This is a genomic window from Pelomonas caseinilytica, from assembly GCF_021353235.1.
GTDB lineage: Bacteria > Pseudomonadota > Gammaproteobacteria > Burkholderiales > Burkholderiaceae_C > Pelomonas > Pelomonas caseinilytica.
This window is the reverse complement of the sequence record NZ_JAJTWT010000003.1, coordinates 54976-165112: the sequence shown is the minus strand read 5'-3', so window position 1 is coordinate 165112 and position 110137 is coordinate 54976. Positions and strand designations below refer to the sequence as shown.

The 110137-nt window shown below is 71.0% G+C and carries 108 protein-coding genes (2 of these 108 running past the window's edge); 28 read left to right on the top strand and 80 right to left on the bottom strand.

Going from position 1 to position 110137, the window contains the following annotated elements:
- Positions 1-131: the end of an ABC transporter substrate-binding protein gene (locus LXT12_RS08165; protein WP_233391024.1), read on the top strand. It extends 643 nt beyond the left edge of the window; 131 of the gene's 774 nt are visible here — the last part of the coding sequence; its start codon lies off the left edge, out of view; it ends in the stop codon at positions 129-131.
- Positions 131-2617, top strand: a complete 2487-nt coding sequence (locus LXT12_RS08160) for an ATP-binding protein (protein WP_233391023.1) — start codon at positions 131-133, stop codon at positions 2615-2617. The genes LXT12_RS08165 and LXT12_RS08160 overlap by 1 nt, the downstream gene beginning before the upstream one ends.
- A gap of 7 nt (positions 2618-2624) precedes the next feature.
- Here LXT12_RS08160 and LXT12_RS08155 read toward each other — a convergent pair whose 3' ends face one another.
- The 3 genes from LXT12_RS08155 to LXT12_RS08145 form a co-directional block, all read right to left on the bottom strand.
- Positions 2625-3008 (bottom strand): hypothetical protein, encoded by a 384-nt coding sequence (locus tag LXT12_RS08155; RefSeq protein WP_233391022.1) that lies wholly within the window; start codon positions 3006-3008, stop codon positions 2625-2627.
- Positions 3009-3126: 118 nt separating this feature from the next.
- Complete coding sequence (locus tag LXT12_RS08150; protein WP_233391021.1) at positions 3127-3459, bottom strand: hypothetical protein; 333 nt, start codon at positions 3457-3459, stop codon at positions 3127-3129.
- A 36-nt stretch (positions 3460-3495) separates the two neighbouring features.
- On the bottom strand, positions 3496-4161 hold the full coding sequence (locus tag LXT12_RS08145; RefSeq protein ID WP_255763523.1) for an ATP-binding cassette domain-containing protein: 666 nt from the start codon (positions 4159-4161) through the stop codon (positions 3496-3498).
- 98 nt (positions 4162-4259) lie between these two features.
- On the opposite strand from LXT12_RS08145, the gene LXT12_RS08140 reads away from it, so the two are divergent.
- Positions 4260-4841 carry an HD domain-containing protein gene (locus LXT12_RS08140; RefSeq protein WP_233391018.1) on the top strand — a complete coding sequence of 194 codons (582 nt, stop codon included), beginning with the start codon at positions 4260-4262 and terminating at the stop codon, positions 4839-4841.
- A 15-nt stretch (positions 4842-4856) separates the two neighbouring features.
- Here the strand turns inward: LXT12_RS08140 and LXT12_RS08135 are convergent, their stop codons facing one another.
- The 6 genes from LXT12_RS08135 to LXT12_RS08110 all read right to left on the bottom strand — a co-directional run bounded on the left by LXT12_RS08135 (position 4857) and on the right by LXT12_RS08110 (position 9063).
- Positions 4857-5240 carry a DUF427 domain-containing protein gene (locus LXT12_RS08135; protein WP_233391017.1) on the bottom strand — a complete coding sequence of 128 codons (384 nt, stop codon included), beginning with the start codon at positions 5238-5240 and terminating at the stop codon, positions 4857-4859.
- Positions 5241-5347: 107 nt separating this feature from the next.
- On the bottom strand, positions 5348-6112 hold the full coding sequence (locus LXT12_RS08130; RefSeq protein ID WP_233391015.1) for an amino acid ABC transporter ATP-binding protein: 765 nt from the start codon (positions 6110-6112) through the stop codon (positions 5348-5350).
- Positions 6096-6749 carry an amino acid ABC transporter permease gene (locus LXT12_RS08125; RefSeq protein WP_233391014.1) on the bottom strand — a complete coding sequence of 218 codons (654 nt, stop codon included), beginning with the start codon at positions 6747-6749 and terminating at the stop codon, positions 6096-6098. The genes LXT12_RS08130 and LXT12_RS08125 overlap by 17 nt, the downstream gene beginning before the upstream one ends.
- Positions 6742-7416, bottom strand: a complete 675-nt coding sequence (locus LXT12_RS08120) for an amino acid ABC transporter permease (protein WP_233391013.1) — start codon at positions 7414-7416, stop codon at positions 6742-6744. Before LXT12_RS08120 ends, LXT12_RS08125 begins: the two co-directional genes overlap by 8 nt.
- A gap of 142 nt (positions 7417-7558) precedes the next feature.
- Positions 7559-8347, bottom strand: a complete 789-nt coding sequence (locus LXT12_RS08115) for a transporter substrate-binding domain-containing protein (protein ID WP_233391010.1) — start codon at positions 8345-8347, stop codon at positions 7559-7561.
- Positions 8344-9063, bottom strand: coding sequence for a GntR family transcriptional regulator (locus tag LXT12_RS08110; RefSeq protein ID WP_233391008.1), 720 nt, complete (start codon positions 9061-9063; stop codon positions 8344-8346). The genes LXT12_RS08115 and LXT12_RS08110 overlap by 4 nt, the downstream gene beginning before the upstream one ends.
- 237 nt (positions 9064-9300) lie before the next feature.
- Between LXT12_RS08110 and LXT12_RS08105 the strand changes: the two genes are divergently transcribed.
- A complete protein-coding gene (locus tag LXT12_RS08105; protein WP_233391006.1) occupies positions 9301-9981 on the top strand; it encodes a response regulator transcription factor in 681 nt (226 codons plus the stop codon).
- Positions 9978-11312, top strand: a complete 1335-nt coding sequence (locus LXT12_RS08100; protein WP_233391005.1) for a sensor histidine kinase — start codon at positions 9978-9980, stop codon at positions 11310-11312. The genes LXT12_RS08105 and LXT12_RS08100 overlap by 4 nt, the downstream gene beginning before the upstream one ends.
- On the opposite strand, the gene LXT12_RS08095 is transcribed toward LXT12_RS08100, so the two are convergent.
- A complete protein-coding gene (locus LXT12_RS08095; RefSeq protein WP_233391004.1) occupies positions 11302-11934 on the bottom strand; it encodes a response regulator in 633 nt (210 codons plus the stop codon). The genes LXT12_RS08100 and LXT12_RS08095 overlap by 11 nt on opposite strands.
- A 197-nt stretch (positions 11935-12131) precedes the next feature.
- Between LXT12_RS08095 and LXT12_RS08090 the strand changes: the two genes are divergently transcribed.
- Both LXT12_RS08090 and LXT12_RS08085 read left to right on the top strand, forming a co-directional pair.
- Positions 12132-12362 carry a hypothetical protein gene (locus LXT12_RS08090; protein WP_233391003.1) on the top strand — a complete coding sequence of 77 codons (231 nt, stop codon included), beginning with the start codon at positions 12132-12134 and terminating at the stop codon, positions 12360-12362.
- A gap of 27 nt (positions 12363-12389) precedes the next feature.
- Entirely contained in the window at positions 12390-12926 is a 537-nt protein-coding gene (locus LXT12_RS08085; protein ID WP_233391002.1) for a ferritin-like domain-containing protein, read from the top strand.
- A 151-nt stretch (positions 12927-13077) separates the two neighbouring features.
- On the opposite strand, the gene LXT12_RS08080 is transcribed toward LXT12_RS08085, so the two are convergent.
- Together LXT12_RS08080 and LXT12_RS08075 are read right to left on the bottom strand one after the other, a co-directional pair.
- Positions 13078-13413 (bottom strand): YciI family protein, encoded by a 336-nt coding sequence (locus LXT12_RS08080; RefSeq protein ID WP_233391001.1) that lies wholly within the window; start codon positions 13411-13413, stop codon positions 13078-13080.
- A gap of 26 nt (positions 13414-13439) precedes the next feature.
- Positions 13440-13928 (bottom strand): hypothetical protein, encoded by a 489-nt coding sequence (locus LXT12_RS08075; protein ID WP_233391000.1) that lies wholly within the window; start codon positions 13926-13928, stop codon positions 13440-13442.
- A 293-nt stretch (positions 13929-14221) separates the two neighbouring features.
- Between LXT12_RS08075 and LXT12_RS08070 the strand changes: the two genes are divergently transcribed.
- The 3 genes from LXT12_RS08070 to LXT12_RS08060 all read left to right on the top strand — a co-directional run bounded on the left by LXT12_RS08070 (position 14222) and on the right by LXT12_RS08060 (position 16869).
- Positions 14222-15760 carry a Do family serine endopeptidase gene (locus LXT12_RS08070; protein WP_233390998.1) on the top strand — a complete coding sequence of 513 codons (1539 nt, stop codon included), beginning with the start codon at positions 14222-14224 and terminating at the stop codon, positions 15758-15760.
- Positions 15761-15956: 196 nt separating this feature from the next.
- The gene (locus LXT12_RS08065) at positions 15957-16211 is read left to right on the top strand and encodes a hypothetical protein (protein ID WP_233390996.1); all 255 of its coding nucleotides are present in this window, start codon (positions 15957-15959) and stop codon (positions 16209-16211) included.
- 19 nt (positions 16212-16230) lie between these two features.
- Positions 16231-16869 (top strand): hypothetical protein, encoded by a 639-nt coding sequence (locus LXT12_RS08060; protein WP_233390995.1) that lies wholly within the window; start codon positions 16231-16233, stop codon positions 16867-16869.
- A 3-nt stretch (positions 16870-16872) separates the two neighbouring features.
- Here LXT12_RS08060 and LXT12_RS08055 read toward each other — a convergent pair whose 3' ends face one another.
- The 5 genes from LXT12_RS08055 to LXT12_RS08035 all read right to left on the bottom strand — a co-directional run bounded on the left by LXT12_RS08055 (position 16873) and on the right by LXT12_RS08035 (position 22667).
- Positions 16873-17496, bottom strand: a complete 624-nt coding sequence (locus tag LXT12_RS08055; RefSeq protein ID WP_233390994.1) for a glutathione S-transferase family protein — start codon at positions 17494-17496, stop codon at positions 16873-16875.
- A 92-nt stretch (positions 17497-17588) separates the two neighbouring features.
- Positions 17589-18098 (bottom strand): chemotaxis protein CheW, encoded by a 510-nt coding sequence (locus tag LXT12_RS08050; protein WP_233390993.1) that lies wholly within the window; start codon positions 18096-18098, stop codon positions 17589-17591.
- A 120-nt stretch (positions 18099-18218) separates the two neighbouring features.
- Positions 18219-18473, bottom strand: coding sequence for a hypothetical protein (locus LXT12_RS08045; protein WP_233390991.1), 255 nt, complete (start codon positions 18471-18473; stop codon positions 18219-18221).
- Positions 18460-20775 (bottom strand): FdhF/YdeP family oxidoreductase, encoded by a 2316-nt coding sequence (locus tag LXT12_RS08040; RefSeq protein WP_233390989.1) that lies wholly within the window; start codon positions 20773-20775, stop codon positions 18460-18462. Before LXT12_RS08040 ends, LXT12_RS08045 begins: the two co-directional genes overlap by 14 nt.
- A gap of 212 nt (positions 20776-20987) precedes the next feature.
- Positions 20988-22667, bottom strand: coding sequence for an OFA family MFS transporter (locus tag LXT12_RS08035; protein WP_233390987.1), 1680 nt, complete (start codon positions 22665-22667; stop codon positions 20988-20990).
- A 198-nt stretch (positions 22668-22865) separates the two neighbouring features.
- Here LXT12_RS08035 and LXT12_RS08030 point away from each other — a divergent pair, with 198 nt between their 5' ends.
- The 6 genes from LXT12_RS08030 (at position 22866) to LXT12_RS08005 (ending at position 32635) form a co-directional block, all read left to right on the top strand.
- On the top strand, positions 22866-24212 hold the full coding sequence (locus tag LXT12_RS08030) for a sigma-54-dependent transcriptional regulator (RefSeq protein WP_233390986.1): 1347 nt from the start codon (positions 22866-22868) through the stop codon (positions 24210-24212).
- A complete protein-coding gene (locus LXT12_RS08025) occupies positions 24209-25540 on the top strand; it encodes a sensor histidine kinase (RefSeq protein WP_233390985.1) in 1332 nt (443 codons plus the stop codon). The genes LXT12_RS08030 and LXT12_RS08025 overlap by 4 nt, the downstream gene beginning before the upstream one ends.
- A 412-nt stretch (positions 25541-25952) precedes the next feature.
- Positions 25953-26990, top strand: coding sequence for a serine/threonine protein kinase (locus LXT12_RS08020; RefSeq protein ID WP_233390984.1), 1038 nt, complete (start codon positions 25953-25955; stop codon positions 26988-26990).
- Positions 26991-27144: 154 nt separating this feature from the next.
- Positions 27145-29748 (top strand): hypothetical protein, encoded by a 2604-nt coding sequence (locus LXT12_RS08015; protein WP_233390983.1) that lies wholly within the window; start codon positions 27145-27147, stop codon positions 29746-29748.
- 37 nt (positions 29749-29785) lie between these two features.
- Entirely contained in the window at positions 29786-31840 is a 2055-nt protein-coding gene (locus LXT12_RS08010; RefSeq protein ID WP_233390982.1) for an ATP-dependent helicase, read from the top strand.
- A gap of 417 nt (positions 31841-32257) precedes the next feature.
- A complete protein-coding gene (locus LXT12_RS08005) occupies positions 32258-32635 on the top strand; it encodes a hypothetical protein (protein ID WP_233390980.1) in 378 nt (125 codons plus the stop codon).
- A 6-nt stretch (positions 32636-32641) separates the two neighbouring features.
- On the opposite strand, the gene LXT12_RS08000 is transcribed toward LXT12_RS08005, so the two are convergent.
- From LXT12_RS08000 to LXT12_RS07865, 28 genes are all read right to left on the bottom strand, one after another.
- Positions 32642-34717, bottom strand: coding sequence for a primosomal protein N' (locus LXT12_RS08000; RefSeq protein WP_233390978.1), 2076 nt, complete (start codon positions 34715-34717; stop codon positions 32642-32644).
- 306 nt (positions 34718-35023) lie between these two features.
- Positions 35024-36103 (bottom strand): uroporphyrinogen decarboxylase, encoded by a 1080-nt coding sequence (gene hemE / locus LXT12_RS07995; RefSeq protein ID WP_233390977.1) that lies wholly within the window; start codon positions 36101-36103, stop codon positions 35024-35026.
- 40 nt (positions 36104-36143) lie between these two features.
- Complete coding sequence (locus tag LXT12_RS07990) at positions 36144-36965, bottom strand: D-hexose-6-phosphate mutarotase (RefSeq protein WP_233390976.1); 822 nt, start codon at positions 36963-36965, stop codon at positions 36144-36146.
- A 3-nt stretch (positions 36966-36968) separates the two neighbouring features.
- Positions 36969-37649 (bottom strand): DUF799 domain-containing protein, encoded by a 681-nt coding sequence (locus LXT12_RS07985; protein WP_233390975.1) that lies wholly within the window; start codon positions 37647-37649, stop codon positions 36969-36971.
- 15 nt (positions 37650-37664) lie between these two features.
- A complete protein-coding gene (locus tag LXT12_RS07980; RefSeq protein ID WP_233390974.1) occupies positions 37665-38066 on the bottom strand; it encodes a DUF4810 domain-containing protein in 402 nt (133 codons plus the stop codon).
- Positions 38067-38076: 10 nt separating this feature from the next.
- A complete protein-coding gene (locus tag LXT12_RS07975) occupies positions 38077-38763 on the bottom strand; it encodes a CsgG/HfaB family protein (protein ID WP_233390973.1) in 687 nt (228 codons plus the stop codon).
- A 164-nt stretch (positions 38764-38927) separates the two neighbouring features.
- A complete protein-coding gene (locus tag LXT12_RS07970) occupies positions 38928-39344 on the bottom strand; it encodes a F0F1 ATP synthase subunit epsilon (RefSeq protein ID WP_233390972.1) in 417 nt (138 codons plus the stop codon).
- Between the two features lie 132 nt (positions 39345-39476).
- Positions 39477-40889 (bottom strand): F0F1 ATP synthase subunit beta, encoded by a 1413-nt coding sequence (gene atpD / locus LXT12_RS07965; protein WP_233390971.1) that lies wholly within the window; start codon positions 40887-40889, stop codon positions 39477-39479.
- Positions 40890-40932: 43 nt separating this feature from the next.
- Positions 40933-41817: a F0F1 ATP synthase subunit gamma gene (atpG, locus tag LXT12_RS07960; protein ID WP_233390970.1), complete on the bottom strand. Its 885-nt coding sequence runs from the start codon at positions 41815-41817 to the stop codon at positions 40933-40935.
- 56 nt (positions 41818-41873) lie between these two features.
- Positions 41874-43427 carry a F0F1 ATP synthase subunit alpha gene (atpA, locus tag LXT12_RS07955; protein ID WP_233390969.1) on the bottom strand — a complete coding sequence of 518 codons (1554 nt, stop codon included), beginning with the start codon at positions 43425-43427 and terminating at the stop codon, positions 41874-41876.
- An 88-nt stretch (positions 43428-43515) separates the two neighbouring features.
- Complete coding sequence (locus LXT12_RS07950) at positions 43516-44049, bottom strand: F0F1 ATP synthase subunit delta (RefSeq protein WP_233390968.1); 534 nt, start codon at positions 44047-44049, stop codon at positions 43516-43518.
- Positions 44050-44520, bottom strand: a complete 471-nt coding sequence (locus LXT12_RS07945) for a F0F1 ATP synthase subunit B (protein WP_233390967.1) — start codon at positions 44518-44520, stop codon at positions 44050-44052.
- Positions 44521-44592: 72 nt separating this feature from the next.
- Entirely contained in the window at positions 44593-44859 is a 267-nt protein-coding gene (gene atpE, locus LXT12_RS07940; protein WP_056873235.1) for a F0F1 ATP synthase subunit C, read from the bottom strand.
- 70 nt (positions 44860-44929) lie between these two features.
- Positions 44930-45784 (bottom strand): F0F1 ATP synthase subunit A, encoded by an 855-nt coding sequence (gene atpB / locus LXT12_RS07935; protein ID WP_233390965.1) that lies wholly within the window; start codon positions 45782-45784, stop codon positions 44930-44932.
- A 16-nt stretch (positions 45785-45800) separates the two neighbouring features.
- Positions 45801-46292 carry an ATP synthase subunit I gene (locus LXT12_RS07930; RefSeq protein ID WP_233390964.1) on the bottom strand — a complete coding sequence of 164 codons (492 nt, stop codon included), beginning with the start codon at positions 46290-46292 and terminating at the stop codon, positions 45801-45803.
- Positions 46293-46441: 149 nt separating this feature from the next.
- Positions 46442-47332, bottom strand: coding sequence for an SMP-30/gluconolactonase/LRE family protein (locus LXT12_RS07925; RefSeq protein ID WP_233390963.1), 891 nt, complete (start codon positions 47330-47332; stop codon positions 46442-46444).
- Positions 47333-47349: 17 nt separating this feature from the next.
- The gene (locus tag LXT12_RS07920; RefSeq protein ID WP_233390962.1) at positions 47350-47865 is read right to left on the bottom strand and encodes a GNAT family N-acetyltransferase; all 516 of its coding nucleotides are present in this window, start codon (positions 47863-47865) and stop codon (positions 47350-47352) included.
- 123 nt (positions 47866-47988) lie between these two features.
- On the bottom strand, positions 47989-48708 hold the full coding sequence (locus tag LXT12_RS07915) for an alanyl-tRNA editing protein (RefSeq protein ID WP_233390960.1): 720 nt from the start codon (positions 48706-48708) through the stop codon (positions 47989-47991).
- Positions 48708-49547, bottom strand: a complete 840-nt coding sequence (locus LXT12_RS07910) for a PhzF family phenazine biosynthesis protein (RefSeq protein ID WP_233390959.1) — start codon at positions 49545-49547, stop codon at positions 48708-48710. The genes LXT12_RS07915 and LXT12_RS07910 overlap by 1 nt, the downstream gene beginning before the upstream one ends.
- Positions 49540-49986, bottom strand: a complete 447-nt coding sequence (locus tag LXT12_RS07905; RefSeq protein ID WP_233390958.1) for a GNAT family N-acetyltransferase — start codon at positions 49984-49986, stop codon at positions 49540-49542. Before LXT12_RS07905 ends, LXT12_RS07910 begins: the two co-directional genes overlap by 8 nt.
- Positions 49987-49988: 2 nt before the next feature.
- A complete protein-coding gene (locus tag LXT12_RS07900) occupies positions 49989-50711 on the bottom strand; it encodes an ABC transporter ATP-binding protein (RefSeq protein ID WP_233390957.1) in 723 nt (240 codons plus the stop codon).
- Between the two features lie 10 nt (positions 50712-50721).
- Entirely contained in the window at positions 50722-52635 is a 1914-nt protein-coding gene (locus LXT12_RS07895) for a branched-chain amino acid ABC transporter ATP-binding protein/permease (RefSeq protein WP_233390956.1), read from the bottom strand.
- Positions 52636-52648: 13 nt separating this feature from the next.
- Positions 52649-53524 carry a branched-chain amino acid ABC transporter permease gene (locus LXT12_RS07890; protein ID WP_233390955.1) on the bottom strand — a complete coding sequence of 292 codons (876 nt, stop codon included), beginning with the start codon at positions 53522-53524 and terminating at the stop codon, positions 52649-52651.
- Positions 53525-53669: 145 nt separating this feature from the next.
- Complete coding sequence (locus LXT12_RS07885; RefSeq protein WP_233390954.1) at positions 53670-54899, bottom strand: ABC transporter substrate-binding protein; 1230 nt, start codon at positions 54897-54899, stop codon at positions 53670-53672.
- Positions 54900-55043: 144 nt separating this feature from the next.
- The gene (locus LXT12_RS07880) at positions 55044-56252 is read right to left on the bottom strand and encodes an aminotransferase-like domain-containing protein (protein ID WP_233390953.1); all 1209 of its coding nucleotides are present in this window, start codon (positions 56250-56252) and stop codon (positions 55044-55046) included.
- A gap of 28 nt (positions 56253-56280) precedes the next feature.
- Positions 56281-56976, bottom strand: a complete 696-nt coding sequence (locus LXT12_RS07875; protein ID WP_233390952.1) for an aspartate/glutamate racemase family protein — start codon at positions 56974-56976, stop codon at positions 56281-56283.
- Positions 56973-57278, bottom strand: coding sequence for a DUF2917 domain-containing protein (locus tag LXT12_RS07870; RefSeq protein WP_233390951.1), 306 nt, complete (start codon positions 57276-57278; stop codon positions 56973-56975). Before LXT12_RS07870 ends, LXT12_RS07875 begins: the two co-directional genes overlap by 4 nt.
- A gap of 11 nt (positions 57279-57289) precedes the next feature.
- Positions 57290-58216, bottom strand: a complete 927-nt coding sequence (locus LXT12_RS07865) for a DMT family transporter (protein ID WP_233390950.1) — start codon at positions 58214-58216, stop codon at positions 57290-57292.
- Positions 58217-58289: 73 nt separating this feature from the next.
- Here LXT12_RS07865 and LXT12_RS07860 point away from each other — a divergent pair, with 73 nt between their 5' ends.
- The 9 genes from LXT12_RS07860 to LXT12_RS07820 all read left to right on the top strand — a co-directional run bounded on the left by LXT12_RS07860 (position 58290) and on the right by LXT12_RS07820 (position 63981).
- The gene (locus LXT12_RS07860) at positions 58290-59732 is read left to right on the top strand and encodes an aminotransferase-like domain-containing protein (protein WP_233390948.1); all 1443 of its coding nucleotides are present in this window, start codon (positions 58290-58292) and stop codon (positions 59730-59732) included.
- A gap of 89 nt (positions 59733-59821) precedes the next feature.
- Positions 59822-60520 carry a PEP-CTERM sorting domain-containing protein gene (locus LXT12_RS07855; protein ID WP_233390947.1) on the top strand — a complete coding sequence of 233 codons (699 nt, stop codon included), beginning with the start codon at positions 59822-59824 and terminating at the stop codon, positions 60518-60520.
- Complete coding sequence (locus LXT12_RS07850) at positions 60513-60806, top strand: DUF6916 family protein (RefSeq protein WP_233390946.1); 294 nt, start codon at positions 60513-60515, stop codon at positions 60804-60806. Before LXT12_RS07855 ends, LXT12_RS07850 begins: the two co-directional genes overlap by 8 nt.
- 9 nt (positions 60807-60815) lie before the next feature.
- Positions 60816-61325: a phage tail protein gene (locus tag LXT12_RS07845; RefSeq protein ID WP_233390945.1), complete on the top strand. Its 510-nt coding sequence runs from the start codon at positions 60816-60818 to the stop codon at positions 61323-61325.
- Between the two features lie 12 nt (positions 61326-61337).
- A complete protein-coding gene (locus LXT12_RS07840) occupies positions 61338-61853 on the top strand; it encodes a phage tail protein (protein ID WP_233390944.1) in 516 nt (171 codons plus the stop codon).
- Between the two features lie 10 nt (positions 61854-61863).
- Positions 61864-62379, top strand: a complete 516-nt coding sequence (locus LXT12_RS07835; RefSeq protein ID WP_233390943.1) for a phage tail protein — start codon at positions 61864-61866, stop codon at positions 62377-62379.
- 8 nt (positions 62380-62387) lie between these two features.
- Positions 62388-62903, top strand: coding sequence for a GNAT family N-acetyltransferase (locus LXT12_RS07830; protein ID WP_233390942.1), 516 nt, complete (start codon positions 62388-62390; stop codon positions 62901-62903).
- The gene (locus LXT12_RS07825; protein ID WP_233390941.1) at positions 62900-63259 is read left to right on the top strand and encodes a DUF6916 family protein; all 360 of its coding nucleotides are present in this window, start codon (positions 62900-62902) and stop codon (positions 63257-63259) included. Before LXT12_RS07830 ends, LXT12_RS07825 begins: the two co-directional genes overlap by 4 nt.
- Positions 63260-63372: 113 nt before the next feature.
- A complete protein-coding gene (locus LXT12_RS07820; protein ID WP_233390940.1) occupies positions 63373-63981 on the top strand; it encodes a response regulator in 609 nt (202 codons plus the stop codon).
- A 1-nt stretch (position 63982) separates the two neighbouring features.
- Here the strand turns inward: LXT12_RS07820 and LXT12_RS07815 are convergent, their stop codons facing one another.
- The 8 genes from LXT12_RS07815 to LXT12_RS07780 all read right to left on the bottom strand — a co-directional run bounded on the left by LXT12_RS07815 (position 63983) and on the right by LXT12_RS07780 (position 75025).
- Positions 63983-64369 (bottom strand): hypothetical protein, encoded by a 387-nt coding sequence (locus LXT12_RS07815; protein ID WP_233390939.1) that lies wholly within the window; start codon positions 64367-64369, stop codon positions 63983-63985.
- Positions 64366-66225: an ATP-binding cassette domain-containing protein gene (locus LXT12_RS07810; RefSeq protein ID WP_233390938.1), complete on the bottom strand. Its 1860-nt coding sequence runs from the start codon at positions 66223-66225 to the stop codon at positions 64366-64368. The genes LXT12_RS07815 and LXT12_RS07810 overlap by 4 nt, the downstream gene beginning before the upstream one ends.
- Positions 66226-66375: 150 nt before the next feature.
- Positions 66376-67206 (bottom strand): S-formylglutathione hydrolase, encoded by an 831-nt coding sequence (fghA, locus tag LXT12_RS07805; protein WP_233390937.1) that lies wholly within the window; start codon positions 67204-67206, stop codon positions 66376-66378.
- A 636-nt stretch (positions 67207-67842) separates the two neighbouring features.
- Positions 67843-68943 (bottom strand): S-(hydroxymethyl)glutathione dehydrogenase/class III alcohol dehydrogenase, encoded by a 1101-nt coding sequence (locus LXT12_RS07800; RefSeq protein ID WP_233391784.1) that lies wholly within the window; start codon positions 68941-68943, stop codon positions 67843-67845.
- Between the two features lie 2 nt (positions 68944-68945).
- Positions 68946-71078, bottom strand: a complete 2133-nt coding sequence (locus LXT12_RS07795; protein ID WP_233390936.1) for an FUSC family protein — start codon at positions 71076-71078, stop codon at positions 68946-68948.
- Complete coding sequence (locus LXT12_RS07790) at positions 71075-73495, bottom strand: tetratricopeptide repeat protein (protein ID WP_233390935.1); 2421 nt, start codon at positions 73493-73495, stop codon at positions 71075-71077. The genes LXT12_RS07795 and LXT12_RS07790 overlap by 4 nt, the downstream gene beginning before the upstream one ends.
- 28 nt (positions 73496-73523) lie before the next feature.
- Positions 73524-74495 (bottom strand): Bug family tripartite tricarboxylate transporter substrate binding protein, encoded by a 972-nt coding sequence (locus LXT12_RS07785; protein ID WP_233390934.1) that lies wholly within the window; start codon positions 74493-74495, stop codon positions 73524-73526.
- The gene (locus LXT12_RS07780) at positions 74492-75025 is read right to left on the bottom strand and encodes a MarR family winged helix-turn-helix transcriptional regulator (protein ID WP_233390933.1); all 534 of its coding nucleotides are present in this window, start codon (positions 75023-75025) and stop codon (positions 74492-74494) included. The genes LXT12_RS07785 and LXT12_RS07780 overlap by 4 nt, the downstream gene beginning before the upstream one ends.
- A gap of 55 nt (positions 75026-75080) precedes the next feature.
- On the opposite strand from LXT12_RS07780, the gene LXT12_RS07775 reads away from it, so the two are divergent.
- Complete coding sequence (locus LXT12_RS07775) at positions 75081-76301, top strand: flavin-dependent oxidoreductase (RefSeq protein ID WP_233390932.1); 1221 nt, start codon at positions 75081-75083, stop codon at positions 76299-76301.
- Here LXT12_RS07775 and LXT12_RS07770 read toward each other — a convergent pair whose 3' ends face one another.
- The 4 genes from LXT12_RS07770 to LXT12_RS07755 all read right to left on the bottom strand — a co-directional run bounded on the left by LXT12_RS07770 (position 76302) and on the right by LXT12_RS07755 (position 81542).
- Entirely contained in the window at positions 76302-78002 is a 1701-nt protein-coding gene (locus LXT12_RS07770; protein ID WP_233390931.1) for a DUF885 domain-containing protein, read from the bottom strand.
- Positions 77999-78958 carry a glutathione synthase gene (gene gshB, locus LXT12_RS07765; RefSeq protein ID WP_233390929.1) on the bottom strand — a complete coding sequence of 320 codons (960 nt, stop codon included), beginning with the start codon at positions 78956-78958 and terminating at the stop codon, positions 77999-78001. The genes LXT12_RS07770 and gshB overlap by 4 nt, the downstream gene beginning before the upstream one ends.
- A gap of 69 nt (positions 78959-79027) precedes the next feature.
- Positions 79028-80197 (bottom strand): benzoate/H(+) symporter BenE family transporter, encoded by a 1170-nt coding sequence (locus LXT12_RS07760; RefSeq protein ID WP_304622757.1) that lies wholly within the window; start codon positions 80195-80197, stop codon positions 79028-79030.
- Between the two features lie 4 nt (positions 80198-80201).
- The gene (locus LXT12_RS07755; protein WP_233390927.1) at positions 80202-81542 is read right to left on the bottom strand and encodes an APC family permease; all 1341 of its coding nucleotides are present in this window, start codon (positions 81540-81542) and stop codon (positions 80202-80204) included.
- Between the two features lie 141 nt (positions 81543-81683).
- Here LXT12_RS07755 and LXT12_RS07750 point away from each other — a divergent pair, with 141 nt between their 5' ends.
- The gene (locus LXT12_RS07750) at positions 81684-84065 is read left to right on the top strand and encodes a TonB-dependent receptor plug domain-containing protein (RefSeq protein WP_233390926.1); all 2382 of its coding nucleotides are present in this window, start codon (positions 81684-81686) and stop codon (positions 84063-84065) included.
- A gap of 7 nt (positions 84066-84072) precedes the next feature.
- On the opposite strand, the gene LXT12_RS07745 is transcribed toward LXT12_RS07750, so the two are convergent.
- The 23 genes from LXT12_RS07745 to LXT12_RS07635 form a co-directional block, all read right to left on the bottom strand.
- Positions 84073-85956 (bottom strand): potassium transporter Kup, encoded by a 1884-nt coding sequence (locus LXT12_RS07745; protein WP_233390924.1) that lies wholly within the window; start codon positions 85954-85956, stop codon positions 84073-84075.
- A gap of 164 nt (positions 85957-86120) precedes the next feature.
- Positions 86121-87386, bottom strand: coding sequence for a glutamate--cysteine ligase (gshA, locus tag LXT12_RS07740; protein WP_233390923.1), 1266 nt, complete (start codon positions 87384-87386; stop codon positions 86121-86123).
- 68 nt (positions 87387-87454) lie between these two features.
- A complete protein-coding gene (locus tag LXT12_RS07735; RefSeq protein WP_233390922.1) occupies positions 87455-88597 on the bottom strand; it encodes a GGDEF domain-containing protein in 1143 nt (380 codons plus the stop codon).
- A gap of 54 nt (positions 88598-88651) precedes the next feature.
- Positions 88652-92299: a hydantoinase B/oxoprolinase family protein gene (locus LXT12_RS07730; RefSeq protein WP_233390921.1), complete on the bottom strand. Its 3648-nt coding sequence runs from the start codon at positions 92297-92299 to the stop codon at positions 88652-88654.
- Positions 92300-92402: 103 nt separating this feature from the next.
- Positions 92403-93641 carry an MFS transporter gene (locus LXT12_RS07725; protein WP_233390920.1) on the bottom strand — a complete coding sequence of 413 codons (1239 nt, stop codon included), beginning with the start codon at positions 93639-93641 and terminating at the stop codon, positions 92403-92405.
- 29 nt (positions 93642-93670) lie between these two features.
- Positions 93671-94471, bottom strand: coding sequence for a putative hydro-lyase (locus LXT12_RS07720; RefSeq protein WP_233390919.1), 801 nt, complete (start codon positions 94469-94471; stop codon positions 93671-93673).
- Positions 94472-94631: 160 nt separating this feature from the next.
- Complete coding sequence (locus tag LXT12_RS07715; RefSeq protein ID WP_233390918.1) at positions 94632-95537, bottom strand: LysR family transcriptional regulator; 906 nt, start codon at positions 95535-95537, stop codon at positions 94632-94634.
- A gap of 85 nt (positions 95538-95622) precedes the next feature.
- Complete coding sequence (locus LXT12_RS07710; RefSeq protein WP_233390917.1) at positions 95623-97149, bottom strand: ammonium transporter; 1527 nt, start codon at positions 97147-97149, stop codon at positions 95623-95625.
- Between the two features lie 34 nt (positions 97150-97183).
- Positions 97184-97522, bottom strand: coding sequence for a P-II family nitrogen regulator (gene glnK / locus LXT12_RS07705; protein WP_233370978.1), 339 nt, complete (start codon positions 97520-97522; stop codon positions 97184-97186).
- Between the two features lie 17 nt (positions 97523-97539).
- Positions 97540-98295 carry a TorF family putative porin gene (locus LXT12_RS07700; protein ID WP_233390915.1) on the bottom strand — a complete coding sequence of 252 codons (756 nt, stop codon included), beginning with the start codon at positions 98293-98295 and terminating at the stop codon, positions 97540-97542.
- Positions 98296-98492: 197 nt separating this feature from the next.
- On the bottom strand, positions 98493-98831 hold the full coding sequence (locus LXT12_RS07695; protein ID WP_233390914.1) for a DUF192 domain-containing protein: 339 nt from the start codon (positions 98829-98831) through the stop codon (positions 98493-98495).
- On the bottom strand, positions 98828-99688 hold the full coding sequence (locus tag LXT12_RS07690; protein ID WP_233390913.1) for a type II secretion system F family protein: 861 nt from the start codon (positions 99686-99688) through the stop codon (positions 98828-98830). The genes LXT12_RS07695 and LXT12_RS07690 overlap by 4 nt, the downstream gene beginning before the upstream one ends.
- Positions 99689-99761: 73 nt before the next feature.
- Positions 99762-100607 (bottom strand): type II secretion system F family protein, encoded by an 846-nt coding sequence (locus LXT12_RS07685; RefSeq protein WP_233390912.1) that lies wholly within the window; start codon positions 100605-100607, stop codon positions 99762-99764.
- Complete coding sequence (locus LXT12_RS07680) at positions 100604-102358, bottom strand: TadA family conjugal transfer-associated ATPase (RefSeq protein ID WP_233390910.1); 1755 nt, start codon at positions 102356-102358, stop codon at positions 100604-100606. The genes LXT12_RS07685 and LXT12_RS07680 overlap by 4 nt, the downstream gene beginning before the upstream one ends.
- Positions 102358-103824: a type II and III secretion system protein family protein gene (locus LXT12_RS07675; protein ID WP_233390909.1), complete on the bottom strand. Its 1467-nt coding sequence runs from the start codon at positions 103822-103824 to the stop codon at positions 102358-102360. The genes LXT12_RS07680 and LXT12_RS07675 overlap by 1 nt, the downstream gene beginning before the upstream one ends.
- A 111-nt stretch (positions 103825-103935) precedes the next feature.
- Complete coding sequence (gene cpaB, locus LXT12_RS07670) at positions 103936-104925, bottom strand: Flp pilus assembly protein CpaB (protein ID WP_233390908.1); 990 nt, start codon at positions 104923-104925, stop codon at positions 103936-103938.
- Complete coding sequence (locus tag LXT12_RS07665) at positions 104922-105101, bottom strand: hypothetical protein (protein WP_233390907.1); 180 nt, start codon at positions 105099-105101, stop codon at positions 104922-104924. Before LXT12_RS07665 ends, cpaB begins: the two co-directional genes overlap by 4 nt.
- Positions 105098-105805, bottom strand: a complete 708-nt coding sequence (locus LXT12_RS07660; protein WP_233390905.1) for a hypothetical protein — start codon at positions 105803-105805, stop codon at positions 105098-105100. The genes LXT12_RS07665 and LXT12_RS07660 overlap by 4 nt, the downstream gene beginning before the upstream one ends.
- Positions 105806-105815: 10 nt before the next feature.
- A complete protein-coding gene (locus LXT12_RS07655) occupies positions 105816-106604 on the bottom strand; it encodes a TadE family protein (protein ID WP_233390904.1) in 789 nt (262 codons plus the stop codon).
- On the bottom strand, positions 106601-107473 hold the full coding sequence (locus LXT12_RS07650) for a hypothetical protein (RefSeq protein WP_233390902.1): 873 nt from the start codon (positions 107471-107473) through the stop codon (positions 106601-106603). The genes LXT12_RS07655 and LXT12_RS07650 overlap by 4 nt, the downstream gene beginning before the upstream one ends.
- Complete coding sequence (locus LXT12_RS07645) at positions 107470-108891, bottom strand: pilus assembly protein TadG-related protein (protein WP_233390901.1); 1422 nt, start codon at positions 108889-108891, stop codon at positions 107470-107472. Before LXT12_RS07645 ends, LXT12_RS07650 begins: the two co-directional genes overlap by 4 nt.
- A 285-nt stretch (positions 108892-109176) precedes the next feature.
- A complete protein-coding gene (locus LXT12_RS07640) occupies positions 109177-109458 on the bottom strand; it encodes a pilus assembly protein (protein WP_233390900.1) in 282 nt (93 codons plus the stop codon).
- 53 nt (positions 109459-109511) lie between these two features.
- Positions 109512-109808, bottom strand: a complete 297-nt coding sequence (locus LXT12_RS07635) for a Flp family type IVb pilin (protein ID WP_233390899.1) — start codon at positions 109806-109808, stop codon at positions 109512-109514.
- A 249-nt stretch (positions 109809-110057) separates the two neighbouring features.
- Here LXT12_RS07635 and LXT12_RS07630 point away from each other — a divergent pair, with 249 nt between their 5' ends.
- Positions 110058-110137, top strand: partial view of a nitrilase-related carbon-nitrogen hydrolase gene (locus LXT12_RS07630; RefSeq protein ID WP_233390897.1) — the 5' portion only. 1519 nt of this gene lie beyond the right edge of the window; only the first 80 of its 1599 coding nucleotides appear in the window; it begins with the start codon at positions 110058-110060; its stop codon lies off the right edge, out of view.

The following is a 110137-nucleotide window of genomic DNA, read 5'->3' as shown; positions in this document are numbered from 1 at the left end:
ACGCCGTCAAGCCGGGCGACCCGGCCTGGCTGGGCCTGGTCGACGACTTCGTCGCCCGCATCCAGCGCGACGGCCGCCTGCGCGCCGCGGCCGACCGCCACGGCCTGGGTGCCATCGTCCGCGTGCGCTGATGCCGCATCGCAGCCGCTGGCGCCCGAGCATCATCACGGCCGGCGCCGGCATGCTGCTGGCCGCCACGGTGCTGGCCGGCGCGACCTACGGGCTGTGGCGCGATCACCGCGAGCTGACCCTGGAGACCCGCGAGCGTCAGGCCCTGCTGGCCCGGGTGCTCGAAGACCACGCCAGCCGCAGCCTGGACGCCGCCCAGATCGCCCTGGCCGGGCTGGCCGACGTGGCCGCCCGCGGCGTGCCGCCCGAGGTGCTGCAAGCCCTGCTCGGCCAGACCCAGGCCAGCCTGGGCTTCCTGCGCGGCATCGCCCTCTTCGACGAGGGCGGTCACGTGCTCGCCGCTGCCGACCCGGCCGACCGCGGCGTGCAGCTCCCGCCCGGCTCGCTCGGGCCCCGGCCCGGGCCGGGGCAAGGCAGCATCGGCGGCTTCGTCGCGGCGCGCAGCTTCGCCGGGCTGGCCACCGGCGGCATCGTGCCGCCGGGCGTGGGCTTCATCCCGCTGCTGCGCGCCTTGCGCCTGCCCGACGGCCGCTTCGCCGTGCTGGCGGCCCTGCTCAACCCCGACGCGCTGGCCAATTTCCAGCAGCTCACCCTCAACGACCCGCAGGCCGCCGCCGCCCTCGCCGACCTCGACGGCCGGCTGCTGGCCGTCACCAGCGATGCCGAGCACTACGCCGGCGAGCAGCTGCCGCGCCTGCTCGCCGGCCAGGCGCCGCTGGCGCGCGTGCGGGCCGGCAGCGAGCATGGCGACTGGCAGGGCCCCGGCCTGCGCGAGGCGCCCCAGCTCGGCAGCTACCGCGCCCTGCGCGCCCGGCCCTATGCGGTGCTGGTGGAGCTGCCCGAGGCCGCGCTGCGCCAGCGCTCGCTGGGCACGCTGCTCGAACTCGGCCTGCCCGCCTTCGGCATCGCCGCGGCGCTGCTGACGCTGTCGGGCGTCGGCGCCGCGGCCCTGCGCGCCCGCGAACGCTCGGAGCTGGCCCTGGACGACGCCCAGCGCCTGGTCGCCGAACGCGAGCGCGAGCTCAGCGCCATCTTCGGCAGCGTGCACGACCTGCTCTTCCGCACCGACGGCGCCGGCCGCGTCACCTTCATCAACGAGGGCTATGCCCGCCTCAGCGGCCAGGCCGTGGGGCAGATGCTGGGCCGCCCCCTGCAGGAGCTGTTCGGCGGCTCGCCGCGCGTGGCGGCCCTCTTCGACGCCTGCGCCGCCGACGACGCCAAGCCCCACAAGGCGCGCGCCGACTGGACCGCCACGGACGGCCGGGCGCGCAGCTTCGAGATCCATCTCGTGCCGCTGCGCCGCGGGCCGGGTCAGCTCGAATGGGTGGGCAGCGCCGCCGACGTGAGCGGCCTGGTGCGCGCGCAGGCCGAGCTGCGTGCCCAGCTCGGCCTGGCCCGCTCGCTGCTGGCCAGCAGCCCGCTGCCGATGTCGGTCCTCGACCGCGACAACCGCTACCTCGACGTCAACCGCGCCTGGGAGCAGTTCACCGGGCGCAAGCGCGCCGACGTGCTCGGCACCCGCGCCGCCAGCTACCTGCGCCCCGAGGAAGCCGCCCTGCACGACGCCCGCGACGCCGAGCTGCTCGCACGCGGCGGCGAGATGAGCTACGAGGCCGTCTGGCATGGCAGCGACGGCCGGCGGCGCGACCTCTTCATCAGCAAGTCCACCTTCCCCGACGCCCAGGGCCGGCCCATGGGCATCGTCGTCTGCGTCATGGACATCAGCGAGTTCCGCGAAGCCGAGCGCGCCACCCGCGCCGCGCGCGACGCGGCGCTGGAGGCGTCGCGCGCCAAGTCCGACTTCATCGCCAACATCAGCCACGAGCTGCGCACGCCGCTGCAGTCCATCCTCGGCTTCTCCGAGATCGGCGTGCTGCGCGCGCGCGACCAGGCCCGTCTGGCCGAACTCTTCACCGACGTGCACCGCGCCGGCCAGCGCATGCTCAGCCTCGTCAACGACCTGCTCGACCTAAGCAAGATCGAGCGCGGCCAGGCCCCCATCCGGCCCGAGCACCTCGACCTGCGCCCGCTCGCCGCCGAGGTCGGCCGGGAGCTCGCGCCGCTGCTGGACGCCCGCGCCCTGACCCTGGACGCCGACCTGGGCGGCGAGGAGCTCGCCGTGCTGGCCGACCCGCTGCGGCTGCAGCAGCTGCTGCGCAACCTGCTGGCCAACGCCATCCGCTTTGCGCCCATGGGCAGCCGCATCGAGCTGCGGGCCGGGCGCGCGGAGGACGGCCAGGTCCGCGTGGACGTCGCCGACCGCGGCCCAGGCATCCCGCCCGACGAGCTGGAAAGCATCTTCGAGGCCTTCGTGCAGTCCAGCGCGACCCGCGACGCCGCCGGCGGCACGGGCCTGGGCCTGGCCATCTGCCGGCGCATCGCCGAGGCCCACGGGGGCCGAATCTGGGCCGCCAACCGCGACGGCGGCGGCGCCGTCATCTCGCTGCTGCTGCCCGCGGTGCGGCCTGCAGAGCCGGCCGCGAGCTGAGCCCGGATCAACGCCTGGAATTGGCCGGCGGCCGGCGCTGCCACTGCTCGACCGCCGTGACGACGGCGTCCCAGGCGATGCGGTCGTAGGTGACGGCGGCAAAGAGGTTGTCCTTGCTGGGCTGCTGCCTGACGGCCGTGCTGGCCAGGCGCTCCAGCGGTTCGCGCGCGGCAGCGGCGCAGCCCGCGAGGTCCGTGAAGCCGGAGTTCACCCGGTGGAAGAGCACGCCGCGCTGGAGCTCGGAGGCCTTGAGCGAGGCCGCCTCGAGGGCGCGGAGGAAGACTCGCGCCTGGCCTTCGCCGAGCAGCTCGACGCAGAACTCGCGCCGCCAGCCGGTCAGCGTCTGTTCGGAAGTCAGGGTTGCGGGGTTGTCATCGATGAGCAGGGTCATCGGGCCAGTCTGCACGACGCGGCGGCGCGCCTGGCGCAGGTTGTATCGCGATGCTTCCGCGCCGGCCCCGCGGCGGCCCGGCCGCTAACGACGGCTGCGACAAGTTGCGCCCTGTTTCCTAGGCCTGCCACACCGCATAGCCCGCCTCGCGCAGGCCGATGGCGAGCTCCACCTCCATGTCGCGCGCCGCCTCGTAGGGCATGGGGTTGTAGACCTCGTAGAGCTCGGGCACCAGTCGCTCGCCGTACTTCAGCACGAAGCGGTTGGCCTGCACGCCGGCCATGTGGCGGTCGAAGCGCAGGTCGGGGTCCAGGCCCGTCATGCCGACGTAGAGGCAGGGCTTGGCGATGTCGTGCCCGGGATTGGCCTTGCGGAAGGCCGGCTCGTTCCACACCCGGTCGGACAACAGCACGACGTAGACGTGATAGTGGTCGCGCGGGCGGCGGGGCATGGCGGGCGATTGTCACGCCCGCGCCGACGAGCGCCGCTATGCGGACCTCGCCCGCGAGGACATCGCCGCCCCTCGGCCCGGCCCGGCCTCATGGATGCGGCCGCGGCGCAGCCACAGGACGCGGTCCGCCGCGCCGCGCGCGAAGTCGCCGTCGGCGGTGGCCAGCAGCACGGCGAGGCCGTCCGCAGCCAGGGCGAGCGCCGCGGCCGCCACCTCGCCGGCCACTTCGGCATCGAAGGAAGGTGCCACCTCGTCGCAGAGCAGCAGCGCCGGCTCCGAGGCCAGCGCCCGCGCGATGCGCACGCGCTGGCGCTCGCCGGCGCCGAGCGCGGCGGGCAGGTCGTCGAAGCGCCGGGCCAGGCCCACGCGAGCCAGCAGGTCGCGAGCCTGGCCCGCGTCGCCGCCACAAGCCAGCGTCAGGTGGCGGCCGATGCCGAGCTGGGTCGGCAAGTCATCGGCCCCGTCGACGAGGCGGGCGCGCCCCTCCACGGCGACATGGCCGGCATCGACCGGCTCCCGCCCGGTGAGGCAGCGCAGCAGCGTGCTCTTGCCCGCGCCGGCCGCGCCGACCAGGGCGCCCACCTCGCCACGCGACATGGCCAGGTCCACCCCGCGCAACACGGCATCCCTGCCGTAACGTTTACACAGACCACCGGCCCGGAGCACTGCCGGACCGGCAGGAAAGTACGACGCTCGGGCCATGGCCGCACGCAGGGCATGCGGCGTGCCCGGCCGCGTACCGCAGGCGACACGCACGACGCGCCGGCCGGCCCAGAATCCGCCCACCCGAGGAGACCGACATGAGCCCACGCGCCACCTTCACCCGCATGGACCAGAGCAGCCGCGACGACTGGGCGCTGATCGTGCCCGAGGCCATGAAGATGGCGCGCACCCTGCCCGACCGCGTGCTGGCCCACCTGCGCCTGCTGGACGGCGACTTCGGCGGCTTCCCGGTCGACCGGCTGACCCACTGCCTGCAGACCGCCACCCTCGCCCACCGCGACGGACGCGACGAGGAGTACGTCTGCTGCGCGCTGCTGCACGACATCGGCGACACCCTGGGCTCGTTCAATCACCCGGACATCGCCGCAGCCATCCTCAAGCCCTTCGTCAGCGAGGAGAACCACTGGATGGTGCAGCAGCACGGCATCTTCCAGGGCCACAACTTCTTCCACCACATCGGCCTGGACCGCGACCTGCGCGAGCAGTTCCGCGGCCACCCGCACTTCGAGCGCACGGCCGAGTTCGTCGAACGCTACGACAACCCCGCCTTCGACCCGCGGGCCGAGACCCTGCCGCTGGAGACTTTCGAGCCCATGCTGAGACGGCTGATGGCCCGGCCACGGCAGTCGATCTACAAGGCGGCGATGGAGGCCGCCTGAGCCAGGCTCGGCAGTTCAAGCCGCCTCGCTGAAGGCGATGCCGGGGTGCTTCTCGTCGTAGAAGGCCATGCGGCCCGCGAGGGCGGCGTGCTCATCGTAGGGCGACTCGTAGGACCAGATCGCGTCCTTCAACCGTCGGCCGCCCTGGGTGATGCTGTAGTAGGTCGCGTCGCCCTTGAAGGGGCAGTGCGACGTGGTGTCGGAGCGTTCGAGCCGGTCGACCCTGACCGCCTCGCGCGGGAAGTAGAAGCGCGGCAGTGCGCCGTCTTCGTCGACGCGGATCACGTCGTCGGACTCGGCGACAACCTGGCCGTCGATGCAGGCGCTGACCGTGTGGCCGACATGGGTCTCGGCGACGGTGTGCTCGGGATGGTCCCGGTGACCAGGGGATTTGCTCATGGTGGTCCTCGGCTCGGATTGGACCCAGGTGGCTGCCATCGTGGCACACCTCAGGCACAGGAGGTGACGGGCGGCAAGCGGCGTTCCCGGGCCAGGCCCCGCCGCGGCTAGTCGTTCAGCGAGGACAGGAACTGCCGCAGCTCCGGCGTGCGCGGCGCGGCGAAGAGTTCGGCCGGCGGGCCGATCTCGTGCACCCGGCCCTCGTGCATGAAGATGACGCGGTCGGCCACCTTGCGGGCGAAGCCCATCTCGTGGGTGACCATCAGCAGGGTCATGCCCTCCTCGGCCAGGGCCTCGACGACGCGCAGCACCTCGCCCACCAGCTCGGGGTCCAGGGCCGAGGTGATCTCGTCGCACAGCAGCACCGCCGGCTCCATGGCCAGGGCGCGGGCGATGGCCACGCGCTGTTGCTGGCCGCCGGAGAGCTGTTCGGGCAGGGCGTCGAACTTCTCGGCCAGGCCGACGCGGGCCAGCAGCGCGCGCGCCTGCGTGGCGGCCTCGGCGGCGCCGCGCTTCTTCACGAGGGTGGGCGCCAGCATCACGTTGCGGCCCACGCTCAGGTGGGGAAAGAGATTGAAGCCCTGGAAGATCATGCCCACCTGCTGGCGCAGCTCGCGCATGGCCATGGCGCTCTCGTAAAGCAGCGGGCGGCCGTTGACCGTGAGCGAGCCGTCCTGGAACTGCTCCAGCCCGTTCACGCAGCGCAGCAGCGTGCTCTTGCCCGAGCCGCTCTTGCCGATGATGGCGATGACCTCGCCGCGCCGCACGTCGAGGTCGATGCCCTTGAGCACCTCGTGGCTGCCGTAGGACTTGCGCAGCGCGGTGATGCGCACGATGGGCGCGGCAGGGAGTTCGTCAGGACGGGCGTGCATGGAGCTTGGCTTCCAGGTGTTGGGCGAAGAGGCTGACGGGGAAGCACAGCGCGAAGTACAGCAGCGCCACGCAGCCGAAGACGAGGAAGGGCTTGAAGCTGGCGTTGGCGATCATGCTGCCGGCCTTGGTGAGCTCGACGAAGCCGATGACCGAGGCCAGCGCCGTGCCCTTGATGACCTGCACGAGCATGCCCACCGTGGGCGCGACGGCGAGCCTGAACGCCTGCGGCAGGATGACGTGGCGCAGCTGCTCGCCGAAGGACAGCGCCAGGCTGCGCGCCGCCTCCCACTGCCCGCGCGGCACGGCCTCCACGCAGCCGCGCCAGATCTCGACGAGGTAGGCGCTGGTGTAGAGCGTCAGCGCCAGGGCCGCGGCCGTCCAGGCCGACACCTCCCAGCCCAGCAGGGCCAGGCCGAAGTAGGCGAGGAAGAGCTGCATCAGCAGCGGCGTTCCCTGGAAGAGCTGCACGTACAGCGCGATGGCGCGGCGGGTGCGCGGGCCGAGGGCCAGGCGCAGGGTCAGCAGCAGGCCGCCGACGAGGCCGCCGCCGGCGAAGGCGATGAGCGACAGGGCCACGGTCCAGCGCAGGGCCAGCAGCAGGTTGCGCAGGATGTCCCAGAGGGTGAACTCAACCATGGCGCCCTCCCGGCCCGAAGAGCAGGCGCGGGCCCGCCCACGTCAGCAGCCGGCGCGTGGCGACGGCCAGCGCCAGGTAGGCCAGCGTGGCGACGATGAAGGCCTCGAAGGCGCGGAAGTTCCGGCTCTGGATGAGGTTGGCCGCATAACTCAGCTCCTCGGTGGAGATCTGGCCGCACACGGCCGAGCCCAGCATGACGATGATGATCTGGCTCGTCATGGCCGGCCAGACGCGCTGCAGGGCCGGGGGCAGCACGACCCGGGTGAAGGCCTGCAGCGGCGTCAGCGCCAGGCTTTGCGCGGCCTCCCACTGGCCGCGCGGTGTGGCCTGGATGCCGGCGCGCAGGATCTCGCAGCCATAGGCGCCAAGATTGAGCGTCATGGCGATCAGCGAGGCGGCCTCGGGCGAGAGCTTTACCCCGGCGGCCGGCAGGCCGAAGAAGATGAAGAAGAGCTGCACGATGAAGGGCGTGTTGCGCAGCAGCTCGACGTAGGCGCCGAGCGCGCGGCGCAGCCAGGCCGGCCCGCTGGCCCGCGACCAGGCCGCCAGCGTGGCGATGAGCAGGCCCAGCGGCGTGGCCACCGCCGTGAGCCCCACGGTCCATGCCAGGCCCTTGAGCAGCAGCGGCCATTCGGCCAGCACGGCGAGGAAGTCGAAGCTGATCATGGCGTGGTGCCTTGCGCGCCTGCGCCGGGCTGGCGCGATTCGTGGCGAAACACGGCCACAGAGCCACAGAGACACAGAGGGGCCTTCATCCTGCTGCCTCTGTGCCTCTGTGCCTCTGTGGCTTTGTTCGTCTTCATCCGGCTCACAGAGGCAGGTCGCCGGTGCCGCGGCCGAGCCACTTCTTCGAGAGCGCCTCCAGTTCGCCCGCCGACTTGGCCGCCGCGATGATGGCGTTGACCTTGGCCAGCAGCGCGTCCTCGCCCTTGGCCACGCCGACGAAGCAGGGGCTGTCCTTGAGCAGCAGCTTGTATTCGACGTTGAGGCCCGGGTTGCGCTGCATCAGGTTGCCGGCCACCGCGGCGCTGGTGGCCAGCAGCTGGGTCTGGCCGGCGGCGAAGGCGGCGATGGTGGCGTTGTTGTCCTCGAAGCGCTTGAACTCCAGCGTCGCCGGGGCCACCTTGGCCAGCTCCTGGTCTTCCATCGCGCCGCGGGTGACGGCCACGCTCTTGCCGGCCAGGTCGGCCCAGCTCTTGACCGAGAGGCTCTTGGCCGCGAACACCGCCTGGTAGAAGGGCGCGTAGGCGGCGCTGAAGTTGATGACCTTCTCGCGCTCCGGGTTCTTGCCCAGCGTGGAGATGACGAGGTCGGCCTTCTTCGTCTGCAGGTAGGGGATGCGGTTGGCGCTGGTCACCGGCACCAGCTCCACCTTGGCGCCCAGCTTGGCCGCGATCAGCTCGGCCATGGCCACGTCCAGGCCTTGCGGCTTCATGTCGGGGCCGACGAAGCCATAGGGCGGGTAGTCGGTGGGAATGGCGATCCTGACCGTCTTGGTCTTGACGATGGTGTCCAGCGCGTTCTGGGCCTGGGCACCCAGGGCCAGCAGGCTCAGGCCGGCGAGCAGGATCAGGCGGCGGGAAAGCGACGAGGTCATAGCAGGGCTCCTAGGTAGGCGGGGGCGGTGGATTCGGAGGTGGGTGCGGGCAGCGGCGCCAGGGCGTCGCGCAGCCGCTGCAGCGGGTCGTCGTCGGCCGGCAGGCGCAGGGCCGCCTGCACGCTGGCCAGGTGCGCGGCCATCAGCGCCTCGGCCCGGGCGCTGTCGCCCTCGGCCAGGGCGGCGACGACGGCGACGTGGTCCTGGCAGGACAGGGCCGCGTCGTGGCAGGACTGGTAGCGCATGGCGATCAGCGTGGTGCGCGCCGTGAAGTCGCGCAGCGTGTCGGCCAGCAGGCCGTTGCCCAGGCATTCGGCCAGGCAGACGTGGAAGTCGCCGAGCAGGAAGCTGCGCGTGCCGACGTCGTCGCCGCGCAGCGCCGCCTGCTCCTGCTCCAGGTGCTGGTTGAGCCGCACGATGGCGTCGTCAGGCAGTCGGCCCTGGCCGCGGATCAGCCCCAGTTCGATGACGCGACGGGCCTCGAAGGCCTCGCGCACTTCGTCCTGGCTGGGCGCGATCAGGTACCAGCCACGCCGCGCACTGACGGTGACGATGCCGCGCGCCGCCAGCCGCGTGAGGGCCTCGCGCACGATGGTGCGGCTGCAGTCGAAAAGCATCGCCAGCTGCTGCTCGCCCAGGCGCGCGCCGGGCGCGAGCTTCTGCGCGAGCACTGCTTCGACGATGCGCTGGCTGATGTCGGTGGCCGAGATGCCCATGGCGGGCACTTCGCAGCTTCCATGCCAGCGTTCATCTGTCTTGTATGCAAGCCATGCGCACAAAAGAGGTTCGCCCCGCCGGCCCGCGGCACCAGCGCGGTGCCGCGCGCCCCGAAACCTGCCTGAGCTTGGCGTTACGCTTGCGCGCATGCCCGTGCTCCTCATCATCGACATGCCGGTCGGCATGCCCTGCCCTCGCAAGGGCCGGCGCGCCGTGGCGCTGCCGGGTTAGCCGCGATGCGCCTGCTGCTGGTGGAAGACGACGCCATGATCGGCGACAGCCTGCGCGAGGCCCTGCGCCGCCAGGGCTTCGCGGCCGACTGGGTGCGCGACGGCCAGGCCGCCGACGCCGTGCTGTCCAGCGGCGAGCGCTTCGACGCCGTGCTGCTGGACCTGGGCCTGCCCCGCCTCGGCGGGGTCGAAGTGCTGCGCGCCCTGCGGGCCCGGGGCGACGCCACCCCGGTGATCGTGCTGACGGCGCGCGACGCCCTGGCCGACAAGGTCGCGGGCCTGGACGCCGGCGCCGACGACTACCTCGTCAAGCCCTTCGAGCTGGACGAGCTGCTGGCACGGCTGCGCGCCGTCACGCGCCGCCACCAGGGCGGGCGCGCCAGCCCGGTCCTGCAGGTGGCCGACCTGAAGCTGGACCCGGCCACCCGCGAGGTCACCCGCGCCGGCCGGCCAGTGCTGCTGTCGGCCCGCGAATTCGCGCTGCTGGAGGCCCTGCTCGAGCGGCCCGGCGCCATCGTCTCGCGCGCCCAGCTCGAAGACCGCCTCTACGGCTGGGGCGAGGAGCTGGAGAGCAACGCCATCAGCGTCTACATGCACCAGCTGCGCAAGAAGCTTGGCGCCGACCTGCTGCACACCGTGCGCGGCCTCGGGTACTACGCCGGCCCTGAAAAAGGCGGCATGGCGTGAAGGTGCCGGTCACGCTGCGCGGCCGGCTCTTCGCCTTGCTGGCCGGCCTGGGGGCCGTGACCGCCGTCGCGGTCGCGGGCGCCACCTACGTCAGCGTGCGCGCCGAGGCCGACGAGCTCTTCGACTACCAGCTGCGCCAGACGGCGCTGTCGCTGCGCGACCAGGGCCGCATCGCCGGCGACGAGGCCGCGGCCCTGGCCGACCCGAGCTTCGACTACGTGGTGCAGATCTGGTCGCTGCAGGGGCTGGAGCTCTATTCGAGCCGTCCCCAGGGCATGACTGAGCCGCTGCCGGCACGCGCGGTGCTGGGGTTCTCCAACCTGCATCTCGGCGGGCAGGACTGGCGCGTCTTCAGCGCGGCCACGCCGCTGCGCGTGGTGCAGGTGGCCCAGCCGCTGGCGGTGCGGCAGCGGCTGGCGGCCGTCGCCGCGCTGCGCAGCATCGTGCCGGTGGCCGTGGCCCTGCCGCTCGTGGCGGCGGCCATCTGGTGGCTCATCGGCGTGTCGATCGCGCCGCTGGCGCGCGTCGTGCGCGCGGCCCAGGCCGGCGATGCGAACGCCATGAATGCACTGCCTACCGAGGGCCTGCCCGGCGAAGTCGCCCCGCTGGTGGAGGCCTTCAACGGGCTGCTCGGCCGGCTGTCCACGGCCTTCGAGGCCCAGCGCAGCTTCGTCGCCGACGCCGCGCACGAACTGCGGACGCCGCTGACGGCGCTCAAGCTCCAGCTCGGCCTGCTGCGCGACGCGCCACCCGGCCCCGAGCAGGACGCCGCCATCGCCCGGCTGCGCGGGGGCATCGACCGCGCGGTGCACCTCGTCGAGCAGCTGCTCGCCCTGGCCCGTGCCGAGCCCGGCGCGGCGGCGGCCTCGCAGACGCTGGACCTGGCCGAGATCGCCCGGCAGGCGGTGGCCGACGTGCAACCGCTGGCCGACAAGGCCGGCGTGGCGCTGCAGCTGTCGGCGCCACGGCCGTTGCCGCTGGAGGGCGACCTGCAGGCCCTGCGCAGCGCCGTTCGCAACCTGGTGGACAACGCGGTGAAGTACGGCGCGCATGCCGTGCAGGTCGAAGTGCTGCGCGAGGCCTCCGGCGCGGCGGTGCTGCGCGTGGACGACGACGGCCCCGGCATCCCGCCGGCGCTGCGTGAGCGCGCCTTCGACCGCTTTCAGCGCGGCGACGGCCACGACGCGCCGGGCAGCGGCCTGGGCCTGGCCATCGTGCAGGCCGCCGCGCGCCAGCAAGGCGCTCGTGTCAGCCTGGACACGGCGCCAGCAGGCGGGCTGCGCGCCGAGATCCGCTGGCCGGCGCCAGGACGCGAAGCCGCTACTGGATGAGGCCGTTCTTCAACGCGTAGTAGGTCAGGTCGCTGTTGGTGGCGAGATTGATCTTCTCCAGCACACGGCTGCGGTAGGTGCTGACGGTCTTGACGCTGAGGAACATCGCCTTGGCCATGTCGCCCACCGTCTCGCCCTTGGCCAGGCGCAGGAAGACCTGCAACTCGCGCTCGGACAGCAACTCGTGCGGCGGGCGCTCGCCGCCGCCGCCCACGCCGTCGGCCAGCAGCTCGGCCACCGCCGGGCTGATGTAGCGCCGGCCCCGCGCCACGGTGCGGATGGCCGTGGCGATCTCCTCCGGATCGCACTCCTTGTTGAGGTAGCCGCTGGCACCCTGGCGCAGCAGGGTCGTCGCGTAATGCGCCTCCGGGAAACCGCTGAGGATGAGCACGGGCAGGTCGGAAAAGCGCGCCTTGATGGCCGCCAGCGCATCGACGCCGCTCTGGTCGGGCATGGAGATGTCCAGCAGCAGCACGTCGACCTCGCCGCCGCGCGCCAGCTCCAGGGCCTCGCGGCCGTTGCCGGCCTCGCCGGTGACGCGGAAGTCGACGTTGTCGGCAAGGAACTGGCGCAGGCCGGACCGAACGATGGCGTGGTCGTCAACGATGCCGATGCGAATCATGGTGTCCTCCGGTGTCAGTCGCAACGAAAGCCTAGCGGCGCCGGCGGCGCGGCGCGATCAGCCTTGTCCTACAAGGGGTGGGATCAAGGCCGCTTCCTCGTCCTACGGCGGGTCGAGCGCCCGGCCGTCATGGCGGCGGCCGGCGATGCCGGACAGTTCGTGCCACGCCGCCGGGACCGGGCGGCGCAGGAGCCGGCATGAAGAAAGTGCTTGACACCCTCGACCGCCTGGAGCCGCCGGCCTGGATGCTGGCCGCGGCGACCCTGCTGCTGGCCGCCGCGCTGCTGGCCGCCTTCGTCGACACGCTGCAGGAGAACCTCCGCCATGGCGAGGCGACGCGCCAGGCCCAGCGCGTCGGCAGTCTCCGACAGACGATCAGCTCGGCAGCCGATGCCCGGGCCGAGGACAAGCAACCAAAGTTGCGCTGACTCCCCAACCACTCCAAACCTGAAGCCATGGCCGACACCTACACGCCCCTGCAGCTCGACGAAGCGGCGCTCGACGCCGCGCGCCACCATCTCGACGACGGCGCCGTCACCCCGGCCTACGGGCCCTGGCGGGACGACATCGTCAGGCTGCTCAATGGCGCCCTGGCGACCGAGATCACCTGCGTGCTGCGCTACCGCCGCCATCACTTCATGGCCACGGGGCTGGAGTCGCCGGCCATCGCCGAGGAGTTTCTCGTTCATGCAACGGCGGAGTTGGGCCATGCCGACCGCATCGCGCGCCGCATCGTGCAGCTGGGCGGCGAGCCCGACTTCAACCCCGTGGGCCTGCTGGAGCGCAGCCATGCCGGCTACGACGAGATCAACGACCTCAAGGGCATGATCCGCTCCAATCTGCAGGCCGAGCGGGTCGCCATCGAGACCTACCGGCAGATGATCCGCCTCGTGGCCGACAAGGATTCGACGACGCGGCGCCTGCTGGAAGACATCCTCGCCGACGAGGAAGAGCACGCCGACGAGCTGAGCGACTGGATGTCGCGGGCGTGAACTGGCGCCCCCGGCCCAGTCCCGCGCGCTGAACGCGGCGCGGGGCTGGTCCGCCCCCCGAGGGGGCGGCCCAGCGCTCGGCCCGCAAATACCCCGTTTCCCAACCCCGCGCGCTGGACGCGGCGCGGGGCTGGTCCGGAACACGCGAGTTTCAGGTGTGGCTGATTTCGAGCGGCCAGACTTCGACGACGCCGTCGGCCACGGCGCAGGGCGTGCCGGCCACCATGCACACCGCTTCTTCCAGGTTGGCGGCCTCGATGAGGGCGAAGCCGGCCAGCGGAAGCGCGGACTGGAGGTAGGCCCCTTGCGTCACCTGCATGCCGCGGCCCTGCGGGTTGCGGACCTGCACGGCCTTGCCGGCCACGCCGATCACGGCGCCCGCGGCCTCGAGCCGGGCATCCTGGGCGTGCGCCGCCTCGCGCAGGGCGGGGTCGGTGCGTTCATAGCCGGCGGAATCGCCGTAGCCGATGGTGATGAACTTGGCCATGGTGGGCTCCGTGTTGAGTTGAGGGGTCACCAGTTGGCCGAATAGCTCAGCATGACGCGGTGCGCCTGCGGCTTGAGCATCAGCCGGCTGTGCGAGTCGATCTGGTAGGAGAAGGCGCCGCGCAGCCCGGCCAGCCCCTCGTTCCTGGGCCGCTCGAAGGACATGCGCGCCGCCCAGCCGGTGTCGCGCTGCCAGACGGGCGCTTCGACGCCACCGCTCAGCTTGCGCGTCAGGTCGTAGCTGACCCCCGCCCACACCGCCTCGCGCACGGCCGCCTGGGGCCCCAGCTGGACGGGCGAGCGCACCTGCTGCTCCAGGCCGAGCTGGTAGCGCCAGCGCGATCGCTCGCGCTGGCGGGACAGCCATTGCGGGTCGCGCCAGTTGAGCTCGGGGTCGGGCGCCGCGGCCCGCGTGAGGGCCCGGCCGGCCTGCGTGCCGGCGACGGGCTGGCTCTGGGCATGCGCCAGGCCTGCCATCGCCAGGCCGAGCAGCGGGAGGATCAGACGGGACTTCATGGCGAACTCCGACGCGGACTTGGACGGGGGATCGGCGCGGGATGGACCTCACGGTGGATGGGGCCATCTTGGGCCGCTGCCCTCCCCCGCGGTGTCGGCACGGTCCGCCGGCGCTTATCGGACAAGGCGAAGCCGGCTTGAAGGCCCTGCAGCCCGGCACCGCCGCGCCGGCCTCCTACAGCGGGTCCGAGCCCGTCTTAATCTTGGCCTCATCTCCGCCTCATCGAGCCCTCACCCTCGCTCCCTAGAGTTCCCTGGCATGGGCTGCGCCGCAGCCTCCCGAGGAGCTTTCGATGACCCAGACCGCCAAACTGACCCTGACCGCCACGGCCGCCGCCCTGCTGGCCGCGGGCGTGACGCTGACGACCACCGCCTCCGGCTGGACGGCCCCCGCATGGCTCAAGCCCAAGGCTCCTGTGACGGCACCGCTGGCAGGCGACGCCACGCCGGGCAGCGCCGTCACGCCGGTGGCCGCGGCCGCCGCCACCGTGGCTGCGGCGCCTGCCGTCGCGCTGCCGCCGGCCCAACTGCCCAATTACCGCGCCATCGTGCAGACCCAGGGGCCGGCCGTGGTCGGCATCACGGTGGCCGGCCTGCACAAGGTCGACGGCCCGGCCATGGCCGACGGCGGCATGGACAACGACCCCTTCTTCCGCTTTTTCCGCGGCATTCCGGGCCTGCGCATGCCGCAGCCCGGCAACCCCGGCGCCCAGCCCTTCCGCGGCCAGGGCTCGGGCTTCATCATCAGCACCGACGGCCTGATCCTGACCAATGCCCACGTCGTGCGCGACGCCAAGCAGGTGACCGTCAAGCTCAACGACCGGCGCGAGTTCTCGGCCCAGGTGCTGGGCAGCGACCCCGCCACCGACATCGCCGTGCTCAAGGTCGACGCCAAGGGCCTGCCGACCGTCCAGCTCGGCGACCCGCGCCAGGTGCAGGTGGGCGACTACGTGCTGGCCATCGGCGCGCCCTACGGCTTCGAGCAGTCGGCCACGCAGGGCATCGTCAGCGCCAAGGGCCGCTCGCTGCCCGGCGAGAGCGTGGTGCCCTTCATCCAGACGGACGCGGCGGTGAACCCCGGCAACTCCGGCGGCCCGCTGTTCGACGCCGCGGGCCGCGTGGTCGGTGTCAACGCACAGATCTATTCGCAAAGCGGCGGCTTCCAGGGCCTGGCCTTCTCCATCCCCGTGGACGTGGCCCTGCGCGTGAAGGACCAGATCGTCGCCCACGGCAAGGTCGAGCATGCGCGCCTGGGCGTGACGCTGCAGGACCTGTCCGCGCCGCTGGCCGCCTCCTTCGGCCTGGACACGCCGGACGGTGCCCTGGTGTCCAGCGTCGTGCCCGACAGCGCGGCGGCCAAGGCCGGGCTGAAGGCCGGCGACGTCATCACCGGCATCGACGGCGAGCCGGTGCACGTGGCGGGCGACATCTCCAGCCGCGTCGGCCTGGCCCGCCCGGGCGACAAGATCAAGCTCGAGCTGTGGCGCGACAAGAGCCGCCACACCGAAACCGTGAGCCTCGGTCGTGCCGACAAGGACGTGCAGGAGGCCAGCGCGGCACCCGAGGGCGGCTCCCTGGGCCTGGCCCTGCGCCCGCTGGAGCGCCAGGAGCTGCGCGGCTCGGGCCTGGACCATGGCCTGCTGATCGAGCGGGTCACCGGGCCGGCCCAGCTCGCCGGCGTGCAGCCGGGCGACGTGCTGCTGGCGCTCAACGGCAAGCCGGTCGACAGCGTCGAGCAGGTGCGCGCCGCGATGAAGGACAAGCCCCGCCAGGTGGCCTTGCTGGTGGCGCGCGACGGGCAGCAGATCTTCGTGCCGGTGCGCCTGGGCTGAAGCCCGCCCGCTGAGCTGGTAGCGCGCGGCGCTCTCCTAGACTGGGAGTCCGCCACGCCTGCCGGAGGATGCCCTGGAGATCCTGCTCGAACTGCTTGCCGAACTGGTCTTCCAGGTTTTCGGCGAGGTGCTCATCGAATGGGGGCTGCAGTCGCTCGCAGCCCCTTTTCGCCGTTCCTCGAATGTCTGGCTCGCTGTGGCGGGCTATCTCCTCCTCGGTGCCGGGGTGGGCGCCCTCAGCCTGTGGCTGCTGCCCCAGCACCTGACGCGCGACGGCTGGCCCCGGCTGCTCAACCTCGTGGTCACGCCGGTGCTCGCCGGCCTGGCCATGACCCTGATCGGCCACTGGCGTGCCCGCCGCGGCGACCCGGTGCTGCGCATCGATCGCTTCGCCTGCGGCTACCTCTTCGCCCTGGCGGTGGCCGTGGTGCGCTACAACTTCGCGGCATGAACGCCGCCGCGCCGCTGTCATGAAGCGCTGGCAACGCCGCCTCGCCATGGCGGCCGCCGCTGCCGCATTGGCGCTGCTCGCGGTCGGCGGGCTCGCCCGCTGGCCGGCCTCGCAGGAGCCTGCTCCGGCCGCGGTCCGGCCCGCGGGCGTGGCCGCCGTGCCGGCGGCTTCGACAACGCCCGCCGCCACGCCGGTGGCAGCCATCGTCGCCAGCGCACCGCCACGAGCGGTTGCCGCAAGCGCTGCGGCTGCAGCCGTCCAGACGGTGGGAATCGGCTCCGAGGGCTATGGTCCCCACATCGAGAGCGCCTTCGCGGGCCACGACGCGGCGGCGGCCTGGGAGGCGGTGGGCTGGCTGAGGGCCTGCGCCTCCAACGACGCACGCCGCGACAGCTTCGAGCGGGCCCGGGCGCTGGGCGTCGTGCCCGAGATGACGACCCAGTTGATGGTGGAGGCGGACGCCGAGGCGCGCCGCTGCCAGACCGTCACCGCCTGGCACCGCGCCCTGCTGCCGGCGCTGGCCGCGCGCGCCTTCCAGGCCGGCGTGCCCGAAGCCGCCGCGGCCCTGGCCGGGACGGCCTTCGCCGCCGAGCTGTCGACGGCCGAGCGCCAGCAGGTGGCCGAGGCGATGTCCCGGACGCCGGCACCCGACCGCTGAGGGTCAGGGCATGCCGTTGCCGACGTAGTCCGCGAAGCCGGGCCGTTGGCTCAGCCGCTGCATCCAGGCCTGCACCGCCGGCAGCTCGATGCGCTCGATGGGCGCGTTCAGCCAGCGCTGGGCCGACAGGCCGAGCACGACGTCGGCGAGGGTGAAGGCCTCGCCGCAGACATGGGCGCCGGTGCGGGCGAGCTGGCCGTCGAGCAGGGCCATGTGGCGGTTCCAGCCGGCCACGCCGGCCGCGATGGCCTCGGGCGCGGCCGGCTGGCCGCGCACCAGGGCCATGAAGGCCACGCGCCAGGAGTTGTTCAGTTCGCCGGCCTGCCAGTCCATCCACTGCTCCACCCGCGCCCGCGCCCGGAGCTCGGTGGGCAGCAGCGCCGTGTCGCCGCACCGGGCGGCCAGGTAGCGGCAGATGCTGTTGCTCTCCCACAGCGTGAAGTCGCCATCGACGAGCACGGGAATGAGGCCGTTGGGGTTCATCGCGAGGTAGCCCGGCTCCTGGGGCGAGCGAAAGCCCGCGCCCCAGTCCTCGCGTTCGATGTCGAGGCCGAGCAGCGCGGCCGTCCACATGGCCTTGCGGACGTTGATGGAGGTGAGGCGGCCGAGGAGACGCAGGGCGGGCATGGCGAGGCGGTGTGTGGATGGAGTGGGGAGTGTCCCCTCCCGCCGCCGGCCCCGCCGGCCTGGGGTCAAGCCCGGCCCGGCCGGGAGCCCGCTCAGGCCGCCGCGGCGAGGGCCAGGTCCGCCCCGCCGTCGGCGACGAGGCCGACGATGTCGGTCAGCACGATGGTGCGGCCCTCGAGGGCGGCGATGGCGATCAGGTGGCGCCGGCTCGGGACGCCGTTCATGTCCGGCATGGGGCGCACCTGCTGGGGCTGCAGCTGCACGACGTCGCTGACGCGGTCGGCCACGACGCCCACGCAGCGCTCGCCGAGGCTGACGACGATGACGATGGTGAAGGCGTCGAAGGGCACGCTGGGCAGGCCGAAGCGGCGGCGCAGGTCGATCAGCGGGATGACCTCGCCGCGCAGGTCCAGCACCCCCAGCACGTCGGCCGGTGCGCCGGCCAGCCGCGTCGGCGCCTCGAAGGAGCGGATCTCGCGGACGGCTTGCAGGGCCATGCCGTATTCCTGGCCGTCCAGCTGGAAGACCAGGGCTTCGTTGATGGCGGCCTGGGACGGGGCGGCGGAGTCGGCGCCGGCGTCGACGAGTTCAAGGCTGTTCATGGGAGATCCCTGTCAGTGGAGCTCCGATGTTATTTGATACATTTGATATTGACCCGCCAAAACGCGCATCGTTTTTCACGGATTTCGCGCTGGCAGCCGGTGCCGTTGGCGGCGCGCGGCTCAGGAGGGCTCGCCCAGCACCGCACGGCCCGCAGGCGTGGGCCAGGCGACCCAGCGCCCAGCGTCGTCGCATTGCAGCCGCAGCCAGCCCGGCCCCGCGACGCCACCGATGACGGCGTCGGACAGCGCGGTGCAGCGCCGCAACAGCACGCTGACCCGCTCGTCCAGGCGCTTGGCCAGGCGGGTGAGGGCGACGCCCTCGCCCTCGTCGAGTTCGAGCAGCAGGCGCAGCAGGGCCTCGTCAGGCGGCGCCATGCGGGCTCAGCACGACGGGGATGGCCTTGGAGGTCGGCGTGCGGGCGCCGAGGGCGAAGCTCTCCAGCGGCACCAGGGCGTTGGTCTCGGGGAAGTAGCTGGCCAGGCAGCCGCGGGGGATGTCGTACTCGACAAGCAGGAAGCGCTCGGCGCGGCGCTCCTGCAGTTCGCCGCCGTCCGTCCCGGCGTGGAGGCTGGTGACGTCGACCCAGTCGCCGGCCTTCATGCCGAGGTCGGCCAGGTCGGCGGCATGGATGAAGACGACCCGGCGGTGCCCGTAGACGCCGCGGTAGCGGTCGTCGAGGCCGTAGATGGTCGTGTTGTACTGGTCGTGGGAACGCAGCGTCGTCAGCGTGAAGACGCGCACGTCGCGCCGCCGTTCGGCAGCCCGCTCGGTGGCGCCATCGGTAGGCAGGGCGTGGGTGCTGAACTCGGCCTTGCCGCTGGGCGTGGCCCAGGCGCGCTCGCTGGCGGTGTTGCGCAGGCGGAAGCCGCCGGGCCGGCTGACCTTGTCGTTGAAGCCGGCGAAGTCGGGCAGCACGGCCTCGATGCGGTCGCGGATGGCGGCGTAGTCGCCGGCGAGCTGCAGCCAGGGCGTGCGGCCGTCGCCGAGCGTCGCCACGGCCATGCGTGCGACGACCATGGGCTCGGACAGCAGGTGCTCGCTGGCCGGTGCGTTCATGCCGGTGGACAGGTGGACCATGCTCATCGAGTCTTCCACCGTGACGCCCTGCGGAGCGCCGGCCTGCACGTCGATCTCGGTGCGGCCGAGCACCGGCAGCACCAGGGCCTGGCGGCCGTGGACGACGTGGCTGCGGTTGAACTTGGTGGTGATGTGCACCGTCAGCTCGCAGCGCCGCAGCGCCCGCCAGGTGGCGGCCGTGTCGGGCGTGGCCGCGGCGAAGTTGCCGCCCATGGCGATGAAGACCTTGGCGCGCCCGTCGAGCATGGCCTGGATGGCGCCGATGGTGTCCACGCCCGGCTCGCGCGGCGGCTCGAAGCCGAAGACCTCGCCCAGGCGATCGAGGAAGGCCGGCGCGGGCTTCTCGTAGATGCCCATGGTGCGGTCGCCCTGCACGTTGCTGTGGCCGCGCACCGGGCAGGCGCCCGCGCCGGGCCGGCCCAGGTTGCCGCGCAGCAGCAGCAGGTTGACGATCATCTGGATGGTCTTGACCGAATGGCGGTGCTGGGTGATGCCCATGCCCCAGCAGGCGATGACGCGCTCGCTGGCCACGTAGAGGTCGGCGGCCTGCTCGATCTGGGCGCGGCTCAGGCCGCTGGCTTCGGCCAGGGGCTCCCAGGCCTGCTCGCGCAGCTCGGCCGCGAAGGCGTCGAAGCCGCACGTGTGCTCGGCGATGAAGGCCGCGTCCAGCACCGGCGCACGGCCCTCGCGGCGGGCCTCGTCGTCCAGCTCGACGACGCGTTTGCACATGCCCTTGAGCAGCGCGAAATCGCCTCCGACCTTGACCTGGAAGTAGTGGCTGCTGATGGCTGCCGAGCCGAAGGTCAGCATCTCCAGCTTGTCCTGCGGGTCGGCGAAGCGCTCCAGGCCGCGCTCCCTCAGCGGGTTGAAGCTGACGATGCGCGCACCGCGCTTGCGTGCCGCCCTCAGCTCGCCCAGCATGCGCGGGTGGTTGGTGCCCGGGTTCTGGCCGAAGACGAGGACGCAGTCGGCCTGCTCGAAGTCCTGCAGCGTGACCGTGCCCTTGCCCACGCCGATGGTCGGCCGCAGGCCCGAGCCGCTGGGCTCGTGGCACATGTTGGAGCAGTCAGGGAAATTGTTGGTGCCGAACTGGCGAACGAAGAGCTGGTAGAGGAAGGCCGCCTCGTTGCTCGTGCGGCCCGAGGTGTAGAAGATGGCCTGGTTGGGGTCGGCCAGGGCCTGGAGTTCGCGGGCGATGAGCGCGAAGGCCTCGTCCCAGGTGGTGCGGCGGTAGCGGTCGGCCTCAGGGTCGTAGACCATGGGCTCGGTGAGCCGGCCGGTCGCTTCGAGTTCGTGGTCGGAGGCCTCGGCCCATTCGGCCAGGGTGCGGGCGCCGATGACCTCGGGCGTGGCGCGCCGCGCGGTCGCCTCGGCGGCGACGGCCTTGGCGCCGTTCTCGCAGAACTCGAAGGTCGAGCGGTGGTCGCGGTCCGGCCAGGCGCAGCCGGGGCAGTCGAAGCCGTCGGCCTGGTTGGCGTGCAGCAGCGTCTTGGCGCCCTTGACCGCCACCCCTTGCTCGTTGAGGTGCCGGGCCACGCTCTTCAGCGCCGCCCAGCCGCCGGCCGGGCCGTCGTAGAACTCGATCTTCTGTTCGCTCATCGCTCGCACATCAGTTGTCCATTCCGCATTCGCGGCACCCGCGACGCATGAAACGAATGCAGAAATGCAACCACAGAGGCACGGAGCCACAGAGATAAAAGCTCGGTGTTTCCTCTGTGCCTCCGTGCCTCTGTGGTTGCCTTTGAGATTTCACTTCGGGAAAAAGCCCCGCGCCCGGGGGCGGTGGGGCTCGTCAGCCTAGCAGGCCAGCCTCAGTGGAAGAACTTGCCGACGCTCAGCAGGGTCTTGTAGACGCCCCAGGCCAAGGGGATGCCGACGGCCGCCCAGGCCAGCACGACGGTGAGCGTCGAGCTCGCCGCCGCCTCGCCGCTGCCGCGTCCCACCTCGGTGGCGGCGGCGCGCTCGCGGGCCAGCTTCTGCTCGTGCGCCAGCTCGTCGTCGCTCATGAAATGACGCGCGTCCACGGGACGCACCAGCAGGTTGGCCACGAGGCCGACGACCAGCATGCCGACGAGGATGTACATGGTCTGGTTGTAGACCTGCTCGCGCGGCAGGCCCAGGCCCAGCTGGTAGTCGCGCATGTAGTTGACGACCACGGGGCCCAGGATGCCGGCCGTGGCCCAGGCGGTGAGCAGCCGGCCATGGATGGCCCCCACCATCTGCGTGCCGAAGAGGTCGGCGAGGTAGGCCGGCACCGTGGAGAAGCCGCCGCCGTACATGCTCAGGATGATGCAGACCGCGCCGACGAAGAGCAGCTTGGAGCCGGCCGCCGCGCTGCTCGGGATGCTGGCGTAGAGCACGCCGCCGAGCACAAAGAAGACGACATAGGTCATCTTGCGGCCCAGCTTGTCGGACAGGCTGGCCCAGAAGAAGCGCCCGCCGATGTTGAAGAGGCTGAGCAGGGCCGCGAAGCCGGCGGCGACGCCGGCGATGGCGCCGAGCTGGGCCTTGTCCAGCGCGGCGAACTTGGCGCCGTCACCGCTCAGGCCGATCAGCGAGCCGCCGAAGATCTCCTGCAGCATCGGGCTGGCCATGCCAATGACGCCGATGCCCGCCGACACGTTCATGCACAGCGCCACCCACACCAGCCAGAACTGCGGGATGCCCCAGACCTTGCTCACGTGGACGTGGCGCTGGGTGATCATGGCGTTGCCGGCCTTGGCCGCCGGCGCCGTCCAGCCGGCGGGCTTCCAGCCCGTCGGCGGCACGCGGTAGCCGAGGGCGCCGCCCATCATGAAGACGAAGTAGACGAGGGCCATGACGACGAAGGTCTGCGTGACGCCGACGTCGGTGGACGTGGCGAAGAGCTTCATCAGCTCGGCCGCCAGCGGCGAGCCGATCATCGCGCCGCCGCCGAAGCCCATGATGGCCATGCCGGTGGCCATGCCGCGCTTGTCGGGGAACCACTTGATCAGCGTCGACACCGGGCTGATGTAGCCCAGGCCCAGGCCGATGCCGCCGATGACGCCGCTGCCCAGGATCATCAGCCAGAACTGATGGGTGTGGATGCCCAGCGCCGAGATGAGCATGCCGCCGCACCAGCACAGCGCCGACACGACGCCGGCCTTGCGCGGACCGGCGCGCTCCAGCCACCCGCCCCAGATGGCCGCCGCGCAGCCGAGGAAGACGAAGAAGAGGGTGTACATCCAGCCGAGGGTGGAGACCTTCCAGTCACAGCTGGTGACGAAGAGCTCCTGGAAGAAGCCCACGTCGGGGCCGCACTTGATGGCCTCCTTGATGCCCAGCGCCTTTGACAGCGGCAGCCAGAACACGGAGAAGCCATAGGCCATGCCGATGCATAGATGGATGGCGAGGGCCGCCGGCGGCACCAGCCAGCGGTTGAAACCCACGCCGGCGACGGTGCGCTCCTTGTCGAGCCACCCGCTGCTGCGGCCCGGACCGGGCACGGCATCTATTCCCACAGAGGACATCGCTTGAATCCCTTCGACTGGTTGAATGCCGCCAAGCTTGCGCGTTAGGCAGCGGTGCGGCGCAGGATACGAGGGCAAGCGTTGCACTGCCATGTAATGCCGCTCAGATAAACACCTAGGGCAGACGGGTCAGTGGTAACTGGACGTTAAATCGCTTACAGGCGGGCCGGGCGGGAATTCGACCTATCCTTCCCCGCCATGCGACGCGTTCTGATCATTGACGACCACCCCGGCGTGGGCCAGGCGCTGGAGCTGCTGCTGTCCCTGCACGACATCGAGGCCAGCGTCGCCACCAGCCCCGAGGCGGGCCTCGCCCTGCTCGACGCCCGCCCGTTCGGCCTGGTCATCCAGGACATGAACTTCACCGCCGACACCACCTCCGGCGAGGAGGGCGAGGCGCTGTTCCGCGCCATCCGCGCGCGTCGGCCGGACCTGCCCATCATCCTGCTGACGGCCTGGACGCGCCTGGACGCGGCCGTCGCCCTCGTGAAAGCCGGGGCGGCCGACTACCTCGCCAAGCCCTGGGACGACGCCAAGCTGCTGGCCAGCGTGGAGAACCTGCTGGAGCTGGGCGAGGCCAATCGCGAGATCGCGCGCATGCGCGAGCTGGGCCGCGAACGGCGAGCCGCCCTGGCGCGGCGCTACGACCTCGCCGGCCTGGTATTCGCCTCGGACGCCATGCTCGGCCTGCTGGAACTCGCCGGCCAGGTGGCGGCAGCCCCGGTGCCGGTGCTGATCACCGGGCCCAACGGCGCCGGCAAGGAGCGCATCGCCGCCTTCGTGCATGCCAACTCGGCGGCCCGGGCCGGCCCCTTCGTGGCGCTGAACTGCGGCGCCCTGCCGGCCGACCTCATCGAGGCCGAACTCTTCGGCAGCGACAGCGGCGCCTACACGGGCGCGGCCAAGGCGCGCGTCGGCCGCTTCGAGGCGGCCGACGGCGGCACCCTCTTCCTCGACGAGATCGGCAACCTGCCGCTGGCGGGCCAGGTCAAGCTGCTGCGGGTGCTGGAGACCGGCCAGTTCGAGCGCCTGGGTTCCAGCAAGACACGCCAGACTCGCGTGCGCGTGCTCAGTGCGACGAATGCCGACCTGCGCGCGATGGTCAGGTCAGGCTCCTTCCGCGAGGACCTGTTCTACCGCCTCAACCTCATCGAGCTCAGGCTGCCTCCGCTGGCCGAACGGCGCGAGGACGTGCTGCCGCTGGCCGAGCATTTCCTCTGCGGCCGGGCGCGCCTGGGCGAGGCCGCGCGCGAGGCCCTGCTGGCCCATCGCTGGCCGGGCAATGTGCGCGAGCTCAAGAACGCCGTCGAGCGGGCGGCCCTGCTCTGCCAGGGCGGCGAGATCACGCCCGCCCTGCTCGGCCTGGAGGACGCCGGCGCGGGCGCCTCGGGCGGCGCCTGGCGCAACCTCGACGAGCCCAGCCGCGAGGCCGTCGTCGCGGCGCTGGCCGCGGCGGGCGGCGTCGTCAGCCGGGCGGCGACGCAGCTCGGCCTGTCGCGCCAGGCGCTGTACCGGCGGCTGGAGCGTTACGGGATCGCGCCTTGAACGCGCTGCTGTCGCTGCGCACGCGGGCGATGCTGGCGCTGGCGACGGCGGCGGTGGTGCCGCCTCTGGTCATCCTCGGCGTGCGGCGCGCGGGCCTGTCGGAGGGGCCGGCCCTGCTGGCCGCCATCGCCGTCATGCTGCCGCTGCTGGCCTGGCTGTCGGCACGCTGGCTGGCGCCGCTGCTGCGCCTGACACGGGCGCTGGAGGGGACCGTGCTCAGCTACCGCGACAGCGACTTCAGCCTCAACCTGACGCCCGACGGCCCGCGCGAGCTGGCGGCGCTGACACGGCTGCATGCCGAACTGGGCCTGGCCCTGCGCGAACAGCGCCAGCACCTGGCCCAGCGCGAGCTGCTGCTCGACACGGTCGTGCAGAACACGCCGGTGGCGTTGGTGCTGACGGGACCTGGCGGGCGCATCGCCATCGCCAACCTCGCCGCCCGCCAGTTGCTTGGCGATGGGCGCAGCCTCGTCGGTCTGGACTTCGGCGCCGTCATCGCGCCGCTGCCCGAGGCCTTGCGCGAGGCTCTGGCGGGCGACGCGGACCGGCTCTTCGCCGTCACCCTGGCCGACGGCAGCGAGGAAACCTTCCACCACAGCACGCGCGCCTTCCGGCTGCAGGGCCAGCCGCACCGGCTGCGGCTGCTGCGGCGCATGACCCGCGAGCTGTCGCGCGCCGAGGTGGCGACGTGGAAGCGCGTCATCCGCGTGCTCAGCCACGAACTGAACAACTCGCTGGCGCCGATCTCGTCGCTGGCCCACAGCGGGGCCGAGCTGGCCCGCCGCGGCCACACCGAGCGCCTGCCCGAGGTGCTGGGGAGCATCGGCGAGCGCGCCGCCCACCTGCACGCCTTCCTGAGCGGTTATGCCCGCTTCGCCAAGCTGCCGGCGCCGCGCCGCGAGGCGGTGGACTGGCCGGGCTTCCTGGCGCGGCTGGCGACACTGGGCGAGTTCCGTGTCGACGGCAGCCCGCCGCAGGCGCCGGGGTGGTTCGACCCGGCGCAGATCGAGCAGGCCCTGCTCAACCTGATCAAGAACGCCCACGAGTCGGGCAGCGACCCCGACGAGGTGGTGCTGCGCCTGGCCAGCCAGGGCGCCGAGCTGAGGCTGGAAGTGCTCGACCGCGGCCCGGGCATGAGTGAGGCGGTGCTGGCCCAGGCCCTCCTGCCCTTTTACTCGACCAAGCGCTCGGAGCCGGGCTCGCAGGGCGGCACCGGCCTGGGCCTGGCCCTGGCGCGCGAGATCGCCGAGGCGCACGACGGCCGCATCGCCCTGGCCAACCGCGACGGTGGCGGCCTGCGCGTGGCCATCAGCCTCCCCCAGAAGTGAAGGAGCCCCCGGCTCAGCCCGCGCGCTGAACGCGGCGCGGTCTGATCGTCTTGCAGACCGCGCAGCCGGCAGTGCGGCTGCTCTTCGGCAGGCACGACAAGTCCACTGGACTTGTCGTGTCCGGCCTCAGCCCCCCGAGGGGGCGGCGATGCTTGCGGCATTGAGCCGCAAGCACATCGCCTGCGCGGGCCGGCTCGGGAACTGGAGTCGGACACAAGCAGTCCCTGCGGACTGCTTGTGCCTACGACAGGCCAAGGGCCTCTGGCCCTTGGCAGCCCAGCGCTCGGCCCGCAAATACGCCGTTTCATCGGCTTTGGCCGACGGGCGTGAGCGAATGCGCGGGGGCGGCGGCTTTGTAACCGCGGGGGATGGCGACACCCTGGGGTCACCCCTAATATGCCGCGCCATGCGCATGCCCAACCTCTCACTGCCGCCACCGGCCGCTGCCGCGCCCCTGGACGAAGGCCAGGTGCTGGGCGTGTGGCGGCTGCAGAAGCCGCTGCCGGACGGCGAGCAGGCCCATGCCGGCCAGTGGTACAGCGCCCACCACGCCCTGGCCACCGAACAAAAGGCCGCCGTGCTGGTGCTCGACCGCAGCGACCACGGTGCCGGCGTGATGCTGCGTTATGCCGACCAGGCCGGCGACCTCGCCCGGCTTCAGCACCCCCAGATCGCCGTGCCGAGCGACAGCGGCGTCACGCCCGATGCCCATCCCTACCTCATCGTCGAGGGCGAGCACGGCGAGCCCTTGCTGCCCCGGCTGGACGAACTCGGTCTGCGGGAGCGCGTCGAGCTGCTGGTGCAGCTGTGCGAGGCCCTGCGCTCGGCCCACCAGCAGGGCTGGCTGCTGGCCGAGCTGGACCCGGCCATGATCTGGCTCGACCGCGAGGGCGGCGTGCGCCTGATGGGCCTGGGCCTGACCCGCATCCCCGACCCCACCGACCCCTTCGACCGCGGCCTGAGCCTCGGCGCCTCGCCGGCCTTCGTCGCGCCGGAGCGGCGCCATGGCGAGCCGCCCAGCCTGGCCAGCGAGGTCTACGGCCTGGGCGCCTTCGCGCGCGGGCTGGTCTGCGGCTGGGAAAACACGCCCCGTGGCCTGGCGCCGCTGCGCGGCAGCGCCGGCGACGCCTGGCCCACCCTGCGCGAGGACCGGCAGATGAAGCTGGACAACCTGCTGCGCCGCGCCATGGCCGAATCGCCCGAACTGCGCACCCGCGGCGCCGAGGGCCTGGCCGACGAACTGCGCGAATGGCTGGGCCTGAGCCCGCAGCGCAACGCCCTGCCCGGCGCCGAGGCCCATGCGCCGGCCAAGCCGGTCGCCTGGTGGAAGCGCTGGCTGTGGCTGGGTGCCGCGGCCGGCGTGGCGCTCGCGGCCATGGCCGCGCGATTGAGCGGCGATTCGCCCGCGACGGCGGCCACGACCTCGCTCGCCCGGCAAGCCCGCAGCTGAGGGCCCCCGGAGGGATTTTTCGGGATGCGCCACCCCGGGCGCTGGGCAACAATGCGCGCTTGCCCGGAGGATCCATGGCCCGCCCGCTGCCTGCGCCCCTGCCCCATCCCTGCCCCGCCTCGACTGCGCCCGGCCTGAGCCGGTCGCTGCGCTGATGTCCGCCGTCGGCGCCGCGCCCGCGATGGGCGGCCTGCTCGGCTTCGGGCCCCTGAAGCTGCATCTGCCGGCCACGCGGCTGCAATGGCTGGCCCTGGCGGCCGGCCTGGGCCTGGGCGCCCTGGGTGCCGAGCTGGCCTGGCACCATCCCCTGTCGGGGCCGCTGGCCCTGGCGGCCTGGGGCGTCGCCGTGCTGCTGGCGGCGCTGTTCTGGGTCAAGACGCCCGTGCTGCTGCTGGCGCCGCTGCCGCTCATCGGCCTGGCGCCGTGGACGGGCTGGATCACCTTCGAAGAGATGGACCTGCTCGTCACGGCCTGCGGCTGCGGCGGCTACCTGGCCTATGCCCTGCAGCTGAATGCGCGTGACCGCGCCCCCGCCTGGCGCCACGCCCTCGTCTATTCGCCGGCGGTGCGGGTGCTGATCGTGGCCCTGGCGCTGTCGGCGGCCTGGAGCATGAAGCGGGGCTTTTCCGACGCCGGCGCCTTCACCTTCGGCTGGTTCCAGGGTTATCACGAGCCGATGAACTCGGTGCGCAATGCCAAGGCCATCTTCCTGGTGCTGGCACTGCTGCCGCTGTGGACGGCCGCCGCCGCGGCGCGGCCTCGCGGCTTCTCGCGCGGCCTGCTGCTCGGCCTCGTGCTCGCCCTGGCCGGCGCCAGCGTAGCGGCGCTGTGGGAGCGCCTGGCCTATACCGGCCTGCTCGACTTCTCCACCGACTACCGCACGACCGCGCTGTTCTGGGAAATGCACGTCGGCGGCGCGGCGCTGGACGGCTTCCTGGTGCTGACCCTGCCCTTCGCGCTGCTGGCCCTGCTGCGCACGCGCTCGCCCTGGCGCTTCGCCGCGGGGCTGGCCATCGTGCTGCTGGCCGCCTATGCCTGCCTGACGACGTTCTCGCGCGGCGTCTACCTGGCCCTGCCGCTGGCCCTGGTGCCCATGGTGCTGCTGGCCGATGCGCAGCGGCGCCGTGCCGCCGCAGGACCGGACAGCAGCCACGTCGACAGCAGCCTCGGCGCGGTGGACCAGCCGCTGCCGCGCCTGGCCAAGGTGGGCGCGCTGGCGATGGCCGCCGCCTTCGCGCTGGCGGCGGCCCTGGTCTTCGGCGGCGGCGGCTACCGCGGCCTGCTGGCGCTGTTCTTCGTGATGGTGGTGCTGCTGACCCTGCCGGCCAGCCTGTGGCGGCCGACCCTGGGCCAGCGGCTGACGGCCCTCGTCATGGGCGGCGTGCTGGCCCTGCTGCTGGGCGGCGCGAGCTGGGCCCTGTCGATGGCCGTGCCCAAGGCGGCCTATGCCCTGCATGCCGTGGCGCTGGCCTGCTGCGCCGTGCTGCGCTGGCGCGACGAACCCGGGCAGACGCGCCCCGTCTACCTGCTGCTGGTGACGACGGCCTGGTTCTGGCTGCTGGCCACCATGGTCATCGTGGCCGACTACTGGGGTGGTACCGCCGGCCGCTGGACGGGCATGGCCGCCGGCCTCGCCCTCGCGGGGCTGTGGGCCCTGATGCTGCTGGAGCCGCGCCTGTGGCCCCTGCAGGGCGCGGGCAGCGTGGGCAAGGCCGGCTGGCGCAAGCGCGCCCTGCTCACCGCGGGCCTGCTGCTGGTGATGGCCGTGGTGGCGGCCCTGGGCGGCGGCGGCTACCTGCGCGACCGCGTGGCCACCTGGAAGGAGGACGGCCAGACCCGCCTGACCCATTGGCGCGAAGGCCTGCATCTGCTGCACGGCGGCCGGCAATGGCTGCTCGGCAAGGGCGCCGGACGCTTCGTGGCCACCAACTTCTACGACGGCCCGGTGGACGCGATGGTCGGCGACTACCGGCTGCGCCACGACGAGCACGAGTCCTACCTCGCGCTGGCGGCGGGCAAGCACCAGCTCGGCCGGGGCGAGCAGTTCCGCGTCAGCCAGCGCATCGCGGCGCCGGCGCCGGGGCTGGTGACGGTGCACCTGGTCAGCCGCACGGCGGCCGACGCCTACCTGGTGCTGCAGATCTGCGAGAAGAACCTCATCTACCCCGACAACTGCTCCAGCGTCGAACCCCAGCTCAAGCCGCACCCGGCGGCCGAGGGCGAGGCGACGGACCGGCAGCCGGAGTGGCAGACGAGCGACTTCCAGCTCGGCCCGGTGCCCGCCCTCGGCGGCTCGTGGTGGGCGCCCCGCTTCGTGACCTTCTCGATGGCGCTGGACACGCGCGGCGCGCGCGTCGACATCGCCCGCATCTCCATGCAGGACAGCCAGGGCCGGCAGTTGCTGGTCAATGGCGACTTCAACCGCGAGATGGCGCGCTGGTTCTTCTCCAGCGACCGCCACCACCTGCCCTGGCACATCAAGAACGCGGCGCTGCACGTGCTCTTCGAGCAGGGCCTCGTGGGCCTGGCGCTGCTGACCGCGGCATGGCTGCTGGCGGTGCTGCGCCTGGCCTTCGGCCGCGGGCGCGACCACCCGCTGGCCCCGGCCATCGTCGCCGCGCTGATCGGCTTCGCCACCGTCGGCGCCTTCGACAGCCTGCTGGACGCGCCGCGCGTGGGCCTGGTGTTCTTCACGCTGCTGCTGCTGGGGCTGGGTCTGCGCGCCCTGCCGGGCGAAGGGGTCGCGCGGCTGGCCTGAGCCCGGGCCGTCGGCCTCCTGGCATGATGCGCGGCCCATGTCCGCCGTACCTCCCGCCGCCGGCCTCAACCCGGCCCAGCTCGAAGCCGTCCACCACCTGAGCGGCCCCTGCCTCGTCATCGCCGGGGCCGGCTCGGGCAAGACGCGCGTCATCACGACCAAGATCGCCCGGCTGCTGGAGGCCGGCTACCGGCCGGGGCAGATCGCCGCCATCACCTTCACCAACAAGGCCGCGCAGGAGATGCGCGAGCGGGCCAAGGCCCTCGTCGGCAACAAGGCGGCCCGCGACCTGGCCATCTCGACCTTCCATTCCCTGGGCGTGCGCCTGCTGCGCGAGGAGGGTACTCGCCTGGGCCTGAAGGAGCAGTTCTCCATTCTCGACAGCGACGACGTGCTCAACGTGCTCAAGGACGCCGGCGGCACCACCGACGTGAACCAGGCGCGGCGCTGGCAGTGGACCATCTCGCTGTGGAAGAACCAGGGCCTGTCGCCGGCCCAGGCCGCACTGGCCGCCCAGGACGAGGACGAGCGCGCCGCTGCCGCCGTGATGGTGCGTTACCAGGAGCGCCTGGCCGCCTACCAGGCGGTGGACTTCGACGACCTCATCACCCTGCCGCTCAAGCTGCTGACCACGGATGCCGAGGCGCGCGAGAAGTGGCAGGCCAAGCTGCGCTACGTGCTGGTGGACGAATACCAGGACACCAACGCCGTGCAGTACGAACTGCTCAAGGCCCTGGTGGGCGAGCGCGGCATGTTCACCGCCGTGGGCGACGACGACCAGTCCATCTACGGTTGGCGCGGCGCCACCATCGAGAACCTCAAGCGCCTGCCGCAGGACTACCCGGCGCTCAAGGTCATCCCGCTGGAGCAGAACTACCGCTCCACCGGTGCCATCCTGCGGGCGGCCAACAACGTCATCGCCGGCAACCCCAAGCTCTTCGAGAAGAAGCTCTGGAGCGAGTACGGCGACGGCGAGCCCGTCGTCCTGCTGGAGGCCGATGGCGAGGAGCACGAGGCGGAGCGGGCGGTGGCTCGCATCCAGGCCCTGCGCGCCGAGGGCAAGGGGCCCAACTTCAAGGATTTCGCCATCCTCTACCGCGCCAACCACCAGGCGCGTGTCTTCGAGCAGGCGCTGCGCCGGGCGCAGATCCCTTACAAGGTCTCAGGCGGCCAGAGCTTCTTCGACAAGGCCGAGATCAAGGACCTGTGCGCCTGGCTGCGCCTGCTCGTCAACCCCGACGACGACCCCGCCTTCCTGCGCGCCGTGACCACGCCCAAGCGCGGCATCGGCCACCAGACGCTGGGCGCGCTGGGCAAGTTCTCGGCGCAATGGAAGTGCAGCATGTTCGAGGCCCTCTTCTCCGAGAGCCTGTCCACCGCCGTGAGCGCCCGGGCCATCGCCGGCCTGCACGAGTTCGGCCGTTATGTGAACGAGCTGCAGTACCGCGCCCGCCACACCGAGGGCCACACGGCCGCGCACGCGCTGCTGATGGAGTGGCTCAAGGACATCGCCTACGAGACCCACCTGCTGGAGACCGAGGAGAACGAGAAGGTCGCCCAGGCGCGCTGGGGCAATGTGCTGGATTTCGTCGACTGGATCGCCAAGCGCTGCGGCGGCCAGCACAGCGAGGAGGGCGGCGTCAGCTTCACCGAGCCCAAGCAGAGCGTGCTGGACGTGGCCCAGACCATCTCGGTCATCCTGTCCCTGGCCGAGCGCGGCGAGGACCAGGACCAGGTCACCCTCACCACCCTGCACGCCTCCAAGGGCCTGGAATGGCCGCACGTGGTGCTGGCCGGCGTCAACGAGGGCCTGCTGCCCTTCAAGCGCGACGAACAGGAGATGACCGCGCAGGCCCTGGAGGAGGAACGGCGGCTGATGTACGTGGGCATCACCCGGGCGCGGCAGACGCTGGCGGTCTCGACCCTGCGCCGGCGCAAGAAAGGCCGGGACACCGTCGTGGGCATTCCGAGCCGCTTCCTGGCCGAGATGAAGCTGCACGAGGGCGGCACCCGGGAAGATCCCAGGGAGAAGCTCAAGCGCATGCGGGCCGAACTGGCTGCCAAGGCGGCCGCCCGCGATTTGCCTCAGTAGCCCGTCGTAGTGCCTGTTGGCGGGCCGAGCGCTGGGCTGCCAAGGGCCAGAGGCCCTTGGCCTGTCGTAGGCACAAGCAGTCCGCAGGGACTGCTTGTGTCCGACTCCAGTTCCCGAGCCGGCCCGCGATGGCGATGTGCTCGCGGCTCGATGCCGCGAGCATCAGCGTCCCCCAGGGGGCTGAGGCCGGACACATGGCGCCCGGTGGGCGGCATGTGCCTGCCGAAGGGCTGCGGCTCAAGCCGCGGCGCGGCCTGCAAGGCCGGCCAAGGTACCCCTTGGACGAGGGGCTCACAGTTTTCAAGGATGAATCGCTCATTCGCGGGGGTCCCCCCGAAGCGCGTGAAGTCTTCACAACCCAGCCACGGTAGGCTGCGAACAATGCGATCCAGCCCTTCCTCACGGTGAGCCTGCATCATGAAAGCCCTGGTCCTTGCTGCCGCCCTCGCTGCCCTCAGTTCCGCCGCTCCGGCCGGCGCCGTGCGTGACGCCCGGCCCCAGGCCGTGACGGACACGGCGACGGCGGCGGTGATCGCGGATGCCGGCCGCCTCGGCTCGGCCAGCCTGACGGCGCTCAACGGCGGCAGCCACTGGACGCCGCCCCAGCGCGCCGGCCACGCGGAAAGCCCCTTCGAGCTGCCCCTGCCTGACGTCGACGCCGGCAGCCTGCTGCTGGGCATCACGGTGCTGGTCATGGCCCTGTCGCGCCCCGTCAGCCGCCTGCTGCGCCGCCAGGAGCAGCAGCGCCGCGCCACCGCGCTGGCCAGCACCCTGGGGCAGGCTCCGCGCCACTGAGCGCGGTCAGATCGCCAGCGGGTCGACGTCCACGGCCCAGCGCAGCACGGCCTTGTGCTGGCGCTTGAGCGCCAGCAGCGCCGGCACCCATTCGCGCAGGAAGGCCTGCAGCCGAGAGCGCTGCCCCGCCTCCACCAGCATCTGCATGCGCTCGACATCCGCCACCCGGGCCACGGCATGGGGCACCGGCGGATAGACGAAGACCTGCTCGTCCTGCAACAGCCCCGCCGCCTCGTCGAGGAAGGCCTTGGCCGCCTCGGCCGTGCGCGCCTCGGCGCGCAGCAGGGCGAGATGCGAAAACGGCGGCAGGCTGGCGGAGCGGCGCTCGGCGAGCTGGTCTCGGGCGAAACGCTCGTAGTCGTGCCGCGCCAGGGCCTGGTAGAGGGCATGGTCGCGATGCCAGGTCTGCACCCACATCTCGCTGACGCCATCGCCCGAGGCGTCGCGCCCGGCCCGGCCGGCGGCCTGCATCAGCAGGGCGAAGAGGCGCTCGGGCGCGCGGAAGTCGCTGCTGAACAACGCTCCATCAGGGTTGACGGCGGCGACAAAGCGGATGCGCCGGAAATCGTGCCCCTTGGTGACCATCTGCGTGCCGACGAGGATGTCGACCTCGCCGTCGTGCACGGCCTGCAATTGCGCCTCCAGCTCGCCCTTGCGGCGCGTGGAGTCGGCGTCGATGCGCAGCACCCGGGCGCCCGGCAGCGCCTCGGCCAGCTGCTCCTCCAGCCGCTCGGTGCCGCGGCCGATGGGCGCGATGTCGTGGTTGCCGCAGTTGGGGCAGGCCCGCGGCACGCGTTCGGTGAAGCCGCAGTGGTGGCAGCGCAGCGTCCGGTCGCGCTTGTGGAAGACGCGCCAGGCGCTGCAGTGCGGGCAGTCGCTCTTCCACTGGCATTCGCCGCAGTGCAGGACGGGCGCATAGCCGCGCCGGTTCAGGAAGACGAGGCTCTGCTCGCCGCGGTCCAGCCTCTCCTTCAGCGCGGCCAGCAGGGGCGCGGTCAGGGCCGTGGTGACGCCGGGCGAGGGCGGCAGGGACTTCATGTCGAAGAGCCGCACCCGGGGCAGCGCCCCGCCGCCGATGCGCGTGGCCAGGGTCAGGCGCTCATAACGGCCAGACTCGGCGTGCTGCCAGCTTTCGAGCGAAGGCGTCGCAGAACCGAGCACCACCGGCACCTTGAGGTCGTGCGCCCGCCAGACGGCGAGGTCGCGCGCCGAGTAGCGGGCGCCGTCCTGTTGCTTGTAGGAGGGGTCGTGCTCCTCGTCCACGACGATGAGGCCGAGGTCGGGCAGCGAGGCGAACACCGCCAGCCGCGTGCCGAGCACCAGCCGGGCGCGGCCGAGGTGGGCCGCCAGCCAGTTCTGCAGGCGCTGGGCCGGCGTCAGCGCGCTGTGCAGGGAGACGATGGCCAGGGGCTCGGGCAGCAGCGCCGCGAAGCGCTCCGTGAAGCGGGCCTCCAGTTGAGGCGTCAGGTTGATCTCGGGCACCAGCACCAGCACCTGCCGGCCCGCCGCCAGCGCGGCCTCGGCGGCGCGCAGGTAGACCTCGGTCTTGCCGCTGCCCGTCACGCCGAAGAGCAGCAGCGGCTTCGCCGCGCCGGCCTCGAGCTGGGCGGTGATGCGGGCGACGGCCCCGGCCTGCTCGGGCGCCAGCTCGGGGCGGACCGGCTCGGCTGCGGCCGGGCCCTTGGCGACCTTGCGCTCGAGCTTGCGCAGCCGGGCGGCGAGCTGCTCGGGCGAGAGCTCACGCAGTTGCGGCGGCAGCACGGCGCTGGCCAGCTCGCCGACGCTGCGCTGGTAGTAGCCGGCCGCGAAATCCAGCATCCGGCACCAGGCCGCGCCCAGCGGCGGCAAGGCGTCGAACACCGCGGCGACCGCCCGCAGCTCGACCTCGGGCGGCGCGGACTCGCCCGGCCAGACGATGCCCAGAAGTTCCCGCTTGCCCAACGGCGCGCGCACCAGCGAGCCGGGTGCGAGCACCTGCTCACTCGCATAGTCAAGCGGCCCCGTCAGGCCGCTGTGCTGGGGCGCGTCGACGGCGACCCGAACGACAACGCCTGGCCCTGGATCAACCACAAGCCGTTCCATGGGTTTCATGAAGCGGCAGCTCAAGATGCAAGGCCAAGTTCATGATTTCAAACGCTTCTTGGGTTGCCCACAATTTCTGTGGATAAGTTTGTGGGCAAATCCCATTCTGGGGCGGGCCCGGGTTGGGGCACCGTGCGGAGCGCCCTGAAACGGTTCCCGCGGCGGCTGAGCGGCTACCGTTGCAAATCAAGCACTTAGCAAGGGAGCGGGAAAACTCTAGGGGGCATTGCACCAAACTTCGCCTAAACGCCCCGCTCCCTGGATTTTGGGGATAAGTGGCCGCGCAAGTGCAGATTTGGCAGCCGCTCAGCGCCCCCCGCGCAGCCGGCGGGAATGGCTGTGCACTTCATCCACCAGCGCCGCGACGCTCTCCGGCGGCGTGAACTGGCTGATGCCGTGGCCGAGGTTGAAGACATGGCCATGGCCGGCCGCCGGCACGCCGAAACTGTCGAGCACGGCGCGCGCCTCGGCTCGCACGACCTCGGGCGGAGCGAACAGCACATTGGGGTCGAGATTGCCCTGCAGGGCGACGCGGTCGCCCACGCGTGCGCGGGCCTGGCCGAGGTTCATCGTCCAGTCCAGGCCAACGACGTCGGCACCCGAGCCGGCGATCTCGTCCAGCCAAAGGCCTCCGCCCTTGGTGAAGAGGATGCGCGGGATGCGTGCGCCCTCGTGTTCGGTCTTGACCTCCGCCAGCACCTGGCGCGAGTAGGCAAGGCTGAACTTCTGGAAGGCGCCGTCGGCCAGCACGCCTCCCCAGGAGTCGAAGACCATGACGGCCTGCGCGCCGGCCTCGATCTGCGCGTTCAGGTAGGCCGCCACGGCGCGGGCATTCACGTCGAGGATGCGGTGCATCAGGTCGGGCCGCGAATACATCAGGCTCTTGACGAGGCGATAGTCGTCGGAGCCGCCGCCCTCGACCATGTAGCAGGCCAGCGTCCAGGGGCTGCCCGAGAAGCCGATCAGCGGCACGCGGCCGTTCAGCGCGCGGCGGATGGAGGTGACGGCGTCGAAGACATAGCGCAGTTTGTCCATGTCCGGCACCGCAAGCGCCGCGACGGCGACCTCGTCGCGCACGGCCCGGGCGAACTTCGGGCCTTCGCCCTGCTGGAAGCTCAGCCCCAGGCCCATGGCGTCGGGCACGGTGAGGATGTCGCTGAACAGGATGGCCGCATCCAGCGGGAAACGCTCCAGCGGCTGCAGCGTGACCTCGGTCGCGTAGTCGGTGTTCGTCGCCAGGCCCATGAAGCTGCCGGCCTTCTCGCGCGTGGCGCGGTACTCGGGCAGGTAGCGGCCAGCCTGGCGCATCAGCCAGACGGGCGTGTGGTCGGTGGGCTGGCGCAGGCAGGCGCGCAGGAAGGTGTCGTTATGCAGGGGCGCGAACATCCGCGGATTATCGGCCGGGCCCTGGCCGCGGCGGTCTGACTCAGAGCAAGGCGAGGCTTTGCCGGCCGACCCAGGTCTCGCCTGCCGGCAACTCCACCGGATGGCCGACGACGGCGGCCTCGACGCACAGCATCCGGCGCCAGCCGTCCGGCGGCATGTCGGCCAGCTTGGCGCAGCGCTCGGGACCGGGGTTCCACACGACAGCGTCCTCGAAGCCCTGCTGAGTGATGGCCAGGCGGCGGCCCTCCTCGGCCAGCACCAGCTCGCGGTCGACACCGAAGTAGATGCGGTCCAGGTCCAGCACGCCCTTCTCGCCCGGCAGCAGCAGGCTAATCCGCTCGGTGGCCTCGCGCTGCAGGATGGAGTCGAAGTAGCGCAGGCCGTTCAGGCCCTCGAGGCTGGTGGCGTCGAGGTCGGCAACGCGCAGATAGGTGTGCAGGGCGGCGGTGAAGCTGAAGGCCTCGCCGCCGCGGTTCTCGCAGGCCAGCTCGACGTCGAGGCTGCGGCCCGAGACGCGCACGCTGAGTTCCAGCTCGAAGCCGTGCGGCCAAAGGCGACGCGTCTGCTCGCCGTCCCGCAGGCGCAGCACGGCCAGGGCGTCGTCGGCGCCCTGCTCCTGGCTCACCAGCTCCCAGGCCAGCGTCCGCGCGAACCCGTGCTTGGGCAAGGGGCCGCGCTCGGCGAACTGCGGGAAGCACACCGGCACACCGCCCCGGATGGCCTTGCCGGGCGTGAACTCGCTGCGGGGGGAGAGGTAGAGCTGCTCCTCGGCGCCGGCGGGGCGCCAGGAGAGGATGTGGCCGCCGTGCAAGCTCACGGACGCGCAGGCGCCGTCGGGCGACGTGAGCTCAAGGCGGCTCATGGTTCAAGGCTTGCCGTAGTTCGGGGAACGCGGACCATACAACAACCCGTTAGGCCGACCCGCTGCGAGAAGGCGTTGGCTCGCAAGGCCGGCCATCGGGTGGCTTCGATCGGTGGACGCCGAGATGATCTGATCGACGACAGCCTTGACCAGCAGTCCGATCAGGCCACCCTGGCTGTTGTTGCTTTGCTCCGCGCTCGACGCGCTGGCCGTGCCCTCCCAAAGCAGCCGCCCATTGCGCAGGTCGACGAGTTTGGCTTCCAGGGTCACCGCGGTTTCGCTGTTGACCACCTTGTAGACCGAGCCGTAACGCGTGACCTTGACGTACAGGCCGGCGTCGGCGCCGAAGATCTCCCGCAGCTTCGCCGGTGCAATCTGCTGGGCTTCATCCGGCGTGTGCATGCCGTTGCTCTTGAGCGTTTCATCGACCAGCGAAACGGGCAGCACGTAATAACCTGACTCGGCCAGCGGCTGCGTCATCTGGGCCATGACACTCGGCGTCGCCTGTACTTCCGGCGTGGCATTGAGAGGAGGCAGCACCAGGATGGAAGCTGGTTTGGCTTCCTTGTAGGCCGTGTAGTCATAGGGCTTGGGCGGCGTGGCACAACCCTGCAGCACCAGCAGGGAGGTAGCAACCGCCACGGTCAAGATGCAGCGCCAAGCGCGCTGGAACCGAATGTCCATATTTCTTTCTCTCCCTCAAATCTTGGCCTGGCTGGCCGCAGCGGCAGGCGCGCTGATGGCACTCTTGGAGCCATCCTTCTTGACGTTCTTGAGCAGGAAGTCGATGTAGGCAGCCGACTCCGGAAACTGAGCCCGTTCTGCTTCGAGATGGCGCTGTGCCGCCACGTCATCGCCCACCTTGGAATAGAGCAGAGCCAGGTGCGCGCGCATGCCTGGCGGGGTGGCCTCGCCGGCAGCCTTGTTCTTTTCGATCTGGGCCTCAAGCGCCGCGATCTGGGCGCCGGGCTCACTGCCGTCGGACTTGAGGTATTGGTAGACGGAGTTCTGGTAGCCCGCCCATTGGTACAGGGGCTTGGGTCCCGGCTGCGCACATCCAGCCAGTGCGAGCGCTGCGAGAAGCGTGAGCGTTGTCTTCATGCGGCCCTCCTCAGCGCACAGGCTTCCAGGCGCCGCTGTCGATTCCCGCGGTCAGCGCATTGACGGCTTCGCGGATGGCCAGGTCGAGCACCTTGCCATTGAGCGTGGCGTCGTAGCTGGCGGTGCTGCCAAAACCCAGCACCTCGCGCTCGGACAGGCTGTATTCACCCGCGCCTTGCACCGAATAGACAACTTCGGAGGTCGCCGCGTTGACGATATTCAAGGTCACCTTGGCATAGGCCACCTGCGACTTCCCGCGCCCCAGCAACCCGAACAGCTGCTTGTCGCCGACGTCCTTGCGGCCGAATTCGCTGACCGCACCCGTCACAAGGTAGTCGGCCCCTTTGATCGCCTGAGCACCGCCCTTGAACTGGGCCTCCTGTTTGGACTCCTCGAGATTGTCGCGGTCCAGAACGCTGAAGCGATTCGTCTGCTGGAGGTGGGAGACGAGGATGGTTTTGCTTTGCGCGCCCAGGCGGTCAACACCGTCGGAGAAGATGCCTCGCTGGTAATTGCTTCGGTTGTCGAACTTGCCGACGGCAATGGGCGCCTTGGCGCCCTGGTACGCCGGAGCCGAGGCCGCTGCGACTTTCGGCACTTCCAACGAGCGCGACTGTTCGGTCGTTGCACAACCAGCAAGCGCCGCCGCAACCGCCACGACGACCAGGCTGCTAACGAAAATCTTCAATCGGTTCATGGTTTCCTCCCTAGGTTGAAGTTGTAAAACGCCAGTGTAGCGATGCCAGCGATGCTCACGCCGCTGAACACACGCCCGATGGCGGGCACATCGAAGACAGATCCAAAAAAAACGACGGGACAAAGCCCGTCGTCTTATTGGAAGGCGCCCACTGGCGCGTCCGATCACTTCCTGCGGAACTTGCGCAACGCCGCGATCTGTGCCGCCATGGCGGCGAACTCGCTCTGCGCCTTGGCGAAGTCGATGTCGCTCTTGGCGTTCTTCATGGCCTCTTCGGCCAGCTTCTTGGCCTCGGCGGCCTTGGCCTCGTCGAGGTCCTTGCCGCGGATGGCGGTGTCGGCCAGCACGGTGACGCGGTGCGGTTGCACCTCGAGGATGCCGCCGGCGACGAAGACGAATTCTTCCTCGCCGCTGTCGGCGCGCTGGATGCGCACCGCGCCGGGCTTGATGCGCGTAATCAGCGGCGTGTGCTGCGGCAGGATGCCGAGTTCGCCGCCCTCGCCCGGCAGGGCGACGAACTTGGCCTCGCCGGAGAAGATCTGCTCTTCGGCGGAGACCACGTCGACGTGGAGGGTTGCCATGTTCAATCTTCCTTAGCGAATGTTGAAGAAGGTTCAGTAAGCGAGCAGTCGGGCGTCAGGCAAGGCGCCGCGCGGAGCTGGACTCGCGTCCAGCGAGCACGGCAACGCCGCATGGCGCCCGAATGCGAAGTCTTACTGGATCTTCTTCGCTTTCTCGAAGGCTTCGTCGATGGTGCCAACCATGTAGAAGGCCTGCTCCGGCAGGTGGTCGCACTCGCCGTTGACGATCATCTTGAAGCCGCGGATGGTTTCCTTCAGCGGCACGTATTTGCCCGGGGTGCCCGTGAACACCTCGGCGACGTGGAAGGGCTGCGACAGGAAGCGCTGGATCTTGCGGGCGCGTGCCACGGCCAGCTTGTCTTCCGGCGACAGTTCGTCCATGCCCAGGATGGCGATGATGTCGCGCAGTTCCTTGTAGCGCTGCAGCACGGCCTGCACCGAGCGGGTCGTCGTGTAGTGCTCTTCGCCGACGACGTTGGGGTCGATCTGGCGGCTGGTCGAGTCCAGCGGGTCCACGGCAGGGTAGATGCCCAGCGCGGCGATGTCACGCGACAGCACGACGGTGGCGTCCAGGTGGGCGAAGGTCGTGGCAGGCGACGGGTCGGTCAGGTCGTCCGCCGGCACGTACACGGCCTGGATGGACGTGATCGAGCCGACCTTGGTCGACGTGATGCGCTCCTGCAGGCGACCCATTTCCTCGGCCAGCGTCGGCTGGTAGCCCACGGCGGAAGGCATGCGGCCCAGCAGTGCGGACACTTCGGTACCGGCCAGGGTGTAGCGGTAGATGTTGTCCACGAAGAACAGCACGTCACGGCCTTCGTCGCGGAAGGACTCGGCGATGGTCAGGCCGGTCAGGGCCACGCGCAGACGGTTGCCCGGGGGCTCGTTCATCTGGCCGTAGACCATGGCGACCTTGGACTCGGCCAGGTTCTCCTGCACGACGACGCCGGAGTCGGACATCTCGTGATAGAAGTCGTTGCCCTCACGGGTGCGCTCACCCACGCCGGCGAACACGGACAGACCGCTGTGCGCCTTGGCGATGTTGTTGATGAGCTCCATCATGTTCACGGTCTTGCCGACGCCGGCGCCACCGAACAGGCCCACCTTGCCGCCCTTGGCGAACGGGCAGATCAGGTCGATCACCTTGATGCCGGTTTCCAGCAGGTCCTGCGACGGGCTCAGCTCGTCGTAGGCCGGAGCCGTGCGGTGGATGGAGGCGGTCAGCTCGGAAGAGACCGGGCCGCGCTCGTCGATGGGGTTGCCCAGCACGTCCATGATGCGGCCGAGGGTGGCCTTGCCGACCGGCACCTTGATGGTGTCGCCGGTGTTGTAGACCTGGGTGCCGCGGCGCAGGCCGTCGGACGAACCCAGAGCAATGGTGCGGACCACGCCGTCGCCCAGCTGCTGCTGGACTTCCAGCGTCAGGGCCGAGCCTTCCATCTTCAGGGCGTCATAGACCTTGGGCATCTGGTCGCGGGGGAACTCCACGTCCACGACGGCGCCGATGCACTGAACGATCTTGCCTTGGGCTTGAGTGTTAGCCATTTGTGCGTTCCTTCAATTCAATTCTTTGCGTGCTGAAACCTGATCAACCCACAGCGGCGGCGCCGCCGACGATCTCGGAGAGTTCCTTCGTGATCGCGGCCTGGCGGGTCTTGTTGTAGACCAGCTTGAGTTCGTTGATGAGGTTGCCGGCGTTGTCGGTCGCGGCCTTCATGGCCACCATGCGGGCGGACTGCTCGCTGGCCATGTTCTCGGCGACGGCCTGGTAGACCAGCGCTTCCGAGTAGCGCACCAGCAGCTCGTCGATGACGGTGGCAGCGTCGGGCTCGTAGATGTAGTCCCACGAGTGGGCCGGCTTGGCCTCGGCCGTGGCGGTCGCCAGCTCGCTGGCCTTCAGCGGCAGCAGCTGGTGCACCTTGACCTCCTGCTTCATCGTGTTGATGAACTGCGTGTAGCAGAGGTACACGGCGGAGAGCTTGCCCTCGGCGTAGGCGTCGAGCAGCACCTTGACGGGACCGATCAGCGTCTCGATGTGGGGCTGGTCGCCCAACTGCGTGGCGTGAGCGACGACCTTGGCGCCGATGCGGTTCATGAAGCCGAAGCCCTTGCCGCCGATGGCGACGACCTCGGCCGTCTGGCCGGCGGCGTCCACTTCCTTCAGCTTGGCCGTGGCCGCGCGCAGCAGGTTGGTGTTGAGGCCACCGCACAGGCCCTTGTCCGTCGTGACGACGACCATGCCGACCGCCTTCGCGCCCTCGTTCTTCACGAGGAAGGGATGGCGGTACTCCGGGTTGGCCTTGGCCAGCTCGGCGGCGATGTTGCCGATCTTCTCGGCGTAGGGGCGGGCCGCCCGCATCCGCTCCTGCGCCTTGCGCATCTTGGACGCGGCGACCATCTCCATCGCCTTGGTGATCTTCTTGGTGTTCTCGACCGACTTGATCTTGCCGCGGATTTCTTTGCTTGAAGCCATTCGAACTCCTGGTCAGTGCGGGGCTGGTGGTGAGACGAGCCCCGCGGTCCTTGGCTTTAGGCGAACGACTTCTTGAAGGAAGTGATCGCGGCGTTGAGTTCGGCCTCGGCGTCCTTGTCCATCGCCTTGTCGTTCTCGAGCTTGGCGAGCAGCGCAGCGTGGCTGGTCTTCAGGTACTGGTGCAGACCGTGTTCGAAGGCCAGGACCTTCTTCACCTCGATGCTGTCCATGAAGCCCTTGTTGGCGGCATACAGCGAAGCGGCCATCAGCGAGATGGGCAGCGGCGAGTACTGGGCCTGCTTGAGCAGTTCGGTCACGCGGGCACCGCGGTCGAGCTGCTTGCGGGTGGCTTCGTCCAGGTCGGAGGCGAACTGCGCGAACGCGGCCAGCTCACGGTACTGGGCCAGGTCGGTACGGATACCGCCGGACAGCGACTTGATCAGCTTGGTCTGGGCGGCACCACCGACGCGCGACACCGAGATACCGGCGTTGATGGCGGGGCGGATGCCGGCGTTGAACAGGTTGGTTTCCAGGAAGATCTGGCCGTCGGTGATCGAGATCACGTTGGTCGGCACGAAGGCGGACACGTCACCGGCTTGCGTTTCGATGATCGGCAGAGCCGTCAGCGAACCGGTCTTGCCCTTGACCTCGCCCTTGGTGAAGGCTTCGACGTAGTCGGCGTTCACGCGGGCGGCACGCTCGAGCAGGCGGCTGTGGAGATAGAACACGTCGCCGGGGAAGGCTTCGCGGCCCGGCGGGCGGCGCAGCAGCAGCGAGACCTGGCGGTAGGCGACGGCCTGCTTGGACAGGTCGTCGTAGACGATCAGGGCGTCCTGGCCGCGGTCGCGGAAGTACTCGCCCATCGTGCAGCCGGAGTAGGCCGACACGTACTGCATGGCGGCGGATTCCGAAGCGGAAGCCGCGACGACGATCGTGTACTCCATCGCGCCGGCTTGCTCGAGAGCGCGCACGACGTTCTTGATGGACGACGCCTTCTGGCCGATGGCGACGTACACGCAGGTCATGTTCTGACCCTTCTGGTTGATGATCGCGTCGATGGCCACGGCGGTCTTGCCGGTCTGACGGTCACCGATGATCAGCTCGCGCTGGCCGCGGCCGACGGGCACCATGGAGTCGATGGACTTCAGGCCGGTCTGCACAGGCTGGTCGACCGACTTGCGGGCGATCACGCCCGGGGCGACCTTCTCGATGACGTCGGTCATCTTGGCGTTGATCGGGCCCTTGCCGTCAATCGGCTCGCCCAACGCGTTCACGACGCGGCCGATCAGTTCGGGGCCGACTGGCACTTCCAGGATGCGGCCCGTGCACTTGACGGTGTCGCCTTCGGAGATGTGCTCGTAGGCACCCAGAATCACGGCGCCGACGGAGTCGCGCTCGAGGTTCAGGGCCAGGCCGAAAGTCTGGCTGCCATCGGCAGCGACAGGGAATTCGAGCATTTCGCCCTGCATCACGTCGGACAGGCCGTGGACGCGGACGATGCCGTCGGAAACGGACACGACGGTGCCCTGGTTGCGGATGTCCGTGCTGGCACCAAGGCCCTCGATGCGGCTCTTGATCAGTTCGGAAATTTCAGCGGGATTCAGTTGCATGCTGGGTCTCCAGTCCCTTGCTGGCCGAACGTCGCCTCTGGGAGGACGAGGGCGGGGGCAGACACGGGGGATGAATCGATAAGGTGTGTCAGGCAGTCAGTGCGACTTTCATGCGCTCCAGGCGGGCCTTGACGGAGGTGTCGAGCACCTCGTCGCCGACGACGACGCGCACGCCGCCGATCAGGCCAGGCTCGAGGTGCACACGGGCATCGAGCTTGCGGCCGAAGCGCTTCTCCAGCGAGGCCTTGAGGTCGGCGAGCTGGGCGTCGCTGATCTCGAAGGCGCTGTAGATCTGCGCATCGGACACGCCGGAGGCCGCATTGGCCAGCGCGTGGTACTGGGCGACGATCTCGGGCAGGGCGGCCAGGCGGCCGTTCTCGACGACGGTGCGCAGGAAGTTCTGCACGCCGGCGGCGAGGTCCTGCCGGGCAGCTGCGGTCATGACCGCGACGACCTGCTGAGGATCAGCCTTGGGATGATCGGCGAACTGGCGCAGATCGGCGTCCTGCGCCACCTGGGCCAGCGCGTCGAGCTGACGGCCCCAGGCAGCGGCGTCTTGCGACCGGGCGACCTGGAACAGGGCTTCCGCATAGGGGCGGGCGATGGTGGCGATCTCGGCCATTTACAGCTCCGTCTTCAGGCGGGCCAGCAGCTCGGCGTGGACGCCGGCGTTGACTTCCTTGTGCAGGATCTGCTCGGCGCCCTTGACGGCCAGCGCGGCGACCTGCTCGCGCAGGACTTCACGGGCGCGGGAGACCTGCTGCTCGGCATCGGCCTTGGCGGCGGCCAGGATCTTGGCGCCTTCGTCTTCGGCGCGCTTCTTGGCTTCCTCGACGATGGCGGCGGCGCGCTTCTCGGCGTCCGAGATCAGCTTGCCGGATTCGGCCTTGGTCGCGGCCAGTTCCTTGGCGATCTGGGCCTCGGCGCCGGCCAGCTCGGCCTTGGCCTTGTCGGCGGCGGACAGGCCGGCGGCAATCTTCGCGGCGCGCTCGTCAAGCGCCTTGACGATCGGCGGCCACACATACTTCATCGTGAACCCGACCAGGATCAGGAACACGATCATCTGAACGATGAGCGACGCGTTAATAAACACCTTGGTGCCTCACAAAGTTTCGAGTGCTTGAAGCCGCCCCCAGGAGTCCGAGGGCGGGGCGGCAACGTCGAATTACTTGGCGGCGATTTGCGCCAGCTGGCCCAGGAAGGGGTTGGCGGTGGCGAACCACAGGGCGATACCGGTGCCGATGATGAAGGCCGCGTCGATCAGGCCGGCCAGCAGGAACATCTTGGTCTGCAGTTCGTTCATCAGCTCGGGCTGACGAGCGGCGGACTCAAGGTACTTGCTGCCCATGATGCCGATACCGATACAGGCGCCGAAAGCACCCAGACCAATGATCAGACCAGCGGCGAGAGCAACAAAGCTAATGACTTCCACGATGACTCCTTAGAGGGATTTAGAGAGGGAAAGGGTTGGAAAAGGAACTGCTGGGGTGGGTGCGCCGCTTTTAGTGCGCGTCGTGGGCCTGACCGATGTAGACCAGCGTCAACATCATGAAGACGAAGGCCTGCAGCGTGATGATCAGGATGTGGAAGATGGCCCACACCGAACCCGCGATGATGTGGCCGATCGCCAGGCCGATGCCGGTCGCCGAGAGGCTCCAGGCACCGCCCATCAGGGCGATCAGCATGAAGATCAGTTCGCCGGCATACATGTTGCCGAACAGCCGCATGCCGTGCGAGACGGTCTTGGCGACGAACTCGATGAGCTGCATGGCCAGATTGACCGGATACAGGTAGACCTTGTCGCCGAAGGGCGCGGCCACCAGCTCATGGGCCCAGCCGCCGGCGCCCTTCATCTTGACGTTGTAGATCAGGCAGGTGATCAGCACGCCGATCGACAGGCCCATGGTCATGGACAGGTCGGCGGTCGGCACGACGCGCAGCTTGGCGTGGTGGTCGCCCGTGATGTTCTGCCAGATCCAGGGCAGCAGGTCCACGGGCAGCAGGTCCATCGCGTTCATCAGGAAGATCCAGGTGAACACGGTCAGGGCCAGCGGGGCGACGAGCTTGCGGCTCTCGGCGTTGTGCACGATGCCCTTGGCCTGGTCGGCGACGACCTCGACGAGGATCTCGACGGCGGCCTGGAAGCGGCCCGGCACGCCGGACGTGGCCGCCTTGGCGGCGCGCCACAGGAAGAAGCAGCCGAGCACGCCCAGCAGGATGCTGAAAAACAGCGAGTCCATGTTGACGACGGAGAAATCGGCGATGCCCTTCTGCGTGCCGTTCTGCAGGTGCTGCAGGTGGTGAATGATGTATTCACCGGCGCTCGGGGCGGCTGTTTCGTGGCCTTCTGCTGCCATGTTTCGTTCTGCCTCGTCAGTACTGTTTGCGGCCGCGCCACGCGAGCGCCAGCCAGTTCACCTTGATGCACACCGCGAGGGTGACCAGCAGGGCTGGCCAGCTCAGGCCCGGCACCACTTTGGGGGCCAGCACCAGCATCGCGACGGACGCACCGATTTTCAAAAATTCCCAACCCATGAACCCAGCAGCCGCGCCGACTGCAGAATTCACGCGCTTCGTCATGCCTCGCGCCAGCAGCATGTTGGGCAGCACCACCGCCGCGACGCCGTACAACGCCGAAGCCATGGCCACGCCGGATGCCGTCCACAGCCGGATCACGGCCGCGCACAACAGCCCTGCCACCAGCTGCATCCCCAGCACACGCCAGGGCGACAGCATCGGCAACGCGGACTTCAGTGCCGCCGCCTCTTCCGGGCTCAGGGCCTTGACGGGCGGCTCCTCGTTGTCGTCGTCCCAGCCCCCTGCCGAGGCGGGAGGCCAGGTCTTGCGGGGGCCGGTTTCGGTCATGGCGCCAGATCCTGGGGTGGGCGGCTCGACCCCTTCAAACTACCCGGGGCCGGTTGCACCAGGATGACGCACGGGCGCCATCCACAAAGCCCCTCATTATATGTGACGAGTTACACCGGGGTAAATGCGCGACCCGGATCGGTCGGGATTCAGGCCTGTGTCAGCGTGGTCGGGACGCCAGGGACATCGACCCGCAGCTGCAGCACTGCGCCGGCCAGCGGCTGGCGCGCGAGTTCCTCGGCCGGACGCTTGTCGCGCGCCGTCGTGACGAACAGGGTGCGCAGGTCGGCACCGCCGAAAGCCGGCATGGTCGGGCAGGCCGCCGGCAGCTCGACGCGCCGCAGCACCTCGCCCGACGGCGACAGCCGCAGCAGGCAACCGCCCTCGAACATCGCCACCCAGTAGCAGCCCTCGGCGTCCATGGCGGCCCCGTCAGGGCGCCCGCCGTAGGCCTGGCCGGCCGTGCGCGGCGCGAACTCGGCGAAGACGCGCGGCGAGGCCAGTTGCCCGGTCGCGGCGTCGAAGTCGGCCACGTAGATGCGGTGGGCCTTGGTGTCGGACCAGTGCATGCGCCGCCCGTCGGGGCTCCAGGCCAGGCCGTTGGCCGTGGTCAGCCCCGGTACCTCGGCGGTGAAGCCGCCGTCGCCGAAGCGGTAGAGGGCCGCCTCCGGCTCGCGCGCGTCGGAGATGCCGCCGACCCAGAAGCGGCCGGCGGGGTCGACCTTGCCGTCGTTGAATCGCAGGCGGGCCGGGTCGTAGGGCGGCGGGCTGACGAGGCGCTGGGCGCCGCTGGAGGTGTCCAGCGCCCACAGGCCGTCGCGGCGCGCGACGAGCAGGCCGCCCGCCTCCCGCGCGGCGATGCAGCCGGGCTCGGCGTCCTGCGGCCAGGCCTCGGGCGTGTCGGCACCGGCCCGCCAGCGCAACACCTGGCGCCCGGGAATGTCGACCGCGTACAGGGCCTGTTCGATGGGATGCCAGAGCGGCGACTCGCCGAGCAGGCAGCGATGGGAACCGAGGGGCTGGAGGTCGTCTTGGGCCATCCCGCCACTCTAGGCCGTTATCCGAAGTAACTGGGCCGGAAGGCCCCCAGCTCGGCCTTCAAGTAGTGCGCGCCCGGGATGGGATTGAAGTAGAACGGCGGCACCTCGACGAAGCCCAGGCTCTCGTAGAGCCCGCGCGCCGCCTCCATGTCGTCCAGCGTGTCGAGCAGCATGGACGAATAGCCGGCCTCCGTCGCGCGGTCCATCAGCGCCTGCGCCAGCACGCGGCCCAGGCCGAAGCGTCGGAAGGCCGGGCGCACGAACAGGCGCTTCATCTCGCAGGCGTTGGGGTAGTCGGCATCGGGCAGGGGCCGGAAGGCGCCGCTGCCGGCGATGGCGCCGTCCACGGTGGCCAGCAGCATGAGGCCGCCGGGAGGCGCATAGGCGCCGGGCAGGCAGGCCAGTTCGTCCTCGAACCCCTGGAAGTCGAGGTCCACGTCGAGGCTGCTGGCGTACTCGCGCAGGATGAGCCGGGTTTCCTGCCAGTCCTCGGCGGACTCGGGCGTGATGAGCTGGATGTCGGGACCGACCATAGGCGCCGCAGTGTAGCCAGCGGCGTCAGCCGGCAAATCCCAAGACCACGCGGCGCGTCTTGGCGGACTTCTTTTGGTGATCACTCACGTGCGCACAGCGCACATGAGTGCCCCCCAAAGAACTCAGCTCCGGCCTGCGGCCGACTCGGCAAAGCCGAGCACGACCCTGCGGGTCTTGGCTGACTTCTTTTCGATCTTCGTGACCACGATGAGCCCGATCTCCGCCGTGTTCGACACATGCGTGCCGCCGCAGGGCTGCAGGTCCACGCCTTCGATCTCCAGCACCCGCACCCGCCCCAGGCCGCGCGGCGGCTGCACGCTCATGGAGCGAACCAGGCCGGGGTTGGCGTCGAGTTCTTCCTCGCTGATCCAGCGGTGGCCCACCGGGTGCGCCTCGGCGACGAGGCGGGTGAGGCCGGCCTGGATGGCGTCCTTGTCGAAGGGTTGGTCGGTGTGGAAGTCCAGCCGCGCATAGGTCTCGGTGATGGAGCAGCCATCCACCGGATAGGGCAGCAAGGCGCACAGCAGGTGGGTGGCCGTGTGGAAGCGCCGGTGGGCCTGGCGGCGCGTGGCATCCACCTCCACGCGCACCGGCGTGCCGACGGCCGGAAGCTCGCCTTCGACGAGATGCACGATGCCGCCGGGCCTCTCCTTGCTCTTGCGCGTGTCGGTGATGCGCCAGCGCCGCTCGCCGGCCACCAGCCAGCCGGTGTCGCCTGCCTGGCCGCCGCCCAGCGGATAGCAGACGGTGCGGTCGAGCAGCACGCCGCCCTCCCCTTGACCGGTGACGCTGGCATCGCAGTGCAGCAGCGTCGCGTCCTCGCGGAACAGTTCCTCGGTCATCACAGCCTCACCTGCCCGTGGATCAGGGGCGTCACGTCGCCGCCGATCCAGGTGCCCTCGGCGTCGCGCACGACGTGCACGCGGCCGGCTCGGCCCAGCGCCGCGCCCTGGGCGGCGACGTAGCGGTCGCCGGCCAGCCCCTTCTCCTGCAGCCACAGCGCCAGGCCGGCATTCAGGCTGCCGGTGACGGGATCTTCCGGGATGCCCAGGTCGGGCACGAAGGCGCGCACCTCGAACTGGCACTCCGCGCCGGCCGGGTGCGGGCCGACCACGCCGAGCTTGAGGCCCTTCATCGCGATGAAGTCGGGCTGCAGGGCCAACACGCTGGCGGCGTCGGCCAGGCGCGCCACCATCCAGCCGGGGCCGTTGTCCACCCAGGCGAGGTCGAGCAGGGCCTCGGGCGCGATGCGCAGCGAGGCCACCGCCTGGGCCCGCAGCGCCGGCTCGACCGGCCCGCTGCGCTGCAGCGGCGGCGCAGCGAAGGCCAGGCGCGTGCCCTCGCGCTTGACGCGCACCAGGCCGATGGCGCATTGCTGCACCACCTCGCCCGGCTTCTTCGCGTCGCCACCGCTGGCCAGGAAGGCGTGGGCGCTGCCCAGCGTCGGGTGGCCCGCGAAGGGCAGCTCGCCGCCGGGCGTGAAGATGCGCACGCGGTAGTCGGCCGCCGGGTCGGTGGGCGGCAGCAGGAAGGTGGTCTCGGAGAGATTGGTCCAGCGGGCGAACTCGGCCATCTGCTCGTCGGCGAGGCCGGCGCCGTCGACGACGACGGCCAGGGCATTGCCCTTGAGCGGTGTGGCGGTGAAGACGTCGAGCTGGAGGAAGCGGCGAAGTTCAGGCATCTGGAGGTGGCGCGGGCTGGAGATAGATCCCCGGCCGCACGACCTCCATGCCGCGCTCGGGCGTCGCCAGCGGCTTGAAGCCGTGGCGGGCATAAAGCGGGTAGGCGTCTCGCGTGAACAGCATGAAGCGGCGCAGGCCTTGCAGGTCCGGGTGGGCGAGCAGGGATTGAACCATCCAATCGGCCAGGCCTCTTCGCCTGTGGTCTTCCAGCACGTAGACGTCGCAGAGGTAGGCGAAGGTCGTGCGGTCGGTCACCACGCGGGCGAAGCCCACCTGGCCGGCGCCCTGGGCATGCAGCGCGATGCACAGCGAGTGGGCGATGGCCCGCTCCACCATCGCCAGCGGAATGCCCTCGCACCAGTAGGCGCGGGTCAGGAAGGCATGCGCCGCGACGGCGTCGATGTCCTCGAAGCTGAGGCTGTAGGGCGGCCTTTCCACCGTCAGTGGCCGCCGCCCAGATAGGCCGCCTGCACCGCCGGGTCGTCGCGCAGCTTGTCGGCCGGGCCGTGGACGGCGATGCGGCCGTTCTCCAGCACGTAGCCGTAGTCGGCCACCTTGAGGGCCGCCGCCGCAAACTGCTCGACCAGCAGCATCGTCACGCCGCGCGCCTTCAGGCTTTCGATGATGCGGAACACCTCGTCCACGAGGATGGGCGCCAGGCCCATGGACGGCTCGTCGAGCAGCACGACCTCGGGGTTGAGCATGACGGCGCGCGCCATGGCCAGCATCTGCTGCTCGCCGCCGGACAGCGTGCCGGCCAGCTGCAGGCGGCGCTCCTTCAGGCGCGGAAAGAGTTCGAGCGCCCGCTCCAGGTCGCCGGCGATGTCGCCCTTGGGCCGCTCGCCGGTGTAGCGCGGGAAGGCGCCCAGGCGCAGGTTGTCGGTGACCGTCATGGTCGCGAAGACGCGCCGCCCTTCGGGCGAGTGCGCCAGGCCCCGCCGGGCGATGTGGTAGCTCTCCAGGCCGTCGATGCGGTGGCCGTTGAGCGCGATCTCGCCACCCGTCGGCTTGATCATGCCGCTGACGGCGCGCATGGTGGTCGTCTTGCCGGCGCCGTTGGAGCCGATGAGGGTCACGACCTGGCCCTTGGGCACTTCCAGCGAAATGCCGTGCAGGACCTGGACCTTGCCGTAGCCGGCGCTGAGGTTGTTGATGGTCAGCATCTTGTGGTCCTCAGCTCGCCTGGCCGCCCAGGTAGGCCTCGATGACCTTCTCGTTGGCCTGCACTTCGCCCGGCAGGCCCTCGGCGATCTTCTGGCCGAAGTCCAGCACCGAGACGCGGTCGCACAGGCTCATGACGACGTCCATGTGGTGTTCGATCAGGATGACGGTGACGCCGGCATCGCGGATCTTGCGGATGATCTCCAGCAGCTCCTTGATGTCCGGTGCGGTGAGGCCGGCGGCGGGCTCGTCCAGCAGCAGCAGCTGCGGGTCCAGGGCCAGCGCGCGGGCGATCTCCAGCAGGCGCTGCTTGCCGTAGGGCAGGTTGCGCGCCTCCTCGCTGGCCAGCTCGCCCAGGCCGACGAAGTCCAGCAGCGCATGGGCCCGTGCGCGCTGCTCGCGGTCCTCGCGCAGGTAGCGCGGCAAGTGCAGGGCCACGTCGACGAGGTTGCTCCTGAAGCTGTGGTGCAGGCCGACGAGGACGTTCTGCAGCGCCGTCATCTCGCCGAAGAGCTGCACGTTCTGGAAGGTGCGCGCGATGCCCGACAGCGCGATGTCGGAGGAAGTGCGGCCATTGACCGTGCGGCCGGCGAAGACCACCGTGCCCGCGGTCGGCTGGTAGATGCCGGTGAGCACGTTCATCATCGTGCTCTTGCCCGAGCCGTTGGGGCCGATCAGGCCGTGGATGGTGCCGCGCCTGACGACGAGGTCGACGTCGTTGAGCGCCTTCAGGCCGCCGAACTGCATCAGCACGTGGCTGGCCTTGAGCAGCTCGGGCTCGCCCTGGGCGCTGGCCCGGGTCAGCGCGGCGGCGGCGGCGGCCGTGGTGTCGCGCTCGGTCCTGACCTTGAGGTTGAGCGCATTGCGGACGAAGCCCACGATGCCGTCCTGCAGGTAGTAGACGACGAAGAGGGTGATGAGGCCGAAGATGGACAGCCGCCAGTCGGTCATCGTCTCCAGCTTGAAGGACAGCAGCGCCAGGCCGACGGTGCCCACCACGGGGATGGCCGCCAGCTGCCCGGTCATCTTGCCGCGCTTGAGGGCCACCGCCACCGAGATGGCCACGATGACGGCCAGCACCGCGGCGCCGATGCGGAAGACCTCCAGGTCGTCCAGCAGCTTGGGCAGCATGACGATGATGGCCGCGCCCAGCAGCGCGCCGGTGCGCGTCTTGCGCCCGCCCATGATGATGGCCAGCAGGAACATCACCGTCAGCTCGAAGTTGTAGGTGTTGGGGCTGATGTACTGCTCGGAATAGGCGTAGAGCGAGCCCGCCAGGCCGGCCAGCGCGGCCGAGATGACGAAGGCATAGACCTTGTATCGGTAGACCGACACGCCCATGCAGTCCGACGCCACCGGGCTGCCGCGCAGGGCCTCGAAGGCGCGGCCGAGCTGGCTGTGCAGCACGCGGTGCACGAAGATGAGCGACGCGACCAGGCAGGCCATGACGAGCCAGTAGTACTGCGTCTCGTCGAGCTGGTGGCCGAAGAGCGTGGGCTTGGTCAGCGTGATGCCCATGGGGCCTTCCGTCAGGAAGGTCATCTCGTTGATCAGGATCTGGATGATGGTGCCGAAGGCCAGTGTCACCATGGCGAGGTAGGGCCCCGTCACGCGCAGGGCCGGCAGGGCCAGCATCGCGCCGAAGACCGCCGTCACGGCGATGGCGGCCGGCAGCGTGAGGTAGACCGGCGCATCCAGCTTGAGGATGAGCACGCCGGCCGTGTAGGCCCCGATGCCGAAAAGACCCGCGTGGCCGAGCGACACCTGGCCGGTGTAGCCCACGACGATGTCCAGGCCGAACAGCACGATCGCGTAGATCATGATGGTCTCGACCAGGTGGATGTAGTACGGGTTGCCGGAGGCCAGCGGGAAGACGGCGACGGCCGCGATGGCCAGGATGCCGAGTGCAGTTTTCTTCAGGTTCACGTGTGGCCTTCCCTCAGACCTTCTTGATGGCGGTCTTGCCGAACAGGCCGGCCGGCTTCACGGCGAGCACGATGAGCAGCAGCACGAGGCCCGGCACGTCCTTGTAGCCGGTGGAGATGTAGAAACCCGTCGTCGTCTCGGCCACGCCGAGGATGATGCCGCCCACGATGATGCCCATGCCGCTGGTCAGGCCGCCGATGATGGCGACGGCGAAGGCCTTGAGGCCGAGCACCGCGCCCATGGTGGCGCCGGTCAGCGTCAGCGGCGCGATGAGCACGCCGGCGAACGAAGCCGTCAGCGACGACAGCGCATAGGAGAAGGTGATGACCAGGCCGGTGTTGATGCCCATCAGCTTGGCCGCGTCGCGGTCGTTGAAGGTGGCCACCACCGCCTTGCCATAGATGCTCTTGCGGTTGAAGAGCTCGACCGCCAGCATCATGCCGACGGCACCGACGATGACCAGGAGCTCCATCGGCAGCACGTTGGCGCCGAGGAACTTCATCGGCGCCTCGGGCAGGGGCGAGGGGAACCTCAGGTCGTCGCGGCCCCAGACGTTCTCGGCCACGTTCTTGAAGATGATGCCCAGCGCGATGGTGGACATGATCCAGCCGAACTCGCTCTTCATCTTGATGGCCGGCCGCACGCCAATGCGCTCGACGACGGCGCCCTGGAAGGCCCCGAAGAGGCAGACCAGCGGGATCATCAACCAGTAGTTGACGCCCCAGCCGACGAGGCTCAGCCCCACCAGCGCGCCGAGCATCAGCGCCTCGCCCTGGCCGAAGTTGAGGGTGTCGCTGGTCGCGAAGGTCAGCTGGTAGCCGAAGGCGATGACGGCGTAGATCATGCCCAGCGCGATGCCGCTGAACACGAGCTGGGTCAGGATTTGCATCTGGATTTCGTGTTGGATGAAAGAGGGCGAGGCCGCATCGCGGCCCGCCCGACCCCTCCAGCGGCCGCCGCGGATCCGGCTCTGCCGGTCCGCCAGCGGCGCCCCCTTGAGGGGGCCGGCGCAGCCGGTAGGGGGTGGGCCCTTTTTATTGCCGCTTTTTCTGCTCGATCGCGCCCTTGGCGTTGACGTCCTTGACGCGCACTTCGGAGGCCTTCTTGAAGTCCTCGGGGTAGGCGTAGACGACGCGCTGGCCCTTGACCTCGCCCATCACCGGGATGTTGGCCGTGATGGCTTCGTGGTCGGTCTTGGAGAAGGGCTTGTTGTAGGTCGTGACGACGCCTTCCACCGGCGTCTTGAGGTCTTCGAGCGCGGCCTTGACCTTGGGGCCTTCCGTCGTGCCGGCCTGCTTGATGGCGGCGGCCAGCAGGTAGACCGAGTCGTAGCCCTGCGCGGCCGATACCGGCGAGTCGATGCGCGAGTTCTTCGGGTTGAAGGTCTTGAGGTAGTTGATGATGAAGGCCTGGCGCTTGGGCGTCGTCGGCTCCTGGATGAAGGTCTGGGGCATGCGCGCGCCCTCGCCGCCCGGGCCGGCGTTGTCGATGTAGTTGGCCATGGACAGGGTCCAGGAGCCGATCATCGGCACCTTCCAGCCCAGCTTGGTCATGCCGTTGGCGATCTGGGCCAGCTCCGGGCCGATGCCGTAGGTCAGCACGGCCTCGGCGCCGGCCTCCTTGGCCTTGAGCAGCTGGGCCGTCATGTCGACGTCCTTGATGTTGAACTTCTCGACGGCGACCGGGGTGATGCCCTTGAGCTTGAGGGCCGCCTCCAGGTCGGCGCGGCCGAGCTGGCCGTAGTTGGTGCTGTCGGCCAGGATGGCGACCTTCTTGAAGCCGCGCTTGGTGATGGCCTCCTCGACGATCATCGGCGCCTGGATGGAATCGTGGGCGGCGTTGCGGAAGATGTAGTTCTCCGGCGCGTCCTTGAACTGCAGCGTCACGGCCGAGCCCGTCGCCACGTTGTTCATGACCGGGATCTTGGCCTCCTGGTAGAAGCGCTGGGAGGCCAGGGCCACGCCGGTGTTGATGTAGCCGACGGTGGCGGCCACCTTCTCCTTGTTGATCAGCTCCTGGGCGATCTGCACGCCGCGTTCGTTCTTGGCCTCGTCGTCGCGCTCGACCAGCTGGATCTGCCGGCCCAGCACGCCGCCGGCCTTGTTGATCTCGTCGGCCGCCAGCCTGACGCCGTCGCGCATGCTCACGCCCATGGACGAAGAGCCGCCGGTGAACGGCCCGGATACGCCGATCTTGATCGGCTCTGCTGCCTGTGCACCCCATGCCATCGCCGCCAGTGCCACGGCCGTCCAGATTTGCTTCATCGTTGCCTCGTCTCCGTTATGCGTCCACCCCGGCGGCTTTGCCGGGGGCCGGCGCATACGATGCCAGAGCAGCGACGAATTGGGGATGTGGAAACCCGGGGCCCCGCAGGCTCCCGGGCTTCAGCTAACTGTCAGGCTTTGCGATTAGGGCGCCGGCTCGGCCGCCGCCTCCAGCGCCTCGTGCAGCAGCCGGCCGAGCTTCTCCACCCCCTCGCCGATCAGTTCGGGCGTCAGGGTGACGAAGGACAGGCGCAGGGTGCGTGCATCGGCCTGGTGCGCGTAGAAGGCCGCGCCGGGCACGTAGGCGATGCCGGCTTCCACCGCCTGGGGCAGCAGGGCCATGGCGTCCAGCCCCTCGGGCAGGCGCACCCAGAAGAACATGCCGCCCTCGGGCGACTGCCATTCGCAGCCCGGCGGCAGGAAGTCGCGCAGCCCCGCCGCCATGGCGTCGCGGTTGGCCTTGTAGCGCTGGCGGATGGTGGGGATGTGGCCGTCCAGGAAGCCGTCGCGGATGACCTCGTGGACGACGCGCTGGTTGAAGCCCGGCGTGTGCAGGTCCGCCGCCTGCTTGGCCTGCAGCAGCTTGGGGAAGAGCTCGGGCGGCGCGATGAGGTAGCCCAGGCGAAAGCCCGGCGTCAGCACCTTGGAGAAGGAGCCGAGGTAGAGCGAGCCCTCGGGCCAGAGGCTGGACAGGGCGGCCGGCGGCGGCGCGTCGAACCAGAGGTCGCCGTAGGGGTTGTCCTCGACGATGGGCACGCCCGCACGGCGCGAGGCCTCCACCACTTCGGCGCGGCGGGCCGCGCCCATGACCCGGCCGGTGGGGTTCTGGTAGTTGGGCAGCAGGTAGCTGAAGCGCGTGCCGGGCGCATCGTGCGGCAGGGCTGCGATGGCCTCGGGCAGCGGCCCTTCGGCGTCGCTGGCCAGGCTGGCGAAGATGGGCTCGTAGGGTGTGAAGGCCTGCAGGGCGCCGAGGTAGGTCGGCGTCTCGACGGCCACCGGCGCGCCGGCATCGCACAGCACCTTGCCGACGAGATCCAGCCCCTGCTGGGAGCCGCTGGTGATCAGCACCTGATCGGGCCTGACCGCCATGCCCAGCGTCGCCACCCGCGCCGCCACCCACTCGCGCAGCGGGCCGAAGCCCTCGCTGGCGGCGTACTGCAGGGCCTCGCGCGGCGCTTGGGTCAGCACGCGGTCGCAGGCCGCCTTCAGCGCCTCCACGGGGAAGGTGTCGGCGCTCGGCAGGCCACCGGCCATGGACAGGATGCCTGGCTTCTCGGTGACCTTGAGGATCTCGCGAATGATGGAAGGATTCATCCGCGCGGCGCGGCGGGCCTGGGTCCAGACAGTGGTCATGATGGAGTTACGTGCGATTTCAAAGGGGTCAGCCTAGCATCCAGTCGACCGCGGCGCGGGCGTGGATTTCCGTGGAATCGAAAAGCGGCAGCGCCGCGGGGGAATCGGCCGGCAGCAGCAGCCCGAGCTCTGTGCAGCCGAGCACGACGGCCTGGGCGCCCCGGTCGGCCAGCGCCGCCACCTGGCCGCGCAGCCGTTCGCGCGACGCCGGCTCGAAGCGCCCGCGGCACAGCTCCTCGTAGATCAGCCGGTGCACCTCGGCCCGGCCGGCCTCGTCTGGCACGATGAGCTCGATGCCGAAGCGCTCGCGCATCCGTTCCCGGTAGAAGCCGGGCTCCATCGTGAAGCGTGTGGCCAGCAGGCCGGCCCGCCTCACCCCCGCAGCGCGCAGGGCCTCGGCGGTGGCGTCGACGATGTGCAGCACCGGCAGCCCGGCGGCGCGCTCGACCTCCGCGGCGACGCGGTGCATGGTGTTGGTCGCGATCAGCAGCGCCTCGGCGCCGGCCCGGCGCAGCCCCGCGGCGGCTTCGCCCAGCAGGCGCGCCGCCTCGACCCAGTCGCCCGCGGCCTGCAGCGCCGCGACGGGCGCGAAGTCGACGCTGTGCAGCACCAGCCGGGCGCTGTGCAGGCCGCCCAGCCGGGCCGCGACGCCGCGGTTGAGCAGGGCGTAGAGATGCTGGGTGGACTCCCAGCTCATGCCGCCGAGGACGCCCAGCGTCTTCATGCCTGGGCCACCGGCGCCCAGGTCGCCGCCAGCCGCCAGCCGCGCGCCGGCCGCGGCTCCACGCGCCGCGCAGGCAGGGGCTGCAGCAGCTGGAACTCGGCCCACGGCCAGGCCTCGACGACGGCCTCCTGCCCGGCGGCGAGGGTCAGGCCCTGGCCGGCGAGCAGCCAATGGTCGTCGACCTGGCCCGACACCGTCAGCCACAGCCGGCCACGGGTCACCACGAGGCGGCGCGGGCCGCGGCCGGCGGCCAGCGTCAGCACCTGCCCCGGCGCCAGCCGGGTCGTGAAATGGTCGTTCATGGCGTCTCCTTTCAATTCACCGGTTGCCGCTTGCCCAGCCACACCACCGCGATGACGGCGGCCGCGAAGGCGACGGTGGTCAGGTCCAGCCGCTCACCCAGCAGCGGCACGGCGGCCAGCATGGACAGGAAGGGCTGCAGCACCTGCACCTGGCTCACCCGCAGCGTGCCGCCCAGGGCCAGGCCGCGATACCAGGCGAAGAAGCCGATCCACATCGAGAACAGCGAGACGTAGGCGAAGCCCGCCCAGGCCGACGCCGCCACCGGCGCGGGCGGGCGCGTCCACAGCGCCAGCGGCAGCGTCGCCGGCAGGCTCAGCACCAGCACCCAGCAGATCACCTGCTCCGCCGTCAGCGCCCGGGACAGCCGGGCCCCGCTCACATAACCGGCCGAAGCGCAGACCACGGCGCCCAGCAGCAGGCCGTCCGCCAGCTCCAGGCCCCCGGCCCCGCGCCAGGCCGCAAAGCCCACCACCAGGCCCAGGCCGGCCAGCGCACAGGCCCAGAAGCCCAGGCTGGGCCTCTGGCGCAGGGCCAGCGCGCCGATGACGGCCGTGGCCAGCGGCAGCACGCCCGAGACGACGGCGGCATGCACGGCGTCCACGCGCCGCACCGCCAGCCCCGACAGCAGCGGCCAGCCGAAGACGACGCCGCCGGCCGTCAGTGCCAGCAGCCCCCACTCGTGGCCGCGCGGGCGGCGCGCTCCGGTCGCCCAGAGGTAGGCCATCGACAGCAGCCCCGCCACGGCGGCGCGCCCGAAGGCGACGAAGGCGGGCGGCAGCTGTGGCGCCTCCACGCTGCCGCCGGCCAGCCGCGTCATCGGCAGGCTGAGGGCGAACATCGCCACGCCGGCCACGCCCAGCAGCAGGCCGCGCGTCGCGTCGGAGGCCGAGGTCGTCGACAGCGCGACGGTGGAGGAGCGAGAGGAAGTCCCTGACATGGGATCAGTCTAGGCACAGTGACCGATACAGAACCAGTACAGTTCGCAGACCACGCCACGAATCTGTATTGCCATGCCCACCGGTACACACCCGCCGCTGCTGCGCGGCGCCAGCCAGCCGCTGGCCGGCCAGTTGGCCGAGCGCTACGCCCACCGCATCCGCGAGCGGCTGCTGCTGCCGGGCACGCGGCTGCCCTCGGTGCGCGACTGCGCCCGCCAGCATGGCGTCAGTCCCCACACCGTCGTCGCCGCCTACGACCAGTTGCAGGCGGCCGGCCTGCTGGAGGCGCGCCGCCAGCGGGGCTTCTTCGTGCGCGATACCGGCCCGGCCAGCGCGGCCCGGGCCGCCCGCGCACCGGCCGCGGCGGCCCCGCGCCAGGCGCCGATGGACGCGACCGCCCTCATCCGCGGCATGTTCGAGGCCGACGCCGCCCGCTCGCCCGGCCTGGGCACCCTGCCGGCCGACTGGCTGGACCCGACGTTGCTGCAGTCCGCCCTGCGCCGCCTGCACCACTCCGACGCGGCCGGCGTGCAGGTCAGCTACGGCGACCCGAGCGGCGACACCCGCCTGCGAGCCGCCCTGTCGCAGCGCCTGGCCGACCTGGGCATCCACGCCGGCCCGGCGCAGATCCTCACCACCAACGGCGCCACGCATGCGCTCGACCTCATCATCCGCACCCAACTGCAGGCCGGCGACGCCGTTCTCGTGGACGACCCGGGCTGGGCCATCATGTTCGCGCGCCTGACCCAGGCCGGCATCCGGCTGCTGCCGGTGCCGCGCGGCGCCCAGGGGCCGGACCTGGACGTGCTCGCCGCCCTGGCCGCCCAGCATGCGCCGCGGGCCTATCTCACCGTCTCCGTGCTGCACAACCCGACGGGCCACAGCCTCAACCTTGCCGGCGCCCACCGCCTGTTGCGCCTGGCGGACGAGCACGACTTCTTCATCGTCGAGGACGACAGCTACGGCTTCCTCGCCCCCGAGCACCTGCCGCGCCTGGCGGCCCTGGACGGGCTGCGCCGGGTCACCTACGTCTCGGGCTTTTCCAAGGTGCTGACGCCGGCCTGGCGGGTGGGCTATCTCGCCGCCGCGCCCGAGCGCCTTCGTGCGTTGACCGACACCAAGCTGCTCGACGGCCTGACCAGCTCGCCCGTGCTGGAGCGCGCCGTGGCCCTGTGCCTGGAGCAGGGCCGGCTGCGTCGCCATGCCCAGCGCCTGCGCGAGCGGCTGGCCACGGCCCGCCAGCGCATCTCGGCCCTCGCGGCCCGGCAGGGCTTTGCCTGGGCCTCGCCGCCGGACGGCCTGTTCGGCTGGCTCGACGTCGGCGTGGACACCGAACGCCTGGCCCAGCCCCTGCTCGATGCCGGCTGGCTGATCGCGCCCGGCGCCCTTTTCAGCGCCACGCGCCGGCCCGGTTCCTTGATGCGCATCAACATGGCGACCTCGCTGGACCCGGCCTTCTGGCGCGCCTTGCGCGCAGGCGTGGACGACATCCGCAGTCCGATGACGACTCCCTAGCTTTTCCCCCCTCATTCGCGGGGCGCGGCACTGGCGCTGGCCGATGGCGGCGAGTCAACTCGGGGCAGCTTCACGCCAGGGAGGGTCTCATGCGACTCGCTGCTTCCCCCGTCCGCCGCCTGCTCGCCGCCATGGCGGGCACGCTGCTCCTGCTGTCCGCGCCATCGGCCCGGGCCGGCTTCCAGAGCGACGTCACCGTGCGATTGATCGCGCCGGGCGGCATCCAGGGCAATTCCACGCCCGTCAACGAGCAGCAGGTGGTCGCCGTCGCCGACCTGGCCACCGGCCTGCAGGCTGGCGCCAGCGGCGGCGCCATCACCAACACCTGGATGCTGGCCAACGAGGAAGTCACCTTCGTCGGCAACGCCATCCACGTGCGCAGCTATGCCGGCTACGACGACGCCACCGGCATCTACACCGGCTACCTCGGCAGCGGCGGCGCCCACGCCCGCTACGAGTTCGACGGCCTGAGCATCGCCGGCCAGACCATCGTCGGCTTCAGCGTCTACGCCTTCGACGGCTACCTCACCAGCGGCATCAGCGGCCTGGCGAGCCCGGCTGCGGCCAGCCTCGTGCACCTCATCGATGCCGACACGGTCAGCCTGGACCTGGACAGCATCCTCTTCGCCGACCGCGGCACGGGCACGAGCAATGCGCATGCGGACTTCCGCATCGACCTCATCACCCGCGACAACGGCAACAACGGCGGCACCCTGCCCGAGCCGGCCACGCTGGCCCTGCTCGCCATCGCAGCCCTGGGCGCCGGCGCGGCGCGGCGCCGTGGCTGACGCCGCCTTCACGCTGGCGCGCTTCGAGCCGCTGGTGGGCAGCCGCTTCCTGCTTCGCCTGGACGACGCCGGCGGACTGCCTGCGCGGCTGGTGCAGGCGCGTGCCGGGCACGGCGGCGCCGCGGACCGGCCGCCCTTCAGCCTGACCTTCGAGGCCCCGGCCGAGCCGGCGCTGCCCCAGCGCATCTACCGGCTCGAGCACCCGCAGCTCGATGCGGTGGATCTCTTCCTCGTGCCCGTGGCGCGCACCGCCACCGGCCTGCACTACGAAGCCGTGTTCGGCTAGGAGACGCCCATGTCTGAGCCCTTCCTCGGTGAACTCAAGCTGGCCGCCTTCGGCTTCGCCCCGCGGGGCTGGGCCTTCTGCAACGGCCAGCTGCTGCCCATCGCCCAGAACCAGGCCCTGTTCTCGCTGCTGGGCACCAACTACGGCGGCGACGGCCGGTTGACCTTCGGCCTGCCCGACCTGCGCGGGCGAACGCCCATGCACGCCGACAGCGCCATCAGCCTCGGCGAGAGGGCCGGCCATGAAACCGTGACCCTCGGCGTGGCGGAATTGCCGCCGCACACCCACACGCTCAACGGCACCAGCGACCTTGCCAACGCCGCCCCACCGGGCGGCGCCCTGCCCGCGGCCAAGCCGCGCGGCGGCCTCACCCGCTATGCGCCGCCAGGCAGCAACACCGTCATGTTCCCGGGCTCGGTGGCCATGGCCGGTGGCAGCCAGTCGCACGACAACATGCAGCCCTTCCTGGTGATGACCTGGCTGATCGCGCTGCAGGGCATCTTCCCGAGCCGCAACTGAGAGGAGCGTGCGATGTCCAATCCCTTCGTTGGCGAGGTCCGTCTCTTCGGCGGCAATTTCGCCCCCAACGGCTGGGCCTTCTGCCAGGGCCAGCTGATGGCCATTGCCGAGAACGAGGTGCTGTTCCAGCTGATCGGCACCATCTACGGCGGCGACGGCCAGCAGACCTTCGCCCTGCCCGACCTGCGCGGCCGCGTGCCAGTACACCAGGGCCAGGGCCCGGGCCTGAGCATGCGCCCCATCGGCCAGACGGGCGGCAGCGAGACCGTCACCCTCACCCACGGCCAGATGCCGGCCCACAGCCACGCGCTGCGCGCCAGCACGGCCGCGGCCAGCGCCTCGGGCCCGGCCGGCGCCCTGCTGGCGGCCACCAGCGTGAACAGCTACGACAACAGCGCGGCGGGCATAGGGATGGCCGCAGGCGGCATCTCCGCCGCCGGTGCCTCGCAGCCGCACGACAACATGGCCCCCACGCTGGCGCTGAACTACATCATTTCCCTGTACGGCATCTTCCCGTCGCCATCCTGAGGAGCACGCCATGGACCCCTTCATCGCCGAGATCCGCGTCCTGCCCTTCAACTTCGCGCCCACCGGCTGGGCCACCTGCGATGGCCAGCTGATCCCCATCAGCCAGAACACCGCCCTGTTCTCGCTGCTGGGCACCACCTACGGCGGGGATGGCCGCGCCACCTTCGCCCTGCCCAACCTCGGCGGTCGCATGGCCATGGGCTTCGGCCAGGGCCCCGGGCTGAGCCCGCGGGTGCTGGGCGAGTCCGCCGGCCAGGCTTGGGTGGCCTTGACCGCCAACCAGATGCCGGTCCATGTCCACGGCCTGACGGGCGGCAGTGCCGGCCTGACCGCCAGCCCCGCCAACGCCGCGATGGCACCGCCCGCTAACGGTGCCGCCGCCTACCGCATGCCCGGCCCCCTCGCGCCCATGGCGGCCGAAAGCCTTGGCCAGACCGGCGGCGGCACGCCGCACGAGAACCGCCAGCCCGTCCAGGGCCTGAACTTCTGCATCGCGCTGCAGGGCATCTTCCCGGCGCGCGGCTGAGGGTGCCGATGGACTACCGCCTGCGCCAGGCCCTGCCCGAGGACGAGGCCTGGCAGTTCGCCATCTACGCCAGCACGCGCGCCGCCGAGCTGGCCCGCACCGGCTGGCCGCCCGCGCAATGCGAGGCCTTCGCCCGGCAGCAGCACCACGCGCAACAGCAGCATTACGCCCGGCATTTCCCCGGCTCGGCCTGCCATCTCATCCTCGTCGACGCCGACGCGGGCGAGACCGTCGCCGGCCGGCTCTGGCTGGACGAGCGCGACGACCGGCTGCACATCCTCGACATCGCCCTGCTGCCCGCCTGGCGTGGCCGCGGCCTGGGCACGCGCTGCCTGCTGGACCTGGCCGAACGCGCCGAGGCCAGCCAGCGCGCCCTGGGCATCCAGGTCGAGATCCACAACCCGGCCCGGCGGCTCTACGAGCGGCTGGGCTTCATCGCCGACGGACAGTCCCAGGGCCTGTACCAGGCCATGCTGCGGCCGGCCGGCGCCTGCCCAGCGCATACCGAGGAGTGCCTGCCATGATGAACAAGCGCGATTTCCTGAAGAGCGGCGCCACCGCCATGGCCGCCGGGGCGGGCACGACCGCCACGCTGGCCGCCGTGCGCCCCAGCCTCGGCGACGCCACCGGACTGGCGAGTTGGCGCGCCCACGTCGGCCAGCGCTTCGAGGTCGACGGCCATGCCGTCACGCTGGCCTCGGCCGAGGCGGCCGGCCGGCCCGGCGCCGAGCAGTTCAGCCTGCGGTTCGAGGGGCCGCTGCCGGCCGGCATCGGCGATGGCCTGCACCGGCTCAGCGCCGCCACCGGCGCCGCCATGACCCTTTACCTCGCGCGCACGCCCCAAGGCCTGCGGGCCGATTTCTGCCGGCTCCAAGCCTGACAAATTTCTCATGCCATCGGCGGGCCGCCACCCGGCCCGCGCACGGCTGCCTGCAAAATCCGCTCGCCCGGCGCCGCCGCCGCCGCGGCACCGTTGTGGACATGAGCGACCCCTTGAGATTCCTCGTCGTAGACGCCCTGGCCGGGGTGCAGGCCTTCGCGCGCCAGCTGCTGCAGACCCACGGCTTCGCGGCCGACGACATCCTGTGCTGCGCCGACCCCGAGGCGGCCCTCGCCCGAGGCCTGGCCTTCAAGCCGCATTTCCTCGTCACCGACTGGTTCGCCAAGGCGCCGCTGACCGGCCCCCAGCTCTTCCAGCGCCTGCGCCAGGCGCAGCCGGCCCTGCAGCTGTCGCTGCTCAGTTTCGACGTGACGCCCGAGCACCAGGCCGAGGCCCGGGCGCTGGGCGCGCACTTCCTGCTGAAGAAACCCTTCACCGCCGACCAGCTCAAGGCCGAGATGACCCGCTCGCTCGAGGCCCTGGCCAGGCAGTCGCCCGGCCTGCACGGCCAGGTGCGCGACACGATGCGCACGAGCCGGCCCACGCCGCGGCCGGTGCTGCCCCTCATCCCGCCCCAGCCCGTCGTCAAGCCCGGCGACCGGGTGCGCTACCAGGGCGCCGTGCACGTGGCCCAGCACGTGGTGCACCGCCAGGGCGAGACCGTGGTGCAGCTCAAGGGCATGACCGGCTTCGTGCCGGTCGAGAAGGTCCAGCCGGCCTGAGTCAGCCCCAGAGGGCCAGGGCCATCAGCAGCGGGTAGGGCAAGGCCACGGTCGGGCGCAGCGCGCTCTTCAGGTATTGCAGCATCAGTGCGGCGCCGCCGGGCCGCGTCGCCCGCCAGGCGGCGTGCAACTGCATCGCCGGCGCCTCGGCCCCGGCGGCGATGGCCGGCTCGATGGCCAGCAGCCGCTCGCCGAGCCGCCCCTGGAAGGTCTTGAGCACGGCCTCCTGCAGCCACAGCAGCGCCAGCAGGGCCAGGGCCAGCCCGTTGTCCGAGACGACCACCACGGCGGCGAAGGCCGCCAGCTTGACGGCCAGGGCCAGGCCCTCGTAGCGCTCGTGCTGGGCCTGCAGGGCCAGCCATTCGTGGTGCAGCGCATTCATCGTCATTTGGCCTCCAGCGCCTCCCAGCGCTCCAGCAGGGCCAGCAGCTCCTCGTCCACCTCGGCCGCCCGCTCCGTGACGGCCTGGATGCGTGCCGCGCCCTGGGTGTAGAGCTCGCTGCCCGCCAGCAGGGCGTTGAGCTGGGTCTGCTCGGCCTCCAGCGCTGCGATGCGGCCGGGGATCTCCTCCAGCTCGCGCTGCTCCTTGTAGCTGAGCTTGCGCTTGGTGGCGACGACAGGCGCCGGCGCGGGAGCGGGCGCCTTGGCCGGCGTGGGTGCCGCCGCCAGCTGGGCCGCGCGCCGCGACTGCGCCAGCCAGTCCTGCACGCCGCCCTCGTACTCGCGCCAGCGGCCGTCGCCTTCGCTGACGATGGTGGACGTGACGACGTTGTCGAGGAAGCGCCGGTCGTGGCTGACGAGGAAGACCGTGCCGTCGTAGTCGGCCAGCAGCTCCTCCAGCAGCTCCAGCGTCTCGATGTCGAGGTCGTTGGTGGGCTCGTCCAGCACCAGCACGTTGGCCGGCCGCGCGAACAGGCGGGCCAGCAGCAGGCGGTTGCGCTCACCGCCCGAGAGGGTGCGCACCGGCGAATTGGCGCGTTGGGGCGAGAACAGGAAGTCGCCGAGGTAGCTCTTCACGTGCTTCTTCTGCGAGCCGATCTCGATCCATTCGCTGCCCGGGCTGATGGTGTCGGCCAGGGTGGCGTCCAGGTCCAGGGCGTCGCGCATCTGGTCGAAGTAGGCCACGCTGAGCTTGGTGCCGGTGCGCACCGTGCCGCTGTCCGGCGCCAGCTCGCCGAGGATGAGCTTGAGCAGCGTCGTCTTGCCCGCGCCGTTGGGGCCGATGAGGCCGATCTTGTCGCCGCGCAGGATGGTGGCCGAGAAGTCGCGCACGACGACGCGCTCGCCGAAGGCCTTGGACACGTTCTCCAGCTCCGCGACGATCTTGCCGCTGGAAGCGCCGGTGTCGACGTCCAGGCGCACCTTGCCCTGCACGTCCCGTCGAGCGGCATGCTGCTCGCGCATTTCCATGAGGCGAGCCACGCGGGCCACCGAGCGAGTGCGCCGCGCCTCGACGCCCTTGCGTATCCACACCTCCTCCTGGGCCAGCAGCTTGTCGAAGCGGGCGTTGGCCAGGGCCTCGTTCTCCAGCTCGTAGGCCTTGGCCGCCTGGAAGGCCGCGAAGTTGCCCGGGTAGCCGCGCAGCTGGCCGCGGTCGAGCTCGACGATGCGGTTGCAGACGTTGTCCAGGAACTGCCGGTCGTGGGTGATGAGCAGCAAGCTGCCTGGGAAGGCGTTGAGCAGGCCCTCGAGCCAGGCGATGGCGGCCAGGTCGAGGTGGTTGGTGGGCTCGTCCAGCAGCAGCACGTCGGGCTGGGCCACGAGGGCGCGGGCCAGGGCGACGCGCTTTTTCAGCCCTCCGGACAACGCGCCCACGCAGCGGCTGCCGTCGAGGTCGAGCCGGTGCAGGGTCTCGTCCACGCGCTGCTCCCAGGTCCAGCCGCCGAGGTGCTCGAGCTGGGTCTGGATGGCGTCGAGGTCGTCGGCCGGGTCGTGGCGCTCGAAGCGCTCGCGCAGGGCCTTGGCCTCGGCCACGCCTTCGGCGACGACGTCGAAGATGGTCGCGTCGGCGCGCAGGGCGGGTTCCTGAGGCACGTAGACCAGGCGCAGGCCCAGCTGCTGCTGGAGCAGGCCGTCGTCGAGCTTCTCGAGGCCGGCGAGGATCTTGAGCAGCGAGGACTTGCCCGTGCCGTTGCGGCCGATGAGGCCGACGCGTTCGCCGGCCTCCAGCGAGAAGTTGGCGCCATCCAGCAGCGGCACGTGGCCGAAGGCGAGATGGGCATTGGTGAGGGAGAGGACTGCCATGTCGATATTGTCGACCCCTCGCCCAGGCGCGCCCCGCTGAACGCGGGCTCGTCTGATCGGCCCCCGGGGGGACGGCGATGCTCGCGGCATCCGGCCGCGAGCACATCGCCCGCAGGCCGGCTTGGGGCGGCCCGGCGCCGGCCCGCGGCTTCAAGTCGTCAGCAGGGCCGCAGCGTGGTGGCGCAGATGATCGTCGACGAAGCTGGCGATGAAGTAGTAGCCGTGGTCGTAGCCCTCGTGCCGCCGCAGGGTGAGCGGCTGGCTGGCGGCGGCGCAGGCGGCCTCGAAGGCTTCGGGGTGGAGCTGCTCGGCCAGGAACTTGTCGGCCAGGCCCTGGTCGATGAGCAGGCCATGCGGGAAGGGCGCGGTGGATTGCTGGCGCATCAGTTCGGTGGCGTCGTGCGCGGCCCAGGCCGTTCTGTCCTCGCCGAGGTAGCCGGCGAAGGCCTTCTGGCCCCAGGGGCAGCGTGTGGGCGCAGCGATGGGTGCGAACGCCGAGACCGACTGGAAGCGACCCGGGTGGCGCAGCGCCAGCGTCAGCGCGCCGTGGCCGCCCATGGAGTGGCCGAAGAGGCCGGTCGCCGCGAGGCCGGTGTCCTGCTGGACGAGGGGGATGAGCTCGTCGAGCAGGTAGCTCTCCATGCGCCAGTGCGCGGACCACGGCGGCTGCGTGGCGTCGAGGTAGAAGCCAGCGCCGACGCCGAAGTCCCAGGCATCCGCCTCGCCGGGGACATTGGCGCCGCGGGGGCTGGTGTCGGGGGTCAGCAGAGCCAGGCCCAGTTCGGCGGCCAGGCGCTGGGCGCCGGCCTTGATGGCGAAGGTCTCTTCGGTGCAGGTGAGGCCGGCGAGATAGACGAGCAGGGCCTTGGGCTCGGGCGGCAGGTAGAGCCCGAAGCGCATCGGCAGGCCGATGACCGTGGAGTCGTGCTGGAGGAAGCGCTGGGTGCCGCCGAAGGCGCGGTGGGTGGAGAGGGTTTGCATGGCGTTGGTCTGTGTTGGTTTGGCTGAGCGTGTGTTTCGAGTCGGATGCTTTTGCGTCGAGCCTTTCGACTCGGTGCACCGCCGCGGGAATCCGCCCCGCGAGGGCGGGTAACTTTCTTCTGTCGGCGCCAGAAGAAAGTCACCAAAGAAGAGGCGCCTTAAAGCGAGCACCCCAGCGCGCTTGAGGCTCGGAACGGGCTACAGGCGAACCGCTTCGCTCTCGCCGCTGTCCTTGTGACGAGCCCGATGCCTCCACCGTCCGTGCGCCTAACGTCGGCTGCACGCCGAACTCACGAGTTGAACGCAAGCGCCGCTCGGGCGGCGCGTCGGCGCATGTGGTGCCTTCATTGGTGAGCCCGGCGTGCAGCCGGCGTTAAGCGGCGTGAAGGTCCGATGCTTGGTGGCCCGGACAGGGACAGCGGCGAGAGCGAAGCGGGTCGCCTCGGGGCGCTTCTTGGCGTTCAACGCATCAGGGCGCTGGGTTTAGAGCGCCTCTTCTTTGGTGACTTTCTTCTGGCGCGACAGAAGAAAGTTACCCGCCCGCCGGGGCGGACTCACGGCTCGGTGCACCGAGTTGAAAGGCTCTCGGCAAAAGCTACCGAGCCCCGAGCCCCAAAACGCGCAAGCCTCAAGAAATCAGAACTCCACCACCGAGCGAATGCTCTCCCCCCGCCTCATCAACTCGAACCCCTCGTTGATCTGCTCCAGCTTCAGCTTGTGCGTGATCAGCTCGTCGATGTGCAGCTTGCCATCCATGTACCAGTCGACGATCTTGGGCACGTCCGTGCGCCCGCGCGCGCCACCGAAGGCCGACCCTTCCCACTTGCGGCCGGTCACCAGCTGGAAGGGCCGCGTCGAGATCTCGGCGCCGGCCGGGGCCACGCCGATGATGATGCTGCGGCCCCAGCCCTTGTGCGTGCACTCCAGCGCCTGGCGCATCAGCTGCACATTGCCCACGCATTCGAAGGAATAGTCCGCCCCGCCATCGGTCATCTGCACGAGATGGTCGACCACGTTGCCCACCTCCTTCGGGTTGACGAAGTCCGTCATGCCGAAGCGCCGCGCCATCGCCTCGCGCGCCGGGTTGATGTCCACCCCGATGATCCGGTTGGCGCCCACCATCTTCGCGCCCTGGATCACGTTCAGGCCGATGCCGCCCAGGCCGAAGACCACCACGTTGGCGCCCGCCTCCACCTTGGCCGTGAACAGCACCGCGCCCACGCCCGTGGTCACGCCGCAGCCGATGTAGCAGACCTTGTCGAACGGCGCGTCCGGGCGGATCTTGGCCAGCGCGATGCCGGGCACGACGATGTGGTTGGAGAAGGTGCTCGTGCCCATGTAGTGGAAGATGGGCTCGCCGTTGAGCGAGAAGCGCGAGGTGCCGTTGGGCATCAGGCCCTTGCCCTGCGTGGCGCGGATGGCCTGGCAGAGGTTGGTCTTGCGGCTCAGGCAGAACTTGCACTCGCGGCACTCCGGCGTGTAGAGCGGGATGACGTGGTCGCCCGGCTTGAGCCAGGGCACCTTGCTCTCCAGCACCACGCCCGCGCCTTCATGGCCCAGCACGGCGGGGAAGAGGCCTTCGGGGTCGGCGCCCGAGAGCGTGTATTCGTCGGTGTGGCAGATGCCCGTGGCCTTGACCTCGACGAGGACCTCGCCGTCGCGCGGCCCCTCCAGGTCCAGGGTCTCGATGGTCAGCGGGGCGCCGGCCTTCCAGGCGACGGCGGCTCGGGTCTGGATGCTCATTTCTGTTCTCCTGCAGGTTGGGGTTGAAGTTGGTCCAGCGCGGCGACGAGTTCGCGCGCTTCGATGCGGCACAGGCGCAGCCGCCGCAGCAGCCAGGGCGTCAGGTCGTCCTGGCCGAGGTGCTGCGGCCAGGCGCCGGCATCGGCATCGGGGATCTCGGCCGGGTCGGTCCCGGTGGCCGGCTCGCCCTTGAGGATGTCCACGCAGGCCTTGCGGGCCAGCGGCAGTGCCGTCTCGGCGCGCGCGGCATCCAGCCGGGTCGTGCGGCGCTGCACCTGGTGCTGCACGGCGCCCAGCAGGGCCATCAGCCGGTAGCCGTGGCTGAGCGCCGATTCGATCTCGGCCTCGGGCAGGCGCACGCGCTCCGGCTCCACGCGGGTGCGCTGCGCCGCCGCGGCCAGGGCGGCGAGGGCCGCATAGGCCTGCTGTCGGGACAGCCGCTGGGCGATCTGCTCCTCGGCGTCGGGCAGCCAACGCAGCATGTTGGCGGCATGCCGGGCCAGGGCGCCGCGCAGTTGCCGCGCCAGGCGCGGCACGGCGGCGCGCTCCCAGGACGGCAGCACGAAGCTGAACAGCCAGGCCAGGCCGGCCCCGATGACGGTGTCGGCCAGGCGCTCGGCGATGGCGGGGTCGCTGCCCGGCGCCAGCATCAGCGGCTGCAGCAGGGCCATCAGCGTCGCGGCCGTGGCGGCGACGCGATAGCGCCGGTTCACGTAGGCATGGGCTGTGCCGACGGCGGCGATGAAGCACAGGCTCAGCACAGGCACCGAATGCACGTGGGCCAGCAGCAGCACGAGCAGGCAGCCCTGCACCGTGCCGATGATGCGTTCGTTGCGGCGGGCCAGCGTCTGCTCCAGGTTGCCGCGCAGCACCACGGCCACGCTCAGCATCAGCCAGAAAGGATGGGCCGCCCACGGCAGGGCCGCGCCCAGGGCATAGGCCAGGGACAGCGCCAGTGCCGAGCGCAGCGCGTGCCGCATGACGCCGGACTGCAGCGTCAGGTGGGGCTTGAGGGCCGCCAGCGGCCACCCCTCCGGCGAGACGAAGGGCGCCAGCCGCTCGGGCGTCCAGGGGGTGTCGGGGTCGTCGGGGCTGGCCTGGCGGGCGACCATGGCCGCCACGTCGTCCATCATGTGGCCCAGGCGCGATTGCAGGGCCGACACGAGGTGGGCGCGCGAATCGCCCGGCGGCGCCTCGACCTCGGCCAGGCGCGCGGCGAGCTGGGCCCGCCAGCCGTCCACCGACACCTCGGGCAGGGGCGCGCCGAACTCCACCGAATCGGCCAGCGCCCGCAGCGCGCCGGCCAGCTGGCGCAGCATGTCGGCCAGCGCCGAACGCCACTGCCGGCCGGGGAAGTCCTGGCCCAGCAGCTCGGTGTCGAGCCGGCTGGCCAGCAGCAGGTCGCGCAACTCGACGAGGCCGAGCACGAGATCGGTCTGCCTGCGGCTGCGGGGCGAGCGGCGGGCGGCGAAGACCTGGTCGCGGGCGGCCTGCAAGGCGTCGGCGAGCACGACATCGTCGGCGATGGACGCCCGGATGCGGGCCTCCTCCGGGCCCACGGCGCCGGCAATGCGCTGGGCGCGCGAACGCACCTGTCGCTCGGCGGCGCGCAGGGCATTGGCGAGGGCGAGCTCGCGCAGCCGGTGGCGCAGCACGACGGCGCTCGCCCGCGCCCAGCCGGCGTAGACGCAGCCACCCGCCGTCACCCACAGCGCATGCTCGAGCGGCGAGGCGCTGCCGGCCGTGCGATCCCAGGCCATGGCGAAGACCATGGCCAGCACCGGCGCAAAGGACAGGGGCCCGGCCCGCAGGCCCCAGGCCAGCGTCATCAGCGACAGGAAGGCCACGAGCGCGACCAGGGCCACGGTCAGCGGCAGCGAGGGGTCGGCCAGGCCCACGAGCAGGGTCACGAGGCCGGCTGCCGCCGCCGCCGGCAGCACCCGCGGCAGCACGCGCTGGGGCGGGTTGGGTACGTCGGGCAGGCTGGCGCAGACGGCGCCGCCCACGGCCGCGAGGCCGGCCGTCTCGCCGAACAGCGCCCCGACGAGGGCGTGCGTGACCGACACGCCCAGGGCCACGCTCAGGCCGTTGAGATGGGCGGCTTCGAGGCGCTTGAAGAAGGACTTCACTTGACGAGCAGCTCCATCACGCGGCGCTCGCCGGCCGGCAGCTCGTGCACCGAGAACCAGGCGGACTTCTCGGGCCGGTAGACGTACTGCGGCGGCGTGGCGGCGGCCAGGCGCTGGCGCAGCGGCGCGAGGGCAGCCTGCGCCGCCTCGCCCTGCCCTTGCCGTTGCAGTGACGCGGCCCGCAGGATGAGGGCCAGGTCGCTCCAGGGCCCCAGGGCCAGGGCCTCGTCGGCCAGGCGCTGAGCCGCGGGGGCGTCGCCGTCGGCCAGGGCCAGCCAGGCCTGGAGCGCCAGGGTGTCGGGGTCGCGCGGGTCGAGGATCAGGGCCTCCTTGACCTGGGCCCGCGCGGCCTCGGTGCGGCCGGCGCGCAGCAGGTCGAGGGCGTAGTCGCGCCTCAAGGGCACGAGGCCGGTGCGCAGGCGCAGCACGGCGTCGTACTGGGCGAAGGCCTCGTCCCAGCGGCCGGCCAGCGCGAGCGCCGCGGCGCGGCCCCACAGCGCCTCCGGCTGGTCGGACTGGTAGGCCAAGGCCGCGTCGTAGGCCGCCAGGGCCTGCGCGGCGTCGCCGAGGCGGCGGTGGTGGTCGGCCAGGGCCAGCTCCACGCGAAAGCGGTCCTCGCCCTTGAGCCCCCTCTCGTGCACCTCGATGCCGTGCAACAGCATCGGCACGACCTCGCCGGCCAGCGGCGCGCCGCCGTGCCAGAGGGCATCGGCCGCCGCCACCCGCAGCGCGCCGCTGTCGGGATGGCGTTCGAGGGCGCGGGCCGCCAGCGCGCGGGCCGCGGCGCCGTCGGCCTGCAGGGCGAAGGCATACAGCCGTGCGCCCAGGGCGCTCTCGTCGTCGGGGGCCAGGGCCAGGGCGCGCTCGAACAGCGGCACCGCCTCGGCGAGCTTGCCATCCTCCAGCCGCTGGTTGCCGGCGCTGACGAGGGCGACCGGCCGGCTGGCGCTGGTGTCGCGCTGGGCGAAGAACTGCCTCACGAGGGCACGCAGCGCGGGGTCGAGGGCGACGAGGCGCTCGCGCACGATCTCGCGGCCGTCGTAGGCGTCGCGCCGCGGCGAGGCCTCGGCATTGGCGCCCTCGGCGAAGTACTCCCACACCGAGCCGCCCGCGTAGCGCGACAGGAAGCCGTCGCGGGTGGCCGCATCGCGGGCCTTGGCCTGTTGGTAGAGGGCCTCGATGCGGCGCGCCTGGGCGGTGGTCAGCACACCGTGGACCTGGTGCGTCAGTTCGTGCAGCACCGTGTTGTAGCGGTCGAAGATGCTGCGCTCGACGTCCTCGATGCCGGTGACGGTGAAATAGCCGCCCATGCCGCGCACGTCGTCCCAGAGCCGCGAGTCGTAGTCGATGCGGGCGTCCTTGAGGGCATGGGCCTGGGGCGTCTCCGACAGGCGCATCCACATCGGCTTGATGAAGTGGGTGGCGCCACCTTCCACCAGCACGGGGATGAAGGCCTTCCAGGGCGCGACGGACAGGGCCACGCGCTTGCGGTGGCGGGGCGAGAGGTCGCGCCAGTTCAGCACGTAGCGCTCGATGCCGGGCACGACCGGCATGGGGGTGGCCGCGAAGCGCCGCTCGTAGGCCGCTCGGTGCACGTCGACGCGGAAGCGCTGCGACTCCAGCGCCTTGGCCGCGATGGCATGGGCCCGGCCGAGCTCGGGGCAGCGCTCCAGCACGGCCAGGCTGGTCGCGAGGGCGGCGTCGAAGTCGCCGCGGTCGAAGGCATCGGAGGCGCGCCTGACCTCGGCCATCAGCGGCGCGAAGCCGTCGCCCAGGCGGGCCGCGAGCTGGGTGTAGTTCTCGCGCACGTAGCCGTTGCCGAGGAGGTAGTGCGCGGCTTCGTGGTGGGGGTTGAGGGCGACGGCGGCCTCGGCCGCGGCGATGGCCTCGTCGGTGCGGCCGAGGCGGATCAGGGTGTCGGCCAGGGCTGCCAGGCCGTCGGCCGTGCGCTCGGCGGCGAGGCCGGCCTCGAGCTGGCGCAGCGAGGCGTCGAACTCGCGCAGCTGGTAGTGGCGCTGGCCGAGGCCGCGCAGGGCCTGGGCCTTGTCGGCTGGCGAGGCGGCGCGGTCGAGGGCGCGCTCGAAGCACAGCCGCGCGCGCTCGAAGTCGCGCCGGTCCAGGGCCAGGCGGCCGGCAGCCAGCAGGTCGACGGCCTCGGCGCGCTCGTCCTGCAGCACGCCGCGGGTGCGCCGGTCGATGGCGGCGCCGTCGTCGCGGGCGAACAGCCAGGGGTAGATGAGGGCGCGCTCGGCCGCCGTGGGGCGGGGCAGGCGCAGCAGGGCCTCGAGCCCGGGGCGGGCATCGGCATAGCGCTGCTCGATCAGCAGGCGCTGCAGCCGGGCGGCGTCGGTCGCCGCGCCGGCGGAGTTCAAGGTGAGGCAGACCGCGAGGCCAAGGGCCAGTCGACGCCAGGGCATTCAGGCTCCGTGCAGTGGAGCCGGCATGCTAATCGTCGGAAGAGAAGCCCGAGGCCTTGACGACCGGGCCCCAGTAGTCACGTTCGGAAGCCAGGCGCCTGGCGTACTCGGCCGGCGGCAGGGTCAGCGGCTCGAAGCCGAGCTTGGCCAGGGCCTCGACGACGGAAGGCTCGCGCACCGCGGACCGCGCCAGCTCGGCCAGCTTGTCGACGGTGGCCTGGGGCGTCTTCGGCGGCACGAACAGGCCGTAGCTCTCGACGCCGACGATGCCCTTGAAGCCCTGCTCCTCGAAGGTGGGCGTGTCGGGTGCGAAGCGCGAGCGGGCCTTGTCGGTCACGCCCAGCAGGCGCACGCGGCCGGTGGGCAGGTGGGGCAGGAAGTCGCCGATGGAGAAGCAGCCGGAGGCGATCTGGCCGCCCATCAGGTCCTGCATGCCGGGCGCGGCGCCGCGATAGGCGGCGTGCGTGAGCTTGAGCCCGGCGGCCCGCTCGAACTGGTTGCCGAGGAAATGCGGCATGGCGCCCGCGGCGGGCGAGGCGTAGGCGCCCTTGTCGGGGTTGGCCTTGACCCAGTCGGCGAACTGGGCGAGCGTCTTGACGCTGGCCGGGACCATGGGGCCGACGCCGAAGCCGCAGGTGGACAGGGCCAGCGGCGCGACGGGGATGGCGTCGGTCGCGGGGTTGTAGGCCAGCTTGCGGTAGGCATGCGGGTAGATGGTGAACATGGACGAGGGGCTGACGAGCAGGGTCTGCCCGTCGGGCGCGGCGTCCTTCAACGCGGAGATGGCGATGCGCCCGCCGGCCCCCACCTTCTGCTCGACGATGACGGCGTCGGCCAGCTTGCCGCGGCAGAACTCGGCCAGGCGCCGGGCCGTGGTGTCCACCGAGCCGCCGGCCGGAAAGCCGACGAGGATGCGCGGCGGCTGGCCCTGGGCACGGGCTGTGAGCGGCAGGGCCGCCAGCGACGCGGCGCTGGCGAGGAGGTGGCGTCGATGGATCATGGCTTTTGTCTCCTGGGCTTGTTGTGGGGGTCGGTGCTGCGCGCGGTGGCCACCCAGGCCAGCCGCTCCAGCCCGGCCTTGAGTGCCGCCCCCTGATCGCCGAGGGCGGCCACGAGGGCGCGGTCGTGCTCGGCGACGGCGGCTTCGAGCCTGGCGAGGCGCCGCCGGCCGGCGGGTGTGAGGTACAGGCCCCAGGCGCGCGCGTCGCCCGGCGCATCGCGGCGCTCGGCCCAGCCTTGTGCGGTCAACCAGTCGGTCAGGCGCAGGGCGCCGCTGCGGTGCAGGCCCATGGCCTGGCCGAGCAGGCCCTGGCGCAGCCCGGGGTTGCGGGCGATGAGCACCAGGGCGGCGAAGCGCTGGGGGCTCACGTCCCACGCCGCGGTGGTGCGGTAGAAGTCGAGGTAGAGGGCGTTCTGCGCGCGGCGCAGCGCGTAGCCGAGCAGGCCGTCGAGCAGGCCGTAGTCCACGCCCGGCACGGGCAGCATCAGGCCTTCGGGCGGGGGCGCATCCAGGCTGTCGGTCTTGCTCACCGTTTCGAGGGTAGGTTTGGTTGCCTACTGCAACAATCTCGCATACCCTGAGTTGATGCAGATCATCATTTCAGGCGGCGGCATCGGCGGCTTGACGGCGGCGCTGGCCTTGCAGGCCCGCGGCCACGAGGTCACGGTGCTGGAGGCCGTGCGCGAACCCCGGCCGCTGGGCGTGGGCATCAACCTGTTGCCGCACGCGGTGGCGGTGCTCGACGGCCTGGGCCTGCTGCCGGCGCTGCACGAGATGGCCGTCGAGACCTCGGCCCTGGTCTTCGCCAACCGGCATGGCCAGCCCATCTACCGGGACCCGCGCGGCCTGGCCGGCGGCTACAGCCATCCGCAGTTCAGCATCCACCGCGGCGAGCTGCAGATGCGGCTGTGGGCCGAGGCGTCGGCCAAGGTGACGGTGCTCGGCGGCCAGCGCGTCGTGAACGTGCGCGACGACGGCGGCCGGGCCGTGGCCGAGATCGAGACGGCCGACGGCCCGCGAGAACTGGCGGCCGACCTGGTCGTCGGCGCCGACGGCATCCACTCCGCGCTGCGGCGACGCCTGGCGCCAGACGAAGGCCCGCCGCGCTGGCGCGGGGTCATGATGTGGCGCGGCACGACCTGGGCGCCGCCCTTCCTGGACGGCCGCACCATGGTGCAGGCCGGCCACAGCCGCGCCAAGTTCGTCGTCTACCCCATCGGCGCGCCGCGGGCCGACGGCCTGCAGCTCATCAACTGGGTGGCCGACCGCCGCCTCCGCGAGCCCGAGCCCGGCCTCACGGCCCCCGACCGTGCCGACTGGAGCCGCCCCGGCCGGCCGGAAGACCTGCTGCCCACCTTCGGCCGCTGGCGCTTCGACTGGCTGGACGTGCCCGGCCTCATCACCCGCGCCGAGCAGATGCTGGAGTGGCCCATGGTCGACCGCGACCCGCTGCCGCGCTGGCGCCTGGGGCGCTCGACGCTGCTGGGCGACTCGGCCCACCCGATGTATCCCATCGGCTCCAACGGCGCGACCCAGGCCATCATGGACGCCCAGGCCCTGGCTGAGGCCCTGGGCGCGCACGCCGACCTCGACACCGCCCTGGCCGCCTACGAGGACGAGCGCCGCCCGATGTGCGCCCGCATCGTCGAGATGAACCGCCAGGAAGGCCTGGACGCCATCCTGGACCGCGTGGAGGCCCTGGCGCCGGACGGCTTCGCCGACCTCGCCGACATCATCGACCCCGCCGAGGTGGCCGCCGAGATCAACGCCTACAAGGCCGCCGCCGGCCACCGCACGGCACGCTGATCAAGCCTTGAGCATCTCCGCCGCGATGAGCCGCACCGGGGCGCTGCCGTAGCCCAGGAAGGCCTCGTGGAAGCGCTTGAGGTCGAAGGCTGCGCCGGCCCGCGCCCTGAGCTGCTCGCGCAGGGCGAAGATCTCGCTGTAGCCGCTGAAGTAGCTGGTCAGCTGCACCGAGGTCAGCTGCACGCGCCGCCATTTCTCGCGCGCCTCGCTCTCCGTCTGGAAGGCCTGGCGCACCAGCAGGTCCAGGGCCTCGGGCTGCTCCATGCCGAGCACGTGGACGCTGTAGTCGAGGATGGTGTTGGTGACCGAACGCAGATGCCACTTGCCCCACATCAGCGTCATCTCGGGCGACGCGCCGTAGCCGCTCTCGATCATCATGCGCTCGCCGTAGACGGCCCAGCCTTCGATCATGGCGCCGTTGCCGAACAGGGCCTTGACCTTGCTCGGCACGCGGTTGGCATGCACGAGCTGGGTGTAGTGCCCCGGAATGGCCTCGTGGATGTTGAGGATCTGCAGGATCCAGTGGTTGTACTCGCGCAGCGAGCTCTCGGCCTGCTCGGGCGTGAGGTCGTCCAGCGGCGTGACGTTGTAGTAGGTGCGGTCGCCCGGCCGGTAGGCGCCGGGGGCCTCGATGCTGGCACCGGCCACGCCGCGCTCGTACTCGGGCGTCTCGCGCACGACCAGCGGCTTGCTCGCGTCCTGGCTGAGCAGGTCGTGCTCGCGAATCCAGGCTTCGAGCTGGGGAATCTGGGCGCGGATCTCGTCGACGAAACGCTCCCGGGCAACGTGGCGTTCGCTGAGCTTGGCGATGACGCGGCCGATCAGCGCGAAGCGGTCGTCCGGCGGGGCCTCCCTCCCGATCACGGCGTGCCACAGCGCCGCGGCCTGGGCCTGCATGCTGGCCAGCACCTCCTCGCGGCGCTGCAGGGCCAGCTCGTAGGTCTCGCGGGCGCTGCGGGCGGACTGGATGTCGTGGGCGAACTTGGGCTCGTAGAGTTCGCCGCCCAGGCGCCAGGACCGCTGGGCGCCGGGCAGCAGGCGCCTGAGGTGGGCGACGTAGCCGTCCACGGCGGCGCGCGCGGCGGCCAGCGGCGCCTTGAAGGCCGCCGCCAGCCCGGCCTCGGCGGCCCGCTTGGCAATGTCGTCCAGCACGCCGAGCACGCCGGGCGCCTGCTGAATGGCCAGTTCGGTGTGCTCGCGGGTCACGCCGGCAAGGCTGGCCCGGGCGGCGCGGTAATAGGCCGGCAGCGACACGAGGCGCGGCCGCAGCAGCTCCAGCCGCCGGGCCAGCGGCGCGTGCTCGGTGTTGAGCAGCAGGTCCAGCGGCGCCGCCGGGTTGTGCTCGGCAGGGCTCCAGGCCCATTCGCGCAGGGTGTCCAGCCGCCACAGGTCGCTCTGGATCTTGGCCACGAGCATGGCGCGGTCCATGCGCTGGCTGGTGTTGAGGGGCTCGTCCGCCTGGCCCTGGAAGCGAGCCAGCCAGCGCTGGAGGAAGGCGCGCATGCGCGTGCGCTGCTCGGTGCTGGGCAGGGTGATGCGCGGGCCGAACTCGAAGCGGCCGGCCGCGACGGCGGCGTCCGGGTCCAGGCGCCAGAGCGATTCGAGAAAGGACTCGGCCACGGTGTCGAAGCCGGCGTCCTGGCCGAAGGCCGGCAGGACGAGGCCGGCGAGGCCGAGGGCAGCGAAGTCGCGGCGCCTCAAGACCGTGCTCCCTGCAGGGCGGCTTCCAGCGCGTCGACGAACATGGCGGCGACGTCGAAGCCGCTCTGGTCGGTGATCTCCTGGAAGCAGGTGGGGCTGGTGACGTTGATCTCGGTGACGTTGTCGCCGATGACGTCCAGGCCGACGAGCAGCAGGCCGCGCGCCGCCAGCACGGGGCCGAGGGCCTCGGCGATCTCGCGGTCGCGCGCCGTCAGCTCGCGAGCCACGCCCTTGCCGCCGGCGGCCAGGTTGCCGCGCACCTCGCTGCCCTGGGGGATGCGAGCCAGGCACCAGGGCACCGGCTTGCCGCCGATGACGAGGATGCGCTTGTCGCCCTCGGCGATGGCGGGGATGAAGCGCTGCACCATCACCGTCTGCGTGCCGTCCTTGTTCAGCGTCTCGACGATGCTGCCGAGGTTGAGCCCGTCGGCCTTGACGCGGAAGATGCCCATGCCGCCCATGCCGTCCAGCGGCTTGAGGATGATGTCCTGCTGCTCGGCATGGAAGGCGCGGATCTCGGCCGGGTCGCGCGTGACCAGCGTGGGCGCGATGAACTGCGGGAACTCCAGGATGGCGAGCTTCTCGGGGTGCTCGCGCAGGCTGGCCGGCCGGTTGAAGACACGGGCGCCTTCGCGCTCGGCCTGGCTGAGCAGGTGGGTGGCGTAGAAGAACTCGCTGTCGAAGGGCGGGTCCTTGCGCATCAGCACGGCGTCGCACTCGGCCAGGGCGAGGTCGCCCGTCGCGACGACGCGGAACCAGTCGTGCGCGTCCCCGGTCAGCTCGATCTCGCGGGCCGCACGGGCCGTCACCCGGCCGCCGCGCAGCCAGACGAGCTGTCGCGTCTCGCAGGCGACGATGCGGTGGCCGCGCCGCGCGGCCTCGCGCATCATGGCGAAGGTGGAATCCTTGTAGGTCTTGAATCCCTCGAGGGGGTCGGCGACGAAGAGCAGCTTCATGGTCGGGCGCGTTGGCTATGGCGCCGGCCAGTGTTGCACAGTGGCGCCGTCAGTCCCGGACGTAAGGGTTCAGCGCCGCCAGGCTCCGACGAGGGCGGCTGCACCGCCGGCCAGCACGCCCCAGAAGGCCGCGCCGAGGCCGAAGGCCTGCACGCCCGAGAGGCAGACGAGGAAGGTCAGGATGGCCGCGTCACGGTAGTGCTCGTCCTTCAGCGCCGTGGCGAGCGCCCCGGCGATGGTCCCGAGCAGGGCGAGGCCCGCGATGGCCGCCACCAGCTCGCGCGGGAAGGCCGCCAGCAGCAGGGCCACGCCGCCGCCGGCCAGACCAAGCAGCACATAGAACACACCGGCGGCGGCCGAGGCCGTGTAGCGCCGCGCGGGGTCCTCATGGGCCTCGCGGCCCATGCAAATGGCCGCGGTGATGGCCGCGAGATTGAAGGCATAGCCGCCGAAAGGCGCGAGCAAGGTGGTGGCGGCGCCGGTGACGGCGATGCTGGCCGACACCGGCGTGGCATAACCGCTGGCCCGCTGGGCGGCGACGCCCGGCAGGTTCTGCGAGGCCATGGTGACGATGAACAGCGGCAGGGCCACGCCGACGGCGGCGCTCCAGCTGAACTCCGGCGTCGTCCAGACCGGCAGGGCGAAGACCTGCGAGAGATCGCCACCGACGCCGCCCAGACGCCCCTGGCCGAGGGCGAAGGCGATGCCCACGGCGAGCACGCCCGGAACGGCATAGCGCGGCCACAGCCGCCGGCCCAGCAGATAGGCCGCCGCCATGGCGAGCACCAGGGCCGGCGCCGTCCTGACGCTGGCGACGGCATCCAGCCCGAAGCGCGCCAGCACCCCGGCCAGCAGGGCGGAGGCGATGGCGATGGGAATGCGGTCCATCAGCTTCTCGAAGGCGCCGCTGGCGCCGGCCCAGGCGATGAGCAGGCCGCAGACGATGAAGGCGCCCACGGCCTCCGGCATGGCCACTCCCGAGGTCGACGCGAGCAGGGCGGCGCCGGGCGTGGACCAGGCCGTCAGCACGGGCTGGCGCGTCCACAGGCTCAGGCCCAGGCTGGTCAGGCCCATGCCCAGGCCGAGGGCCCACAACCAGGAGGCGGTCTGCGCCGGCGTGGCGCCCAACGCGACGGTCGCCTGGAAGATGATGGCCACGGAGCTGGTGTAGCCCACCAGCACCGCCACGAAGCCGGCGACGAGGGTGGAGGGGGAGAAGTCTTTCAGCAGACGATGCATCGCTTCAGGATAGCCGGCGGCGGCCGTGACCCCACAGCAGCGCCGCGCCCACCGCCAGCACGCCCAGGCCCACCAGCGCGCCGGCCTTCACATAGACCACGCTGGACCACAGCACGTAGGCGCTGCTGGCCGCGAACAGCAGCGGCAGCCAGGGATACAGCGGCACGCGCACGGGGCGCGGCTGCCGGGGTTCGCGGTGGCGCAGCACGATGACGGCGAGCGCACTGAGCGTCATGAAGAACCAGTAGACCGGCGAGAGGTAGTCCACCATCGTCGAGAAGCCGCCGCGCGTGAGGTCGCCGAAGGCCACCAGCCCCAGCGCCACGCCCGCCGTGGCCAGCACGGCGCCGGTCGGCGTGCCGCGGGCGTGGTTCCAGCGCGCGAGGTGCCACTCGGTGGCCAGGTCGCGCGCGGCGGCGTAGGTGGTGCGCGGGCCGGCGATGAGCAACGCGTTCATCACGGACAAGGCGGTCAGCGTGACCACCCCCACCATCAGCAGCTCGGCCACGGGGCCGAAGGCGATGCGCATCAGCGTCGCCGCCGGCGCGTCGCTGGCCGCGAGGCCCGCCATGCCCAGCACGCGCAGATAGGCCCAGTTGGCCAGCAGGTACAGGCCCATGACCAGGCCCAGGCCGAGCAGCAGCGCGCGGCGGATGCCGCGCTCGGGGTCGCGCATCTCGGCCGACAGCGTGGCCGCGTCGCTCCAGCCTCCATAGGCCAGGAAGACGAAGACCAGGGCCAGGCCCCAGTCCGTGCCCGGCTGGGCCGGCGCTGCCGTGGCGGGCGCATGGCCGGCCAGCACCTGCGCCCCCGCCCCCAGCCCGAGCAGCACCAGCCCGAGCAGCACGGCCGCGCTCAAACCGAGCTGCGTGCCCAGGCCCACGCGCACGCCCAGCAGGTTCAGCCCCGTCAGGCCGACGATGAGGACGGCGGCCATCAGCGCGCTGGCATGCGGGCCCAGCCAGGGCTTCAGGTCCACCACCTGGGCCAGGTAGTCGCCGAAGACGAAACCCAGCAGCGCCATCGAGCCCGTGTGGATGACGGCGAAGCGCGACCAGGCGAACAGGAAGCCCAGGCGGTGCCCGTAGGCGCGGCGCAGGAAGTGGTAGTCGCCGCCGGTGTCGGGAAAGGCCGCGGCCAGCTCGGCGAAGCACAGGCCGCCCACGAGCGACAGCACGCCGCCCAGGGCCCAGGCCAGCAACAGCTGGGTCGGGTCGCCCAGGGCCTGCGCGGCCAGCGGCGAGGTCTTGAAGATGCCCGCGCCGATGACCATGCCCACGCACAGCGCGCCGGCATGCCGCACGTCGAGGCGGCGTTCGGGCTGGGCGGCGGGCGTGTGGGACATGGCGTGAAGCGGCGTGGCAAAGCCGGCGATGCTAGCCGGCAGCCCCGGCGCATTTGCATATGCGCAACATGTCTGAAGCCCGGGGCTGCCGCGGTCTTAGGCTCACGGCCTTTGCCCTCTCTGTCCGCCCCCCGCCCTCGCATGCACAAGCCCCGCCTCATTGCCCTCGCCGCCTCTCAAGCCCTGCTCGCTGGCGCCGCGCTCGCCCAGGCCGCGCCCAAGGCCCTGGATGCCGTCGTCGTGACCGGCACGCGCGCCAAGGACCGCACGCTGGCCGACACCGCCGTGCCGGTGGACGTGCTCGGCCGCGACGAACTGCTGCGCGCCGCCGGGCCGGACGGCAACCTGGCCGCCGCGCTGCAGGCCCTGCTGCCCTCATTCAACTTCCCGCGCCAGTCCAACTCGGGCGGTGGCGACCACGTCCGCGCCGCCCAGCTGCGCGGCCTCTCGCCCGACCAAGTGCTGGTGCTCGTGAACGGCAAGCGCCGCAACACCTCGGCCGTGGTGAACCTGGAGTCCAAGACCGGCAAAGGCACCAACCCGGTGGACTTCAACACCATCCCGCTGTCGGCCGTGGCCCGCATCGAGGTGCTGCGCGACGGCGCCGGCGCGCAGTACGGCTCGGACGCCATCGCCGGCGTCGTCAACATCATCCTGGACGAGCGCCAGGCCGGCGGCGAACTGTCGATCGAGCTCGGTGCCTTCCACACCCGGTTCGCGCCGACGGGCCAGCGCATCACCGACGGCCAGACGCAGTCGGCCAGCGTGACCCAGGGCTGGGCGCTGGGGAACGAAGGCTTCCTGCGCGCCGGCCTCGAAGGCCTGCACCGCAACCCCACCAACCGCGCCGGCCAGGACGAGCTGCCGCCCTGGGAAGACCAGAGCGCGGCCAACCTGGCCACCGTCGGCAAGCGCAACTACGCCCCCGGCGAGCCGGCCACCCACCAGTGGCAGGCCTGGTTCAACGGCGCGGCCGACCTGCAGCCCGGCACGCGGGCCTATGCCTTCGGCACCTGGCAGCAGCGCCGCACGCTGGGCGCGGCCTATTTCCGCTACCCGGACAGCAGCGCCAACGTGAAGGCCGTCTACCCCGACGGCTACCGCCCGCAGACGACGGGCGACAACCGCGACCTGCAGCTGGTGGCCGGGCTGAAGGGCCAGTGGGGCGGCTGGGACGTGGACGCGGCGCTGAACCACGGCCGCAACGACTTCGACTACGGCGTTCGGCACACCATCAACGCCTCGCTCGGCGCCGCCAGCCCGCGGGAGTTCCACCTGGCCGACTTCGGCAGCCGCCTGACCGCGCTCAACCTCGACCTCAGCCGCGAGCTGCCGCTGGCGGGCGTGGCCCGGCCGCTGACGCTGGCCTGGGGTGTGGAGCTGCGGCGCGACGCCTTCGTGACCGGCGCGGGCGATGCGGCGTCCTACGAGGTCGGCCCGCTGGAGGCGCCGGCCGGCGCCCAGGCCGGCCCGGGCCTGCAGGCGGGCGACGCCACGCGCCGCAGCCGCCGTGTCGTCGGCGCCTACCTCGACCTGAGCGCCGACCTGACGCGCGACTGGCAGGCCAACCTCGCCCTGCGCCACGACGACCACAGCGACTTCGGCGGCGCCACGACCGCCAAGCTGTCCACGCGCCTGGCGCTGGACCGCACGCTGGCGCTGCGCGGCGCGCTGTCGAGCAACTTCCGCGCGCCGTCCCTGGCTCAGCAGGGCTTCGCTTTCACCGTGACCGACCGCGGCGACGGCGGCGCGCTGAGCCAGGTTCGCACGCTGCCCGTGGACCACCCCGTCGCCCGCTACCTGGGCGCCCAGGACCTGAAGGCCGAGACCTCGCGGAACGCGAGCCTGGGCCTGAGCTGGCAGCCGGGCAAGGCCTGGTCGACGACGCTGGACGCCTACGCCATCCGCGTGAAGAACCGCATCACGCTGTCGCAGCGCATCAGCCGCGATGGCCTGGCCGCGGAGCTGGCCGCGAAGTTCGGTACCCCGGGCATCGACGGCGTCAACTTCTTCACCAACGCCCTGGACACCCGCACCCGCGGCGCCGACCTCGTCACCCAATGGAGCGGTGCCGCCCTGGGCGGCGAATTGCGCCTGGGCTGGACGGCCTCGTTCAACCGCACGACGGTGCGCGGCGGTGGCAACGTGGGGCTGGAGGAGATCAACACGCTGACCGATGCCGCGCCGCGCCAGCGCCACATCCTCAGCGCGAACTGGCAGGGCGGCGTCTGGGGCCTGCAGGGCCGGCTGACGCGGCACGGCAGCACGACGCGGGTGTTCGACTTCGGCGACGGCTTCGTGCCCACGCAGACCTATGCCGCCGTCTGGCAGCTCGACCTGGAAGCCCAGGTACAGGTCAGCCAGGCGCTGAATCTCAGCTTCGGGGCCGTCAACGCGACCGACCGCTATCCCACGCGTTCCATCCCCGACATCAGCTACTTCGGCAACTTCCCCTACGACGTGCTGTCGCCGGTGGGCTTCAACGGCGCCTACTACTACGCCCGGGCACGGCTGAGCTTCTGAGCCGGCCTCAGATCTCCACCTTGGAGCCCAACTCGACGATGCGGTTGGCCGGCAGGTGCAGGAAGTCGGCCGCGGCGGCGGCGTTGCGGTGCATGCTGGCGAAGAGCTTCTCGCGCCACAGGGCCATGCCCGAGCCGATGGTCGGGATGACGATGTCGCGGCTCAGGAAGTAGCTGGTCTCCATCTCGTCGAGCTGCACGCCGTGCTTCTTCAGCAGGGCCAGGGCCTCGGGCACGTCGGGCTCGTTCTTGAAGCCGAAATGCAGCGTCACCTGCCAGCAATGGTGGCCCAAGGCCTCGACCTCGCAGCGCTTCTCGAACCCGACCCAGGGCACCTCGTGGTGCTTGACGGTGACGAAGACGTTCTGCTCGTGCAGCACCTTGTTGTGCTTGAGGTTGTGCATGAGGGCGTTGGGCGTGACGCCGCGTTCCGCGGACAGGAAGACCGCCGTGCCGGCCACGCGCGTGGGCGGGTTGATGAAGACGGCCTCCAGGAAGGCGGGCAGCTCGATGGCGTCCTCGCGCAGCTTGTCCGACAGTAGCTTGCGGCCCTGCTTCCAGGTCAGCATCAGCGTGAACATGCCGATGCCGATCATCAGCGGGAACCAGCCGCCGGCCGCGACCTTGAGCAGGTTGGAGGCCAGGAAGGTGGCGTCGATGACGAAGAAGGCCCCGGTGGCGGCGATGCACAGGGCCAGCGGGTAGTTCCAGCCGTAGCGGATGACGAAGAAGGTCATCACCGTCGTGATGGTCATGTCGATGGTGACGGCCACGCCGTAGGCGCCGGCCAGCTTGGTCGACGACCCGAAGAACACGACCGCCAGCACGACGAGGGAGAACAGGCCCCAGTTGATGAAGGGCACGTAGATCTGGCCGATGTCGCGCACGCTGGTGTGCAGGATGCGCAGGCGCGGCAGGATGCCGAGCTGGATGGCCTGCTTGGTGACGGAGTAGGCCGCCGTGATCAGGGCCTGGGACGCCACGATGGCCGCCGCCGTGGCGAGCAGGAAGAGCGGCATCTCGGCCCAGGACGGCGCCAGCAGGAAGAAGGGGTTCTCCACGCCGCGCGGGTTGTCCAGCAGCATGGCGCCCTGGCCGAAATAGTTCAGCACCAGCGAAGGCATGACGACGCCGTACCAGGCGATGCGGATGGGCTTCTTGCCGAAGTGGCCAAGGTCGGCGTAGAGCGCCTCGCCGCCCGTGACGACGAGGACGACGGCGCCCAGGGCCACGAAGGCGACCCAGCGGTAGCGCAGGCAGAAGTCGACGGCGTGCATGGGGTTCATGGCCGTCAGCACGTGGGGGTTCTCGAAGATGTGGGGCAGGCCCAGCGCCGCCAGGGCCAGGAACCACAGCAGCATCACCGGCCCGAAGGCCTTGCCGATGCCCCCGGTGCCGAAGCGCTGCACCGAGAACAGCCCCACCATGACGATGAGTGTGAGCGGCAGGATGGCGTCGTGGTACTGGGGCTCGTAGACGTCGATGCCCTCGACGGCGCCGAGCACCGTCATGGCCGGCGTGATGACGGCGTCACCGAAGAAGATGGCCGTGCCGAACAGGCCCACCATCAGCAGCAGGCGCCGCAGCGGCGGCTTGTCGTTGACCGCGTTGGTGGCCAGCGCCAGCATGGCGATGAGGCCGCCTTCGCCGTTGTTGTCGGCGCGCAGGATGAGCAGCACGTATTTGACGGAGACGACGACCGTCAGCGTCCAGAACAGCAGCGACAGCACGCCGAGGATGTTCTCCGGCGTCGTGGCGACGTGGCCGCCGTGGAAGACCTCCTTGAGCGCGTACAGGGGGCTGGTGCCGATGTCGCCATAGACCACCCCGAGCGCACCGAGGGTCAGGCCCGCCAGCGCCGTGCGGCTGTGGGCCGGTTGGGAAGAACTCACGTCTCATGGGCCGCCGGTCCAAGCCGGGGCCTGTTGTTCGAAAGTGCGGATTCTGCGCTCGGTTTGGCGGTTTTGTGCAGTGCAGCAAAGTCACGCTTCCGAGGCTTGACGGCGCCCTCCCGGGCAGCGTAGGCGAGCCCGCCGCCGCACCGGCGGGCGGGCGCTCACGCCGCTTCGGCCTCGGCTTGCGGGTCGGTGGCCTCGAGCTCGTAGCTGGCCGCCAGCATGGCCAGGCGGCCGATCACGCCGTACATGTAGAAACGGTTGGGCGCGCTGACGCCGGGCTTCTCGCCGGGGCGTGGCAGGTGGGGCGACTCGGCGAAGGCCAGCGGCACGTAGCTGGCGCCGGGCGCATTGAGGTTCTCGTCGATGCCGCGGTGGGCATGCACGCGGTAGTAGCCGCCGATGACGTAACGGTCCATCGTGTAGACCACGGGCTCGGCCACCGCCTGGTGGACCCGCTCGTGCGTCGGCACGCCTTCCTGGACGATGACCTCCTGGCCGAGGTCCTCGGGCAGGCGCTCGGCGAGGGCCTCGATGTCCTTGGCGTCGCGCAGCGTCAGCACCGGGCGGCCGAAGCTGCCCACGTCGCTCTTGACGATGACGAAGGGTTTCTCGTTGATGCCGTATTCCTTGTACTTGCGCCGCACCTTGGCCAGCTGGGTGTCGGCAGCCGTCTGCAGGGCTTCGAGGCCCTTCTTGCCGTGCAGGTCCACGCTGGTGAACATCGGGGTGATCAGCCAGGGGTCCATGCCCAGCAGCTTGGCGAAGCGCTTGGCTACCTCCTCGTAGGCACGGAAGTGCTGGCTCTTGCGCCGCACCGTCCAGCCCGCGTGCAGGGGCGGCAGCAGGTATTGCTCGTGCAGGCCCATCAGTTGGGGCGGCGTGCCGGCCGAGAGGTCGTTGTTCAGCAGGATGGTGCAGGGGTCGAAGCCCTTGAGCGTCAGCCGGCCGCGCTTGCGCACCAGCGGCTCCAGGGTGATGCTGCCGCCGCTGGCGATGGGCAGCTCGGTGGGCTCGGTGACGGTGGTGTCCAGCGTGCCGAAGCGCACGTTGAGGCCGGCCTGCGTGAAGATGCGCGCCAATGTCGCCAGGTTGTCGAGGTAGAAGCTGCAGTTCTCGCCCGTCTCGGGAATGACCAGCAGGTTGCGCGCCTCGGGGCAGATCTTCTCGATGGCCGCCATCGCGGCCTGCACGGCCTGGGGCAGCATCTGGGCGGTGAGGTGGTTGAAGCCGCCCGGGAAGAGGTTGGTGTCGACGGGCGCCAGCTTGAAGCCGGCATTGCGCAGGTCGACCGAGGCGTAGAAGGTGGGGGTGTGCTCCATCCATTCGAGCCTGAACCAGCGTTCCGTCGCCGGCATGGACTCCAGGATGCGGGCCTCCAGCTCGTTGATGGGGCCGTTCAGGGCGGTGATGAGATGCGGAACCATGGCCGAATGATGTCAGAAGCAGGCGCGCGACCTTGCGCGGCGGACCTACGTGGGGGCGCGCCGGCGGATCACAAGACGCCGTCCGCATGCAGGGTGCGGCCCCGGCCCGCGCGCTTGGCGCGGTAGAGCTGGTCGTCCGCGCGCGCGATGGCGGCGGCCAGGCTCTCGCCTGGCTGCACGCGCACCGCGCCCGCGCTGAAGTCGGCCGGGAAGCCGAGGCTGGCCTCGCAGCGCCGCCGCAGCGCCTGGTGCAGCCGGCCATCCAGCCGGCCGAAGGCCTCGGGCTCGCAGTGGCGCAGCAGCAGGCAGAACTCCTCGCCGCCGTAGCGGCCGACGAGGTCGCTGGCGCGCAGCTCGCCGCGCAGCACCTCGCCGGCGAGCTTGAGCACCTCGTCGCCCGCCGGGTGGCCGTGCTCGTCGTTGACGCGCTTGAAGTGATCCAGGTCCAGCATCATCAGCACGGCCGCGTCGCCGGCGGCGTCGGTCGCCCGGGCCGCGCCCAGGGCCCGGCCGGCGCGCTGCATCCATTCGCGGCGGTTGAGCAGGCCGGTCAGCGGGTCCAGCGACGCCAGCCGCACCAGGGCCTGCTCGGCCTCGTCGCGGTGGGCCAGCAGGAAGCCCATGGTGCCCAGCACCAGGCTGGCGTTGAGCAGCATCAGCGACGCGAAGTTGAGCGGATGCGGGGCGATGAAGCGCGGGTAGATCTCAGGCCAGCCCAGCACCAGCACGGCCCGCGCCAGCACCAGCAGGCCGTTGGCCGCGCCGGCCACGCCGCACAGCCAGCGCCAGCGCACGCGGCCGGCGCCGCGCAACAGCAACAGGCTGCCCCAGAGGATCTGCGCGCCGATGGCCAGGTTGGTGAAGCCGGTGGCGAGATGCTCGTCGGCGAACACGGCCGCATGCACCACGCCCAGGCCCAGCGGCACGGCCACCAGCGCACGGCGCGGCGCCGCCCGGCCCAGGAAGCGGCAGGACGTCAGCACCATGGCCGACGCCGAGGCGCTGAGTGCCATGACGCCCAGGGTCGCCAGCAGCCGCGGCGAGGCCAGCGTCGCAGCGATCAGCAGGCCGAAGCCCACCGCCTGCCCCAGCAGCATGAACTGCCAGGCCTGCAGGCCGCTGCGCGCGCGCAGGCCTACGCTGACGACCAGGGCGAGGCTCATCAGCAGCGCATTCACCAGCACCGCGGCCAGCAGGGTCACGACATCCATGCCGGCCAGCATAACGGCCGGTCCCGGCGGGCAGGCCGGGACGGCGGCGCGGCGTCAGCCCGTCGTGCCGTAGCCCCCGCCGCCCGGCGTGCGGATGACGAAGACATCGCCCGGCGCCATCTCGGCCTGGCCGATGTGGCCGAGCACCTCGACACGCCCGTCGGCGCGCTCGACGAGGTTCTCGCCCGGCGCGCCGGCTGCACCGCCGGCCATGCCGAAGGCCGGGTGGACGCGACCGTTGCTGAGGATGGACGCCGTCATCGGGGCGAGGAAGCGGATGCGGCGCTCGCCGCCGTCGCCGCCATGCCAGAGGCCGGCGCCGCCTGATGCGCCGCGTATGGCATAGCTGTCCAGCCGCACGGGGAAGCGGAACTCCAGCACCTCGGGGTCGGTCATGCGCGAGTTGGTCATGTGGGTCTGGACGACGGCCGTGCCGTCGAAGCCCGGGCCCGCGCCCGAGCCGCCGGAGATCGTCTCGTAGTACTGGTGCTGCGCGTCGCCGAAGGTGAAGTTGTTCATCGTGCAGCCGCTCGCCGCCATCACGCCCAGCGCCCCGTACAGGGCGTTGGTGACGCACTGCGAGGTCTCGACGTTGCCGGCCACGACGGCCGCCGGCGCGCGTGGGTTGAGCATGCAGCCCTCGGGCACGATGACCTCGATGGGCTTGAGGCAGCCGGCGTTCAGCGGGATGGCGTCGTCGACCAGCGTGCGGAAGACATACAGCACCGCGGCCATGGTGATGGACTTGGGCGCGTTGAAGTTGTTGGGCAGCTGGGCGCTGGTGCCGGTGAAGTCGACGACGGCGCTGCGGGCAGCGGCATCGACCCGCACGCGCACCTGGATGCGCGCACCGTTGTCCAGCGGCAGCGTGAACTCGCCGTCCTTGAGCACGGAGATGACGCGCCGCACCGAGGCCTCGGCGTTGTCCTGCACGTGTTGCATGTAGGCCGCCACGGTGTCGCGGCCGAACTGGGCCACCATGGCCCGCAGCTCCTGCACGCCCTTCTCGTTGGCCGCCACCTGGGCGCGCAGGTCGGCGAGGTTCTGGGCCGGGTTGCGGCTGGGGTAGGGGCCGCTGGCCAGCAGGTCCAGCAGCTCGGCCTCGCGCAGCCGCCCCGCCTCGACGAGCTTGAAGTTGTCGATGAGCACGCCCTCCTCCTCGATGCAGGTCGAGAACGGCGGCATGGAACCCGGCGTGATGCCGCCGACGTCGGCATGGTGGCCGCGGCTGGCGACGAAGAAGTCGGGGCGCATGCCGCCGTCAAGGAAGACGGGCGTGACGACGGTGATGTCGGGCAGGTGGGTGCCGCCGTGGTAGGGGTCGTTGAGCACATAGACGTCGCCCGGCGCAATGTGCGGGTTGCGCTCGATGACGGAGCGGATGGACTCGCTCATCGAGCCGAGATGCACCGGCATGTGGGGCGCGTTGGCGATCAGCTGGCCGTGCGCATCGAAGAGGGCGCAGGAGAAGTCCAGGCGCTCCTTGATGTTCACCGAGTAGGCGGTGTTCTGCAGGCGCAGGCCCATCTGCTCGGCGATGTTCATGAAGAGGTTGTTGAAGACCTCCAGCATCACCGGGTCGGCCTCGGTGCCCAGGGCCTGGCGGCGGGTGCGTGGCTGCACGCGGGTCAGCAGCAACTCGCCGCCAGGCAGCAGCTCGGCCTGCCAGCCGGGGTCAACCACCGTGGTCGCATTGCGCTCGGCGATGACGGCCGGGCCGGCGATCTGCGCTCCCGGCGCCAGGGACTCGCGCCGGTGCAGCTCGGCCTCGCGCCAGCCGGCCGGGACTTCGTCCGCCAGGCAGTACATGGCGGCCCGCTCCAGCGGCTGTGGCCGGTGGGGTGTCGCCTCGGGCGCGGCGGGCGCCGATGCCAGCTCGGCGCCCGCCGCCAGGGCTTCGACCGACACCGCTTCGATGACCAGTTCGCGGTCAGGCATGAGGAAGGCGAAGCGCTGGCGGTAGGCCACCTCGAACTCGTCCCGCATGGCGGCGATCGCCACGCTCTCCGGCTCGCCAAGCGGCAGCATGCAGCCGAGCGCCGTGTCCGTGCCCTGGTAGCGGAGCTGGGCACGGGCCACGCTGCGCAGCGCCGCGGCGGGCACGCCCTGCCCTGCCAGTTCCGCGCAGGCCTGCTCGGCGAGCTCGCCGGCCAGCCTGCGCGCGGCCGCGAGGCCCCCCGTGTCCAGCGGGCGCTCGACGGACGCCTCGCGCATGGCGGACTGGTCCGCGAGGCCCATGCCATACGCGCTCAGCACGCCAGCGAGCGGGTGGGCGAGGATGCGCGTCATGCCGAGGGCATCGGCCACGAGGCAGGCGGCCTGGCCGCCTGCGCCGCCGAAGCACTGCAGCGTGTAGCCGGTGACGTCGTAGCCCCGCGCCACGGAGATGCGCTTGACGGCGTTGGCCATGGCGCCCACGGCGATCTGCAGCGCGCCCGCGGCCACCTCCTCGGGCGTGGACGGCCTGCCCGCGCGGCCCATGGCATCGGCCATGTCGGTGAAGCGCGCCCGCACGACGTCGCGGTCCAGCGGCTGGTCGGCACCGGGGCCGAAGACGCGCGGGAAGTGGGCCGGCTGGATGCGCCCGAGCATGACGTTGGCATCCGTCGTCGCCAGCGGTCCGCCGCGGCGGTAGCTGGCGGGGCCGGGGTTGGCGCCGGCCGACTCCGGCCCCACGCGCAGCCGCGCACCGTCGAAGCGGATGACGGAGCCGCCGCCGGCCGCCACGGTGTGGATGCTCATCATGGGCGCGCGCATGCGCACGCCAGCCACCTCAGTGTCGAAGGCGCGCTCGAACTCACCGGCGAAGTGGCTGACGTCGGTGGACGTGCCGCCCATGTCGAAGCCGATGACCTTGCCGTGGCCCGCCGCCTGGGCGGTGCGCACCATGCCGACGATGCCGCCGGCCGGTCCGGACAGGATGGCGTCCTTGCCCTGGAAGCGGCTGGCCGCGGTGAGGCCGCCCGAGCTCTGCATGAAGAACAGGCGCACACCCGGCATCTGGCTGGCCACCTGCTCGACGTAGCGGCGCAGGATGGGGCTGAGGTAGGCGTCGACGACGGTGGTGTCGCCGCGGGGCACGAACTTGATCAGCGGGCTGACCTCGTGCGAGACCGACACCTGGGTGAAGCCCACCTCCAGCGCCAGGGCCTTGGCGGCCAGCTCGTGGGCCGGCGCGCGCCAGCCGTGCAGGAAGACGATGGCACAGGCGCGCAGGCCGGCGGCGAAGGCGGCCTGCAGGTCGGCGCGCAGGGCGACCTCGTCCAGCGGCTCGACCTCGCGACCCTGGGCGTCGCTGCGCTCGCGCGCTTCGACGACACGCTCGTAGAGCAGCTCGGGCAGCTGGATATGTCGCTCGAAGAGGCGGGGACGCGCCTGGGTGGCGATGCGCAGTGCGTCGCGGAAGCCCGCCGTCGTGACCAGCAGCGTGCGGTCGCCACGCCGCTCGAGCAGGGCGTTGGTGGCGACGGTGGTGCCCATCTTCACGCAGTCGACGCGCTCCGGCGTGATCGCCTCGCCCGGCTGCAGGCCGAGCAGGCGGCGGATGCCCTCGACGGCGGCGTCACAGTACTGCTCGGGGTTCTCGGACAGCAGTTTCAGGGTGTGCAGCGAACCGTCGGGCGCACGGCCGACGAGGTCGGTGAAGGTGCCGCCGCGGTCGATCCAGAACTGCCAGCGTTGGGGGGCGGGATGGGCTTGCATGGGAGGTTGCTCAGGACGATGGAAAGGCGAGCCCGCCCCGCGGCCCGGTCGGGCTGCGGAGAGGCATCGGTGACGGAGGAGGAAGGCGGCCGGGGCAGCGGCCTCAGGCCATGGCGGGCCGCAGCTCGCGGCCCCGGGTCTCGGGCAGGGCCAGGGCAGCGACGATGACGAGGCCGTAGCAGAGGGCGGCCACCCAGCCCAGGGTCTGGCCCAGCGGCTGGGTCGCGCTCAGCTGGCCGATCAGCGCGGGGCAGAAGGCGCCCACGGCACGGCCCACGTTGTAGCAAAAGCCCTGGCCCGAGCCGCGCACGTCGCTGGGGAAGAGCTCCGACAGGAAGGCTCCCATGCCCGAGAAGATGCCCGACAGGAAGAAGCCCAGCGGGAAGCCCAGCACCAGCATCATCGAGTCGGTGATGGGCATCTGCGTGTAGCCCAGCACCAGCGCGCCGCCCATGAAGGCGAAGAGCATGAAGCAGCGGCGGCGGCCGATGGCGTCGCTGAGCCAGGCGCTGGCGAGGTAGCCGGCGAAGGAGCCGCCGATGAGCACCAGCAGGTAGCCGCTCGTGCCGAGCACCGAGAGGTGGCGCTCGGTCTTCAGGAAGGTCGGCAGCCAGGTCGTGACGGAGTAGTAGGCACCCTGCATGCCGGTGGCCAGCAGGCTGGCGAGCACGGTCTGGCGCAGCAGGGCCGGAGAGAAGATGCGCAGGAAGCTGGTGCGCTGCCCGGTGGCCTTCACGCGGGCCTGCTCGGCGCGGTAGACGGCGGGCTCGTCGAGGTTGCGGCGGATGTAGAGGATGAGCAGCGCGGGCAGGATGCCGATCCAGAACAGCACCTTCCAGGCGGTCTCGGGCGGCAACACCGAGTACAGGCCCCAGAAGGCCAGCGCCGAGGCGGCCCAGCCGATGGCCCAGCTGCTCTGCACCAGGCCGGCGGCCTTGCCGCGGTGCTGGGCCGCGATGGTCTCGGCGATCAGCACCGAGCCCACCGCCCACTCGCCACCCATGCCGAAGCCCTGCATGGCGCGGGTGAAAAAGAGCTGGCCGAAGGACGAGGTGAAGCCACTCAGGGCGGTGAACGCCGCGAACCACAGCACCGTCCACTGCAGCACCCTCACGCGGCCGAAGCGGTCGGCCAGCACGCCCGCCGCCCAGCCGCCGATGGCCGAGGTGATCAGCGCGCCGGTGGCGATGTAGCCGGCCTCGGCCTTGCTCATGCCCCAGGCCGCGATCAGCGTGGGGATGAGGAAGGTGTAGATCATGTAGTCGAAGCCGTCCACGCCGTAGCCGGCGAAGGTGGCGGTCAGCGTCCGGCGCTCGGCCGGCGTGGTGTGTTTGAGCCACATGTTGTCGTTTCCTCTTGTCGTGTTGTCGATCAGTGGCCGGCCAGCTCGCGGTTGAACAGGTCGGTCACCAGCATGTGGCCCGGCGCATGGGTGATGCAGAACGGCAGCCGGGCGTTGGCGATGGCGGCCTGGGGCGTCACGCCGCAGGCCCAGAACACGGGCAGTTCGTCGGCCCTCACCTCGACCGGGTCGCCGTAGTCGGGCCGGGCGAGGTCGCGGATGCCGATGAGGGCGGGGTCGCCCAGGTGCAGGGGCGCGCCGTGCACCTGGGGCAGGCGCGAGGTGATCTGCACGGCGCGGATGGCGTCGGCCGCGCGCAGCGGGCGCATGGACACGACCGTCGGCCCGCTGAAGGGACCGGCGACGCGCGTCGGGATGGCGCTGCGGTACATGGCCACGTTGCGGCCCTGCTCGACGTGGCGCAGCGGGATGCCTTCGGCCAGCAGCGCATGCTCGAAGGAGAAGGAGCAGCCGATGACGAAGGTGACGAGGTCGTCGCGCCACCAGCGGGCGATGTCGGTCGGCTCGTCGACGAGTTCGCCGTCGTGCCAGACGCGGTAGCGCGGCACGTCATGGAGCAGGTCGAGGTCGGCGCCCAGGGCCGGCACGGCGGTTTCGCCCGGGGCGGTCACCGCGAGCAGCGGGCAGGCCTGGGGGTTGAGTTCGCAGAAGCGCCGGAAGTCGTCCGCGACGGCGGCCGGCAGGATGGCGAGGTTGGCCTGCACGTGCTCGGCGGCCAGGCCGCTGGTGTGGCCGGTCAGCCTGCCGGCGCGGGCGGCGAGGCGGATGTCGAGGGCCGAAGCGGCGGGCGAGATCGCGAGGTCTGACATGGGGTCTCCCGGGTCACAGGCCGCATGGCAAGCGGCATTGCGGCGCATTGTGGGAGTCGGCCCGGCAGGCGATCCAACGCAATATTTGCGGGCTAGTTCATCGTTTTTTTCGATGACGACAACAGGTATTTCGCTTACTAGATTCGGTGCCGCGCCGGCATCAGGACTTTCCCGACCGTGCTCGGGTGCCGCCATGGACGTGCGCCAGAGCCGAGTCGAGCACCGTCTCGACGAGGTCGGAGCTCGGGTCCTCGCGGTAGCTGGCGTGGATGGGCAGCGGCGGGAGCGTGGCGTCGCTGCGCAGCACCTGCAGCGGCGCCCGCTGCGCCATGGGCTGGACGACGGCCAGCGGCAGCGTCGCGATGCCCATGCCGCCCTCGACGAGGCGCACCATGGCCGAGATGGACGACACGGCATGCACCCGTGGCAGCGGCAGCCCCGCCTCCTGAAAGAGCTGTAGCAGGGCCTGATGCGGCTGCGACCCGCGCTGGAAGGTGAGCAGGTCCTGGCTGGCGAGGTCGGCCAACGGATAGCGCCGCCGCGTGTGCAGCTCGCGGTGGCCGACGAAGCCCATGGCCATGGCGGGCAGAGGCCGGGTGCGCACGCCGCCGCCGTCGCTGGCCGGGATGGCGGCGAAGACGAGGTCCTGCGCCCCGCGCCTCACCTGGTCGACCAGCACGGGCGAGGTCTCCACCGTCAGCTCCAGTTCGAAGCCGGGGTTGGCCGCGCGCATCTGCTGCAGCCAGTCGGTCAGCCAGCTGTGCACGACCGACTCGATGGCGCCGATGCGCAGGGCGACGGGCCGCGCCGCGTTGCCGCCCATCTCTTCCTTGACCTGGCGCTGCATCTCCAGCAGGCGCTGGGCCAGCACGTCGAAGCGCTGGCCCGCCATGGTCAGGCGGAACTGCTTGTCGCGCCGGTCCAGCAGCACGACGCCGAGCTCCTCCTCCAGCGCCGCGATGCGCGCCGACAGCGCCGACTGCGTGATGTGCAGCTTCTCGGCGGCGCGCGTGATGCTGCGCAGGGACACGGCCCAGTGGAAGGCTTCGACAAAGCGGAGGTTCATGGCGCGCAATTATTTGGACAAGCAGCGCACAAATAAAAAGCCGCCCCGAAGGGCGGCTCGTGCGATGCGCGTGGCGCGCCTCGGATCACTTGTGATAGGCCGTCTCGCCGTGCGAGGAGATGTCCAGGCCTTCGCGCTCTTCCTCTTCCGTCACGCGCAGGCCGATGGTCATGTCGACCAGCTTGTAGGCGATGAGGGAGACCACGCCCGACCAGACGATGGTCACGCCCACGGCCTTGGCCTGGGTGATGAACTGGCTGGCGATGGAGTAGGCGTCCGGCGCGATGGCCGTGGCCGTCACCCAGTCGCCGACGGCGCTCGGGCCGCCCAGGGCCGGGCTGTTGAACACGCCGGTCAGCAGGGCACCGACGATGCCGCCGACGCCGTGCACGCCGAAGACGTCCAGCGAGTCGTCGGCACCGAGGATCTTCTTCAGGCCCGACACGCCCCACAGGCAGGCGAAGCCGGCGATGAAGCCGATCACCAGGCCACCGCCGATGCCGACGTTGCCGGCGGCCGGGGTGATGGCCACGAGGCCGGCGACGGCGCCCGAAGCGGCACCCAGCATCGAGGCCTTGCCCTTGAGCAGCGCCTCACCGATGCACCAGGCCAGCACCGCAGCGGCCGTGGCGGCGAAGGTGTTGATGAAGGCCAGGGCGGCGAAGCCGTTGGCTTCCAGCGCGGAGCCGGCGTTGAAGCCGAACCAGCCCACCCACAGCAGCGAGGCACCGACCATGGTCAGCGTCAGGCTGTGCGGCGTGAAGGCTTCCTTGCCGTAGCCGATGCGCTTGCCCACCATGAAGGCGCCCACCAAGCCTGCAACGGCGGCGTTGATGTGCACGACCGTGCCGCCGGCGAAGTCCAGCGCGCCCCACTGCCAAATCAGGCCGGCCTTGGCGTTCATCGCGTCGACGACTTCCTTGCCGGTGTAGGCGTCCGGGCCCATCCAGAACCACACCATGTGGGCGATCGGCAGGTAGCTGAAGGTGAACCACAGCACCAGGAAGGCCAGGCAGGCGGAGAACTTGATGCGCTCGGCGAAGGCGCCAATGATCAGGCAGGCGGTGATGCCGGCGAAGGTGGCCTGGAAGGCGGCGAACACCATCTCGTACATCGGCACACCCTTGCTGAAGGTGGCGCCGGTGGCGAAGGTGCCGGCCACGTTGTCCCAGATGCCCTTCATGAAGAGCCGGTCGGTGCCGCCGATGAAGGCATTGCCCTCGGTGAAGGCGAAGCTGTACCCGTACAGCACCCACAGCACGACGATCAGCGAGAAGCCGACCATCACCTGCATCAGCACCGACAGCATGTTCTTGCTGCGCACCAGGCCGCCGTAGAACAGGGCCAGGCCCGGCACCGTCATCAGGATGACGAGCAGGGTGGACAGCATCATCCAGGAGGTGTCGCCCTTGTTGGGCACGGGCGCGGGGGCGGAGGCGGCATCGGCCGGCGCGGAAGCCGCGGCGGCAGCGGGCGCCGAGGCCGCATCGGCCGCGGGTGCGGTGGCAGTGGCGGCAACGGCCGAGGCCGGCGCCGAGGCCGCGTCCTGGGCCCAGGCGGCCGGCGCGAGCAGGCCGGCGGCGAGCGCGAGGCCGGCGAGGAGCTTCTTCATTTGAGGTTTCTCCAGACTGTGGTTATGGACGCGCTCAGAGCGCGTCGTTGCCGGTTTCGCCGGTGCGGATGCGAACGACCTGATCCAGTGGCGACACGAAAATCTTGCCGTCGCCGATCTTGCCGGTGCGGGCCGAGGACTCGATGGCCTCGATGACACGGTCGACGACGTCGTCGTTGACGGCCGCCTCGATCTTGACCTTGGGCAGGAAGTCGACGACGTACTCGGCGCCGCGGTAGAGCTCGGTGTGGCCCTTCTGGCGGCCGAAGCCCTTGACCTCGGTGACGGTCAGGCCCTGCACGCCGATGGCGCTGAGCGCCTCGCGGACTTCGTCGAGCTTGAAGGGCTTGATGACGGCAGTGATGAGTTTCATGTCGCGCTCCAGTGCAATCAGAAGGTCTTCTTCAAGCCGACGACCAGCGTGGTCTTGCCCAGGAACTTGCCGTTGGCCGGGCTGGCGTAGAAGGTCTTGTCGGCATCCGTGCCCACGACGGCGGCGCTCAGCACCAGGCCGGAGAAATCCTTGGCCAGGGTCAGCGAGTAGTCGGTGTAGGAGGCGACCGAGGTGTGCTTGACGGTCTGGTGGCCGACGTGGGGCGACAGCGTCATGCCGTCACCCAGGTCGAAGTTGGCCGTCACGTCGAAATAACCCGAGTTCTTGCTGTTGACGTTGCCGAACAGGTTGGTCGTGCTGTGCGAGTACTTGGCCGTCACGGGGCCGAAGCTCAGGGCGCCGTAGAGCTCGAAGGTGTTGGCGTTGGCGAAGCCCGACACGTCCTTGAGCTTGTTGCTCGGGTAGAGGTAGTACAGGCCGCCGACGTCCAGCGTCAGGCCCTTGGCCACTTCGGTCTTGTAGCCGCCGTAGAGGTCGATCTCGACGTCCGCGTCACCGCCGGGGATGTCCTTGATCCACTTGATCGTCGAGGCCCAGGTGCCGACGTAGAAGCCGCTCGGGGCGGCGTAGTCGATGCCGCCCTGCAGGGCCGGCTTGAGGCGGCTCTGCGAGATGCCGCGGTAGCGGTACTCGGTCACGGCGCCGACGTTGAACGACAGCGGATCGGCGGGGGCGGCAGCCTCCTCGGCAAAAGCCGGCAGCGCGGCGGCCAGGGCAAGCGCCAGCGCGAGCAGCTTGGGGGACGACTTCATGGCGGATCTCCAGTTCAAGTTGGGGGGAAAGCAGTCCCGCCGTTCTTTGCAGCTTCCGTGCCAAGCGCTACGGCTTGTCACATTGCACGAAACTGGGCCGCCGGTGCCCGGGATGCAGGCAGGCGCACCAAACTCGAACACGCCCGGCCGCGCCAGGCACCGCGGCGGTGCACTGCGCAGAGACTGGGCGGCAGGAATCAGCCCAGGGCCAGTAGCCGGCCGGGGCGCAGGGCCAGTTCCCCGGCGAGGCCGGCGCGCAGCTCGACCGTCGCATGGGCCCGCCAGCAGGCGGCGAAGCGCCAGGGCCGCAGGTGGGGAACCAGCTTGAGGATGCGGCCGGAGGCGTCGACGAAGGCCACGTCCAGCGCGATGCCCATGCCCAGCATGTGCACGGAGTTGCAGGGCGTGATCCACAGCCCCGCCGGGTCGTCCAGGCGGTTCACGCCCAGCAGGCCGCGGGCGCGCTGGTGCCAGCGGTCGGCCAGGCGCAGCCGCACGCCGGCCGGCCGGCCGTCGACGAACAGCCGCTGGCTCACAGCCCCGACGCCATGAACTTCATGACGATGGGGAAGCCCAGCACGATGAAGGTGCAGGGGAAGATGAACATGATCAGCGGCCCGAGCATCTTGACGGGCGCCTCCATGGCCAGCTTCTCGGCGCGCAGGAAGCGCTCGGTGCGGCGCTGGTCGCTCTGGGCGCGCAGCACCGGCCCGAGGCTGGAGCCCATCAGCTCGCCCTGCACCAGGGCGCTGACGAGGCTGGACACGGGCGAGTAGTCGAGCCGGTCGGCCATGGCGCGCAGGGCCTCGACGCGCGGCTTGCCGCCGCGGATGTCGCGCAGCACGCGGTTGACCTCGACGAGCAGCGGCCCGGGCGGGCAGCGGTCCACCGCCTTCTGCAGCGCGCCGGTGAGGTTGAGGCCGGCTTCGACGGACAGGGTCACGATGTCGAGGAAGAACGGCAGCGCTTTGAGGATGAGGAGGTTGCGCTTGAGGGTGTGGTCGCGCAGCCAGATGTCGGGGTAGGCGAAGCCCAGCAGGGCGCCGAGCAGCAAACCGACCAGCTTGGTGGAGTCGCTGGCGAGGATGACGCCGATGGCGCCGAAGCCCAGGGCGCTGACCAGCTTGCCGCCCATGAACTGCTCGGGCGTCAGCGAATACTCCTGGCCGGCCCGCTTGAGGCGCGCGAGCAGGGCCGCCCGCTTGGTGGCGCCCATGAAGCCGCCGAAGCTGTTGGCCATGATGTTGACCACCGGCCACAACAGCTCGAAACCGCGCGGCGGCCGGTCGCGGTAGACCGTCTCGGCGCTGCCGAGCTGGCGGTAGAGCTGCCAGATGGCATAGATGAGCAGGCTGACGCAGCCCGCCGCGCAGAGTACGAAGAGGTAACTCATGATGGATGCACCCTTCGCGCTGCGCGCTGTCCCGCCAGGCGGGAGCGAGCCCCTTCGGGCGGCCGTGCGGGGCTCATACGTCGATGCTCACGATCTTGCGGATGAAGACGCCGCCGAGCATCAGCAGCACGCCGATGACGGCCATGGTGCCCCAGCCGTAGTAGGTGCTGAACATGGGCGTCATGGCGACGGGGTCCATGGTGTAGAGCACGCCGGCGAGGAAGATGGGCAGCAGGCCGACGACGATGCCCTGCAGCTTGCCCTGGGAGGTCAGGGCCTTGATCTTGCCTTCCATGACGGCCTTGGAGCGCAGAGTGTTGGCCAGACGTTCGAGGATCTCCGACAGGTTGCCGCCGACCTCCTTGGCAATGGTCAGGGCCGAGACGAAGAGGTTGACGTCCTCCAGCTTGAGGCGCTCGGACAGCCCCCGCAGCGACTCCTCCAGCGGCAGGCCCAGCCGCTGCTCGCGCAACAGCACCGAGAACTCCTGGGACAGCGGCGCGGCCGTCTCCTTCACGACCAGCTCCAGCGCGGCCTGCAGGCCCGCGCCGGCGCGCATGGCGCCGGCCATCATGGTCAGGCCGTCGGGCAGCTGCAGGATGAGCTTGTCCATGCGGCGCTTGCGCAGCACCGTCCAGGTCACGCGCGGCATGACGGCACCGGCCACCGCCGCGACCACCGCCAGGAAGCCCGAGCCGGTCACGACCCAGGTCAGCAGTGGCAGGGCCAGGAAGGCCGCGAGGTTGAGCTTGAACAGCGCACCCGGGTCGATGAAGACGAACATGTCGGTCAGCGACACGCGGGCCGTCTCGGTGAAGCGCTGGCGCCAGGCGACGAAGGCCCCGCGGCTCCAGATGGCCAGCGTCAGCACCGCGCCCAGCACCAGCAGGGCCAGCAGCAGCTGGTCCAGCGCATTCATGCCTTGACTCCCGACATCTGCACGTCGTCGAAGATGGCCATGTCCAGGGGCACGCCGACGGCGGCGAGTTCCTCGTAGAACTCGGGCACCGCGCCGCGGCCGACGAACTTGCCCACGGTCTTGTTGTTGGTGTCGCGGCCGGTCTGCACGAAGGCGAACACCTCCTGCAGCTGGATCTTGCCGCTCTCCACACCGGTGACCTCGGTGATGGAGGTGATCTTGCGGGTACCGCAAGCGAAGCGCGTCTGCTGCACGACGATGTCCACGGCCGAGGCGATCTGCTCGCGGATGGCCGTCACCGGCAGGTCCATGCCGGCCATCAGCACCATCACCTCCAGGCGGGCCAGCATGTCGCGCGGGCTGTTGGCATGGGCGGTGGTGAGGGAGCCGTCGTGGCCGGTGTTCATGGCCTGCAGCATGTCCAGGGCCTCGCCGCCGCGGCACTCGCCGACGACGATGCGGTCGGGCCGCATGCGCAGCGAGTTCTTGACCAGCTCGCGGATGGGCACCGCGCCCTTGCCCTCGACGTTGGCCGGCCGGGCTTCGAGCGACACGACGTTGGTGTGGTGCAGCTGCAGCTCGGCCGCATCCTCGATGGTGACGATGCGCTCGTCGTCGGGGATGAAGTTGCTGAGGATGTTGAGCAGCGTCGTCTTGCCGGAGCCGGTGCCGCCGGAAATCAGCATGTTCTTCTGGTGCACGACACAGACGCGCAGGAACTCGATCATGGCCGGGCTGGCCGAGCCGAACTTGAGCAGGTCGCTCGAGTCGAGCTTGCGCTTGCTGAACTTGCGGATGGTGATGGACGGCCCCTTGAGGGCCAGCGGCGGGATGACGGCGTTGACGCGCGAGCCGTCCTTGAGCCGCGCATCCACCATGGGCGAGCTTTCATCGATGCGCCGGCCGATGGGCGCCACGATGCGTTCGATGATGCCCTGCACCGCGCGGTCGCTCGTGAAGTTCACGGGCCAGCGCTGCAGCTGGCCGGCCCGCTCGACGAAGACCTCGTCGCAGCGGTTGACCATGATTTCCGTGATGGTCTGGTCGGCCAGCAGCGGCTCCAGCGGCCCGAGGCCGATGGCCTCGTCGCGCACCTGCTCGAGCAGGGCGCGCCGGTCCAGGCCCTCGGGCAACTCGTCGCCCAGCTTGAGCATCAGCTCGCCGATCAGGCGTTCCGTCAGCTCGCGCAGGTCCTCGTCGGCCATGCGGTGGGTGTCGGTGCGGCGCACGTCGAAGGCCTCGAGCAGCTTCTCGTGCAGCAGGCGGCGGTAGCGGTAGGTGAGGTCGGCGGCCGGCGTGTGGCCCTCCGAGGGTTTGGCGGCGTGGCCGTTCGCATGCTCGTTCGCATGGCCATTCGCGTGGCCGCTCACACGTCCGTTCGCGTGCCCGTTCGCCGCCGCCAGCGGTGCCGGCGCGCTGGCCGCGAAGCCCGAGTCCTCGGCGTCGTCCTGCGCCTCGCCCTGCCCCGACCACGCCACCTCCAGGCCGTGGCTGCCGATGCGCACGCGGTCGCCCGCCTGTACCACCGTCGCGCCGCTGACGCGCTCCTCGTTGACGAAGGTGCCGAAGGTGGAGTCCAGGTCGCGGATGTAGACGCGGTCGCTGGCGACGAAGAGTTCGGCGTGGCGGCGGCTGACCTTCCAGCCCGGGATGACGATGTCGCAACCGGCGTCCTTGCCGATCATGCAGCGCGGGCCGGCCAGGGCCAGTTCGCGCTGGCTGCCCTGGGCTTCGAGTCGGACCTGCAGCATCACGGCGCCTCCTTCTTCGTCTCTTCCGGCGGCGGGTCGGTGCGCACGCCGTGCATGAACTGCGGCGGCTTGAGTTCGCGCTCGACGCGCTGCTTGTTCTGCTGCGACAGGTCGGCCGTGGAGCCAACCTCGGGGTCGACGGCGCCGGGCTCCAGCACCCGCGGCGTGGCGATGATGAAGAGCTCGGTCTTCTCGGTCGTCACTTCCTTGGATCCGAACAGGGCGCCGATCAGCGGCAGGCGCCCGAGGCCCGGCACCGAGTTGTCGCTGCGTTCGGAGCGGGTGCGCAACAGGCCGGCGATGACCAGGGGCTCGCCCGCCTTGAGCCGCACCTGGGTCTGGCTGCGGTTGGTGGTGAAGGCGATGTAGCCGAGGTTGCTGTTGCGCGTGTCGGGCTGGCTCACCTCCACCATCAGCGAGCTGTCGACGTTCTCCATCGGGTCGGCCTGGGGCCTGAACTCCAGCCTGACGCCGTATTCCTTGTACTGCACGCTGATGGCGCCATTGCCCTGGGCCACGGGAATGGGGATCTCGCCGCCGGCCAGGAAGGTGGCCGTGCCGCCGCTGCGGCAGCTCAGCCGCGGCTCGGCCAGGGTCCAGGCGTCGCCGCGCTGCTCCAGGAACTGCAGGGCCGAGCTGATGGTGGTGGCCAGGCCCAGGTAGCTGCGGATGGGGTTGGCCGTGTTGACGGCCGGGAAGCCGGCCGTGGCGTCCGGCCGCCAGGGCGTGTTGCTGTAGATGAGGGCGTTGCTCGCGAAGGTCGGGCCATTGGCCGTACTGGCCCAGCGGATGCCGAGTTGGTCCAGGGCCGAGCGCTTGACCTCGACGACGCGCAGGTCGAACTGGATCATGCGTTCGAGCTGCAGGGGGTCGGCGTCCATGGGCTGGTCGGGCACCAGGCTCAGGATCTGCGGGAAGTTGGCGGCCAGGCGGGCCAGCTTGACGGCGCTCTCGCGGTCCTGGTGGCGGCCTTCCAGCACGATGCGGTCGCCGATCTGGCGCGCCTTCAGGCCGGGGAACTCGGCGATCATGGCCTGCAGCTCGGCGGCGATGCGGCCCGGGCGGGCGGCGACGACGTCCAGCGGATGCGAGATCTGGCGGCCGTTGCGCAGCCAGACGTGCATGGTGGTGTTGCCGGTGGCTTCGCCGATGAGCACGATCTCGCGGTCGTCCACCACGGTGGCGCGCAGCAGGGCGCCATTGCCCAGGGCGATGCGGGCGACGCCGGGGTAGCGCATGGTCACCACGTCGCCCACCGCGATGGTCTGCGGCAGGCCGGCCTCGACCTTGACGGGTGCCGCCGCGGCGCGGGCCGCGGTGCCGGACATGACGCCGCTCGCCGCGGGTGCGACCTCCTGCACGGTGCCGCCCCGGGCCGCAGGCGGCCAGGGGTTGGGGGCGGCAGGCGCGGCCTGCTGGGCCTGCACGGCGACATGAGCCGCGAGGCCGAGGGCGAGGCCGAACATCCATGAACGGAGATCACTGAGACACACGAAAACGCTCCAGGGTAGGCAGGGACGCCGGCCGCACGACGGCGGTCGGCACGGAAGACGAGGCCGGCAGGCGCCGCACGTCGGTCAAGGCAGGGCCGCGCTCTTGGTGGCCGCGCCGCTGGGCGGCAGGGCGCCGGGGTTGATGACCGGCGGCGTGAAGGCCGGGGCATTGGTCCGGGGCGCGGGGCCGGCGGCCGGCGCGGCGGCGAGGCCGGCGGGCGTCAGCGCGCGCCCCAGGGCCTCGACGACCTGCTTCTGCACCGAGGCCGGGCCGCCGCCGCCGCCGACGATGTATTCCACCTGCAGCGGCTGGCCGGAGATGGCGCCGCGCTGGCTGCCGAAGAGCCCGGCGGCGGTCAGTGCATGCGTGGGGTTCGGGGCCTGGTCGTCGGGATGGCGCAGCAGGGCCGTGAGGCGCCCGGCCTGCTTGGCGACGATGAGGCGCTGGGCGTCCTGGGGCGAGAGGTCCAGCGTGACGGTGCTGAAGCTGTGCTCCTGGCCGGTCCTCTCGTCGCGGCGCTTGAGGTTCTGGTCGGTGGCCAGCACGACCATGTTGGACAGCAGGGTGCGCGTCACCTCCTCCTGGCTGTCGCCGGAGGAGCGCTGGCTCAGCATCAGGTCGATGCGGTCGCCGGGGCGCAGCATGCCGGAGACGCTGTTGACGGTGTCGACCTCGAAGGTCATGGCCCGGCGGCCGTTCTTCAGCGTGGCCGAGAACACCGTCGTGCCGGCGCCTTCGGCGTGCACGGGCAGCAGCATGTCGCCGCGCTTCATGCCGACGGCCAGGCGCTGGTATTCGAGCTGGCTGAAGGCCTCGGGCGTCAGCGCGTCGGCGTTGACGAACTCGCGCGGCACCTGGCGCACGGCGAAGTTGTCGGCGGTGAGCGCATCGCCGGGCGAGAGGTCGCGCTTGGCGACGACGACGGCGATGGGCTGGTTGGCGCGCCGCGCCTCCTCGTCCAGGGCCTGCATGTGTCGCTGCACCATGCGGTTGCCGAGGAAGGCGGCGCCGCCGCCCAGCAGCAAGGCCACGAGGAGCAGCAGCCAGTTCTGGTTGATGCGGGGGAGGTTCACGGCAGGGACAGGAAGTAGGTCAGGTTTTGGAAGAACAGCCGGACGGCTTCGGCGAGGTACTGGGCGCCGGTGCGTCCGCCGAACTCGACGACGAACAGGGCCAGGATGAGCCCGGCCGCGACGACGAGGTATTCGACGGCGGCCTGGCCGCGCTCAGGGGGCTGCGGGGCGTTCATGGTTCGCCTTCGAGCAGGTTGAGGGTCAGGGCCAGGGGCTCGCGCGGGCCGGCCTGGGTGAGGACGATGTCGACGCTGGACGTGCCCTTGTCGAAGCTGGCCAGCCACTGGCGCTGGCCCGGGGCGGCGCGGTCGAACACCGCGCGCCAGCCGGCGCGGCTCCAGTGCTGGCGCAGGCGCTGCTGGATGATCTCGAAGCTGGCCTCGCCGCCGAGCTGCACGAGCTGGCTGCGGCGCGGCCCGTCGCGCGTCTCGCTGACCTGGGTCACCTGCAGCGGCGTGAGCACCGGCAGGTTGCGCGGCACGTAGTCACGCTGGGCGTCGCGGTAGTTCATCTGGCTCAGCAGCGCGCGGCTGCCGCCGCTGCCGTCCTTCTCGACCTGCACGACGAGCTGCAACGGGTCCTGCTGCAGCGTCAGCTTGCGCCAGGGGCCCTGCTCGCTTTCCAGCGGCGCCACGCTGCCGCCGTAGCGGCGCCAGTCGCGCTTGAAGTAGGCCAGCAGCTCGTCGGCCGAGAGCTGGGAGCGCAGCTCCAGCACCTGCATGGGCAGGCCGTTGACGCGCGCGTCGCGCAGCACCCAGGTGGACTCGGTACGCGGCGGCAGGCTCAGCGGCAGCCAGGCCGCTCCTGCGGCGGCCGCCCCCGCGCCCGCCAGCAGCCATATCCCCAAGGCGGTCTCGGCCGCCCTTCTTGCCTGGCGCACGTCAGACTCCTCAATGCAGGCAGGTGCTGTTGTTGGGGGCACCGTCGAGACGGGTGGTGTTCTTGTCCTGGGCGGCGACGACGTCGGGCTTGATGCAGCCGAAGTCGGGGCCGTCCTTCTCGAACAGCGCCACCGCCAGGTCGACGACCTTGGTGACGAAGCCCGGGATGAGCTTGCTCGACGCGTTGACGTTGGCGGCCGTGGCGGCGGTGTCGGCTGAGCCGGCGCTGCCCAGGCCGCCGCCCGCGGCGGCGGTGGCCGCACCGACCTTGATGTTCTTGGGCGCGGCGCCGGCGAGGTCGAGCTTGTTGAAGAGGTTGAGCTCCACCATGGCGACGCGGCCGTCCTTCATGGGCTTGCCGATGAGCTTGCTGATGTAGCCGACGTCCTTGTTGGCCGCGCCCAGGCTGGCATTGCCCCACTGCAGCGTGACCTGGGACGGGTCCTTGAGCAGGGCCTTGCCGGTCAGGTCGCGCCACAGGGCGGGCTGGTTCTTGTCGTCCTTGATCTTGGCGGCGCTGTCGTCGCTGCGCAGGTGGCCGTCCTTGGCCAGCGCATCGTGGGCGAGGAAGAAGCGCGCCCGCATCTGGTCGGCGATGGTGGCGTCGCTGAGCTGCTTGTCATCGGGCTGCACCGCGCGCTGGAAGGCGGCATAACGGCTGGCCTGCTGGGCACGCTGCTGCAGGTCGCCGTAGCGCCCGAGGTAGCTGACGGCCAGGAACATGGGCAGCAGCACGGCCAGGGCGATGATGAACTCGCTCATGGCCTGGCCGCGCTGGGCTTGGCGGGGGGCTGTCATTGTTGACCTCCGACGGGCACCACCAGCGGCTGCCTGACGAAGGCTTCCACGGCCTGGCGGCTGAAACGCGATGCGGGAATGGGCTTGCCCTCCTCGACGACCTCGGCCTCCATGCGGTCGGCATCGGTCTCGGGCGTGGCGCTGCGCGGCGCGCCGGGCGCGGCCACGCGCAGGTAGCGCAGCGTCGGGCCGTCGCTGCGGCGGTAGCGGGGCAGGCTGCCGTCGTAGGCGCGTGGGTGCGAGCAGAAGTACTGGCCGGGCACGCTCGGCTCGGCCGCGCCGCCGGCCACCGGGCCGTCGCTGAGCCAGTAGCAGCTCTGGCCGGCCGGCGTCGCGCCCTTGGGCAGGCCGCTGGCGCTGTGCACCTTGGCGGCATCGGCCAGGCAGCGCTTGGCGGCATCGGCAGGCGTCTTCTCCTCCGAGAAGCTGGGGGGCTCGGGCGCGGCGTCGGGGTTGGGCTCGCGCTTGGCGGAGCCGCCGTACCAGTCGCCGCACAGGGTCTCGGCTTCGGCGTGGACGCTGCGGTAGAACGTCCACTGGCAGGCCTTGGCGGGGTTGGGCCAGACCAGGGTGTCGGTGGAGAAGGCCGCGCGCTGGCCGTTGGCGTAGATCTCCTCGGTCTCGCGCGTGACCCACTTCGCCATGTCGGCCGGGTTGGGCAGGGCCGGCGCCTGGGCCGCCTGCCCCTGGGCGCGCAGCTGCAGCATGCAGCTGGCGAGGCGGTCGTCGAGCTGCGCCCGCAGCTGCTGCGGGTCGGGGTGCATGCGCATGACGATGCGCAGGCTGGGGGTGTCCTTGGGCGGCGCGGCCTCGGTGCAGCCGGCCAGCGCCGCCGCCATCAGCACGGCCAGAGCCACTCGCTGCGTCACAACTGCCCCCCCGGCGTGTAGGCCGCCTTGTCGGGCGTGATGCCCATGGCCGTCAGCAGCGCGCCCTTCTCGACGACCGTCAGGTCGCGCAGCCGCGCCTGCCAGTAGGGGCTGTAGAGGGAGCCGTATTCCTTGGCCTGGTCGGGCCGCCACAGGCCCGCCGCGGTGAAGTCGTTGCTCAGGCCGCGGCGCGGGCGCTCGAAGAAGACTCGCGCCTTGCCGAAGGCGGCGTTCTGCCCGGCCTGCTGCTTGAGCGGCAGGTCGGCCGAGCCAGCGACCGAGGTGCTGGCGACGTTGTCCATGGCCAGCTTGGTGGTGCTGAAGTCGTTGGCGCCCGCGCGGGCCACGGCGACGATGAAGTCCAGGCCCAGTTCCTCGCGGGCGGCCGGGGACTTGTCGGCCACGTCGTAGAGGGCCGGCACGCCCGACCAGCGACTGTGCGTGCCGCCATCGCTGCGAGCCCACGACTGGGCCGCGCGCCCCGGGCTCCACTTGCTGCCCGAACTGCCGTTCTGGTCGGCGTTGGAGCGGCCCCAGCCTATGGGCTGGTAGCACTTCTTGGGTCCGCATCGCTCCCACATCTCGAGCGTGTCCTCGGACTCCCAGCGGTCATAACCCTGCAGCTTGGAGCCCCCCTTCTTCTCCATGCCGGCGATCCAGACGCTGAGGTTGAGCCAGCCCCGCCCCGGCCGGTTCGCGGTGAAGTTGTCCAGCGACTGCTCGAGGATGTATTTGGCATCCCCGCGCTCGTTGCCGCTGTAGAGCTTGGTGAACTTCATCCAGGCGGCGTTGTTCTTGACGAAGGTGGCCTCCTTCACCAGGTTGGTGTCGGCCACGGCCACGCCGGGGTCGTAACGGCCGTTGAAGTCGGTGCGGTTGGCCGAGACCATGTGGCGGGCCGCGTCCTCGGCCAGCAGGCCGCCACCGAGACGGATGGCGCCCTCGGCCGCCTTCAGCCCCGTCTTCACGCCTTCGAGCACGGGGATGTAGACGTTGATGCCCTTCTGGATGCCGCTGTGGGCCTTGTCGGCCACCATGGCGATCTTGTCCATCACCTGGGCCGCCGGCTGGGCGAAGGCCGCCGCGCCGGGAATGAGGCTGATGACGTCCAGCAGGATCTCGATGTGTTCAGACGTGTTGCCGAGGTATTGCACCCAGCTCTCCATCGAGAGCAGCTGGGCCAGGAAGACCTCGTTGGCCATCACGCCGCGGTTGGCGTAGGCCATGAGGTTGAGCAGACGGGCCTCGGCGGTGGCGCCGGCCAGGGCGGCGGCGTCGGCCGCGTTCACGGCGCGCTCCTTGCCGACGATGACCTGGCCGGTGTTGAACACGGCATACATCACCGCCGCGCTCGCGGCCAGGGTGCCGAGCATCCAGATGGCTGCCTGCCCGCGCGTGCGTGATTTGCTGGTCTTCATGGCAAGAAACTTCGGCATGTCAATCCCTGTCAGGCAGCGCGACCTCGCCCCGCCCACCCGGCCGATATTCACGACCGAGCCAAGCCTCGACGCGTCGACACGCAATATTCCGGGCGCCAGGATGGAGTATTCAGGCAGAACGCCGAAAACCCATCAATACCCGTCCGTCGCATGAATAGGCGACACAGAAACCCTGCATTCCCATTTCATCGCGGCGTCATGCGCCCGGCCGCCGGGAATTCAAATCCCGTCCGCGGCATCGCTCAGAAATGGGTCCTCCGGAAATTACTTGGTTGCCGCCGGCTCGCTGAAATTCTCCAGGCCGATCTTGGCGGACGCTTCCTTGGTGGCCATCTGGCCGGCCGTCGTGCCGGACTTGTTGGAGTCCTGCGCATCCTGGGCGTCGCCGCCCACGGCAGCCGCCATGGCGGCCGTCTGATGCCTCAGGGTCCGTCCGTAGAGGTTGTAGACGCCGATGGCCGCGATGGCGATCAGCGCCACGATGATGATGTATTCGGTCATGCCCTGGCCGAGCATGGCCTTGCGACGCAGCGCAGAGGTCTTCATCGCCAGTACTCCATGTGATGGGAGAGGCCGGCGCGAGGGCCGGCCGCCTCGGGTCATTGCTCCGGCTTGACGGCCGCGGCGCTGCTGAAGTTCTCCAGGCCCTTTTGGTTCTTGGCCTCGGTGGTGGCCGCCTTGCCGTTCTTGATGCCCAGGTCGTTGGCCTTCTTGGCCTCGTCGGCCGCACCGCCCAGCGCCGCCGCCATGCTGGCCGTCTGGTTGCGCACCGTGGAGCCGAAGAGGTTATAGACGCCGATGGCCGCCACGGCGATCAGGGCCACGATGATGATGTATTCGGTCATGCCCTGGCCGCGAATCTTGGAACGGCGGGACGTCTTGGCATTCAAACGCATGGGATTTCTCCTGCAAGTTAGGGAGTCGAATAAAGGGCAAGGAGCCGAAGTTCTTCGAACCACCCCCTGCTGGAAGACACGATATCTGTCGAAGTTTGACTAAACAGTCCCTAACTTTCGACCTATCGTTTCAAACGGTAAATTCCTTAAACAAACCATATTTCCCCCTAAATCTCCAATTGACCGGATCTGCGGCGCGCCGGGAGACTCGCGCGCCGGCTGGTGGTCAGCCGATCAGGGCAGGGAGAAGTGGCCGGTTCCGCGGACTCGATCGACGCGCAAGTCAGACCCAGGCGGGCCGGCTGGCGGCTGGGCCTGGCCGTCGACGC

Bases quoted from the DNA above. Each gene is read 5' to 3' on its own strand.
- LXT12_RS08160 (WP_233391023.1), top strand. From the start codon at position 131: ATGCCGCATCGCAGCCGCTGGCGCCCGAGCATCATCACGGCCGGCGCC.
- LXT12_RS08155 (WP_233391022.1), bottom strand. From the start codon at position 3,008: ATGACCCTGCTCATCGATGACAACCCCGCAACCCTGACTTCCGAACAG.
- LXT12_RS08150 (WP_233391021.1), bottom strand. From the start codon at position 3,459: ATGCCCCGCCGCCCGCGCGACCACTATCACGTCTACGTCGTGCTGTTG.
- LXT12_RS08145 (WP_255763523.1), bottom strand. From the start codon at position 4,161: ATGGCCCGAGCGTCGTACTTTCCTGCCGGTCCGGCAGTGCTCCGGGCC.
- LXT12_RS08140 (WP_233391018.1), top strand. From the start codon at position 4,260: ATGAGCCCACGCGCCACCTTCACCCGCATGGACCAGAGCAGCCGCGAC.
- LXT12_RS08135 (WP_233391017.1), bottom strand. From the start codon at position 5,240: ATGAGCAAATCCCCTGGTCACCGGGACCATCCCGAGCACACCGTCGCC.
- LXT12_RS08130 (WP_233391015.1), bottom strand. From the start codon at position 6,112: ATGCACGCCCGTCCTGACGAACTCCCTGCCGCGCCCATCGTGCGCATC.
- LXT12_RS08125 (WP_233391014.1), bottom strand. From the start codon at position 6,749: ATGGTTGAGTTCACCCTCTGGGACATCCTGCGCAACCTGCTGCTGGCC.
- LXT12_RS08120 (WP_233391013.1), bottom strand. From the start codon at position 7,416: ATGATCAGCTTCGACTTCCTCGCCGTGCTGGCCGAATGGCCGCTGCTG.
- LXT12_RS08115 (WP_233391010.1), bottom strand. From the start codon at position 8,347: ATGACCTCGTCGCTTTCCCGCCGCCTGATCCTGCTCGCCGGCCTGAGC.
- LXT12_RS08110 (WP_233391008.1), bottom strand. From the start codon at position 9,063: ATGGGCATCTCGGCCACCGACATCAGCCAGCGCATCGTCGAAGCAGTG.
- LXT12_RS08105 (WP_233391006.1), top strand. From the start codon at position 9,301: ATGCGCCTGCTGCTGGTGGAAGACGACGCCATGATCGGCGACAGCCTG.
- LXT12_RS08095 (WP_233391004.1), bottom strand. From the start codon at position 11,934: ATGATTCGCATCGGCATCGTTGACGACCACGCCATCGTTCGGTCCGGC.
- LXT12_RS08090 (WP_233391003.1), top strand. From the start codon at position 12,132: ATGAAGAAAGTGCTTGACACCCTCGACCGCCTGGAGCCGCCGGCCTGG.
- LXT12_RS08085 (WP_233391002.1), top strand. From the start codon at position 12,390: ATGGCCGACACCTACACGCCCCTGCAGCTCGACGAAGCGGCGCTCGAC.
- LXT12_RS08080 (WP_233391001.1), bottom strand. From the start codon at position 13,413: ATGGCCAAGTTCATCACCATCGGCTACGGCGATTCCGCCGGCTATGAA.
- LXT12_RS08075 (WP_233391000.1), bottom strand. From the start codon at position 13,928: ATGAAGTCCCGTCTGATCCTCCCGCTGCTCGGCCTGGCGATGGCAGGC.
- LXT12_RS08070 (WP_233390998.1), top strand. From the start codon at position 14,222: ATGACCCAGACCGCCAAACTGACCCTGACCGCCACGGCCGCCGCCCTG.
- LXT12_RS08060 (WP_233390995.1), top strand. From the start codon at position 16,231: ATGAAGCGCTGGCAACGCCGCCTCGCCATGGCGGCCGCCGCTGCCGCA.
- LXT12_RS08055 (WP_233390994.1), bottom strand. From the start codon at position 17,496: ATGCCCGCCCTGCGTCTCCTCGGCCGCCTCACCTCCATCAACGTCCGC.
- LXT12_RS08050 (WP_233390993.1), bottom strand. From the start codon at position 18,098: ATGAACAGCCTTGAACTCGTCGACGCCGGCGCCGACTCCGCCGCCCCG.
- LXT12_RS08045 (WP_233390991.1), bottom strand. From the start codon at position 18,473: ATGGCGCCGCCTGACGAGGCCCTGCTGCGCCTGCTGCTCGAACTCGAC.
- LXT12_RS08040 (WP_233390989.1), bottom strand. From the start codon at position 20,775: ATGAGCGAACAGAAGATCGAGTTCTACGACGGCCCGGCCGGCGGCTGG.
- LXT12_RS08035 (WP_233390987.1), bottom strand. From the start codon at position 22,667: ATGTCCTCTGTGGGAATAGATGCCGTGCCCGGTCCGGGCCGCAGCAGC.
- LXT12_RS08030 (WP_233390986.1), top strand. From the start codon at position 22,866: ATGCGACGCGTTCTGATCATTGACGACCACCCCGGCGTGGGCCAGGCG.
- LXT12_RS08020 (WP_233390984.1), top strand. From the start codon at position 25,953: ATGCCCAACCTCTCACTGCCGCCACCGGCCGCTGCCGCGCCCCTGGAC.
- LXT12_RS08015 (WP_233390983.1), top strand. From the start codon at position 27,145: ATGTCCGCCGTCGGCGCCGCGCCCGCGATGGGCGGCCTGCTCGGCTTC.
- LXT12_RS08010 (WP_233390982.1), top strand. From the start codon at position 29,786: ATGTCCGCCGTACCTCCCGCCGCCGGCCTCAACCCGGCCCAGCTCGAA.
- LXT12_RS08005 (WP_233390980.1), top strand. From the start codon at position 32,258: ATGAAAGCCCTGGTCCTTGCTGCCGCCCTCGCTGCCCTCAGTTCCGCC.
- LXT12_RS08000 (WP_233390978.1), bottom strand. From the start codon at position 34,717: ATGGAACGGCTTGTGGTTGATCCAGGGCCAGGCGTTGTCGTTCGGGTC.
- hemE (WP_233390977.1), bottom strand. From the start codon at position 36,103: ATGTTCGCGCCCCTGCATAACGACACCTTCCTGCGCGCCTGCCTGCGC.
- LXT12_RS07990 (WP_233390976.1), bottom strand. From the start codon at position 36,965: ATGAGCCGCCTTGAGCTCACGTCGCCCGACGGCGCCTGCGCGTCCGTG.
- LXT12_RS07985 (WP_233390975.1), bottom strand. From the start codon at position 37,649: ATGGACATTCGGTTCCAGCGCGCTTGGCGCTGCATCTTGACCGTGGCG.
- LXT12_RS07980 (WP_233390974.1), bottom strand. From the start codon at position 38,066: ATGAAGACAACGCTCACGCTTCTCGCAGCGCTCGCACTGGCTGGATGT.
- LXT12_RS07975 (WP_233390973.1), bottom strand. From the start codon at position 38,763: ATGAACCGATTGAAGATTTTCGTTAGCAGCCTGGTCGTCGTGGCGGTT.
- LXT12_RS07970 (WP_233390972.1), bottom strand. From the start codon at position 39,344: ATGGCAACCCTCCACGTCGACGTGGTCTCCGCCGAAGAGCAGATCTTC.
- atpD (WP_233390971.1), bottom strand. From the start codon at position 40,889: ATGGCTAACACTCAAGCCCAAGGCAAGATCGTTCAGTGCATCGGCGCC.
- atpG (WP_233390970.1), bottom strand. From the start codon at position 41,817: ATGGCTTCAAGCAAAGAAATCCGCGGCAAGATCAAGTCGGTCGAGAAC.
- atpA (WP_233390969.1), bottom strand. From the start codon at position 43,427: ATGCAACTGAATCCCGCTGAAATTTCCGAACTGATCAAGAGCCGCATC.
- LXT12_RS07950 (WP_233390968.1), bottom strand. From the start codon at position 44,049: ATGGCCGAGATCGCCACCATCGCCCGCCCCTATGCGGAAGCCCTGTTC.
- atpB (WP_233390965.1), bottom strand. From the start codon at position 45,784: ATGGCAGCAGAAGGCCACGAAACAGCCGCCCCGAGCGCCGGTGAATAC.
- LXT12_RS07930 (WP_233390964.1), bottom strand. From the start codon at position 46,292: ATGACCGAAACCGGCCCCCGCAAGACCTGGCCTCCCGCCTCGGCAGGG.
- LXT12_RS07925 (WP_233390963.1), bottom strand. From the start codon at position 47,332: ATGGCCCAAGACGACCTCCAGCCCCTCGGTTCCCATCGCTGCCTGCTC.
- LXT12_RS07920 (WP_233390962.1), bottom strand. From the start codon at position 47,865: ATGGTCGGTCCCGACATCCAGCTCATCACGCCCGAGTCCGCCGAGGAC.
- LXT12_RS07915 (WP_233390960.1), bottom strand. From the start codon at position 48,708: ATGACCGAGGAACTGTTCCGCGAGGACGCGACGCTGCTGCACTGCGAT.
- LXT12_RS07910 (WP_233390959.1), bottom strand. From the start codon at position 49,547: ATGCCTGAACTTCGCCGCTTCCTCCAGCTCGACGTCTTCACCGCCACA.
- LXT12_RS07900 (WP_233390957.1), bottom strand. From the start codon at position 50,711: ATGCTGACCATCAACAACCTCAGCGCCGGCTACGGCAAGGTCCAGGTC.
- LXT12_RS07890 (WP_233390955.1), bottom strand. From the start codon at position 53,524: ATGCAAATCCTGACCCAGCTCGTGTTCAGCGGCATCGCGCTGGGCATG.
- LXT12_RS07885 (WP_233390954.1), bottom strand. From the start codon at position 54,899: ATGAAGCAAATCTGGACGGCCGTGGCACTGGCGGCGATGGCATGGGGT.
- LXT12_RS07880 (WP_233390953.1), bottom strand. From the start codon at position 56,252: ATGACCACTGTCTGGACCCAGGCCCGCCGCGCCGCGCGGATGAATCCT.
- LXT12_RS07875 (WP_233390952.1), bottom strand. From the start codon at position 56,976: ATGAAGACGCTGGGCGTCCTCGGCGGCATGAGCTGGGAGTCCACCCAG.
- LXT12_RS07870 (WP_233390951.1), bottom strand. From the start codon at position 57,278: ATGAACGACCATTTCACGACCCGGCTGGCGCCGGGGCAGGTGCTGACG.
- LXT12_RS07865 (WP_233390950.1), bottom strand. From the start codon at position 58,216: ATGTCAGGGACTTCCTCTCGCTCCTCCACCGTCGCGCTGTCGACGACC.
- LXT12_RS07860 (WP_233390948.1), top strand. From the start codon at position 58,290: ATGCCCACCGGTACACACCCGCCGCTGCTGCGCGGCGCCAGCCAGCCG.
- LXT12_RS07855 (WP_233390947.1), top strand. From the start codon at position 59,822: ATGCGACTCGCTGCTTCCCCCGTCCGCCGCCTGCTCGCCGCCATGGCG.
- LXT12_RS07845 (WP_233390945.1), top strand. From the start codon at position 60,816: ATGTCTGAGCCCTTCCTCGGTGAACTCAAGCTGGCCGCCTTCGGCTTC.
- LXT12_RS07840 (WP_233390944.1), top strand. From the start codon at position 61,338: ATGTCCAATCCCTTCGTTGGCGAGGTCCGTCTCTTCGGCGGCAATTTC.
- LXT12_RS07835 (WP_233390943.1), top strand. From the start codon at position 61,864: ATGGACCCCTTCATCGCCGAGATCCGCGTCCTGCCCTTCAACTTCGCG.
- LXT12_RS07830 (WP_233390942.1), top strand. From the start codon at position 62,388: ATGGACTACCGCCTGCGCCAGGCCCTGCCCGAGGACGAGGCCTGGCAG.
- LXT12_RS07825 (WP_233390941.1), top strand. From the start codon at position 62,900: ATGATGAACAAGCGCGATTTCCTGAAGAGCGGCGCCACCGCCATGGCC.
- LXT12_RS07815 (WP_233390939.1), bottom strand. From the start codon at position 64,369: ATGACGATGAATGCGCTGCACCACGAATGGCTGGCCCTGCAGGCCCAG.
- LXT12_RS07810 (WP_233390938.1), bottom strand. From the start codon at position 66,225: ATGGCAGTCCTCTCCCTCACCAATGCCCATCTCGCCTTCGGCCACGTG.
- fghA (WP_233390937.1), bottom strand. From the start codon at position 67,206: ATGCAAACCCTCTCCACCCACCGCGCCTTCGGCGGCACCCAGCGCTTC.
- LXT12_RS07790 (WP_233390935.1), bottom strand. From the start codon at position 73,495: ATGCCCTGGCGTCGACTGGCCCTTGGCCTCGCGGTCTGCCTCACCTTG.
- LXT12_RS07785 (WP_233390934.1), bottom strand. From the start codon at position 74,495: ATGATCCATCGACGCCACCTCCTCGCCAGCGCCGCGTCGCTGGCGGCC.
- LXT12_RS07775 (WP_233390932.1), top strand. From the start codon at position 75,081: ATGCAGATCATCATTTCAGGCGGCGGCATCGGCGGCTTGACGGCGGCG.
- gshB (WP_233390929.1), bottom strand. From the start codon at position 78,958: ATGAAGCTGCTCTTCGTCGCCGACCCCCTCGAGGGATTCAAGACCTAC.
- LXT12_RS07760 (WP_304622757.1), bottom strand. From the start codon at position 80,197: ATGCATCGTCTGCTGAAAGACTTCTCCCCCTCCACCCTCGTCGCCGGC.
- LXT12_RS07755 (WP_233390927.1), bottom strand. From the start codon at position 81,542: ATGTCCCACACGCCCGCCGCCCAGCCCGAACGCCGCCTCGACGTGCGG.
- LXT12_RS07750 (WP_233390926.1), top strand. From the start codon at position 81,684: ATGCACAAGCCCCGCCTCATTGCCCTCGCCGCCTCTCAAGCCCTGCTC.
- gshA (WP_233390923.1), bottom strand. From the start codon at position 87,386: ATGGTTCCGCATCTCATCACCGCCCTGAACGGCCCCATCAACGAGCTG.
- LXT12_RS07735 (WP_233390922.1), bottom strand. From the start codon at position 88,597: ATGGATGTCGTGACCCTGCTGGCCGCGGTGCTGGTGAATGCGCTGCTG.
- LXT12_RS07730 (WP_233390921.1), bottom strand. From the start codon at position 92,299: ATGCAAGCCCATCCCGCCCCCCAACGCTGGCAGTTCTGGATCGACCGC.
- LXT12_RS07725 (WP_233390920.1), bottom strand. From the start codon at position 93,641: ATGTGGCTCAAACACACCACGCCGGCCGAGCGCCGGACGCTGACCGCC.
- LXT12_RS07720 (WP_233390919.1), bottom strand. From the start codon at position 94,471: ATGTCAGACCTCGCGATCTCGCCCGCCGCTTCGGCCCTCGACATCCGC.
- LXT12_RS07715 (WP_233390918.1), bottom strand. From the start codon at position 95,537: ATGAACCTCCGCTTTGTCGAAGCCTTCCACTGGGCCGTGTCCCTGCGC.
- LXT12_RS07710 (WP_233390917.1), bottom strand. From the start codon at position 97,149: ATGAAGAAGCTCCTCGCCGGCCTCGCGCTCGCCGCCGGCCTGCTCGCG.
- glnK (WP_233370978.1), bottom strand. From the start codon at position 97,522: ATGAAACTCATCACTGCCGTCATCAAGCCCTTCAAGCTCGACGAAGTC.
- LXT12_RS07700 (WP_233390915.1), bottom strand. From the start codon at position 98,295: ATGAAGTCGTCCCCCAAGCTGCTCGCGCTGGCGCTTGCCCTGGCCGCC.
- LXT12_RS07690 (WP_233390913.1), bottom strand. From the start codon at position 99,688: ATGAGTTACCTCTTCGTACTCTGCGCGGCGGGCTGCGTCAGCCTGCTC.
- LXT12_RS07685 (WP_233390912.1), bottom strand. From the start codon at position 100,607: ATGAATGCGCTGGACCAGCTGCTGCTGGCCCTGCTGGTGCTGGGCGCG.
- LXT12_RS07680 (WP_233390910.1), bottom strand. From the start codon at position 102,358: ATGCTGCAGGTCCGACTCGAAGCCCAGGGCAGCCAGCGCGAACTGGCC.
- LXT12_RS07675 (WP_233390909.1), bottom strand. From the start codon at position 103,824: ATGTTCGGCCTCGCCCTCGGCCTCGCGGCTCATGTCGCCGTGCAGGCC.
- LXT12_RS07665 (WP_233390907.1), bottom strand. From the start codon at position 105,101: ATGAACGCCCCGCAGCCCCCTGAGCGCGGCCAGGCCGCCGTCGAATAC.
- LXT12_RS07655 (WP_233390904.1), bottom strand. From the start codon at position 106,604: ATGACAGCCCCCCGCCAAGCCCAGCGCGGCCAGGCCATGAGCGAGTTC.
- LXT12_RS07645 (WP_233390901.1), bottom strand. From the start codon at position 108,891: ATGAAGACCAGCAAATCACGCACGCGCGGGCAGGCAGCCATCTGGATG.
- LXT12_RS07640 (WP_233390900.1), bottom strand. From the start codon at position 109,458: ATGAAGACCTCTGCGCTGCGTCGCAAGGCCATGCTCGGCCAGGGCATG.
- LXT12_RS07635 (WP_233390899.1), bottom strand. From the start codon at position 109,808: ATGCGTTTGAATGCCAAGACGTCCCGCCGTTCCAAGATTCGCGGCCAG.